Raw genomic sequence first — 113,257 nt, 5'->3', positions numbered from 1 at the left:
TGGCCGAACCCCCGGCCGCCCGCACCGCGATCCTCGCCAGCCAGTCGAACAAGCCCTCCTGCCGGGCGACCTCCGAGATCAGCATCATGCCGACGAGGAAGAGGTAGACGTCGGTGCCCTTGCGCGCGCCCTCCCAGGCGGTCTCCGGCGAGATCAGGCCGAGCAGCACGAGGGCGGCGGCCCCCAGCACCGCCCAGACGGCCTCGGGCCACGCGAACGGACGCACGATCACCCCGAGGGTGGCGAGCCCGGCGATGATCCAGGTGGCGAGATGGGGCGTCATCGGTAGAGCGAACATGATCGGGCTGGTCCGTCGAGGCACTGGGAGGCGGCGTGGGGGTCGGGCGGGTGCCTACCAGGGCCGGCCGTTGCGGTTGGGACCGAGCTGCGTGCCGAGGATCCCCTTCTCGGGCCAGGCGCCGACGGCGTCGGCATCGCTGCCGAGGCCCTTCGAGACCGGGATGCCGGCCGCATCCCGGGCGGGCTCGACGGCATCCTCGTCCGTGCCGCCGGCCGCGTCCTCCGCCCGCACCACGAGGCGGCGGGCGTGGTGGGGGAAGGCGATGCGGGCCCGGTAGCGCCGGTCGCCCTCGGCCCGAACCATCGCCTGCCAGGGACCGCCGTCGACGCTGACGCTGCAGGCGGCGACTGGGGCCGCGCCGAGGACGAGGGCGCGGACCTCGAGGGTCTCGCCGACGATGTGCTCGGGATGCGCCGCGTCGTGCGCGAGGCGGCGGTCGGCCGGGGCGGTGACGAGGACGAACGGCCAGGGCCGGACCAGGTCCTTGAAGCGCCAGCTCACCACGCCCCGGTCGATGGCGGCGACGGCGTAGCCCACGGGGCCTTCTTCGATCTGTCCGGTCGAACGGGTGGCGGCGAACACCGTTCGACCGTCGTTGGCGAGCTCGTTGTAGTGGGTGTGGCCCATCTCGACGAGGCGGACCCGCCCGTTCGAGACGAGGTGCGCCACGCGCTCCGCCTCGCCGTCGCCCGCGAGGTCGGCCGGGTAGGTGTGCATGAACAGGGCGCAGTCGCGGGCCTCCCGATCGGCCTGCGCCAGTTCGTGCTCCAGCCAGGCGAGCTGCGCTTCGCCGAGGCGGAAGTCGGGTCCGCCGTAACCGGGGCCGCTCATGTCGAGGAACAGGCAGCGGAGGCCCGACACGTCGATGGCGTAGGGCAGGGGCCGCGCGTCGAGGCCGGCATAGAACGCGTCGAGGCTGCCGCCCTCGACGTCGTGGTCGCCGGTGATCACGTGGACCGGCAGACGCAGCCGGTCGAGGCCCGCGCGCACGAGGGCGTATTGCGCGGGCGTGCCGTTGTCGGCGTTGTCGCCCGGCAGGTAGACGAAATCGAGCCCGTCGGCGGCGTTGATCTGGTCCACGATGGCGGTGAAGTCGCGGGCGTTGGGCGCGTCCGCTTCGGTGAGGTGCAGGTCGCCGATATGGGCGAAGGCGAGGAGGTCGTCGCGGGCCGACATGGAAACCCGCCTAGACCGCCGCGGCCGGCACGGGCGCCGCGCCCCCGCCGGAGGCGTCGTGGCGGCCGGGCTCGTAGCCGTAGGTCTCCGGCATGGCGAAGAGGTAGAGGGCGAAGCCCGCGGCCGCAATGGCGGCCAGCGCCAGGAAGGCCGTGGAATAGCCCGCCGAGACGATGATGACGCCGGCCAGCGTCGCCGAGAGGGCGGCGCCCAGGCCCTGGGCCGTGGCGACCGCCCCCTGCGAGACGTTGAACCGCCCGGTGCCGCGGGTCAGGTCGGCGACCACGAGGGGGAACAGGGCGCCGTAGATGCCGGCCCCGATGCCGTCGAGGAGCTGGACGCCGACGAGGTAGAACGGGTTGTCCGACAGGGTGTAGAGCACGCCGCGCACCGCGAGCACGCCGAAGGCGGCGAGAAAGATCGGCTTGCGGCCGATGGCGTCGGCCTTGGCGCCGACGAACACCGCCACCGGCACCATCACGAGCTGCGCCGCCACGATGCAGATGGCGATGAGCGAGGTGGCGTTGTCCTTGCCCGAAAGCTTGGTCAGCAGCTGGCCGACGGAGGTCAGCATCGCCGCGTTGGAGAGGTGGAACAGGGCCGCTAACACCGCGAACAGCACGAGGTACTTGTTCTTCAGGAGCGCGGTGAAGCCCGAAGGCTCCTCGCCAGCGGCCTCGGCCTTGCTCGACTTGGCTTTGCCCTCGCCGTGGTCGAGGCCGCGGGCGAGGTCGTCGTCGATGGCGTCGGCCGGCACCATCAGCATGGCGCCGATGCTGCAGAAGGCCAGGATCGCCATGAGCCAGAACACCACGATGGGGCCGAAGAAGTAGGCCGTGCCCCCCGCGATGGCCGCCGAGACGGCGTTGCCGGCGTGGTTGAAGCCCTCGTTGCGGCCGATGCGCTTGGCGAACATCTTCGGGCCGACGACGCCGAGCGTGATGGCGGCGAGCGCCGGCGGGAAGATCGCCCCGGCGATGCCGGCCACCGACTGGGTCGCGGCCACGAGGTAGAAGTTCGAGATGAACGGCAGGAGGAGGCAGCTCGCCGTCACCGCGATGGCCCCGGCGATGACCACGGCGCGCTTGGCGCTGGTCCGGTCGATGAGGGCGCCGGCCGGCGTCTGCGCGATGAGGCCGGCGATGCCCGCGATGGTCATGATCAGGCCGGTGGTGGCCTCGTTCCAGCCCTGGTCCGGCCCCCGCACGGCGATGAGGTAGATGGCGAGATACGGCCCGAGGCCGTCGCGCACGTCGGCGAGGAAGAAGTTGAGGGCGTCGAGTCCGCGCAGGGATCGGGCCGAGGGCGTGCGCACGACGGCGCCGCCGGAGGTGTGCGGCTCTGACATGATGAGCCCTTCCTGACGTCGCGGACGTCGTGAGTTCGTCGGGGGGGCGGGGCACGGTTCGGCGTGAGGCCGAGCTTGACCAGCGCTCGCAAATCCCGCGGTGACGAATTCGGTTCCGGGGCGGCGGATTAAATTATCGTGTGTTTCGTACACCCGAGAGCCCCGGCCGCGCGCGGCCGGCCCGACTCACGACGACCGGGGCCTGAACCAGCGGCGCGGCGCGGCGCCCGAACCGTCGACGAATTCGAAGTCGTCGGTGCGGTTGAGGGTGTGGAACCGATGGCCGGGAAAGCCCGCCCCGGCCCGCAGGGTGGTCTCCACGGTCTGGGCATAGCCCGCCATGTCGAGGCGGTCGATGCGGGCCAGCGACAGGGCCTCGCCGTAGCCGCGCCGGCAATCCTGTGCCGGGCGGATCAGGGCGCCGTCGCGCAGGACGATGCGGCCGGCCGGGCGCGCGGCCCCGAAATCGATGAGGACGGGGTTGCGCGGATGCGGTGTCCACGGCCCGCGGAAATCAGGCGCCGACCACAGGTGCAGCGCGTCCGAATAGGCGCCGCGCGCCGCGCGCGGGGGCTCGCCGGGGCCGTGCGCGCGAACGCTGGCGAACAGCCACCACCGCCCGTCCCGCTCGAGGAGGGTCGCGTCGCTCGCGGTCACGCCGGAGATCAGGGTCGCGTGCTTGACCCAGCCGCCGGGAAACGCGGTGGCCCGGTAGAGGTCGACGGTGCCGTTGTCCCCGCTCTCGGGGATCATCCAATGGGCGCCGTCGCGTTCGAACACGAACGGGTAGGAGAGGTGGTGGGCCTCCTCCAGCACCCGAACGGGCACGCCCTCGGGGCCGTCCGGGCCGAAGGCCACGGCCGAGACGACGCCCTTTCCCGTGGCGTGGGGGTATTCCTCGAGGAACAGGATCGTGCGGCCGCGATGCACCAGGGGGAACGGATCGGCGTAGAAGCGCAGGCCGTCGTCGGGCAGGTCGCGCCAGCCCCCCGGCACCTGGCGCAGATCGACGAGGTCCGGGCCGGCGAGGGGGCGCCAGGCGACGCGCCAATGCGGCGCCCGGTAGCACAGGCGATGCAGGTGCCCCGCCACCGCGCGGGCGAGGAGACCGCCGGCGCGGGCCCCGATGGCGGCGACGGTCAGGTCGGTCGGAGCCGGCGGCTCGGGGATCCGGAGCGACGCGCCGGGCGCGCAACCGCTCTCGCCCAGCGCTTCGCCGATCAGCGCCGCGCGGATCAGGTCGACGGTGCGAATGAGGCCGTCCTCGAACGCGGTGCGCATCACCGTGAGGGATTCGGTGCCGAGGCACCCGGCGGCGACGACGCGCTCCGTCTCCCTCAGGGCGGCGACGGGCGCGCGCCCGGCCAGCAGCGCGGCGAGGAGGGCGGCTTCCCCGCAGGCCCCGTCGAAGGTCAGGCGCCAGATCCGGCGCCCCGGTGCCGGGGCGACGTCGCCGCAGAGGTCGAGGACGAGGCCGGTCGGCCCGAGATCCGGATAGGCCGCGAGGGCGGCGAGCGGAACCGGCGCGGCGGGGCCGCCGCCGGGCAGGCGCCGAAGGCGGGCCTCGACGGCGAACAGCAGGGCGGCGTTGTCCGGCAGGCCGCCCGGTCCCGGCGCGCGGGAGACGGAGAGGTCGAGCCCCGGCAGGGCCGCGAGGGCGTCGAGGAGGCGCAGGTGCCAGCGGCGCGGCGCATGCCCGTCGAGGCGAACACCGACGGTCCGGGCGATCGCGCGCGCCATCGCGGGCTCAGGCCGCGGTCACGGCGAGGGCGGTGCCTTGGGCGGCGCGGTGCCGGGCGAACAGCCGGCCGAGCCGGCCCGCGACCACGTGGGACGCGGCCCGGGCGTGGAGCGCCTCCGGGTCGACGCGCCCCTGGCGGATCGCGTCCCACAACCGCACGAACCGTTCGGCCAGGCGGTCCGCCGCGGCACCGGTATCGGCGCCGCGCTCCACCAGGAAGCCGCCGGTGCCGGCGTCGACGAGGGCCTCCACCGTTTCGAGGGCCTCCGACCCGGCCGGGCGCAGTGCCCCGAAGGGGCGTCCGCCGGCGAGTCCCGCGAGGAGCAGGCCCGGCCTGTCCTGCGAGAACGCGACGGCGAGGCCGGCATGGCACGGGGCCAGGATCCGGGCGATGCCGTCCGCGTCCGCCCCGTCGTGACGCCATGTGATGTCGCGGATGGCCGCAAAACCCGGCCAGGAGTCCGGGTCGCCGGCGCCGACGAGGTGGAGCGCCACCCGACCTTCGAGGCGCGCGCGCAGGGCCAGGACCGTCGCGACCACCAGGGTGGGGTCCACGCCGGCATCGGGGGTGGCGGCGAACAGGCGGAACACGCCGTCGTCGCAGGCGAAGGGGTGGGCCCGGGGCAGGCATGGCTCGACCGCGCCGTCGAGGGGCTCGACCTTCGGCAGGTCCCCGGGAAACCGCGCGGCCATGCGCCGGGCCACGGCCGGGTCCGCGCACACGATGGCGGTGGCCCAGCGCAGGGCCAAGCGCTCGCCGAGGGTGCGGACGAAGCCGGACGACCGGTCCGAGGCCTCCCCCCGGTCGCCGCCGTGGATCGTCTGGATGGCGGGCAGGCCGAGGAGCCGCGCCAGGGGGGCGAGGCCGAAGCGGTGCAGGTCGGCGGTGGCGGGGCCCGGCCCGAGGGCGCGCCGGATCGCCCGGCGATGGCGCAGAGTGCCGAGCCCGACCCGCAGGGTGAGGCCCGGCCCCGCGGGCGCATCGTCGCCCCGGCTGCGCGCGACGGGGAGGAAGTCGAAGGGCCGCCCGTCGCGTTCGAGGGGCCGGACCACGCCGAGGGCGCAGTCGCCGACGGCGTCGGTGCCGACGAACAGCACCGAGACATCCGCCGGGCGGTGGCGCAGGATCCGGTGGATCCAGCCCGCGACACGGCCGGTCTCCGCACTGCGCGGGTCCATCGTGTCGATGATGCACAGGCTGTGGCACGGTGGGCCGGTCGGGTCCGGGCCGTCGTCAGGCCCGTGGCCGAGGCCGAGCCTCCGCAGGGCCGGCTCGAGGGTGGTGAGGCTGAAGAGCAGGGCGGCGCAGCGCGCGTAGCGTCCGGTCAGGGCCTTCGGGGCATGCGCCAGCCGCCACAGCCATTCGAGGCGCGCCGTCCTGACGAGGCGCGGCGCCCGTACCTGGGCGCCGGAGAGGAAATCGAGGGCCGCGCCGACGCAGACGAGGCCGAGCCCCGGGTGGCGCATCGCGGCGCGCGCCGCGAACAGCTCCTGCTTCGGCGCACCGAGGGCCACGAAGACGAGGCGCGCGCCCGACGCCGCGATCCGGTCGGCATCCGCGTCGGCCGCCGGCGACAGGGGATCGAAGCCGAAGGGCGGGGCGTGCCAGCCGCGGATGTCGAGGTTCGGGCTCGCCATTCGTAGGACGGCGGCGGCCTCGACCAGGCTCTCTGCGGTGGCGCCGAACAGGTACACGGGCACGCCGTCGGCGGCCGCCGTGGCGCACAGGGGAACGACGAGGTCGGCGCCGGTGGTCACCCGCACGGGGGGCGGGTCCCGGCGGGACGCGCCGCGCCCGGCCAGGAGGGCCACGGGCCAGCCGTCCGCGCTGACGAACGTGGCGGCGCGGTAGGCGTCACGGAAGCCCGCATGGTCGCGCAGCTTGACGAGGTGATCGAGGTTGAGGGTGAAGAACGTGAAGCCGTGCCCCGTGGCGGCGCGCGCCCGCACGGTGGCCACGGCCCCGGCGAGGCTCGCGACGTTGATGAACTGACCGTCCACGGACAGGGGGGCGCTCACACCTCCCGGAGGGGCGCTCACACCTCCCGGAGGGGCGCTCACACCTCCCGGAGGGGCACTTGCCCCCCCCAGGGGGGCGCCTGTCCCCCCCGGAGGGGAACCTGGTGGTGGCGCGATCGGGGGCATCGTCAGGCTTTCATCGCGGCGGGCGGCCTCGACAGGTTGCGTGGGCGTGGCCTCCGGTTCTGCGTCGAAACCCCGCGAAACGCCAACGATGGGCGTGAAACGATCCATCGGCCCGCCGCCGCTCGCCCGACCGGCGCCGCGGACGATCCCGTTTCGGATCACCGCTCCGGGGCCGCGTACCGCCATGACCCCGCGGGAGGCGCCGGCCTCCGCTGCGCCACGGGGCGCCCCTGCCCCCGGCGAAGCCTCGCCTAGGGCATTGGCGCCGGCGCTGCGGCCGTCCGGTGAGGGAGAAGGGGCACCAGTCGCCCGGATGGTCCGGGGCACCGGTCTGTCGAGGCTCACGTCTCGTGCTCCGTGCGGGGGGCACCCCGTCCCGCTCCGGGGCAAGGGGCGGGTGGGGGCGAGCGGGAACTGCAAGTGCCGCGCCGGCTACCCATGCCCTCCCGACGCCACATGCGGCGTCGGCCACCCATGCCCTCCCGACGCCACATGCGGCGCCGGCCGCGACGGGCGGGCCCCGCCCGGTGTCGTGTGGGCGGTCTGCGGTCTTGCGTCTCGGAACCCGCTTCACGTCGAGGACCTCGGCGAGGGGAAGCGCCGGCCGGCCGACGCGGACCCGCTCTGCGCCCGCAACGGTTTCCGAACCCCTTCCCGGCGGGGAAAGGCTCACGCCGGGTGGGGTTCGGCGAGGACGCTATCCGCGCGCCGCCTGAGGGCGCCCGGCGGGGGCACGTCCTGGGCTGCGGCCCCGTGCTGCGTGGTGTCCGGTGTTGTGGCGTCTCGGGATATGGCGTCTCGGGATAGGGCGTCTCGGGATAGGGCGTCCTGGGACGAGGCATCCGGCGGGGACGAGCCGGCGCAGATCCGGTTGCGGCCCTGGGTCTTGGCCTCGTACAGGGCGGCGTCGGCCGTCTTTGTGGCGCGCTCGAAGCTGTCGTCGCCGAGATTCAGGGTGGCGGTGCCGATGCTCACCGTGACCGGGAGGGGGCCGCTGCGGAGGGGGAACGGCTGATCGGCGATGCTCGCCCGCAGGCGCTCGGCGATGGCGGCGAGTTCCTGTGGGGTGACCCCGGGCAGCACGGCCAGGAATTCCTCGCCGCCCCAGCGGGTCACGATGTCGGTCGCCCGCAAGGTGCTTCGCACCCGCTTCGCGAAGGCGGTGAGGACGAGGTCGCCGCTCTCGTGGCCGTAACGATCGTTGATGGCCTTGAAGTGGTCGATGTCGGCGATGAGGAGGCCGGCCGGCGACCGCCCGTCGAGGGACGCGACGCGGCGCTGCAGGGCCTGCTGCAGGCCGCGACGATTGTAGAGGCCCGTGAGCGGGTCGGTCTCGGCGAGGCGGAGGAGATTGCGGTTGGCCCGCTCCGCCGCCATGGCGACGAAGCCGAAATAGACGAAGACCCCGGTGATCTGATCGAGGATGAGGGAGCCGCGGGCGCTCTCCGCCGAGGCCATCGGCATGTCGGTGCCGAGCAGCATCGCGATGGAGAGCAGGAAGGCCAGGGTGTAGCAGGCGAAGGCCAGAGTCTCGATGTACTGCGACCACAGCCGTGCCATTCCGGCCGTCCGGCGCACGGTTTCGTGGAGCGACAGGAGCGCCACGACGAGGCAGGAGGCGAAGACGCCGGTCAGCGCCAGCCGGCCGGAGAGGCCGGCGGCGAGGATGGCCGGATAGACCAGGCCCGGCAGGGCGCAGAGGAGGACGCCGAGGCCGATGTTCACCGGCCGGCCGAAGAAGCTGCGAAACCCCGTCCAGGCGAGGACGAGGCTTCCGCCGTAGAGCCAGTACACCACCATCGTGACGGGAACCGACGGCAGGGTCTCGGGTGGAACGCCCATCATGACGAACGACCCGGCCATCGACGCGCCCATGGCCCCCATCCACTGCCACAGATAGGTCTGCCCACGTTGGCTGAGCGCCATGACGAGGAAGACGATCACGTAGGCGCATCGACTTGCGGCGCTGGCGAAATGCAGTGTGGCAAGGTCGAGCAACATGACGCACGGTTCTCTTGAGCGACCTGCTCCGACGGATACCTGGTGAACCCGGCGCCCGTCGCCTTGCCCCCAAGAAAGATCTCGAACTCGATCGGCCGCTACGCTGGAGAAAGCGAAAACTGGATTTCTCTCTGTTCGACTGAGTTTGCACGCGAAACTCTAATGAATTCCTAGTCGGACGATTCAGAGATCAGCTCTGAATCTAGTCATGCAAGTCAGGGTTTCGAAAGTTTCCCGTCATAGGACTTTTGCTGGGCGCGCATCGCGAGACTGCGCCCCCGGAACGGCCGGGTCCCGCCCGTTCCGGTGACCGCCGGACTCCCCCTGCGGAATGGACCCCCGAAAGCACGCCCATGTCGACGTTCGAGACCTCGTCCATCGCTCCCCTCGTCGGAGGCGGTCTCGTCGAGCCCGGTCTCTCGCGGGCCCGCGTCCTGTCCCTCGCGGCCGCCCTGTGCCTCGCAGGCACGGCGGTGCGCGGCGCCGAGCCGGCGGTGGAGCCCCTCCCGGCGGCGGTCGGCCTGCGGGCGGGGGACTGGCTCGTGCACGGCCGGATCATCGGCATGGTGCCGACCGAGCGGACTTCGCGCATCGAGGCCATCGGCGGCCGGATCGACACGCCCGCCGCCCTCCTGCCCGATGTCGACCTGTCCTATTTCCTGACCGATCACATCGCCGTCTCGGGGCAGGCCGGGGCGATCCGGACCAGGCCGATGATTCGGGATTCGCTCGTCGGCGACATCGCGATCGGATCGATCTGGAATGCGGCCGTCTCCGGCGTGGTGCGGTACCATTTCCTGCCGGGCGCGCGCTTCAATCCGTATCTCGGCGTCGGCGTCAGCGCGACAACGCCCGTCGCCGTCCGTCCGGCGGCGGGGATCCCGGCTTTCACGGTGCCGTCGCAGACGAGCCCGCTGCTCCAGGCCGGATTCGACCATCACCTCACCGGCAACTGGTTCGCGAACGTCATGGTCAAGTACGTCTTCGTGCCGCCCGTCGCGTACGAGATCGCCGGGGTCAAGGTGAAGACCGACCTGAACATGCTCGTCCTCGGTGCCGGGCTCGGCTACCGTTTCTGACGGGTGCCACGGCGCCGTCCTGGGGGAGGGCGGTGCAAAAGATCTTGTTCGCGGATGCGAACCCGGGTCATCTCGCTCCGACACGAGAGGACCAGCATGCCCGCCAGCGCGAACGCCCCCGAACTCGACGCCTACTGGATGCCGTTCACGGCCAACCGGCAGTTCAAGGCTGCGCCCCGCATGCTCGCGGCGGCGCAAGGCATGCACTACACGGCGACGGACGGACGCAGCGTCCTCGACGGGACGGCGGGCCTGTGGTGCGTCAACGCCGGTCACGGACGGCGCGAGATCGCCTCGGCCGTGGAGCGCCAGCTCACCACCCTCGACTTCGCGCCCTCGTTCCAGATGGGCCATCCCATCGCGTTCGACTTCGCGGAACGCCTCGCCGCCATCGCGCCGGGCGGGCCCGATGCGGGTCTCGACCGGGTGTTCTTCACGGGCTCGGGGTCGGAATCCGTCGACACCGCCCTGAAGATCGCCCTCGCCTACCAGCGCGCCATCGGCCAGGGCACCCGCACCCGGCTCATTGGACGCGAGCGCGGCTACCACGGCGTCGGCTTTGGCGGCATCTCGGTGGGCGGCCTCGTCAACAACCGCCGCGTCTTCCCCCTGCTGCCGGCTGTCGACCATCTGCGCCACACCCACGACCTCGACCGCAACGCCTTCACGCGGGGCCAGCCCGCGCACGGGGCGGAGCTCGCCGACGACCTCGAGCGCCTCGTGGCGCTGCACGGGGCCGAGACCATCGCGGCCTGCATCGTCGAGCCCCTGGCCGGCTCAACCGGCGTGCTGGTCCCGCCGCAGGGCTACCTCGAACGCCTGCGCGCGATCTGCACCCGCCACGGCATCCTGTTGATCTTCGACGAGGTCATCACCGGCTTCGGCCGCCTCGGCACGCCCTTCGCCACGGACTATTTCGGCGTGGTGCCGGACCTCGTCACCACCGCCAAGGGCCTCACGAACGGGGCGCTGCCCATGGGGGCGGTGTTCGCGAGCCGCACCGTCCACGACGCCCTGATGCACGGGCCGGAGGGCGCCATCGAGCTCTTCCACGGCTACACCTATTCGGGCCATCCGGCGGCGTGCGCGGCCGGAATCGCCACCCTCGACATCTACGCCCGCGAGGGTCTCCTCACCCGCGCCGCCAGCTTGAGCGAGACCTGGGCGGAGGCGGTGCACGGCTTGGCCAACGCGCGCCACGTCATCGACGTCCGCACCCTCGGCCTCGTCGCCGGCATCGAACTCGCGCCCCGCGACGGCGCGCCGGGGGCCAGGGCCTACGACGTCTTCGTCGATTGCTTCGCGCGCGGCCTGCTGGTGCGGGTCACCGGCGACATTGTCGCCCTGTCGCCGCCCCTCATCGTCGAGCCAGGGCAGATCGACACCATGGTGTCGATCCTCGGCGACGCCATCGCGCGGATGGCGTGAGGGTCCAGCTGGTCCGAGGGCCCCCGGGCCTCCCCGCCTGGGGGCCCCCCGAAAGCGGTAGGCCGCGCGTTTACCCTTCGGTAACCCCGTGGCGGGTGAATGGTGGCCGGGACCTGCCGCCTCGGGCAGTCTTCCCGACTGCCGGAGGCGCCGATGTTCCCCTTGATGTTCGTAGCCATCGCGGCGGGGCTCGGCACGGCCGCCGCCGTGGCGCCCACCAGCATAGCGCTCGCCGTGGTGTCCGCCCCCTTCGGCGGCAGCTTCGCCGCTCTCGCGGCCGCCCTCTATCTCGCCCGCCGCAACGCTGCCGCGGCGGCGCGCGCGGCCGCGCCGCCGGATCTCCACGACCGCACCGACGCCATGGTGGCGGCCCTGCGCAGCCTGGAGGTGCACGACCGCGCCCGGGAGGCCGCCGGCCGGTCCGCTTCGGGAACGCCCCGCGTCGGCAGGCCCGCCGCCGGCCGCAACGTCGCCTGAGCCCGCGGGCGCGATTCGCCGGGCCCGCCGACGCCCCTCGGCCCGGCCGCCCCGTCTCCGCCCAAAGGCGGCTTTCGCTTTTCGCACCCGCGGCCTAACCTCGCGGGAGACGGACCGGCCCGTCTACGGGGAGCGATCGATGCGCGTGATGATCCTGGTCAAGGCGACGGCCGACAGCGAGGCGGGCACCATGCCGTCCCTGGAGCTGCTCGAAGCCATGGGCCGGTTCAACGTGGAGCTCATGCAGGCCGGCATCCTGCTCTCGGGCGAGGGCCTGCACCCGTCCGCGCGCGGGCGGCGGGTGGTCTTCGACGGGCCCGACCGCACGGTCACCGAGGGGCCGTTCGCCGACACCGAGAGTCTCGTCGCCGGGTTCTGGATCTGGAACGTCGCCAGCCTCGACGAGGCCGTGGCCTGGGTCCGACGCTGCCCCAATCCGATGCCCGGCCCGAGCACCATCGAGATCCGGCCGCTGTTCGAGGAGGCGGATTTCGCCGCCGCCGCAACGGCGTGATGGTTTAGACCCCGTGACGGTTCGGGGCGTGGGCCGGGCGGGTCAGATCAGGTCGGCGAAGGCGTGGCGGGACCACGCCGCCGAGGGGGCCGGCCGCGTCGGCATCCGCACGGGGATGCCGCGCGCCGGGTTCGCGCGGCGCGGTCCGGCGGCCGTCTTGGTCCGGCGCTTGGGTTTGGCCGGTCCACCCACGGCGTCGAACTCGAACAGCAGCCGCTCGCCGTGTTCGTCCCAGATCCATCCGTCTCGGGCCAGACCGATGGAGCGGCCGGAATAGGCGAACACCTCGTCCGCATCGATGAACGCCGCCGGCGTGCCGTTCCAGAGATAGATCGACTGACCGTCGCGACAGAACGCGGTCTCGCGACCCTCACGGTCGAACAACTCGATCATTCGGCAATCCTCATCCTGGCTCCGTCATGCGCCTCCGGGCGCCGGGACTGGATGACCGTGCGTGTCAGCCTGACGGCTCGGGCGGCCTTTGACAACCGGCGCCCCGGCCGGTCCCCGTCAGGGCAGGGCCTCGAACGCCTGCATCAGCAGGGCCGCATGGAGGCCGACGGCGAGGAACGGGCCGAAGGGCAACCGGGTCGCCCCGTCGATGGACCGGCCGCGCAGGGCCGCGACGGCCAGGACGGCGAGGGCCAGGACGCTCGCCGCGAGGATCATCGCGGGCAGGCCGGCAAGGCCGGTCCAGGCAGCGCCCGCGGCGATGAACTTCACGTCGCCGAGGCCGAGGCCGACGCGGCCGCGGAGACGCGCATGCGCGGCGCGCACGGCCCACAGGACGGCGAAGGCGAGGCCCGCCGTCGCGAGGCCCTGCGCCAGGGCCGAGACGACCGCCGAGGAAACCGCCCAGGAAACCGCCGACGAGTTGCCATCCAGCGCCCGCCCCGCCGTCACGGCGAGGCCGAGGCCCAGCAGGGCGAGGTTGAGACGGTTCGGGATGATGCGCCGGCGCCCGTCGATCACCGCCACCGCCACGGTGATCGGCAGCGGCAGCAGGGCCACGATCAGCGGCGTGTCGAAGGGGACCACGCGGCGTCAGGCCGCCGTGGCCGGGGACCGGCCGACGGTGACGAACTGGCCGGGGGGAATGCGCGGTGCCGCCGCCCGCTCGGGAATTCGACGCTTGGGAGCGCCGCCTTGTGAAAGGGACGGGCCTTGCGAAAGAGACGGGCCTTGCGAAAGGGACGGGCCTTGCGAAAGAGACGGGCCTTGCGAGACGGATGGGGCTTGCGAGAAGCGCGAGGCTTGCGGAGGAACGGCGTCCTGCACCGTGGCGAGGGGATCGGCCTCGGGTTCGAGGATCTCCAGGAAGGCGGCGCGGCGGCCCGGCCGGCACAGCTTCTTCCACAGGAGGCCCGCGCCGAGGGAGGCGGCGACGGCGGCGGCGAGCCAGAGCGCGATGAGGAGGCCGAAGGCGACCCCAGCGTTCAGTTCCCGCATGAGGCCGAGGACGAAGGCGGTGTACCACGACACCCCCGAGACCGCCCCCGAGACCAGGAACACGGCGGTGCGGCCCCGGGAGACGCCGTGCAGCATCGGCCGGCGCACGTCGCGCAGGACGCCCGGCAGCACGAGGGCGTGGATCATCAGGCCGTTGACGGTCAGCACGCTCACCACCACCACCTTGGCCCAGAGCTTGGGGTTCTCGAGCTTCTCCGGCGCCTCCAGGGCGTAGAGGGCGAGGAAGCCGAGCCCCGACAGCCACAGCAGGCCGATCCCGACCGCCACCACCTTGCTGATGAAGTGGAAGGTGCGCTCGATCTCGGCCGGCATTCCACCCCAGCGCATCCAGCGCAGGATCCAGAAATCCAGCATGGTCGCGCCGCCGAGGCCGAAGCAGAGCCCCATGAGGTGCAGGCCGACGAGGAGGGTGAGGAGCCGCACGTGCGGAAGCGGCTCGGGCAGGGGAATCCTGAGCGGTAGCGGGATGACGAGGGCGTCCGCCAGGGCCGGCCCGCAGACCGTGAGGCAGACCGCTCCGGTGCAGGCCCCCACGAGGGCACGGATCGCCACGGGGCGCCCCTGATCCGTCCGCATCCGCACTGGAAGTCCTCCCGGCCCGCCGGAGACGACTCGTCCGCCGCCCATCTCTCATCGGGGACGATAACGGGAAAACTTAAGCAATCGGTATCCGTGTCGATCAGCAGAGTCTTCATGAAGTTCCGGCAGATTGAGCCTATAGCTTCAAGGGTGCTGGGACGATGGAAGTACAGATGCAATCGATCCGCGACGACGGGGAGCCCAACCCCGGGGAAGCCGGCTTCTCCCTCGTCGAGCTCCTGGTCGTCCTGGCGATCATCGGAATGATCGCCACGATGGTGACCCCACAGGTGTTGGGCTACCTCGGCCGCGCCAAGGGTGAAACCGCGCGGATCCAGATCAAGAACATCGGCCAGGCCCTGGAACTCTACTTCCTCGACCTCGGCACCTATCCGACGACGAACGAAGGCCTGTCCGCCCTCGTGGCGCCACCCGCCGGCAGCGTCGCTTGGCGCGGGCCCTACGTGCGGGACGCCAAGGGCCTGACCGACCCGTGGGGCCAGCCCTACCTCTACCGCTCCCCCGGCCTCGGCAACGCCCCCTTCGAGGTCACGGCGCGCAGCCTCGCCGGCCTGTCGGGCGAAGCCAACGCCGTCGCGGCCCGCTGAGCGGGGCTTCGCGGTGCGCCGGGCGGGGCGCCGCGGCCCATTGGGCGGCGCGTCGCGGCCCGCTGGGCGGGGCCCCCCTACCGGCGGGGCTTCTGCATCTTCACCACGGTGTTCTTCGGCTTGCCGAACGGCTTCAGGGGCGCCTTGGCCTCCAGGGCGGCCCGGGCCAGGGCCTGGGGCTGGGGCGCACCGGCGACGATGCGCCGGAGCGCGTCGGCCATCTCCTCGAGGGTCTGGGCCGCCTCGCCCTCCAGGGTCTCCTCGGGCCGGATGCCGTTGAGCTCGGGAGCGATCTCCTCGGCCGCCTCGCGCAGCTCCTCGATGAGTTCGGCGGCGGAATAGCGCGGGGGTGGGGACGTGGCCATGGCGCGACCATGCCAGCCCCGCGCCGGCCCGACAACTGGCCTCCGGACCCGAGGATCCTCGGAACCCGCGTCCACCGCACCTGGGTCCACCGGGTTCCGGCGGCGGCCCGTGAACTCTCGGGTGTCTCGGCTGTTGCGTGACCACCCGCCACCGAACGAACGGCCTTCCATGACCCGCCTCGCCCTCACCGCCGCCCTCGCGGCGATTCTCGCGGCCAGCCCCGCCTTGGCCCAGCCCGTGGCCCCGACGGGCGGCGCCGGCAACACAGGCGTGATGACGCCGGCCCTGGAGCCCGACGCGGGGATGCAGGCGAAGGACCGCCCCCTGCGCCCCGCCCCGAACGTCGTCGGCAATCCGAGCCCGGCCTCGGTTCCGGGCAGCACCCCCGGCGTCAACGTCGGCGGCACCCCGACGAGCGGCCCGCCCGGCACCGGCGGCGCGTCCGGCGGCCCCTCCCTCGGCAACCGCTAGGACCTCGTCCCGGATCGCGCATCCGGGACGGCGGTTCAGGGGGCCGCCGATGCCTCGCCTTCGACCGAGGCGCCGACATCCCCCGTTCGGGGCCTCGGCGCCTCAGCCGAGGGCGTCGGCGACGGCCTTGCCGCAGGCCTCCGTGGTCGCCCGGCCGCCGAGGTCGCGCGTCCTGAGCGCCGGTTCGACGAGGACCCGCTCGATGGCCGAGACGATCTCGGCCGCGGCCGCCGTCTCGCCGAGGTGCTCGAGCATCATCGCGCCCGACCAGATCTGCCCGATGGGGTTGGCGACGCCCTGGCCGAAGATGTCGGGCGCCGAACCATGCACCGGCTCGAACAGGGACGGCTGGCTCCGGTCGGGGTTGATGTTACCCGACGGCGCGATGCCGATGGTGCCGGTGCAGGCGGGCCCGAGGTCCGACAGGATGTCGCCGAACAGGTTCGAGGCCACCACCACGTCGAAGCGGTCCGGGTTCAGCACGAAATGCGCCGCCAGGATGTCGATGTGGTACTGGTCCCAGCGCACGTCCGGATAGTGTCCCGCCATGGCCCGGACGCGCTCGTCCCAGTACGGCATGGTGATGGAGATGCCGTTCGACTTCGTCGCCGAGGTGAGATGCTTCTTCGGCCGCGTCTGGGCGAGATCGAAGGCGTAGCGCAGGATGCGGTCGACCCCGTGGCGGGTCATGATCGTTTCCTGGATGGCGAATTCCCGGTCGGTGTCGGCGAACATGCGCCCGCCTGCATTGGAATACTCGCCCTCGGTGTTCTCGCGCACGACGTAGAAGTCGATGTCGCCGGGCTTGCGGCCGACGAGGGGGCACGGCACCCCCGGCATCAGGCGGGCCGGGCGCAGGCTGACATACTGGTCGAAGGTCCGCCGGAACTGAATCAGCGAGCCCCAGAGCGAGATGTAGTCGGGCACCCGCGCGGGCATGCCGACGGCGCCGAAGAAGATCGCCCGGTGACCGGAGATCCGGTCCTTCCAATCCTCGGGCATCATCCGCCCGTGCTTATCGTAGTAATCGCACGAGGCGAAATCGAACCAGTCGAGGTCGAGGGTGAAGCCGTGGCGCCGGGCCGCCGCCTCGAGGACGCGCACGCCCTCGGGAACGACCTCGTTGCCGATGCCGTCCCCGGGCACGACGGCGATGCGATAGCGGCGGTTGGTCATGGGTGCGGGTCTCCCTGGCAGGCGGGCCGCACGATAGGACGGCGGGGCGGTGCCTTGCCAGAGCGCGGCGGCCCGGTCAGTTCGGGTCCGAACGCTGCAGGAACTCGATGCGGACCGCGTCCGGCCCTTCGATGAAGACGACCCGCAGACCCGGACGCACGTCGGTGATGCCGGACACGATGGTGACGCCCCGGCGGCGGAGCTCGGCGTAGGTCGCGTCGATGTCGAGGACGCCGAGGCCGATGTGCTCGATGCCGAGATGCGGCGCCGGCGCGGCGGGGGGCAGTCCCTCCGGCGCCTGTTCGATGAACAGGGTCAGGCCGCCGAGGTCGAGGATCACCCGGCTCACCGGGCTACCCTCGCGCCCGACTTCGCGGGCTCCGAGCTTGTCGACGTAGAATGCGCCGGCCGCGGTGGCATCGCGGCTGCGCAGGTGGAGGTGGTCGCAGTGGAGGCGGGTCGTCAGGGCCGTCATTCTCATCTCCCTCATCTCCGGGGATCGGGCGTCACCCGATGGGCAGGGGCCGCGGGCGTCAAATCCAGGCGCTAAGCCAGAGCCTGGGGATGGGGCGGCACCGCTCCTAAACGCAACCGGCGCGACGCCCCGAAGACCAACGGCAAGACCGAGCGCGTCGTCCAGACGTTCCTGCGCGAAACCGGCCTATGCCCATGCCCACGACACGTCCGATCAACGCGGAGACGAACGCTCGGCCTTCTACTCCAGGTACAACTGGCCGCGGCCTCACGGGGGCATCGACCACCAAGCCCCCATCGGCCGACTCGGATTATCCGAGGGCGACCTGCCGATGCTCCATACCAAGCCGCGCCGCGCGCGGCCGAAGCCCAATCGGGAGGCGTAGCCTCAGGCCGCTCAGGCCGCCTTCGGCCGTTCGCCTGCGGGCGCGTCCTTGAAGGCGACTCCGATGAACTCGTTGTCGATAGTCAGGCGACGCCCGACCCGGCCGCCTGGTGTACGGATTTTGTGATCGTGAATGTGGACGCCGAAGATGTGATCGATCCACTTGGCGTTCTTGCAGAGGCGGCGTGCGCGCAGCATCGTCCAGGGCGCGATTTTGCGCAGCTCGTTCTCCGTGTTGAATTCGTTGACCGCAAGGGCCTCCCCCACCCAGGGGTTGACCGTGATGTCGCCGACGTCGTCGAGGTAGATCGGCAGAAGGGGGAGGTATTTATCGGGTGAGCCGCGGAAGATTTCCAGGGCTTGCTTGGCAGAAGAATAGTAATCCACGTCGATGGACGCGAACCCGATCGGCGCATCCGCCGTCACGGTCTCGAGGAAGCGGGGCAGGGTCTCGGCGATGTCGCCGATGATCAGCTCGCAATTGATCGGGAGGTTGTTCCGCAGGCGCTCGACGTCCATGGGGAAGTCACCGGCCTGATAGATCTCCGGCAGGTCGCGGTAGTCGATAGGCGGCGGCATTCCGGTGCCGGTGTCGAAGCCGACGACGCGGAACGTGATGCCGGTGGCCTTCGTCACGTTCTCGGCGATCCGGCAGATGTTGAGAAGCCCCGCCCCGGACGCCACGCCGAATTCGAGGATGGTCAGGCGTGTATAGCCCCATTCGCGCGCGAGGTCGGCGGCGCGCAGGATCGGGAAGGCGTATTGCGGCCGGATCACCAGATCGAAGTCGACCTTCCGACGAAAGCTTCCAAACAACGCCACGAACGCCGCAGCGATGTTTACGTGAAGGGGTTCGGTGAGCCGTTCCGCAAGGACGCGCTCGAACTTTCCGGGACTGAAGATACGCCGGACCAACGGATTCAACATGTGAAACCCTACGCCAAAAGATCTTTTCCAGCATCGGACATAAGTGACCTCTCCATGTTCCCGCAAGATTAACGCTGCGCGAAAGCTTGATTATCAACAAAAACAAAGCTGCTTGACTGTTTGCCAATGTTTTCATGGTAAAGAGCGTCGAAGAGGCCGTGGAATTGAGATTCCACGGCTGTATCTGTCGCGCGGGGGCTCCTGTCCGACGTACCGAGGACACGCCGCCGGGACAGGCGCCCGCCACGGCGGAGCGTGTCCTACGCCTGCGCCCGGCCCACCGCCATCAGGGCGAAGGCGTAGATCAGGCCGACCTCCTCCAGGCGGTCGAAGCGGCCGGCCGCACCGCCGTGGCCCGCCTCCATGTTGATGCGCAGGAGCACCGGGCCGCCGCCCGTCATGGTGGCCCGCAGGCGCGCGACCCATTTGGCCGGCTCCCAGTAGGTCACGCGCGGGTCGGTGAGGCCGCCGAGCGCCAGGATCGCCGGATAGGCTTTCGCCGCCACGTTGTCGTAGGGCGAGTAGGACAGGATGGTCTCGAAGGCGGCGAGGCTGTCGGCCGGGTTGCCCCATTCGGGCCATTCCGGCGGGGTCAGGGGCAGGTCGCCGTCCAGCATGGTGTTGAGCACGTCGACGAAGGGCACGTCGGCGACGATTCCTGCGAACAGCTCCGGCGCCATGTTGGCCACCGCCCCCATGAGCATGCCGCCGGCCGATCCGCCATGGGCGACGATGTTGCCGGAGCGGGTGTAGCCCGCCTCGATCAGGGCCCGTCCGCATGCGACGAAGTCCGAGAAGGTGTTGGGCTTCTTGTCGCGCTTGCCGTCGAGGTACCAGTTCCAGCCCTTCTCGGTGCCGCCGCGCACGTGCGCGATGGCGTAGACGAAGCCGCGATCGACGAGGGACAGCAGGTTGGTGCGGAACGCCGCCGGCATCAGGGTGCCGTAGGAGCCGTAGCCGTAGAGCAGCAGGGGCGCCGATCCGTCGAGGACGAGGTCGCGCCGGTGCAGGAGCGAGACAGGCACGGTCTCGCCGTCCGGCGCCGTGGCGAACAGCCGGCGGGTGACGTAGTCCTCGGGCTTGTGGCCGCTCGGGATCGTCTGGCGCTTGCGCAGCTGCCGCGAGCGGGTGACGCAATCGTAGTCGTAGGTCTCGGCCGGCGTGGTCATCGACGAGTAGGTGAAGCGGATCACCGCCGTCTCGAACTCGTGACCGGGCTGCAGCCCGAGGGAATAGGCCTCCTCGGCGAAGGCCACCACGTGCTCGGAGCCCGCCATGTCGCGCACGACGATGCGGGGCCGGGCGTTCTCGATCTCCAACCGCACGATGTGCTCGGCGATGATGTGCTGGTGGCGGATCATCACGCCGGTCCGGTGCGGCACCACGTCGGTCCAGTTCTCGCGGCCGGGCGCCTCGATCCGGGCGGTGGCGATCTTGAAGTCCACCGCCCCGTCGGCGTTGGTGAGAATGAAGAGGTGAGGGCCCCAGTTCTCGACGGAATAGATGAGCAGGGGCGTGCGCGGCTGCACCAGCACGGGCGCCGCATCGGGGGCGCCCCGGTCGAGGAGGCGGACCTCCGAGGTCTCGTGGTCGCTCGCCGTGATGGCGAGGTGGTCGCCCGACTGGGTCTCCTCGATGTGGACGAAGAAGCCCGAATCCGGCTCCTCGTAGAGCAGCACGTCCTCGGCCTGCGGGGTGCCGAGGCGGTGGCGCAGGACCCGGGCCGGGCGGTGGTTGCTGTCGAGGGCGACGTAATGGAACGCGCTGCCGTCCTTGGTCCACACCACTTCGCCCGTGGTCGCCTCGATGCGGTCGGGGCCATCGAGGCCGGTGTCGAGGTCGCGCACCCGGATGGTGTGCAACTCCGAGCCGTTGGTGTCGGCGCTCCAGGCCAGCCGCGCGTGGTCGTCGGAATGGACAGCCGCCGCGATCTCGAAGAAGGCCAGACCCGCCCCCTCCCGGTCGCCGTCGAGGAGAATGACCTCGCCCTCCTCGGGGCCGCCCTCGGCGGCGGTCTCGGCGCCTTGCCCCGGGATCACCACCACGGTGCGGGGCCGCCGGCACACCAGGGGATGCTGGCCGCCGTCGCGGTGCCGGGTGTAGTAGGCGAACGGCCCGTCGGGCTCAGGCACGCCGCTGTCGTCCTCGCGGATCCGCCCGCGCATCTCGGCCACCAGGGTCTTTCGCAGGGCGGCGACGGGTTCCAGGGCGGCGTCCGCGTAGGCGTTCTCGGCTTTCAGGTAGGCGCCGATCTCGTCCGGCAGGGCAGCCGGGTCCTTGAGGACGGCGCGCCAGTTCTCCGCCTTGAGCCAGGCGTAATCGTCGGTAATCGTGCGGCCGTGGATCGTGAAGGCATGGGGCCGCGCTTCGGCCACCGGTGCCGCTGACGGAACTGTGATGGGAATACGGTCGGTTACCATGGCCAAAATCCTCGGATCGGGCTGGCGCGGCGCGGGGCGGGCATGCTTCGCATGATCGAACCGGCGTGCCCGCCACTCGTCACAGCCATGTGCAGCGCCGGGAGGGGGCCGGCAAGGGGCCTCCGACCGGGACGGAGCCCTGGACCGGGGACGATCGGAGCGGACGCGGGCTCGCGGGGGCAAGACGATTCACCGTTACGGCAAGCCGTTTCGTCGCCGCGATGAGCCCTCGCGGCTCCCGAGAATGAGCTGAAAAGTACATGATTGTACAGCTCAGGACATTGCGCGCCGTGTGCAGATGTGTCCGTGCAATTGTGTTCGATGAATTATTATTCAGTGCAACGGCGCGACGCAAGATGGTTTCGACTGCCTTGTCCTGCGCTGGAGGAATGATTAATTGCTTCCCGTCCCATGGCAGGGTGCGTCGCTATAGATTACACTCCTTCGGGAGGGCGGACGTTGATGCTGCAAACCATCATCAACCCATCGAGGCATTGGGCGCCAGACCGATCGGGCTTTTTCGTCCCGGGGGGATCTGTGCATTTAAGGAAACGCTAAGACTATGACTGAATTTGAAAATTCGGTGGATTACGTGGAACTGACGGTCGACATCGTTTCGGCCTACGTGAGCAACAACCCGGTTCCCCCGGCGGAGCTGGCCCAGCTCATCGGCCGGGTCCACGCCTCGCTGATCCAGATCGGCAGCGGCCAGGAGGAGCCGAAGGCTCCGTCCGCTCCGCAGCAGCCGGCGGTCTCCGTCAAGAAATCCGTGACGGCGGACCACATCATCTGCCTGGAAGACGGACGCGTGTTCAAGTCGCTCAAGCGTCACTTGCGCGCGAAGTACGACATGAGCCCCGAGCAGTATCGTGCGAAGTGGGGCCTGCCGCCGGACTATCCGATGGTCGCCCCGAACTACGCCAAGGCCCGGTCCGACCTCGCCAAGGCCATCGGCCTCGGCCAGACCCGCAACGGAAACTACGACGAAGCCGCCTGAGGGCGGTCCGGCATCGCACGAAGGTTTGCCGTCGAGGCGGCGACTTCGAGGCGATGCCTCGCACCGGGCGGAGCCACAGCATCCGCCCGGAGAATCATGTCCAGGCAATGGGAAATCGGGCTTGATCTAGGACTTATATCCTTTACCATGGGTTGCAGGGCGATGAGCTAGCCCGCGTTATTCGTGGAACAAATCATGAACAGAATTCGATCCGTTGCGTCGACTTCCCGCACTACGGTCCGTCCGGCCGGCTTGGCGCCGGTTCTCGGGCGCGACGCCAGGCGCCTCCTCGCGGCCCTGGCCGAAGAGGGCGCCTACGCGCTGCCCGATCCAATGGCGGACGGCGCCGGCACGGAGGGCGGGTTCATCGTGCGGGTGGGCGGAGCCGGCGTGTCCCTCGGGGCCGGGCGCTTTCCCGCCGCAGCCGGGGCGGCGCTCCTGTCCGCCGACCTCGCGGAACGGGCGGCCGGCCGCAACGCGCGCCTCACCCTCAGCCCGGCCGGGCTCGCCCGCCTGCGGCGCGAGCGGGCGGGCACCCATCCGCCCTACCTCGCCCAGCACCTCGACCTCGTCGGCGAGGGTGGCGCCCGGCAAGGCGCACGCGAAGGGCGTCCCTTACGCGACGCCGCCGAGAGCCCGCTGGCATGGATGGCCCGGCGCCGGGACCGGGACGGCGTGCCGCTCATCGACGCCGCCTGCTACGAGGCCGGCGAACGCCTGCGACGCGACCTGACCCGGGCGGTGATGATGCCGCGCATGGGGGCGGATTGGAGCGGGCCGAAGGTCGACGGCTCGGGGCCGCGCGATCCGTCGAGCGCCTCCGACGCCATGCTGGCGGCGCGCCAGCGCGTACGCACGGCCCTGGCCGCCGTGGGCAGCGACCTCTCGGGCCTACTCATCGACCTCTGCGGCTTCCTGAAAGGGCTGGAGCGCATCGAGGCCGAGCGGCGCTGGCCGGCGCGCTCGGCCAAGGTGGTGGCCCGCATCGCGCTGGCGCGTCTCGCCGAACATTACGGCTTCGAGCGCGAGGCCGTGGGGCCGGACCGGGGCCGGATGCGCCTGTGGCGGGACGCTGCGGCGCTCTGATTTTCCGCATCCGTTCGAACGGGCCCGGCCGATGCGACGCTCACGCCGCCAGGAGCCGGGCCGCGTCGTGATGGATGCGCTCGGCCATGGCGCGCACGCCGTTGGACCGCTTCGAGGTGAGGTGGGCGCCGAGCCCGATCTCCTTGAACACCCCGAACACGTCGACGGCGCCGATCTCCTGCGCCGTCTTGCCGTCGTGAAGGGCCATCACCAGGGCGATCAGCCCCTTGGTCACCGTGGAATCGCTGGTGCCGCGCAGGCTCAGCCGCGGTGGCTCCTGTGCCTCGTCCATGCGGGACGCCACCCAGACCTGGCTCTCGCAGCCGTGGACCCGGTTGTGCTCGGTGAGGAGATCCTCCGGAAACGGCGGCAGGGCGCGGCCGAGTTCGATGAGGTACTCGATCTGGTCCGGTCCCTCGTCCAGGATTCCGAAATTCTCGATGATGGTCTCGATGGGCGGCAGCATGGATGGGGGCGGTCTCGCGATCGGGCGGGGCTTCCTCCGATATAGGCCTCCCGCCGGCGGATGCGACCCCGAAGCGCCGCCCGCGTCGGGGATGCGCAGGGCTCGGGAGCCCCGTCAGGCCGTCCGGTCGAGGGGGCGCTCGGTGGTCGCGCGGGCGGCGGCCGCCTGCTCGGCGTAGGCGCGGGCCTTGAGGATCACCGGATCGGGCAGCTGGATCACCACGTCGCCCGATGCCGGATCGACCTCCTGATAGACCACCGTGCGGGTGTCCCGGTCGATGCGGACGCGGGCCTCGTTCGGCGTCACCGCCGCGTCCGGCTCCGGCCGGGGCGCGTCACGCTCCGGATTGCGGATGTCGACGCGCACGGCGGGCGCGAGGGGCTCCGGCGCGGCGACGGGGGCGACGGGGGCCGGACCCGCGCCCGGTCCCCGGAACGCCGGGGTCGCGGTGATGGTCGAGATCTGCATCGTTCGCCCCGCGCCTCCTTGGATGACAGGATACCAGTCCGAGAGACCAGTGAACGCGCGGGGCCTGAATCGAGTCTTAAGGAATCGTCCCCGCCCACCGGTCCGTGCGTGTGTCGTCAAGGGAGCGTTGCGGCCATCCATCGAATCTTAAGAATCGGGGCGGGCGTTTCAGATCTCCACCGGCGCGGTACTCCCGCCTGTACTCCCGCCGGTGCCGATGCCCTGGGGATCGAACGCGACGCTCTTCACCACGGCGAAGACCGGGCGGCCCGGCGTGAGCGCGAGGTCGCGCACGGAGGCCTGCGTGAGGCGGGCGGCCAGCGCCACGCCGCCGCACGCGAGTGTGACGCGCACGGCCCCGTCCCCGAGGGGCGCGAGATCCCGCACGGTCCCGGCGAGCACGTTGCGGGCGCTGAGGCCCACGGGGATCTCGATCGCCACCAGCACGTCGCGGGCCGGCACGAGGAGGCGCACCGCCGTGCCGACGGCGCGGTCGAGGCGGGGGACGCTCAAGGTTCCGACGGCACCGGAGAGCCGGGTGAGGCCCGAGGCGGAATCGTGCCCGGCCACCACCATGTCGAGGCGGCTGCCGCCCTGCGCGGCGTGCTCGGGGCCGAGTTCGCCGCTGCGCAGCAGGGTCTCGGCCGGGCCGGCGGCGGCGACGCGCCCGGCCTCCAGCACCACGAGGGTGTCGGCGAGGCGCGCCACCTCCGACACGGCGTGGCTGACATACACGATGGGCAGGCCGGCGGCGTCGCGCAGGCGCTCGATGAGGGGCAGTATCTCGGCCTTGCGGGCCGCGTCGAGGGCGGCGAGCGGCTCGTCCATGAGGAGCAGGCGCGGGCGCGACAGCAGCGCCCGGCCGATGGCGACGCGCTGGCCCTCGCCCCCTGACAGGCCGGCGGGGCGGCGGGCCAGGAGATGGCCGATGCCCAGCAGCCCGACCACGTCGTCGAAGCCGAGGCCGGGGCTCTCCGCGTCGCCGCGGGCGAAGAACCGCCGGCCGTAATCGAGGTTCTGGCGCACGCTGAGATGCGGCAGCAGCCGGGCTTCCTGGAACACCACGCCGATGCGGCGGCGATGGACGGGGATGGCGATGCCGCCTTGCGTGTCGAGGAGGGTCCGCCCGTCGACGACGATGCGGCCCCGGTCGGGCCGCGCGAGGCCCGCGAGGCAATCGATCACCGTGGTCTTGCCCGAGCCCGAGGGCCCGAACAGGGCGGTGAGGCCGGAGGGCGCCGTGAAGGCGACGTCGAGCCGGAAGGCGCCGCGCGCGAGGGCGGCCTCGAACCGGAGGCTCATCCGGCCCCCAGCCGGCGGGCGAGGCGCCGGGCCAGGAGTTCGGAGGCGAGGAGCGCCGCCATGGAGAGGGCCACGGAGACGAGGGTGAGGCGTAGCGCCCCGGCCTCGCCGCCCGGCACCTGGGTCAGGCTGTAGATGGCCGAGGGCAGGGTCTGGGTCTCGCCAGGGATGTTCGACACGAAGGTGATGGTGGCGCCGAACTCGCCCATGGCCTTGGCGAAGGCCAGCACCGCCCCGGCGAGCACGCCCGGGAGCGCGAGCGGCAGGGTCACGGTGCGGAACACCGCCCAGGGCGAGGCCCCCAGGGTCGCCGCCGCCTGCTCGACCCGCCGGTCCACGGCCTCGATGGACAGGCGCATGGCCCGCACCATGAGGGGGAACCCCATCACCGCGCAGGCGAGCGCCGCCCCGGTCCAACGGAACGACAGCACGATGCCGGCCTCGGCCAGCGCCGCCCCGAAGGTGCCGCGCCGGCCGAAGGCGAGGAGCAGGAGATAGCCCGTCACCACCGGCGGCAGGATCAGGGGCAGGTGCACGAGCCCGTCGAGGAGACTGCGCCCGGGAAAGCGTTTTCGCGCCAGCAGCCAGGCGACCGCCAGGCCGGGACCGAGGCTCGCCACCGTCGCCACCGCCGCCACTCGCAGGCTGAGGGCGATGGCGGTCCACTCGTCGGGCGTGAGGCCGAGGGCGAGGCCGGGAATGTCCAAGGCGCAGTCCGGGGTAAGGGCGCGGCGGATCGCGGATCGGTCGCCAAGCTACGCGGTTTAACGGGCGCTGCCCACGATGCGACCCATGGGCCCGCGCCGCCGGCGACGGCGCGCGCAACTTCAGGCGTCGGAGCTGGCGAACCCGGGCCAACCCTTCGAAGGCCGCCTCAGGACTGACGCTCGTCCTCGTCGCGCAGCGAGGTCTCGGAGCGATGCAGGCGGCTGAGGAGCACGAGCATGGGCCCCGGCACCGGCGCGGTCAGCGCCTCGGCGTCGAGAATCCCCGCGCGTCCGCGGGCGAGGCGCCTGCGGGACTTGGACATTTCCGCCATGACCACCGGCGTTCGCGCACCGGTTCTCTTGATTTTCATACGCACACGGGCACCCGCGATGATCGAAGCGACTCCGGGAAGCGAGGACAAACGCGGAACTTCCGCCCCCGTTCCGTAAGATTTTCGCGACAGTGGCGACGCATCGCCCGGGATGTTAGAGCCCTCGTCCATGCTCGAAGGCCTTCCCCCCCACCGCCCGACCCACGTGCTCCGGCTCCTCACGGACGAGGGGGCGGCCAAGGCGATGACCGACCTGCTGGGCGAGATGTTCGACCCGACGCAGACGGCGGTGGCCGCCTTCGAGGCGGAGGACGGCCGGACTTGGCGCCTGGAGGCGTATTTCGCCGACGCGCCCGACGAGGCGTGGGTCCGCGACCTCATCCGGCCCGTGGTCGGCGACCAGGCCGATGCGGCGACCTTCGAGACCATCGACCAGCAGGACTGGGTCCGTGCCTCCCTCGAGGGGCTCAACCCCGTGCGGGCCGGGCGCTTCCTCGTCCACGGCAGCCACGACCGCGACACCGTGCGGGTCAACGATCTCGCCATCGAGATCGAGGCGGCGCTGGCCTTCGGCACCGGCCACCACGGCACGACGCTGGGCTGCCTGCGAGCGCTGGCCGACGTGCTGAAGCGCGGCCGCCCGGCCCACGTCCTCGATGTCGGCACCGGCACCGGCATCCTGGCCTTCGCGGCGGCCAAAGCCCTGCACACCCCGGTCATCGCCGGCGACCTCGACCCCGAGGCGGTGACGACGGCCATCGGCAACGCCCGCCTCAACGGATTGGGCCCGACGCTCCGGCTCTACCAGGGCCCGGGCGTGCGCCACGCGCTCGCCGCCCGGCCGCGCCGGTTCGACGTGGTGTTCGCCAATATCCTGGCCCGCCCGCTGAAGGGCCTCGCGCCCTCGCTCACGGCGGTGGTGGCGGATCGCGGCGTGCTCATCCTCTCGGGCCTCATCGAGCGCGACGTGCCGGGCGTGCTCTCGACCTACCGCCACCGCGGTTTTCATCTCGCCCGCCACGGCCTCATTGAGGGCTGGGCCACCCTGGTGCTCAAGCGCGGCGGCGCCGCACCCCGGCCCCTGCGCGGATGGTTGCCGCACTGAACCGCCCGGCGTAACCCTGGCCGCATGACGCGCGTCCGCTTCCAGACCTTCGACGATCCCAGTCACCGCGCGGGCGCCGCACGCATCGCGGCCCTGCGAACAATCCTGGCGGCGGAGGGGCTCGACGGGTTCGTGGTGCCCCGCGCCGACGAGCACCAGTCGGAATACGTGCCGCCCGGGGCCGAGCGCCTCGCCTGGCTCACGGGCTTCACCGGCTCGGCGGGCACGGCGGTGATCCTGACGGACACCGCCGCCTTGGTGGTGGACGGGCGCTACACCCTCCAGGCTCCGGCCCAGGTCGACACCGCCGTCATCACCCCGGTCCAACTCGCCGAGACGAATGTCGAGGCGTGGATCGGCGCTCATCTCACGCGCGGCCAGGTGCTGGGCTACGATCCATGGCTGCACACGCCGGACGGCGTCGCCCGCCTGGCGCGGGTCGCCGAAAAGGTCGGGGCGACCCTGCGCGCCGTCGCCGCCAACCCCGTCGATGCCGTATGGGCCGACCGGCCCGGCGCGCCCGCCGGCCCCGTGGTGCCTCATCCCCTCGCGCTCGCCGGCGAGGCGATCCCCGAGAAACTCGTCCGCATCCGCGCGGCCCTCGCTAAGGCCGCGTGCGCCGCCCTGGTGATCTCCGATCCGCACAACCTTGCCTGGGCGTTCAACCTGCGCGGCGCCGACGTGGCGCACACACCCCTGGCGCTCGGCTACGCGATCCTGCCCCTGGAGGGCCGCCCGACCCTGTTCCTCGCTTCGCCCGACATCGCCCCCGCCTTGCGGGCGGCGCTGGCGCCGGTCGCCGACCTCCGGCCCCGCTCGGCGTTCGAGACCGCCCTCGACGGGCTCGCGAAGGGCCGGACGATCCGCCTCGACGCCGCCACGGCGGCCATCGCGTTGAAGGTTCGGATCGAGGCTGCCGGCGGCGTGGCCGAGACCGGCCCGGACCCGATCACCGCCCTGAAGGCGGTGAAGAACGAAGCCGAGATCGCCGGCACCCGCGCCGCCCATTTTCGCGATGGCGTCGCGGTGGTCCGCTTCCTCGCCTGGCTCGATGGGGCGGAGGGCTTGACCGAGATTGCCGCCGTGGAAGCCCTGGAGGATTTTCGCAGCGAGGGCGGCGTGCTGCGGGACGTCTCGTTCCCGACCATCTCGGGCAGCGGCCCCAACGGCGCCATCGTGCATTACCGGGTGAGCCGCGAGACCGACCGAAGGGTCCGGCCCGGCGAACTCTTTCTCATCGATTCCGGCGCGCAATACGCCGACGGCACCACGGACATCACCCGCACGGTGGCCGTCGGCCCGCCCACGGACCTCATGCGCGACCGCTTCACCCGGGTGCTCAAGGGTCACATCGCCATCGCGCGGGCGGTGTTCCCGAAGGGGACCACGGGGGCGCAGATCGACGGCTTCGCCCGCGCCGCCCTGTGGGACGCCGGCCTCGACTTCGACCACGGCACCGGCCACGGGGTCGGCGCCTTCCTCTCCGTGCACGAGGGCCCGCAGCGCATCGCCAAGACCGGCACCGTGCCCCTGGAGGCCGGCATGATCCTCTCCAACGAGCCGGGCTATTACCGCGCCGGGGCGTACGGCATCCGCCTGGAGAACCTCGTCCTCGTCGAGCCGCGCGCCATCCCCGGGGGCGAGCGCCCGATGCTCGGCTTCGAGACCCTGACCCTGGCGCCGTTCGACTGCCGCCTCGTCGCCGTGGACCTCCTCGGCCCGGCCGAGCGCGCCTGGATCGACGCCTATCACGCCCGGGTCCGCGACGCCCTCGGCCCCCACCTCGACGCCCCGACGCGGGCCTGGCTCGACGCGGCCACCCGCCCCCTCGCCTGACCCCGCGCGGTTGACACCCGCCCGGCCTTCGCCAACACCCCGCACCGCACCGGGTCCCCAAAACCCCGGCGCCCGCGATTGGGATGGACCTTGAGACCGATGACGGTGATGCGCTCCTACCTGGACTTCGAGAAGCCCGTCGCCGAACTCGAGGCGAAGGTCGAGGAACTGAAGGCGGTGGGCGCCCGCGACGGCGCCGTGTCCATCTCCGAGGAAGTCGGGCGTCTCGAAGCCAAGGCCGCCTCCGCCCTGTCGGACATCTACGCCTCGCTCACCCCGTGGCAGAAGACCCAGGTGGCCCGCCATCCGCAGCGGCCGCACTTCGTCGATTACTGCGCCGATCTCATCACCGAGTTCACGCCGCTCGCCGGGGACCGTGCCTTCGGCGAGGACGCCGCCATCGTGGCCGGGTTCGGCCGATTCCGGGGCCGGTCGGTGTGCGTCATCGGCCAGGAGAAGGGCCACTCGACCGAGACGCGCCTGCACCACAATTTCGGAATGGCGAAGCCCGAGGGCTACCGCAAGGCCGTGCGTCTGATGGAGATGGCCGACCGGTTCGGCCTGCCGGTCCTCGCCTTCATCGACACGGCGGGCGCGTTCCCCGGCATAGAGGCGGAGGAGCGCGGCCAGGCCGAGGCCATCGCCCGCTCCACGGAAGCCTGCCTCGGGCTCGGCGTCCCCAACCTCGCCCTCGTCATCGGCGAGGGCGGCTCCGGCGGCGCCATCGCCCTCGCCACCGCCAACCGCGTGCTGATGATGGAGCATGCGATCTACGGCGTGATCTCGCCCGAGGGCGCCGCCTCGATCCTGTGGCGCGACCAGGGCCGGGCGGCGGACGCCGCCACCGCCATGAAGATCACCGCGCAGGACCTGCTGCGGCTCGGCATCATCGACACCATCGTGCCCGAGGCCACGGGCGGCGCCCATCGCGGCCGCGCCGCCGCCACGGCCGCCGCCGGACAGGCGATAGCCAGCGCGCTCACCGAATTCGACGGCCTGTCGCCGGACGAGATCCGCGACCGCCGCGCGGTCAAGTTCCTGGAGATCGGCCGGAAGCTGTAGCCGACTGGGGAACGATACGGGCGCTGGACGTTTTGTCGCAGGTTCGTGGCAGGAACCTTTTAACGTTTATTCGGACGGGCCGTGCGGGAGCGCACATGTGTCGGATGGTGGACGACGCCGCGACCACGATGAAAAGTCGTTCCGCACCAATGGCTTCGCGTACGGTTTGTTGGGCCCCGGAACGGGGTTCCGCGGGTCCGTCGAACCATGCCCGGGATTCACAGGCTCCCTCGGCCGCCGCTGCCATCGCCTTGCGGTAACAAGAGGGTAAGTTTAACGGAGCTATTGGGTTGGGGAGTGGCGTCCGACGGGAGAATCCCGCGGACGCGTGACTTTTGAGAACGGGGTTCCCCATGGCTGTGCGCCCGTCGGCGTTGCGCCCGTCCGTGATCGCTGCCCTCGCCGCGCTCACGATCTCGCTTGGCGCCTGCCAGGACGGTTCGACGGGCGGCGGCGTTCCCCTGCGCGCCCTCGCGCCCGTGCCGCCCAAGACCCTCGCGCTCATGACCCAGAAGGGCATGGCCCAGAACGACCCGATCCTCATCCGCGCCTACAAGAAGGAGGCGGAGATGGAGGTGTGGAAGCGCGGCACCAACGGCCAGTACGCGCTCCTGAAGACGTTCCCGATCTGCCGCTGGTCGGGCCAACTCGGCCCCAAGACCAAGCAGGGCGACCGCCAGGCGCCGGAGGGCTTCTACACGGTGACGCCGGGGCAGATGAACCCGAACTCGTCGTATTACCTCTCGTTCGACACCGGGTACCCCAACGCCTACGATCGGGCCAACGGCCGCACGGGCAACTACATCATGGTCCACGGCACCTGCTCGTCGGCGGGCTGCTTTGCCATGACCGACGAATCCATGGGCGAGATCTATGCGCTGGCGCGCGATTCCTTCGCCGGGGGCCAGCGGGCGTTTCAGTTCCAGTCCTATCCGTTCCGGATGACGGCGGCGAACGTCGCGAAGTTCCGCAACGACCCCAACGCACCGTTCTGGAAGAACCTCAAGGAGGGCTCCGATTACTTCGAGGCCCTGCGCGAGGAGCCGAAGGTCGGCCTGTGCGGCGCCCGCTACGTGTTCGGCGGCTCGGACGCGGCCGCCGGCTCGTGCACCCCGCGGGTCGACCCGCAGGTCGCCGAGAAGCGCGACCGCGACAACCGCGAGATCGCCGAACTCGTCGCCAAGGGCACGCCCGCCACCCGCGTGGTCTACGAGGACGGCAGCCAGAACCCGGTGTTCCGGCCGCAGCCGCCGGCCAACACCCTGGCCTTCGCCAACCTGGTGAAGCCCGAGGAGCCGGAGCAGCCCTACGATCCGAAGGACTACGCCCGCCACCATCTCGGCGAGGTCAGCCGGCCCGAGACCATCGCGGGCGCCCGCGAGATCGAGGTCGACGCCAAGGGCCGTCCGGTGATGCTCGCCAGCGCCGAGGCGCCGATTCCCACCAAGGCCGCGGCCGCGCAGGCCGCCGCCAAGGCCGGCAGGACCAAGCCGGGTGTGTTGAGCCCCACCCTGATGGCGAAGGCCGAACCCGCCGCCGAGCCGGCCCCGGCAAAACCCGCCCGCGTGATGGTGGCCGACGCCGACGGCGATCCGGCCGCCTACAAGAAGCTGCTCGGCAACCTGTTCAGCAACGGTCCCGCTCCGGCGACCCCGGCCGCCGACGCGGCGACGATCCCGCCCGCCGTCGCGGCCGATCCGGCGCCGGCCAAGCTCACGCCGAAGGCCCCGGCGAAGGTTGCCCATGCCGGGCAGATCCATGCGGCGGCGAACCCGCCGGCGAAACCTAAGCCCGCCACGATCGTCACCGCCGAGGAGAAGGCGGCGAAGTCGCCCACGAAGACCACCGGCTCCATCACCAGGAACGCCGCCGCGAAGGATTGAGCGGACGCGCTCCCGAAGAGGGACGCTCCCGGATCGATACCGGTGTCATGCCGCTGCACGGCCTCGGGATGACACGGCATCGGTCGGGCCCTGACGGCGCGATGCGGCAGAGGCCGTCGCCTCGTCTCCCCTGGGAGCACGAAATCGGGCCTCGCCAAACACGCACATCCTATCCCGAACGAAAAAAGGGCCCCGCGAGGGGCCCTTTCCGAATCGATCGCGCGCGGCGATCGATTACATGCGGCGCATCATCCGGCGATGCATCATCTTGCGATGCATGTGGCGGCGCTCCATACGGCGCTCCATCCGGTTGCGCATCATGCGGCGTTCCATACGACGCTCCATGCGGGTCATCTGCACGGTGGACACGGTCTCGGGGGCAGTGACGCCCATCGGCGCGCCGGGCGCGGCCGAAGCGGAGGTGGCGAGGCTGGCACCGCCGAGCGAGGCGAGCACGGCGATGGCGAAGGTCAGTTTCCTCACGTGGAACTCCCGTTGTGTTCTTGTCCGAGTGCGGCACCCGGTCTGCACGTCCGGCCCTTGCGGGTGAAGGACACGTGGCGCGCACCGGAGTGAGCGGCGGGCTCCGCGATGCCTGCCGCTGATAACCCACGAGTCAGAGATTCGTTTCCTCGAAAGCCCGCACCCAATCAGCACAAATTCCCGAGCGCACGATATCGTCGAGGGTGAATTCCACCACGGGGATCGGCATCATCCGGCTTTTGATGAGGTGGATCACCGTGCGCAGGCCCGAAGTCTCGCGCAAATCCGTCTGCGACACGTCGCCGTTGATGATCACCTGGCAATCGTCTCCGATGCGGGTGAGGAACATCTTGATCTCGGCCGTGGTGGTGTTCTGCGCCTCGTCGAGGATCACGAGGCAGTTCTTGAAGGTGCGCCCGCGCATCACCTCGAACGGCACCACCTCGATGTCGCCGGTCTTCACCGCGATGTCGAAGGCGGCCGCGCCCATGCGTTCCTTCATGGTCTCGGTCAGCGGCGCGACCCAGGGGGCGATCTTCTCCTCCAGGGTGCCGGGGAAGTACCCGAGCGAGCGGCCCGACGGCACGTTGGGGCGGGTGATGATCACCTTGCCGATCCGGCGCTGGCGGAGCTGGTCCGCCGCCCGGGTGCCGGCGATGAAGGTCTTGCCGGTGCCGGCGGGGCCGAGCACGATCACCTGCTTGTGAAGGGCCAGTGCGTCGAGATACTGGGCTTGGCGGTCGGTCAGGGGCTGGATCGGGCTGAGGTTGCGTTCCTCGTCGAAGCGGGTCCGGTGCAACCGGACGGGGCGATCTTCCACAAGTTCAAGTCGTGTGCGCCGTCTCTTCATCGATCAATACTCCACCTGGACTTGGCCAACCGGACTCAATCTGAACTGCACCTGTTGAACGTGACGCGCCGAACCCTCTTGCCGTAATCCTCGTCCTCTCCCTCGACCGGGCACCAGTGTCCGTCACCAGCCAATCCGGCCGCAAGTGGGCGGTTCCCGGCCGGGCGGCCTTGCCTGTGGATGGCGAAGGCGCCCGGTCTTCGTGTCTCTCGCAAAACTCCCGCTGCACCGGTGCGTCCACGGTTTAGAACCGGCGGCGATCGGGAGTTGTGTGAGGCACGCTTCGTCCGCCCATCGATCGTTGCATGCACCATGCCGCACTGGAAGCGACGGCGGCATGACGGTCGAATATTCTCGATCATTGATGTAGAAAGTCCGCATGATTTCGGACTTGGGCGCGCGGAGAGAAGTTTTCTCGCGGGCCGGCGAATCTCGTCCCCGCGTCACCCACGACCTCATCCTGAGGTGCCGGAGCGAAGCGGAGGCCTCGAAGGAGGGCTCCAGGACCCAGTGCGCTCTTTGGAGCCCTCCTTCGAGGCCGCTGACGCGGCACCTCAGGATGAGGTCGTGGGTGGGAAAGCGGGCCTTCCAGCCACAAGCCCGCTCACGCCGCTTGAATAAAGCTGTCCAGCACCATCTTCTGCCCGGCCTTGTCGAAATCGACGGTGAGCTTGTTCCCGTCGACCGCGGCGACGTCGCCGGGGCCGAACTTGGTGTGGAACACCCGCATGCCCACGGAGAAGGCCGAGGGGGCGCCGGTGGATTTCGCGATGAGTTCGCCCTCGATCTGGCGTGGGCCGGACCCGCGGTTGGCCGGATTGCGCGCGGGCGTGCTTCCGAAATTGCCGGTGTTGGCGGTCGCGGCCTGCGCCCGCTGCCAGCCCGGGGTGCCGTAGGACGAGCCGAACGGCGTCGGGTTGCGGTCGAAGCGCGAGGCGCCGGCAGAGAAATGCGCGGGGGCGTCGATGACGTCGACGCTGCCGGGCGGCAATTCGTCGATGAACCGGCTCGGCACCGTGGAGGACCACAGGCCGTGGATGCGCCGATTGACGGCGAAGGACAGCTTGGCGCGCTTGCGGGCCCGGGTCAGGCCCACATGGGCCAGCCGACGCTCCTCCTCCAATCCGGCCCGGCCGCTCTCGTCCAGCGCCCGCTGGTTCGGGAACAGGCCGTCCTCCCAGCCGGGGAGGAACACCGTGTCGAACTCGAGGCCCTTGGCGGCGTGGAGCGTCATGAGGGACACCCGGTCGGCGCCCTCCTGCTCGCTCGCCTCCATCACCAGGGAGACGTGTTCGAGGAAGGCGGCCATGTCGGGAAATTCCTCCATGGAGCGCACGAACTCCTTGAGGTTCTCCAGGCGCCCGGCCGCGTCGGCGGATTTGTCCTTCTGCCACATCTCGGTGTAGCCGGATTCCTCCAGGATGGTCTGGGCCACCTCCGAATGCGGCTTGGTGCCGACCATCCGGGCCCACCGCGAAAAGCTCTCCACCAGGGCGCGCACCCCGGAGCGGGCGCGCGGCTTCAGCTCGTCGGTCTCCGTGAGGAGCCGCGCGGCCTGCAGCAGGGGCACGCCCTGGGACCGCGAATACCCGTGCAGGATCTGCAGGGTCGCGTCGCCCAAGCCCCGCTTCGGGGTGTTGAAGATCCGCTCGAAGGCGAGGTCGTCGGACGGATTCTGGGTCACGCGGAGATACGCGAGCGCATCGCGGATCTCGGCGCGCTCGTAGAAGCGCGGGCCGCCGACGACCCGGTAGGGGAGCCCCAACTGGACGAAGCGGTCCTCGATCTCGCGCATCTGCGCCGAGATCCGCACCAGCACGGCGATCTCGGAGAGGGGGTGCTGCTTGGCCTGGAGCGATTCGATGGCCTCGGAGAGCTGGCGGGCCTCCTCTTCCGAATCCCAGGCGCCCGCCACCGTCACCTTCTCGCCCGGCACGTCCTCCGTGCGCAGGGTCTTGCCGAGGCGCCCCTCGTTCTTGGCGATGAGCCCGGACGCGGCGGCGAGGATGTGGCCGGTGGAGCGGTAGTTGCGCTCCAGGCGTACCACGGTGGCACCCGGAAAGTCGTGCTCGAACCGCAGGATGTTGTCGACCTCGGCGCCGCGCCAGCCGTAGATCGACTGGTCGTCGTCGCCGACGCACGCGACGTTGCGGTGGCCCTGCGCCAGCAGGCGCAGCCACAGGTACTGGGCGACGTTGGTGTCCTGGTACTCGTCCACCAGAATGTAGCGGAAGCGTTGCTGGTAGTTCTCCAGCACGTCCGGGTTCTCGCGCCACAGCTTGAGGCAGAGCAGCAGGAGGTCGCCGAAATCGGCGGCGTTGAGGGTCAGCAGGCGGGCCTGGTAGGCGGTGTAGAGCGCGCCGCCTTTGCCGAAGGCGAACGCGCCCGCCTCGCCCGGCGGCACCTGCTCGGGCAGGAGGCCGCGGTTCTTCCAGCCGTCGATGGCCGAGGCGAGGGCGCGGGCGGGCCAGCGCTTCTCGTCGATGTTCTGGTCGACGATCACCTGCTTCATCAGCCGCAGCTGGTCGTCCATGCCCAGGATCGTGAAGTCCGAGCGCAGGCCGACGAGTTCGGCGTGGCGTCGTAAAATCTTGGTGCCGATGGAGTGGAAGGTGCCGAGCCACGGCATGCCCTCGCCCGCCGGGCCGATGAGCGCGCCGATGCGGTGTTTCATCTCGCGCGCCGCCTTGTTGGTGAATGTCACCGACAGGATGTCGAAGGGGCGCGCCTTGGCCGTCGCGATGAGGTGGGCGATGCGGGTGGTGAGCACCCGGGTCTTGCCCGTGCCGGCGCCGGCGAGCACGAGGACGGGGCCGTCCGTCGCCTCGACGGCGCGGCGCTGCTCGTCGTTCAGGCCCTCCAGGTAGGGCGAGCCCTGCGGCCTGAGGGAGGCCATGGCGCGGGCGGCGATGGAGGTGGGCGCGTCGGAAGCGGGCACCGGCCGCGAGGCCCCCGCCGTGTCGGGGTGTTGATTCATGCCGCATCCCTGGACCAAAACGCGAACGGCGTCGAGGGCGGGCGGCAAAGCGCCCGTGGGGGAACCCGGCTTTCGCCCCGCGCGTCGTCTCGGCAGAACCCCATCGCCCCACAGGGAGGCTTCGCCATGACCGCGTCACCCCGAATCACGACCACCCGCACCCTGGCGGCCCTCGCCCTCCTGGCGGCGGGCGCCGGGCCTGCCCTGGCCCAATCCTCGGGCAATCCCAACACCCTCAACAACATGAACGAGCGGCTCTCGACCCAGAGCCAGATCCGCGGGATCCAGAACCAGCAGCAATTCGACAACAGCCAGAACCGGATGCAGATTCAGCGCAACGAACTGTTCCGCCCGGAGCCGAGCGCCGGCCCGGCCATCATCGCGCCCCGCCGCTAGGCGCGGGGGGGCGCCGGGCGCCTCGCTTCCGGGCGCGGTTCGCCCTACATCGCACCCCCATGACCGATTTCACCCTCGACCCGCGTCTCGCCGCCGACACGGTCCATGCCGGCGACCTCGCCTTGTGCCGCGTGCTGCTGATGGACGATGCCCGGTTCCCGTGGCTGATCCTCGTGCCGCGCCGCCCCGACGCAAGCGAGATCACCGATCTCGGCGCGAACGACGCGCACGCCCTCATGGACGAGATGCGTCTGGCGACGGGCGTGATGCTGGCGCTCGCCAAGCCCGACAAGGTCAACGTCGCCGCACTCGGCAACGTCGTGCCCCAGCTCCACGTCCACGTCGTCGGCCGCTTCCTGTCCGACCCGGCCTGGCCGCGCCCGGTCTGGGGGGTGGGCGAGGCCCGGCCCTATCCGCACCACGCCCGCGCCCAGATGATCGAGCGCATCGGCGCCCTGTTCGCGGCGGCCTGAGGGTGACGGACCCCCTCGCCGGTCTCGGCTACGTCCACAACCGCCTCGTGCGCCATTCGGCCGAGAGCGACGCCGCCGTGCCGCTCCTGACCGCGCCCGGCGCCCGCCTCGTCGCCATGGCGGGCGAGCGGATCTTGCTCGCGAACGGCTCCGCCCTGCTCGATCCGGAGCGCATCGCCGCGCCCGGCCCGACCCTGTTCCTCGGCCGCCTCGACGGGGCACCGGTCTTCGCCGCCGCCCTGGCGCCGGAGCGCGCGGAGGCGTTCGACGCCGAACCCGATCTCGCCACGAACGATCTCCGCAGCCTCGCCGCCGAGGGATCCGTCGCGCCTCACGAACTCGGGCTCGTCGCCACGGCGAAATCGCTTCTGGCCTGGCACGCGCGGAACCGATTCTGCGCCAATTGCGGTGCCCGGACCGAGCTCGCCGCCGGCGGCTACCGGCGCGATTGCGGGTCTTGCGACACCCACCACTTCCCGCGCACGGACCCGGTGGTGATCATGCTGATCACGCGGGGGGATCGCTGCCTGCTCGGCCGCTCGCCCCGGTTCAAGGAGGCGATGTATTCCTGCCTCGCGGGCTTTCTGGAGCCCGGCGAGACCATCGAGGCGGCCGTGCGGCGCGAGACCTTCGAGGAAGTCGGGATTCGCGTCGGCGCGGTGACGTACCACGCGTCCCAGCCGTGGCCGTTCCCCGCCTCCCTGATGATCGGCTGCGTCGCCGAGGCCCTCGACGAGGCGATCACCCTCGATCCCGTCGAGCTCACCGACGCCCGCTGGCTCACCCGGGACGACGTGTCGGCGATGATCGTGGGGACGCACCCCGAGGGCCTCACCGTGCCGCCGCCCATGGCCATCGCGCACCTGCTCATGCGCGCCTTCGTGGATGGGACCGCCTGAGGGCAGGCCCCGACGCCCGCCCGCGAACCCTTGCGGACCTCGTGGGTTGTGCCTGCTTGAGGCCGCCGCCCCCGGCGGCCCACGAGTCTGGAACACGCCCATGGACATCGCCGTCGACACCGTCACCGAGATCATCCTGCGCCTGCGCGCCGTCGAGGTGAAGGAGGGCCCGACGGACCCGGATTCCGGCTCTAACGCCATCGACGACGGCGCCACCGACATCCTCACCTCGGGCACCGACGACGCCACCGAGGAGGAGGTCCGGTCGATGATCGGGGCGCTCAACGACGACGAGCGCGCCGACCTCCTCGCCCTGATCTATGTCGGGCGCGGCGACATGGAGGCCGAGGAATGGGGCGACGCCGTGCGCTTCGCCCGCGAGCGCGAATCCGTCGGCGAGGGCGCCGCCCGCGAACTCCTCGGCACCCCCAACGCCGCCGATCTCCTCGCGGAGGGTATGGCCAACCTCGGCATCACCCCGGACCTGCCGCAGGCCTGACCTGCCCCTCACAACCACCGCTCCCAAGCGCCCCGCCGGTCACCCCGTCGGGGCGTTTTTTCGTCCGGACGGAGGCCGGTACGGTCAGGCTTCTTTCGCCTGCGGTGCAACTATCCACACCGTTAACCCTTTATTAACCCGGCGATTGCCGCGCTCGAGCCGCCGTGAGACCTTTCGTTAACAGAAGATTAACGGGAACGGGCCGGCCATGCGGATCGCGATTTCGAAGTGCCTGGAAGCGGTTACGGGCAGCAGCCTCGGCCGTGCCGCGCTTCTGGCCGGTCTTCTCGGTGGTCTTCTCGCCGCCCCCGTGGCCGCCCCGGCCCAGACCTTCGCCTCCCTGCCCGCCACCCCGAGCGTCATCGCCAGCGGCCCCGCCGCCAAGCCCATCGCCGCCTGGGTCGCCTTCTGCGAGAGCTACGCCGCCGAGTGCGCCGTCGACCGCACGGAGCCCGCCACCATCGCGCTCGACGCGGCGACCTGGAACACCATCGTGTCCGTCAACCGCCGGGTGAACAAGGCCATCCGGGCCGTCACCGACATGGACCACCTCCACGTCGCAGACCGCTGGGATCTGGCGGAGGACGGCTGCCGGCCTGCCGCGCCGGGCCATGCGGATGACCGTGGTCATCGACGAGAAGGGCGAGGGCCACGCGGTGCTCACCCTGATCACCGACCGGGGCGACTTCATCCTCGACAACAAGACCAACGCGGTCCAGTCCTGGCGCCAGACCGGCTACACCTTCATCAAGCGCGAGAGCCAGGACACCCAGGCCTGGGTCTCCCTCGGTCGGGCCACCTCGCCGGTCACCACCGCCAACCGCTGATCCGACCCGGACCTCACTGCGGGCTGGCGAGCTTCATGGTCACGAGGCCCGAGACGATGAGCAGGGCCGCGACGATGCGGGCGGGACTCGCCTCCTCGCCCAGCACCGCGATGCCGAGGACGAAGGCCCCGACGGCGCCGATGCCGGTCCAGATCGTGTAGGCGGTGCCGAGGGGCAGGGTCCGCATCGACACGGCGAGGAGGGCGACGCTGCCCACCATGGTGACCGCCATGATCGCCGTCGGCCACGGCCGGGTGAACCCGTGCGACAGCTTCATCGCGTAGGCCCAGGTCACTTCGAGGAGGCCGGCGGCAACGAGGGTGATCCAGGCCATGGGGGGTCCTTTGCGCGGGGTGGCCGATCCGGCGCCGCGCGGCGCCGTCCCGGAACGGCACGGTTCGCGCGCGGCGATCGTCAGGGCCCGTTAAACACCTTGCGCGACGCTGTCTCCATCCGGAGACCTTTCCATGACGACCCGCCCATGACGACCCGGGCCGGCGCGGTGTGCGCGCTCCTCCTCGCGGTGTCGATCGGCGTTCCCGGCGGGGCCTGGGCCGGCGACGCGGCCGACCGGCATGCCACTTGGCGCGGCTGCCTCCACCGCACCTTCGCCATCGAGACGGCCCGCACCGCCCGCATCCGCGCGGCGGACGCCTCCCTGCGCGCGTGCGAAGCCGACGAGGCGGCCTACCTTACCGCCCTGTCGACCTCACCGCTCCTCGACGGCGACGACGTCGCCCGCGTTCGCCCCGCCCTGATCCAGCGCGCACGGGGCTGGCTGCTCGCCGGCGGCACCCGGCCCCTGTGATCCGGCCGGCCCGGCCGGTTATCCGCCATCGTCGAGCGGGCCGTCTCACGCCACCTCGGCTTCGTCCGTCATGCCCTCGCGGGACCGGATCATCGCCGCGAGGGCGGTGGGGCTCATGGCCTTGCCGTAGAGGTAGCCCTGGCCCTCGTGGCAGCCCATGCCGCGCAGGACCGCTTCCTGGTCGGCGCCCTCGATGCCTTCGGCTATGACCTCCAGGCCGAAGTTCTCGGCCATGCCGAGGACGACGCGGATGATCTCGGCGTCGTGCCGGTCGGTGAGCACGTCGCGCACGAAGCTGCGGTCGATCTTCAGGCGGGTGAGGGGGAAGCGCTTGAGGGAGGAGAGCGAGGCGTAGCCCGTGCCGAAATCGTCGAACGCCACCGCGACCCCGTGGGCGTGCAGCGCCCGGATCGGCTCCAGGATCGCGTCGTCGGCCTGGAGGGCGATGCGCTCGGTGACCTCGAGTTCGAGGGCGGCGGGCGGCAACCGGTAGCGGGTGAGCGACCGCATCACGTCCTCCGCCAGGGTTCCGGCCCGCAGTTGGGCGGTGAACAGGTTGACGGCGACCCGCAGCGGCGGGAGCCCCGCCGCCCGCCACTGCGCCGCCTGCCGGCAGGCCTCCTCGACGATCCAGCGTCCGATGGCGGCCGCCATCGGGTGGGCTTCGAGGGCGGGCAGGAACACGCCCGGCAGCAGCAGCCCGCGGGACGGATGGCGCCAGCGCAGCAGGGCCTCGGCGCCCACCACCCGCCCCGTGTCGAAGGCGACCTGGGGCTGGTAGTGCAGCACGAGTTCACCGGCCTCCAGGGCGTGGCTCAGCTCGTCGTGCAGGGTCCGGCGGGCGATCACCGCGCTGCGCATGGCCGGCTCGAACAGGCGGTAGCAGCGCCGCCCGTCGCGCTTGGCCTGGTAGAGGGCGAGGTCCGCATCGGCGATGAGGGCCGCGGCGTCCGTGCCCCGGCCGCCGACGGCGATGCCGAGGCTGAGGCCGACGTGGAAGGTGTGGCCGGAGAGCTGAAACGTCGCCTGGAAGGTGTCGAGGATCCGCGTGGCGGTGGCGGCCGCCGGGATCGGGTCGCCGCACGGCGCCAGCAGGATCGCGAATTCGTCGCCGCCCAGCCGCGCCACGGTCACGTCCGGCGCGACGCAGAGCGGAAGCCGCACGGCCACGGCCTTCAGCAGGGTGTCGCCGGTGGCGTGGCCGAGGCTGTCGTTCACCTCCTTGAACCCGTCGAGGTCGAGCAGCAGCACCGTCGCCGGCCCCTGCTCGAGGGCGGCCCGAAGGCGTTCGTCGAACTGCGCCCGGTTGGCGAGCCCCGTCAGGCTGTCGTGGTGGGCCATGTGGACGAGTTGGTCGTCGCGGGCGCGCCACGCGCTGATGTCGCGCATCATCGCGCCGATCCCGATCCGCCCGTCCGTGGTCCAGGCGGACATGGAGAACTCGATGGGAAAGGTGGTGCCGTCCCGGTGCTGGGCAACGAGTTCGATGGTCCGGCCGACGAGCTTCGAGGTCGCACCGACCACGAACCCGGCGAAGCGCTCGCCGTGCCGTGCCCGGAATGACGGCGGGATGATGATCTCGACGTCCTGCCCCGTCATCGTGCCGGGCGCGTAGCCGAACAGGGTCTCGGCGGCGCGGTTGACGAAGGTGATGGTGCCGCCGACGTCCACCGCCAGGAAGGCGAAGGCCGCCGCCTCGGCGAAGCCCCGTGCGATACCGTCCGCGCACGCCCCGCCCTCGCGTTCGAGGTGGTCGGCGGCGAGGGCGGCGAAATCCGCGAGCCGGCCCATCTCCGCCGCGTCGAAGGCTGCGCGGGCGCCCGGGGCCCCGACGCGAAGTTCGCCGAACCGACGCCCCCCGGCGCCGAGCAGGGGCGTCGCGGCCTGGAAGCCCGTCGCGTCCGGTGCGTCCGATCCGGCGAATCCGAAGCCGCCCCGGATCGATGCCGCTGGGCCCGTCCCGAGGGTGATCCAGGCGAGCGGCGTGCCGAGGCAGCCGGCTGCGAGGGCCGTGATCCGCGTGAGGCCGGCTTCGGCCGGAAGACCGGCGGACGCCTGGGCGGCGGGCATCCGATCGACGTCCCGATCTTGCGCGGACCAGACGTCCGATGGGGTGCTCAGGAACATGCGATCGAGACCGGCACTCGCGTGTAGGACAGTCAGGATGACGCAAAAAACTTATAAAATGATTGTCCGGCCCAAGGTGAGCTCCTGCCGGTCCGGGTCGATCCGTTCCGGATGCCGAATTGAACTTGGACCCCGAACCCCGGCGGGCGCGTGGGGACCGCCCTCGGTGTCCCCGATGGCGCGGCGGCCGGATCAGGCGAAGGACTTGTCAGGCGAGGGATTTGTCAGGCGAAGGACTTGCGGGGATCGAAGGCGTCGCGCACGGCCTCGCCGGCGAAGACGAGAAGACTCAGCATCACCGCCACCACGAGGAAGCCCGTGAGCCCGAGCCACGGCGCCTGGATGTTGTCCTTGCCCTGCGCCAGCAGCTCGCCGAGCGACGCCGAGCCCGGGGGCAGGCCGAAGCCGAGGAAGTCCAGGGAGGTCAGGGTGCCGATGGAGCCGTTGAGGATGAACGGCAGGAAGGTCAGGGTCGCCACCATGGCGTTGGGCAGCAGGTGCCGGCTCATGATGCGGATGTTCGACAGCCCGAGGGCGCGGGCGGCGCGCACGTACTCGAAGTTGCGCGCCCGCAGGAACTCGGCCCGCACCACGCCCACCAGGGACACCCACGAGAACAGCAGCAGAATGCCGAGCAGCACGAAGAAGCCGGGCTCGATGAAGGCCGAGATGATGATGATGAGGTAGAGGGTCGGGATGCCGCTCCACACCTCGATGAAGCGCTGCAGGGCGAGATCGACCCAGCCGCCGAAATAGCCCTGCACGGCGCCGGCGATCACGCCGATCACCGACGAGATCAGCGCCAGGATGAGCCCGAACAGCACCGAGATGCGAAAGCCGTAGATGATCCGGGCCAGCACGTCGCGGGTGGTGTTGTCGGTGCCGAGCCAGTGCTTTTCGAGCGCCGCGCACGGCTTGCCGACGGACTGGCACTGCTGCTCCGTCAGCATCCAGGTCGGCGGCGAGGGCGAGGGGGTCGGCAGCCCGTCGATGATGGTGTCGTAGGCATACGGGATCGGCGGCCAGATCGCCCAGCCGTTGTCGGCGATCTCCTTCCGGGTCTCGGCCGAGCGGTAGTTCGGCCGGGCATAGAACCCGCCGAACTTCTCGTCCGGGTAGTCTATGAGGACGGGAAACAGGATCTCGCCCTTGTAGGACACGACGAGGGGCCGGTCGTTGGCGATGAACTCCGCGAACAGACTCGTGCCGAACAGGGCCGCGAAGATTACGAACGACCAGAAACCGAGGCGGTTGCGGCGAAAATTGGCGAGCCGCCGCCGCGACAGGGGTGAGAGCCAGCCCGTGCGGGGGAGGGCGGCTGGCGCGGCCATCCGGGGAACGGCGACCTGATTCATCGGTGATCCCCGGTGTGCAAGGCGCTCAGCCGTCGATCCGCACCGCCGTCCCCTCGATCTCGTTGGGGCGCAGGCCGCCGGTCTTCTCGAGGTGGCGGCGCAGCAGGGCGACGTTGCGGCGGTTTGCCTTGAAGGCCGCATCGAACAGGTCGCCGGCCAGCGGCACGATGCCGAGCGCCCCGTCGAACACCACGTTCGCCATCATCCGGGCGACGAGCCAGCGCGGCGCCCCGAGCCGGCGCGCCTCGTTGACCACGTAGGAGGCGATGACCATGCCGGCGACATCGCCGATGATCGGCACGAGGCCCACGATGGCGTCGAGGCCGACCCGGCGGTTGATCCCCGGAATCAGGAAGGCCGAATCCATGAGGTGCGCCAGCGCCTCGAGGCGCAGGAGCGTCGCCTCGCGGTCGTCGGCCTGCGGCCGGAACGGTGTCGCCGCACCGGCCTCTCGGGAAAAGTCCGTGGTCGGGCGGCCGGGAATGCGCGGTGTGCTCATGACCCGGGATGTGGCCCCGGCCGCGCGCCCCCGCAAGCACCGGCCCCATCAGGCGGCCCTCCGGGACACCTGCCCGAGGCGGTCGAGGGCGGCGTCGAGGGTCGCGTCGGACTTGGCGAAGCACAGGCGCACGATGTGGCGCACCGGGTCGGCATCGTAGAACGCGCTCACGGGAATCGCCGCGACGCCGTGGGTGCGCACCAGATCCTCGCAGAACGCCACGTCGCCGGTGAAGCCGAGCGGCGCGATGTCGACGTTGAGGAAGTAGGTGCCGGCCGAGGGCAGCACGGTGAAGCCGCGCTCCGTCAGCCCGGCGCTGAGGCGGTCCCGCGAGCGGGCGAAGCGTTCGCGCATCCGGGTGAAATAGTCGTCGGATTTGCCCAAGCCGTAGGCCACCGCCACCTGCAGGCAGGGCGGGGTGGTGAAGGTGAGGAACTGGTGCGCGCCCGCCACCACCCGCAGGAGCGGCGGGGCGGCCATGACGAAGCCGACCTTCCAGCCCGTGAGCCCGAAGATCTTGCCGGCCGAGCCGATCTTCACCGTGCGGTCGCGCATGCCGGGCTGCGCCATGAGCGGGGCGTGCGCCGCGCCGTCGAACACGATGTGCTCCCACACCTCGTCGCAGACCGCGATCACGTCGTGGCGCGTGCAGAACCCCGCCAGGAGCGCGAGGTTTTCGCGGGAGAACACCGTAGCGCTGGGGTTGAGGGGGTTGTTCAGCACCACGAGCTTCGTCCGGTCGGAGAAGACCGCCGCCAGGGCCTCTTCCTCCAGCCGGAAATGCGGAGGCTTGAGGTTGACGATGCGCGGCACGCCGCCGGCCTGGCGCACCATGGGCAGGTAGGCGTCGTACAGGGGGGCGAACAGCACCACCTCGTCGCCGGGTGCGATGAGGGAAAGCAGGGCGGCGGCCAGGGCCTCGGTGGCGCCGGAGGTCACCATCACCTCCGTCTGCGGGTCGAGGTCGAGGTCCTGATGGTGCCGGTAATGCGTCGCGATGGCGGCGCGCAGCTCCGGGAGGCCCATCATCGGCGGATACTGGTTGTCGCCCGCGATCACCGCCTCGGCCGCCTTGCGGCGCACGTCCTCGGGGCCGGGATCGTCGGGAAAGCCCTGGCCGAGGTTGATCGCCCCACATTCGCGGGCGAGGCCGGACATCACGGTGAAGACGGTCGTGGGCAGGTTCGCGAAGACGGGATTCATACGGTTCGGCAGGCGAGGGTGCGACGACGCCCGGGCGTCGGGAGGCCGGATGCGTAGCACGGCGCCCACGCGGGGTGAAATGTGCGGTTCCGCACGTCCGGGGGCGCTGGAGGGGCGCTCACGGCTGACGATTGTTGACATTCATCACCCGTGACGTAGGTTCCGGTCATGGCCGGAGCGACGGCGGCTCTCACGGGACTTCGCCCCCTCGTTTCGGGAAGGCGGCGGTCGCTCCGGTCCACGAAGCTTTCTTCAGAGACGCGGATCCGCCCGGGCTTTTCTGCCCGAGCGGATCGTTCTTCCCGATCAGGTCGAACGTCCTGAACTTGAACTTCCCAAATTTGGACTTCCCAAGCTCGGACTTCCCGAGTTTGTACTTCCCGAGAAAGGCCGGCGCCCCCAGCGACGGCCTTTTTTCGTGTCCTGCGGTTTTTCCGTGTCCGGTCCCTGCGCCTGTGGCAGGAACGGGAGGCCATGCGCGTCCGGACCTGTCTCCTCCTCGCCCTCGCCACCGCCCTCCTGGGCGCGGGCCTGCGCCACCTCGTCCCGGTGACGCCGGTGGACGAGGAGTACCGTGCGGTGGTGCGGGCCTACGACCCCGCGAACCGGCCGTGATCCACAGGAGCGACGGACAGCAACACGGGGGAAACGCGGACGCCGTACTGGCGTCGTATTGGGCGGCCAGAAGGGGCACCATGCTGCGCCGCCGTGGAACCGAAGCCTCCGGAGCCGAGGTCGATCGCCGCCCCCGCCCGGGTGCGACGTTGCCCCGTTCTGTCGGACCGGGCGACGCGTGCTTAGATCCACTCCAGTCTGTCCGCGAGGGCGCCTCGCCCGCCGATGCCGTGACGCCATGAACGAGAATTCGCCGATCCGCACCGAGACCGCGCGGGACTACGCGCCCCCGTCCGAGACCCGCGCCGCGCCGACGCGGGGCGGGCGCGGCTGGCTGTGGTTCGTCCTGCTGCTGATCCTCGCGGGCGGCGGGTATTACGGCTACCGGCACTACCTCGCGCAAAAGCCCGAGGGCACGACGGAGACGGCCGGACCGCGCGGCAAGGGCGGCCGGGGCTCCGGGCGCCATGGCGAGCCGGCCCAGGCGGTCGGCATCGCCACCATCGCGGCCGGCGACGTGCCCATCGTGCTCGGCGGTCTCGGCACGGTGACGCCCCTCGCCAACGTCACCGTGCGCTCGCAGATCAGCGGCTACCTCATGGAGGTGGGGTTTCGCGAAGGCCAGATGGTGAAGAAGGGCGATTTCCTCGCCCAGATCGATTCGCGGATCTACGAAGCCCAGCTCGCCCAGTACCAGGGCCAGCTCATGCGCGATCAGGCCCTGCTGCAGAACTCGAAGCTCGACCTCGCCCGCTTCCAGCGCCTCGCCCAGCAGGATTCGATCTCGAAGCAGAACGTCGACACGCAAGGCGCCCTGGTCAAGCAAAACGAGGGCACGGTGGCGGCCGACCAGGCGCTGGTGGACCAGCAGAAGCTCAACATCACCTACACGCGCATCGTCTCGCCCGTGGCGGGCCGCGTCGGCCTGCGCCAGGTCGATCAGGGCAACTACATCACCGCCGCCTCGACCAGTCTCGTGGTGGTGACCCAGCTCAACCCGATCTCGGTGGTGTTCACCCTGCCCGAGGACGACGTCGCCCAGGTGATGCGCCGGGTGCGCACGGGCGACAGGCTCACGGTCTCGGCCTACGATCGCGGCGACACCACCGTGCTCGCCACCGGCACCCTCGACACCGTGGACAACCAGATCGACACCACCACCGGCACGGTGCGGCTGCGCGCCCTGTTCGACAACACCGACGACGCCCTGTTCCCGAACCAGTTCGTCAACGCCAAGCTGACCGTCGACACCGTGCGGAACGCCCCCATCGTCCCCACCGCCGCAATCCTGCGCGGCACGCCCGGCACCTACGTCTACCTCCTGCAGGGCGACGACAAGGTCGTGGTCCGCCCCATCACCCTGGGCGAGGCCGACGGCGCCCGCACGGTGGTGAAGGCCGGCCTCGGCGTCGGCGACCGGGTCGTGGTCGACGGCACCGACCGGCTTCGCGATGGCGCCCCTGTCCGCATCACCGACGACGGCACCCGTCCGCCCGGTGCCGCCGGTCCGAAGCCCGAGGACGCCAAGGCGGAGGCCGCGAAGGCCGATGCCGTCGCCCCCGAGGGCCAGACGCGTGAACGCCGCCGCCAGCGCCCGGCCGCGCAATGAGGTTGCCCGGCCGCTCGCCACCTCTCGGCCGGTGCGGACCTTCGCCGTTAACTCCGGCGTTCGCCGCCAGCACGGGTCCCCTCTCCTGGAAGGAGAGGGACAGAGTGCGATGTGCGAACGCTCCGGATAAGTCACACACCTCACCCCAGCCCTCTCCTTCCAGGAGAGGGAGTTCCGTCGGCGGCTCCCTCGACGGCGTGGGGCTCGCCCCATGAACCCGTCCCGCCTGTTCATCCTGCGGCCCGTCGCCACCACGCTGTTCATGCTGGCGATCCTGATGGTCGGGATGGTGTCGTACCTGAACCTGCCGGTCTCGGCCCTGCCGTCGGTGGATTACCCGACGATCCAGATCCAGACGTTCTATCCCGGCGCCAGCCCCGAGGTGATGACCTCGGCGGTCACCGCGCCGCTGGAGCGGCAGTTCGGCCAACTCGCCAACCTCAACCAGATGACGTCGCAGAGTTCGGCGGGCGCCTCCGTCGTCACCCTGCAGTTCAGCCTGGACCTGCCCCTCGACATCGCCGAGCAGCAGGTCCAGGCCGCCATCAACGCCGCCGGCAACCTGCTGCCGGCGGATCTCCCGGCCCCGCCGATCTACGCCAAGGTGAACCCCGCCGACGCGCCGATCCTGACGCTCGCGCTCACGTCGAAGACCATGCCGCTCACCGAGGTGCGCGATCTGGCCGAGACGCGCCTCGCCCAGAAGATCTCCCAGGTGGCGGGCGTCGGCCTCGTGAGCACCGGCGGCGGCCAGCGCCCGGCGATCCGGGTGCGGTTCAACGCACGCGCCTTGGCGGCATACGGCCTCAACATCGACGACCTGCGCACCACCATCACCAACCTCAACGTCAACACACCGAAGGGCACCATCGACGGGCCGACCCAGTCCTACGCCATCAACGCCAACGACCAGATCCGCGACCCGAAGGCCTACGACGCGGCGATCATCGCCTACAAGAACGGCGCCCCGGTGCGGCTTTCGGACGTGGCCGACGTGGTCTCGGGGCCGGAGAACACCAAGCTCGGCGCTTGGGCCGACGAGACCCCGGCGGTGATCCTCAACATCCAGCGCCAGCCCGGCGCCAACGTCATCAGCACCGTCGACAAGATCCAGAAGCTCCTGCCCCAGCTCCAGGCGACCCTGCCGGCGGCGATCACCGTCGGCGTGCTGACAGACCGCACGGTGACGATCCGCGCCTCCGTGCACGACGTGCAGGTGGAGCTGGCGCTCGCCATCGGCCTCGTGGTGCTGGTGATCTTCCTGTTCCTGCGAAGCGTCTCCGCCACCCTGATCCCGAGCCTGTCGGTGCCGCTCTCCCTCATCGGCTCCCTGGCGATCATGGACCTGTACGGCTTCTCGCTCGACAACCTCTCCCTCATGGCGCTCACCATCGCGACGGGCTTCGTCGTCGACGACGCCATCGTGGTCATCGAGAACATCGCCCGCCACGTGGAGGAGGGCGACCCGCCCCTCGAAGCGGCCCTCAAGGGCAGCCGCGAGATCGGTTTCACCATCATCTCGCTGACCGTCTCGCTCATCGCCGTCCTCATCCCGCTCCTGTTCATGGGCGACGTTGTCGGGCGCCTGTTTCACGAATTCGCCATCACGCTCGCGGCCACCATCGTGATCTCGGCCGTGGTCTCGCTGACCCTCGTACCGATGCTGTGCGCGCGCCTGCTGAAGCCCGTGCCGGCCGGGCACGCCAAGCGCCGCGAGGGGTTCGTCGCCCGCACGGCCCGCCGGTCCATGGACGGTATCATCGCCGGCTACGGCCGGATGCTGCGCGTGATCCTGCGCCACCAGGGCCTGACCCTGGTGGTGACCCTCGCGACGGTGGCGCTCACCGCCTACCTGTTCGTGGTGATCCCCAAGGGGTTCTTCCCCGTGCAGGACACGGGCGTCGTCCAGGGCATCACCCAGGCCGACCAGACCGTCTCGTACGCCGCCATGGCCGAGCGCCAGCAGAAGCTGGCCGCCCTCATCCTGCAGGACCCAGACGTGGCCAGCCTGTCGTCGTTCATCGGCGTCGACGGCCAGAACGTCACCCTGAATTCGGGCCGGTTCCTCATCAACCTCAAGGCCCACGCCGCGCGGACATCCACGGCGAGCCAGGTCATCGAACGGATCAAGGCCGCGACCACGGGGGTCGCCGGCATCCGGCTCTACCTGCAATCGGTGCAGGACCTCACCATCGACACGGCGGTGAGCGCGACGCAGTATCAGGTGATCCTCGAGAACCCGAACCTCACGGAGTTCGAGACCTGGGTGCCGCGCTTCGTGCGCCAGCTCCAGACGTCGCCCCTGCTCATGGATGTCGCGAGCGACCTCCAGGCCAGCGGTCTCGCCGCCTACATCACCATCGACCGGGCGACGGCGGGGCGCTACGGCATCACCCCGGCCACCGTCGACAACGCCCTCTACGACGCCTTCGGCCAGCGCATCATCTCGACGATCTTCACCCAGTCGAACCAGTACCGGGTGATCCTCGAAGCCGACCCGGCCCTGCACAGGACCATCGAGAGCCTGGACCACATCTTCCTGCCGTCCTCCACGGTGGCCTCGGGGCAGGTCCCGCTCTCGGCGGTCGCCCGGGTGAGCGAGCGGCGGGCGCCGCTGCTCATCTCCCATCTCGGCCAGTTCCCGGCCACCACCGTGTCGTTCAATCTCGCGCCCGGCGCGGCTTTGGGCGACGCCGTGGCGGCGGTGGAGGCGGCGGGCAAGGCCATCGACCTGCCGCCGAGTTTTCGCGTGGTGCCGCAGGGCTCGGTCTTCGCGTTCCAGTCGGCCCTGTCGAACCAGCTGTTCCTGGTGATCGCCGCCATCGTCACCGTCTACATCGTGCTCGGCGTGCTCTACGAGAGCTTCATCCACCCGATCACGATTCTGTCGACGCTGCCCTCCGCCGGCATCGGGGCGCTCCTGGGGTTGATGCTGTTCGGGCTGTCGCTCGACATCATCGCGGTCATCGGCATCGTGCTCCTCATCGGCATCGTGAAGAAGAACGCCATCATGATGATCGACTTCGCGCTCCAGGCCGAGCGCGAGGACGGGATGAGCCCCCGCGACGCCATCTACGAGGCCTGCCTCCTGCGCTTCCGGCCGATCCTGATGACGACCCTGGCTGCCCTGTTCGCGGCGGTACCGCTCATCGTCGGCACGGGGGTGGGCGCCGAACTGCGCCAGCCCCTCGGCATCGTCATCGCGGGCGGCCTCATCGTCTCCCAGGTCCTGACCCTGTTCACCACGCCGGTGATCTACCTCGCGTTCGACCGCCTGGAACGCCGCCTCACCGGCCGCCGCGAAGGCGGCGCCGGCCCCGTCGAGGCGCTGCCGTGAACGTCTCCGCCCCGTTCATCCGCCGGCCCGTCGCCACGATCCTGCTCACCCTCGGCGTGCTGCTCGCCGGGATGTTCGCGTTCCTGAAGCTGCCGGTGGCGCCCCTGCCGCAGGTGGATTTCCCCGTGATCCTCGTCCAGGCGTCGATGCCGGGGGCCAGCCCCGAGACCATGGCGACCACCGTGGCCGCGCCCCTCGAACGGCGCCTCGGCGCCATCGCGGACGTCAACGAGATGACGTCCACGAGTTCCGTCGGCTCGGTCAGGATCATCCTGCTGTTCGGCCTCAACCGGAACATCGACGGGGCCGCCCGCGACGTCCAGGCGGCCATCAACGCGGCCCGGGCCGACCTGCCGACGGCGCTGCGCCAGAACCCGACCTACCGCAAGTTCAACCCGGCCGATTCGCCGATCCTGATCCTGGCGCTGACCTCGAACACCCTGTCGCCGGGCCAGCTGTACGATTCTGCCGCCACGGTGGTGCAGCAGAAGATGTCCCAGCTGCCCGGGGTCGGCAACGTCGACATCGGCGGCGCGTCGCTGCCGGCGGTGCGGGTCGAGCTCGATCCCACCGCCCTATTCAATTACGGCATCGGCCTCGAGGGCATCCGCGCGGCGCTGGCCTCGGCCAACGCCAATTCGCCCAAGGGCGCCATCGAGACCGACACCCGGCGCTACCAGCTCTACGCCAACGACCAGGGCCGGGTGGCGGCCGATTACCGCGACATCGTCGTGGCCTATCGCAACGGCGCCGCCGTGCGCCTGACCGATGTCGGCAAGGTCGTGGATTCCGTGGAGGACAAGCGCAACCTCGGTCTCGTCAACGGCAAGCCGGGCGTGATCCTGTTCATCTACAAGCAGCCCGGCTCCAACGTCGTCGACACCATCAACGGCCTGAAGAAGGCGATTCCCCAGGTCCAGGCGGCGCTGCCCGGCGACATCGACCTCATGGTGACGGGCGACCGCAGCGCCACCATCCGGGCGTCGCTCGCCGAGACCGAGGAGACCCTGCTCATCGCCGTGGTGCTGGTGATCTTCGTGGTCTTCGTCTTCCTGCGCTCGGGCCGCGCGACCCTGATCCCGGCGGTCGCCGTGCCGATCTCCATCGTCGGCACCTTCTCGGCCATGTACCTGCTGGATTACAGCCTCAACATCCTCTCGCTCATGGCGCTCATCATCGCCACGGGCTTCGTCGTCGACGACGCCATCGTGGTGCTGGAGAACATCCAGCGCCACATCGAGCAGGGCAAGGCGCGGGTGGAGGCTTCACTCTTGGGCGCCCGCGAGGTCGGCTTCACCGTCATCTCCATGAGCCTGTCCCTGGTGGCGGTGTTCCTGCCGATCCTGCTCATGGGCGGCATCGTCGGGCGCCTGTTCCAGGAATTCGCCGTCACCCTGTCGCTGGCGATCCTCATCTCCCTGGTGCTGTCGCTGACCACCACGCCGATGATGTGCGCGCTGCTCCTCAAGCCCCAGACGCACGACCCGGCGCGCCGGCCGAATGTCTTCCTGCGCGGCCTGGAGGCCGGGTTCGACGGCATGCTCGCCGCCTACGAGCGCACCTTGCGCATCGCCCTGCGCCACCGCCGCCTCGTGGTGCTCAGCCTCGTCGCCACGGTGGGCCTCAACGTCTACCTCTACGTCATCGTGCCGAAGGGCTTCTTTCCCGAACAGGACACGGGTCAGATGATGGGCGGCATCCAGGCCGACCAGCGCATCTCGTTCCAGGCGATGAAGCAGAAGCTCGAACAGGCAACCGCCATCGTGCAGGCCGACCCGGCGGTGGACAGCGTCGTCGGCTTCACCGGCGGGCGCGCCACCAACTCGGCCAACGTCTTCGTCGGCCTGAAGCCCAAGGCCGAGCGCGACCCCATCGAGAAGGTGATGACCCGCCTGCGGCCCAAGCTCTCGCAGGTGGCGGGGGCGCGGCTCTACCTGTTCCCACGCCAGGACCTGCGCATGGGCGGGCGCCAGAGCTTCGCCACCTACCAGTACACCCTCCAGGGCGACACGGCGGAAGAGCTCTACGCCGCCGCCCCGAAGCTGCTCCAGGCCCTGCAGAAGGACCCGACCTTCGTCGACGTGTCCTCGGACCAGCAGGAGGGCGGCCTCGAGACCCGCCTCGTCATCGACCGGGCCACCGCGTTCCGCTACGGCCTGACGCCGGACAAGATCGACAACACCCTCTACGACGCCTTCGGCCAGCGCCAGGTCTCGACGATCTACAACCCGCTCAACCAGTACCACGTCGTCATGGAGATCGCCCCGCGCTACCTCCAGAGTCCCGACACCCTGAAGACGCTGTTCGTCTCGACGTCCGGCGGCAAGGCGCGGGGCTCGGCCACCACCAACGCGGTGGCCGGCACCGTGGCGACGGGCGGAACTGTGAACACCAATCCGGCCGGCAATGCCGGCCCGAGCGGCACCGCCGCCGTGACGGACCCGGCCGCCGCCCTCGCGGGGGATTCGGCCCGCAACGCCGCCGCCAACGCCATCGCGGGCGGCAAGGGCGGCGCCTCGTCGAGCGCCCCGGTCTCCTCCGCCAAGGAGACGATGATCCCGCTCTCGGCCTTCGCCCATATCGAGACCGGCAACGCCCCCGTGCAGGTGAGCCACCAGGGCCTGTTCGTCGCCACCACGATCTCGTTCAACCTGGCCCCCGGAAAAAGCCTGTCGGACGCGACCCGGATCATCGAGCAGACCATGACGGACCTGCGCCTGCCCGCCACCATCCACGGCGAGTTCGCCGGCGGCGCCAAGAGCTTCCAGGAATCCTCGTCGCGCCAGCCCCTGCTGATCCTCGCCGCCCTGGTCGCCGTCTACACCATCCTGGGAATCCTCTACGAGAGCTTCATCCACCCGCTCACCATCCTGTCGACCCTGCCGTCTGCCGGCATCGGCGCCCTGCTGGCGCTCCTGGTCTCGGGCACCGAATTCACGGTCATCGCCCTCATTGCGGTGTTCCTGCTCATCGGCATCGTGAAGAAGAACGCCATCATGATGATCGACTTCGCCCTCGACGCGGAGCGGACGCGCGGCCTGAAACCCCGGGACGCGATCTTCGAGGCCTGCCTCTTGCGCTTCCGCCCGATCATGATGACAACCCTGGCCGCCATGCTCGGCGCGCTCCCCCTCATCCTCGCGGGCGGGGAGGGCTCGGAGCTGCGCCGCCCCCTCGGCATCGCCATCGTCGGCGGCCTCATCGTGAGCCAGATCCTGACCCTCTACACCACCCCCGTCGTCTACCTCTACCTCGACCGCCTGCGCCGGCGCGGGCCTGCGCTCGACGCGGTTCCCGGCGCGGTTCCTGGCGCGGTTCCTGGCGCCGCCGAATGAGCGTGGGTAGTTTGGTGGATCGTCGCGCGCGCAGTGACGTCACGTTCCGATGCGACAGCGGGCCGATGCATTCCGAAGGTGGCGCGGGTCCCCTCTCCTGGAAGGAGAGGGACAGGGTGAGGTGTGTGGACTCTCCGAATAGGTCCCACACCTCACCCCAACCCTCTCCTTCCAGGAGAGGGAGCCCGTCGCATCTCGTCGCCCTCGTCGCCCTCGCGGCGTCGGTCTCCGGCTGCATGGTCGGCCCCGACTATTCCCGTCCCTCCGTCGAGACGCCGCTTGCCTTCAAGGAGGGCGGGGCCCGCGAGGACAGTGCGGCCTATGTCGCGAGCCGCAAGGGGTGGCGCCCGGCCGCCCCCAACGACGGGGCCGAGCGCGGCGACTGGTGGCGGGTTTTTCGGGATCCGGCCCTCGACCGGCTGATCCGCCTCGTCGACGTCGACAACCAATCCCTGCGCGCCCAGGTCGCCGCCTACGAGCAGGCGCGCGGTTTCGTCGCCCAGGCCCGCGCCGCCCTGTTTCCCACGGTGATCGGCGCGCCGAACATCACCCGCTCGCGGGTCGGGGGCTCGGAGCGCACCACCGTCTCGCTCCAGGGGCAGGCGAGCTGGGAGCTCGACCTGTTCGGCCGCATCCGGCGCAACCTCGAGAGCGAGGTCGCCACCGCCCAGGCGAGCGCGGCGGATCTGGCCCTGGTGCGCCTCACCATCCAGTCCGAGGTCGCGAACAACTATTTGAGCCTCAGATATCAGGACTCGCTCCAGCGGGTGTTCGACGAGAACATCGCGGGCTTCAAGAAGAGTCTGGCCATCACCGAGAACCAGTACGCGGCGGGTGTGGCCGCGCGGTCCGACGTGATCACCGCCCAGACCCTGTTGCAGACGACGCAGGCCCAGGCCATCGCCATCGGCCTGCAGCGGGCGATCTTCGAGCACGCCCTGGCGACCCTCGTCGGGCGCCCGCCCGCCGAACTGTCCCTGCCCGTCGCGCCGCTCGCCGTGCACCCGCCCGCCGTGCCGGTGGGCATTCCGTCGGCCCTGCTGGAGCGCCGCCCCGATGTCGCCCAGGCCGAGCGGACCGTGCAGGCCCAGAGCGAGCTCATCGGCGTCGCCGTGGCGGCGTTCTACCCCACGCTCACCCTCTCGGCCTCGGGCGGGGTCTCGGGCCTGACGTCGAACGGCGTGTTCTCGGCCGCCAACCAGGTCTGGTCGGTCGCTGCGGCCGGCACGGAGGTGTTCTACGACGGCGGCGCCCGCGCGGCGGCGCTCCGCATCACCCGCGCGGCCTACGACGCGGCGGTGGCGAATTACCGCCAGACCGTGCTCACCGCCTTCGGGGAGGTCGAGAACGGGCTCTCGGGCGTGCGCATCCTCGCCCGCCAGCAGGCGGCGCAGGACGAGGCCGTGGCCTCGGCCCGGCGCGGTGTCGAGATCACCCTCAACGAGTACCGGGCGGGCACGCAGAACTACACCACGGTGGTGACGGCCCAGTCCATCGCCCTGAACAACGAGATCAACGCCCTGCAGATCCGCCTCAACCGCTTCACCACCGCCGTCGCCCTCATCCGGGCACTCGGCGGCGGCTGGGACGTGCGCAGCCTGCCCACCGGCGACGAACTCAAGGGCACCCGCCTGCCCATCGATTCCGGACAGGCCTTGCGAACGGACGAGTGAGACTGTTTTCCGGATGATCCTTACGGAGACAGTCTCAGGCAGCCCGCGCGGCGCCTGAGCGAAGCCCAGATCCGCATCGCGAAGCAATCGACCGGAACTGGTATGACTCAGCGGGCGATCAGGCGCTCGATCTCGTCGCAGGCGGCCGATACGCCGTCCTCCCGGGTCATGCGCATGCGCGTCTCGGCGCAGGCCTGCGCCACGGTCTCGGAGGCCAGAAGACGGTTGAGGGCCTGGGCGGCCCGGCCTGGGGTGAACCAACGCCGGCCGAGCATGGCGCCGACGCCGAGGCGCTGGAGGCGCTGGCCTTCGTCGAAATGGTCGAACGCCACCGGGACCACGAGCTGCGGGATGCCGGCGGCCAGGGCCTGGGCGACGGTGCCGATGCCGCCGTGGTGGATCAGGGCGGCGGCGCGCGGAAGCAGCACGCTCAAGGGCGCGTAGGGGACATGGATGACGCCCTCCGGCAGATCCGTGGGCATCTGACCGGACTCCGGCGCCAGCATCACGCCACGGCGGCCCATGGTCCGACACAGGGCGCAGGCCGTCCGGAAGAAGGCTTGGCCGTGACGCATCGCCGACCCGTAGGTGAACACCAGGGGTGGTGGCCCTGCCGCGAGGAACTCGCTCAGCTCCGAGCTCAGGGAAGGGGTATCGCCGAGACGATCGACCAGGGGAAAGCCGACCTGCGCGGCCTGGGCCGGCCAATCCGCCTGGGGGGCGGTGAACCACTCCGGAAACATCAGGAGGATCCGTGTCGGGCTGTTCCACCAGTGCCGCAGGCGGCGCACGGGCGCGAGATCGAGGCGCTCGCGCAGGGCGTTGAGTTGGGGCAGGGCGGCCGGGCCGATCACGTAGCGGTCGGCGCCCCGGCCGAGCCAGTGCCGTAGGCGGGACGGCAGCAGGTGGGCGAGGGGGATGCCCGGCAGAACCGGCGCGGCGTGCCGGCTCTCCACCAGCAGGGGCATGACATGCACGGTCACGACGGGCAGGCCGAGCTTGTCCTGCGCCACGCGGGCGCCCAGGCCGAGGGTCGAGGCGACCACGAGGGTCTCGCCTGGTGCGCTGGTACGGGCCAGCCAGTCGTAGGTCTGCTCCGTCGTCGGGGCGAGCTGGTCGAACAGGACGAAGGCCCCCCGCCTCGGATGCCACAAGTCCGGCACCGCGACGGTCCGCTCGTAATCGGCGCGCGTGCCGAGAGCGTGGAACGGCAGGTGAGCGCGGGCCGCCAGCTGCGCGAAGGGGGCGGGCGCCGCCAGAACCGCGGCATGCCCGCGTCGCACCAGTTCGGCCCCGAGGCCGATGAAGGGAAGGACGTCGCCGTGTGAGCCGACGGCCACCAACTTGATTTGCATGTTCGGTCTGTGATGCGGAGTCCGGGTGTCCCGCTCACATAGGTAGAGGGTTCGTGTTCGCCATCCTGCGGTTGTGATTCGGGCCTTGGCGGTGACTGGCCGCCCTGCAACGATGTGCGGAATCTTATGGGGTCGAAGCGTTGTCGCAGCAGGGACGATGCGATGGATCTTCAGTAGAACATGCGGCTTTGCCTGCTGTCCGCGTCATGTTGGCAGGATCGTCCATGCAGCGGCATGCGAATCCGCCGTGAAATCATGCAGCCGGCCCGGGCTTCACATTTCGTTGACTCTGCCGACCGCGAGACGGCCTTTTCGCTTTACATAGAACAAAACAGGAACAAAATGGGAGAGCTCAACGAAAGGCGCTTCCCATGCTCAAGCGGATGATCCTCACCGGCGCGGTCGAATTCATGGCCTTCGGTCTCCTTGCGGTTTCGGTCGCCGCTTGGGCTGTCGCATTGGCGCCGTTGCGATAGCGTTGCCGACGCATCACGGATGGCGGCCTTCCACAGCCAAACGATCCGCTCCGCGCATTCTTGATGGATCGTTCACCACGAGTCGGGCTGTTGGGAGCATGGCGCGCATCCTCAAAGATCCCGGCTTCGTCCACCTCCACGTCCACTCGTCGTTCTCGCTCCTCGAAGGGGCGCTGAAGGTCGGGGACATCGTCAAGGCGGCGGCGGCCGACCGGCAGCCGGCCCTGGCGCTCACCGACACCAACAACCTGTTCGGGGCCCTGGAATTCTCCGAGAAGGCCTCCGGATCGGGGATTCAGCCCATCGCCGGCCTGCAGGTGACGGTGGCCTTCGAGACGCCCGATCCCATGGCGCGGGTGGTTCAGGGGCAGGCCGGCTGCGCCAACGTGGTGGTCCTGGCCCAGGACGAGGCCGGTTACGCGAACCTCCTGCGGCTGGCGAGCCGCGCCTACTTCGACGGCGCCCTCGGCGATGCCCCCCGGGTGAGCGCCGCCGGGCTGGCCGAATGCGCCGGCGGGCTCATCGCCCTCACGGGCGGGACCACCGGACCCCTCGACGGGGCGTTGCGCCAGGGCCGGGCCGAGCTCGCCGCCGCGCGTCTCGCCAAGCTCAAGGCGGCCTTCGGCGAGAGCAACCTCTACGTCGAGATCCTGCGCCACGGCCTGTCCGACGAACGGGCCATCGAGCGCGAGCTGCTCCGGCTTGCCGATGCCAACGGCCTGTCCATCGTGGCCACCAACGAACCGTTCTTCGCGCGTACCGGCGATTACGACGCCCACGACGCGCTGCTCGCCATCGCGGACGGACGCCTCGTCTCCGACGAGCGCCGGCGCAAGCTCACCCCGCGGCACGCTTTCACCACGCGCGCGCAGATGGCCGAGCTGTTTGTCGATCTGCCGGACGCCCTGAACGCCACGGTCGAGATCGCCATGCGCTGCGCCTACCGCGTGCGCACGCGCAAGCCCATCCTGCCGAACTTCGCCCGTGTCACCGCCGACGCCGTCGCCGGCGAGGCCCCCGGTGCAGCCGGGGCGGAGGTGGTGAGATCCGAGCCGGAGGAGCTGCGCGCGCAGGCCATCGCCGGCCTCGACCTGCGCCTCGCACAGCACGGCACGGCGCCGGGCATGAGCGAGCAGGTCTATCGCGACCGCCTCGCCTTCGAGCTCGACGTCATCGTCGGCATGAAGTTTCCCGGCTACTTCCTCATCGTGTCGGACTTCATCAAGTGGGCCAAGGACCACGACATTCCGGTCGGCCCGGGCCGTGGCTCGGGTGCCGGATCCCTGGTGGCGTGGTCGCTCCTCATCACCGACCTCGACCCGCTTCGCTTCGGCCTGCTGTTCGAGCGCTTCCTCAACCCCGAGCGCGTCTCGATGCCGGATTTCGACATCGACTTCTGCGTCGACGGCCGCGAGCGGGTGATCCAGTACGTGCAGGATCGCTACGGCCACGAGCAGGTCGCGCAGATCATCACCTTCGGTACCCTGCAGGCGCGCGGCGTGCTGCGCGACGTCGGCCGCGTCCTGGAGATGCCCTACGGGCAGGTGGACAAGCTCACGAAGCTGGTGCCGCAGAACCCGGCCAACCCCGTGACCCTGACCCAGGCCATCGAGGGCGAGCCCAAGCTCCAGGCGGCCATGGAGGAGGAGCCCATCGTGGCCCGCCTCATGGAGATCGCCAAGAAGCTGGAGGGCCTGCACCGCCACGCCTCGACCCACGCCGCCGGCGTGGTCATCGGCGACCGGCCCCTCGAACAGCTCGTCCCCCTCTACCGCGATCCGAAGACCGGCATGCGGGTGACCCAGTTCAACATGAAGTGGGTCGAGGCCGCCGGCCTGGTGAAGTTCGACTTCTTGGGTCTGAAGACCCTGACCCTGCTGCGCTACTGCACCGACCTGCTGGCCAAGCGCGGCATCATCGTCGATCTCGCCTCGCTGCCCCTGGACAACGAGGCGACCTACCTGCCGATGAAGCGCGGCGAGACGGTGGGCGTGTTCCAGGTGGAATCCGCCGGCATGCGCAAGGCGCTCGTCGAGATGCAGGCCGACCGGTTCGAGGACATCATCGCCCTCGTGGCCCTCTACCGCCCCGGCCCCATGGCCAACATCCCGGTCTATTGCGAGCGCAAGCTCGGGCGCGACGCCGGCAACGAGGCGAGCTGGTATCCGCACGCAAAGCTGGAGCCGATCCTGCGCGAGACCTTCGGCATCATCGTCTACCAGGAACAGGTGATGGAGGTGGCCAAGGTGCTGGCCGGGTACTCGCTCGGCGAGGCCGACATGCTGCGCCGCGCCATGGGCAAGAAGATCAAGGCCGAGATGGACGCCCAGCGCGACCGCTTCGTGAAGGGCTGCATCGAGCGCGAGCTCACCAAGGCCAAGGCCGACGAGATCTTCGACCTGCTGGCGAAGTTCGCCGATTACGGCTTCAACAAATCACACGCCGCCGCCTACGCCCTGCTGACCTATCAGACCGCCTACCTGAAGGCGAACCACCCCGTCGAGTTCCTGGCCGCCGCCATGCAGCTCGACATCGACGTGACCGACAAGCTCGCCGAGTTCCGCCAGGACGCCCAGCGCCTCAGGATCGTCGTCGAGCCGCCCTCCATCAACACGTCGGGGGTCAACTTCGAGGTCAAGGACGGCCGCATCGTCTACGCCCTGTCGGCCATCAAGGGCGTGGGCCGCGGCGCCGTCGAATCCATCGTGGAGACCCGGGGGGAGACGCCCTTCCGGGACCTCGCGTGCCTGGCGCGCCGCCTCAACCCGCGCATGATCAACAAGCGCACCCTGGAGAACCTCGTGGCGGCCGGGGCCATGGACACCATCGAGCCGGACCGGGCGCGGGCCTGCGCGGCCATCGAGCCGATGATGAAGCTCGCCCAAGGGGCCGCCGAGGCCGAGAGCACCGGCATCGCCGACATGTTCGGCGGCGTCACCGCGGCCGACGTGACCCTGCGCATCCCGGCCTACGAGGGCTGGCCGATGGCCGACAAGCTCAAGAAGGAATACGACGCCATCGGCTTCTTCCTCTCGGGCCACCCCCTCGACGAGTACGGCGATCTGCTGGGCAAGCTCCGGGTGCAGACCTGGGCCGAGTTCTGCAAGGCGGTGCGGGCCGGCACCACCAGCGTCGGCCGGGTCGCCGCCTCCGTCCTCGACCGGTCCGAGCGCCGGACCAAGACCGGCAACAAGCTCGGCATCGTCATCCTGTCCGACCAGACCGGGCATTTCGAGGCGATCATCTTCTCCGAAGGCCTCGGCCAGTATCGCGAGATCCTGGAGCCCGGACGTCCCCTCGTGCTGCAGATCCAGGCCAACCTGGAGGGCGAGGACGTGCGCGCCCGCATCGTCACCGCCGAACCCCTCGACGTGGCGGTGGCCCGCCACCAGAAGGGCATGCGCATCTATCTCCGCGACGAGCGCTCCATCGCGCCCGTCCAGCAGCGCCTGCAGGTGCGGGGCGAGGGCGAGGTCTCGCTGATCCTCCTCCTCGACAACGGCGACCGCGAGGTCGAGGTGAAGCTGCAGGGCAAGTATCAGGCGACGCCTCAGATCGCGGGCGCGCTCCGGGCCGTGCCGGGGGTGGTTCAGGTGGAGGTGAACTGAGGCGACGGGCTTGCCGCCGGCCTGCTCGGCGCTTGGGGCGCCCCGTCGGCCCGCGCCATGGCATCCAACCGTTCGGCCACCAACGCCTGCAAGGTCCACAGGTGCTCGTCCAGGATCCCCTCCCGCGCGCAGGCCTCGGCGGTGCGGAACAGGTACTCGGCACTCGGCCCGAGATGCCCGGCCCCCGTGGCGATGCGGTCGGCGATCTCGGGCTCCGTCAGGCGGCCGGTGTAGCGGTCGCTGGCGCAGTTGACGACGAAGGTCAGGGCGGTGACCGGGCCGTCGGCGGTCTCCACCACCACCCAACGGGAGGCGTAGCCGTTGCCGCGCATCTCCCGGCGCCAGACCGGCAGCAGGGTGACGTGCGGATCGTCCCCCGCGAGCCGGAACGCGACGCCCCGGCACAGGCCGCCGCGATCGAGGGCCAGGACGAGGCCCGGCCGCTCCGTGCTCCCGCGGAACCGCCGCTGCAGCAGGCAGAACCGACGGTGATAGCCCCGCACCGTTCCGGTGCGCCGCTCGGTGAAGGTGAATTCCGGCTGCCAGATCAGGGAGCCGTAACCGAACACCCACAGGCCCTCCGCGCCGGACGGTCGCCGGGTGAGCGCCTGGGCGAGGCCGGGTTCGAGTTCGTCGTCGGTGAGGAGGGTGAGGGCGCCCGGGTCGTCGCGGACGGGATCGGGATGGGCGCGGGCGATGAGGTCGAGGCTGAGGCTCAACGGGCGTTTCGGCATGCCCCAGGGTCTCATCCCCTCACCGCGGGAGCAAGCCCGGGCCTATCCCGATGGATCAGGCGGGATTGCCGAGGGTCTCGAGTTCCGGAAACGGCTCCGTGCGGTGCCCGTTGCAGATCTCCTCATCGTCGGACACCACGCCGAGCACGCCGCCCGTGTCCCGGATCACGGCCTTCGCCCGCTCGCCCTTGCCGAACGTCCGGCCCTTCATCCGCGTGGAGACGCAGTAGAGGGTGCGCCCGCCATCCTCGAACGGACCTGAGATGCGGCTGTGCTCGAACCGTATGGGGATCACCGACACGGAGCCGAAATCCACCTGCGCCAGGGCGAGGGCGGCGATGCGGGTGCGGAGCGTCGCGCCGGGGGAGGGGGCCGGGGCGCGGGGCGTGCAGGCCGGGAGCGCGCAGGCCACACCAAGGAGCAGGAGCCGAGCCGGACCACCCATCGCCATCTCCGCTCGCCTCGGCTTCCAGCACAAGCCTAAGCTTATTCCCGCCCTGCGGGAAAGGGTTCATTGGTGCAATCTTCGCTGCCGGCGCGCTTTTCCTTCCCGCCGGCATCGGCCTATGGAGAGGCATGCAATGGACCGACGACGGCCTCGTGCTCGGCCTGCGCCGGCAGGGCGAGACGAGCGTGGTGCTCGAACTCATGACCGCCGCGCACGGGCGCCATCTCGGCCTCGTCCACGGTGGCCGCTCGCGCCGGATGCAGCCCGTGCTTCAGCCCGGCAACCGGGTCCAGGCCACGTGGCGGGCGCGCCTCGACAACAGCCTCGGCGCCTACGCCGTCGAGCCCCTCGAATCCGTGGCCGCCCGGCTCATGGGATCGGGGCTCGCCCTCCACGGCATCGCGCACCTCGCCGGGCTCCTGCGGCTGCTGCCCGAGCGCGACCCGCACCCGCAACTCTACGAGGCCGCCCGCATCCTCATCGATCACCTCCACGATCCCGACATCGCCCCGCCCCTGATGGTGCGGTTCGAACTGGCGATCCTGGCGGATCTCGGCTTCGGCCTCGATCTGTCCGCCTGCGCCGCGACCGGGGGCAACGACGCCCTCATCTACGTCTCGCCCCGCTCGGGCCGGGCGGTGAGCGCGTCGGCGGGCGAGCCCTATCGCGACCGCTTGCTCGCCCTGCCGGACTTCCTGCGGGAGCGGGCGCCGGGCGATCCACTGCCGATGACCCCCGAGGGCGCCGACGTTACGGCGGGGTTTACCTTGACGGGGTACTTCCTCGATCAGCACATCTGGGGACCGCGCGCGCTGCCGCCCCCGGATGCCCGGGCGCGCTTCGTTGCCTTGGGGACGGGAAGCGCCTAAGTCATGTTCTTGATTTGTTCTGATTTGGGGTCGTGTCGCCCCTGGAGATCGTGATGGGCCAGCCCTTCGAGCCGCCGTCGGGCTCCGACGGCATCGAGAGCGTCGAGCTGAAATCCGCCCTGGAGGACCGCTACCTCGCCTATGCGCTGTCGACCATCATGCACCGGGCGCTGCCCGATGCCCGCGACGGGCTGAAGCCCGTCCACCGGCGCATCCTGTTCGCCATGCGGCTGCTGAAGCTCGACCCGACCTCGGCGTTCAAGAAATGCGCCCGCATCGTCGGCGACGTCATCGGCAAGTACCATCCGCACGGCGACACGGCGGCCTACGACGCCCTGGTGCGCATGGCCCAGGACTTCGCCCAGCGCTATCCGCTGGTCGACGGCCAGGGCAATTTCGGCAACATCGACGGCGATAACGCCGCCGCCCAGCGCTACACCGAAGCCCGGATGACGGAGGTCGCGCGCCTCCTCATGGAGGGGCTCGACGACGATTCCGTCGATTTCCGCCCGAACTACGACGGGCAGGAAGAGGAGCCGGTGGTGCTCCCGGCGGCCTTTCCGAACCTGCTCGCCAACGGCTCCCAGGGCATCGCCGTCGGCATGGCGACCTCGATCCCGCCGCACAACGCCGCCGAACTCTGCGACGCGGCGCTCTATCTCATCACCCGCCCGGAGGCGACCTCGGCCCAGCTCCTCACCTTCGTGAAGGGGCCGGACTTCCCCACCGGCGGCATCCTCATCGACAGCGCCGAATCCATCACCGAGGCCTACCGCACCGGGCGCGGCGGATTTCGCGTGCGCGCCCGCTGGGCCAAGGAGGATCTCGGGCGGGGCACCTGGACCATCGTGGTCACTGAGATTCCCTACGGGGTGCAGAAGGCGCGCCTCATCGAGAAGCTCGCGGAGCTGCTGCAGGAGCGCAAGCTCCCGCTGCTCGCCGACGTGCGCGACGAATCGGCGGAGGATGTCCGCATCGTGCTGGAGCCGCGCGCCCGCAACGTCGATCCCGTCATCCTGATGGAGTCGCTGTTCCGACTCACCGAGCTCGAGGCCCGCATCTCCCTCAACATGAACGTGCTGGTCGGCGGCCTCGTCCCCCGGGTCATCGGTCTGGCCGAAGCCCTGCGGGAGTGGCTCGACCATCGCCGGGTCGTGTTGCAGCGCCGCTCGCGCCACCGCCTCGCCCAGATCGACCGGCGCCTCGAGATCCTCGGCGGCCTGCTCATCGTCTACCTCGACCTCGACGAGGTCATCCGCATCATCCGCGAGGAGGACGAGCCGAAGGCCGCCCTGATGAAGCGGTTCGAACTGACGGAGATCCAGGCCAACGCCATCCTCGACACCCGCCTGCGCTCCCTGCGCAAGCTCGAGGAGATGGAACTCAAGCGCGAACTCGATACCCTGACGACGGAGAAGCTCGGGATCGAGGAACTCCTCGGCTCCGACAAGCTGCAATGGGCCGACATCACCAAGCAGATCCGCGCGGTGAAGAAGACCTTCGGACCCGAGACCAAGATCGGTGCCCGGCGCACCACCCTCGAGAACCCACCCGACACCGCCGGCATCGACTTCACCTCGGCCATGGTCGAGCGCGAGCCCATCACCGTCATCGTCTCGGCCAAGGGCTGGATCCGGGCGCTGAAGGGGCACGTGGCGGACCTCTCGGGCGTCGCCTTCAAGGGCGACGACAGCCTGAAGATCGCGTTCCCGAGCGAGACCACGGCCAAGCTCCTCGTGCTGGCCTCCAACGGCAAGGTGTTCACCCTGGAGGCGGCCAAGCTCCCCGGTGGCCGCGGCTTCGGCGACCCGATCCGCCTCATGGTGGATTTCGACGACGGCACCGAGATCGTCGCGGCCCTGCCGTATCAGCCGGGCGCCAAGCTGCTGGTGGCGGCCTCCGACGGGCGCGGCTTCGTGGCGCCGGCCGACGCTCTGGTTGCCAACACCCGCAAGGGCAAGGGCATCATGGGCCTCGATGCGCCCGCCACCGCGACGCTGCTGGTGCCGGCGACTGGCGACCACGTCGCCGTCTGCAGCGCCGACCGTCTGCTCCTGGTCTTCCCCCTCGCGGAGATGCCCGAACTGGTGCGCGGCAAGGGCGTGCGTCTGCAACGCTGCCGCCAGACAACCCTGACGGATGCCTGCGTCTTCACCCTCGCCGAGGGCCTGCCGTGGCGCGAGACCGGGGGCGAGGCGCGCCTCGCCCAGGCGAGCATCCTGGAGAAATGGATGGGCCACCGCTCAGACGCCGGGACGCTCATGACCCGAAGCTTCCCGAAGTTCGAGCGGTTCGGCAAATAGGCCGCTGGTTCGTCGAGTGACCCGCCAGAACGACAATGCCCGCCGAAGCGGGCATTGTCGTTGATCGATACGGGCCGAAGCGGCGTCTGGCGCTCGAAACGTCAGCGGCGACGGAACTGGCCGCGCATTGGCGGACGCGGACCGGCGGAACGCTCGTCCTTGTGGCGGAACACGAGGCGGCCCTTCTCGAGGTCGTAGGGCGACATTTCGACGGTGACGCGATCGCCCGCCAGAGTCTTGATGCGGTTCTTCTTCATCTTGCCGGCCGTGTAGGCCACGATCTCGTGCCCCTGGTCGAGCTGCACGCGGTAGCGTGCGTCCGGCAGGATCTCGATCACGAGACCGTCGAACTGCATCAATTCTTCTTTCGCCATCCACACTCTCCAAGCGGGACAGCCAGAACGGGGCGACCCGGAATATAAAACGAAGCCGTTCGGCAAAACGCGGCGGGCGGCGGGTCCGATCCCATCGGATGCGCAACACCGGCGAGCGTTGCCCCGACATAATGTTGGGATCGGCGCGAAGCAAGCTTTTCCGGCCCGATGGCGAATCCCATCGACAGGGAAGCATGGAAATCAGCCATTGCCCTTCCGATCGAACACGCGATCGCGCCGACCGCCGGGACCGTCGATCTCAAGGGTCGATCGTATTGCCCGCGTAATCGATCCGCCCGTCCGGCGTGCGGCGCCAGACCTGCAGGACGTAGGCTGGTCGGCGTGGATCGGCCTTGAGGTCGCCACGTGCGTCGTAGGCGAGGGGGCCGAGCACCGTCTTCACGGCCGTGCCGCCACGAAGGAAGGCGGCCACCGCCCGGGCGTCCGTCGATCGCGCGCCCAGCATCCCGCCCCGCAGCACCTCCACGGCGGCGTAACCTTGTGCGACGAAGACCTGTGCGGCGAGGATCTCGGCCTCCGGCATGCGCGGCTTCGTCGGGGACGGCTTGACCTCGGGCAGGCGCGTGACGGGCGCCACGGTCATCACCGTGCCGTCGGCCGCGGCGACCTGGGACAGTTCCTTGTCCAGAAGCCCGTCGCTGCCGACGAGGGGCGCGTCGAGACCCGCCTCGCGCATGGCCCGCAGGAGCACGATGGCCTCCGTCGCGAGGCCGCCGAAATAAACGACGTCCACCCGTGCCCGTTTCAGGCGGCCGGCGAGGGCGGACAGATCCTTGTCGCCCCGCGACAGGGCCTCGAAAGCGGCCTCGCCCTGGGCCGCCGCCTTCAGGGTCCGCGCCACGCCATCGACGAGGCCGCGTCCGAAGGTGGTCTTGTCGTGCACTAGGCCGATGCGGCGTCCGGCGAACTGCCTGGCGAGGTAGGCCCCCGCGAGCGCGCTCTGCCCGGCTTCGTTGGCGCCGGTGCGAAACACGTTCCAATGGCCACCGGCCGTCAGGGGCGCCCAGGCGACCCCTGTCGTGACCGCGACGATGCCGGATTCCGCGTAGACCGGAATCGTCGCGCCGGCCACGGCGGCGTTGAGGGGGCCGACGATGAAGCCGATCCGCTCCGCGGCGAACCGACGTGCCACTGCGAGCCCCTGTTTGCCGTCGCCAGCGTCGTCCGCCACCACCAGGACGAGGCGCTGTCCATTGACGCCGCCCGTCCGATTGATCTCGGCGACCGCCTGTTCGGCACCGGCGCGCATCCCCTGCCCGAACGCGGCGTCCTGTCCGGTGAGGGGGGCCGAGAGCCCGATGACGAGGGGACCGGGCTGAGCCTGGGCGGCGCTGGCGAAGAGCGCGAGAGCCACCGCAAAACGTCTCATTGGGCCTGTCCTCGCACCCCGAACCCGGAAAGATGGCGCCAGGATAGGCCGGCGCAAAGCGTGCGCAAGGTTACGTCCTGGCGCTCGGGTCCTGGCGCTCGGGTCCCGTCGGCCGCATTGTCCTGGCGTCGGGGGAGCTTACCTCCCGTCTTCCGTGTTGCGCGGAGAGGGGCCGTCGTCCCAGATCCCGGAGTCTATCATGCTCTCCACCGAGAACGACATCCTCAGCGCGGCCGAGGCATGGCGCCGTGCCGGACGCGGCGTGGCCCTCGCCACGGTGATCGAGACCTGGGGCTCGGCACCCCGACCCGTGGGCAGTCACCTCGTCGTCGATTCCGAGGGCAACTTCCTCGGCTCCGTCTCGGGGGGCTGTGTCGAAGGCGCGGTCATCACCGAGGGCATGGACGCCATCGCCGATGGGCGGCCGCGCGTCGTCGCGTTCGGCGTCGCCGACGAGACCGCCTGGCGGGTCGGCCTGTCCTGCGGCGGGCGCATCCGCGTCTATGTCGAGCCGGTGGCCTGAGGCCGCCATGCAGCTCGATGTTCTGACCCTTCTCAATGCCGAGCGCGCCGCCCGGCGCGCCGCCATCCTGGTGACCGACCTCGACGGCGGAGCGCAGCGCGTGGTGCGCGAGGCCGAGATTCCCGCCGATCCCCTCGCCGCACTCCTCGCCAAGCGACTGGCGTCGGGCAAGGGCGGTCTCGTCGATGTCGAGGGCCGCGAGGTCTTCCTCACCGTGCAGGCCCCGCCCGTGCGCCTCGTGATCATCGGCGCCGTGCATATCAGCCAGGCCCTGTGTCCCATGGCGATGGCCCTCGATCTCGCCGTCGCCGTCATCGACCCGCGCACGGCCTTCGCGACCCCCGAGCGCTTTCCCGGGATCGAGCTCGTCACCCTCTGGCCCGACGAGGCCCTGGGCGGTGCCGTCCCGGCCCTCGACCGCTACTGCGCCGTCGCCGCCCTGACGCACGATCCGAAGATCGACGACCCCGCCCTGATGGCGGCCCTGCGCGCCGAGTGCTTCTACGTCGGGGCGCTGGGCTCGCGAAAAACCCATGCGGCCCGCGTCGGGCGGCTCGAACGGGCCGGGTTCCCGCCCGATGCCATCGCGCGGATCGCCGCCCCCATCGGCCTCGACATCGGCGCCGTGAGTCCGGCCGAGATCGCCGTGTCCATCCTCGCTCAGGTCGTGGCGGCGCAGCGCATGCCCCGCGCCGGGGCGCCGGCGTGAGATTCGGGGCGGTCCCGACCCGCGAGGCCGCCGGCCTCATCGCGGCCCATACGGTTCGCGAGCATGGCGTGATCCTGCGCAAGGGGCAGCCGATCCCGGCCGAGGACGCGGCCCGCCTCCATGCGGCGGGCGTGAGGGAGATCGTGGCGGTCAGCCTCGAACCGGGGGATGTCGGCGAGGATGCCGCGGCCGAGCGGCTCGCCCTGCGCCTGGCCGGACCGGGCCTGCGCCGCGATTCGCCGTTCACCGGGCGCTGCAACCTGTTCGCCGGGCAGGCCGGACTCCTCCTCCTCGACCGGGCCGGCATCGACGCCGTGAATGCCGTCGACGAGGCCATCACGGTCGCGACGCTGCCGGCCTTTCGCCCGGTGGCGGCCGGCGAGATGGTCGCCACCGTGAAGATCATCCCGTACGCCGTCGCGGGCGCCGCCCTGGAGCACGCCTGCCGGATCGCGCCCGACAGGGCCGTTCGGGTCGCGCCCTACACGCGCACCCGGGTCGGCGTGGTCTCGACGCTGCTCCCCGGTCTCAAGGATGCGACCGTCGACAAGACCCTGGCGACCCTGGCCCGGCGCCTCGCACCCACGGGGGCGGGAATCGTCGCCGAGTCCCGGGTTCCGCACGAGGCCGGTGCGGTCGGCGCCGCGATCCGGGCCCGCGTGGCGGAGGGCGCCGACCTCGTGGTGGTGTTCGGCGCCTCCGCCATCACCGACCGGCGCGACGTGATTCCGGCGGGAATCGAGTCCGCCGGCGGTCGGATCGACCACCTCGGCATGCCCGTCGATCCGGGCAACCTCCTGCTCGTCGGGGCGCTCGGCGCGGTCCCGGTGATCGGCGCGCCCGGCTGTGCCCGGTCGCCGAAGGAGAACGGGTTCGACTGGATCCTGCACCGGCTGCTCGCCGGGCTCGCCGTCACCCGCGCCGATATCGTCGGCCTCGGGGTCGGCGGCCTTCTCATGGAGATCGGGTCGCGGCCCCAGCCCCGTTCCGGCGGGACCCCGGCCGACGACGATGACCACTGACTTCGGGCTCGTGCTCCTGGCCGCCGGGCGCGGCACCCGGTTCGGTCCGGCGCCGAAGCTCCTGAGCCTCCTCGACGGCGAGCCCCTGGTGCGCCACGCGGCGCGGGCCGCCCTGGCCGCGCGCCTCGGTCCGGTGGTGGCGGTGCTCGGCGCCCATGGGCCGGCCGTGCGCGCGGCCCTGGAAGGGCTCGACCTCACCTGCATCGACAACCCGGCCCATGGGGAAGGTCTGTCCACGTCGCTGCGGGTCGGCCTCGATGCGCTGCCCGCCGCGGACGCGATCCTCGTGCTGCTCGGCGACATGCCACGGATCGGCCCCCACCACCTCATCGCCCTGGCGGACGCCTTCGCCGACGGCGATCCGGCGGCGGTCGTGCCCGTCCATGACGGACAGCGCGGCAATCCGGTGCTGCTCGATCGCCGGCGCCTCGACGCCGATCTCGCCACGCTCTCGGGCGATCAGGGCGCGGGCCGCCTCCTGGCCCGGCGCTCGGACGTCCGTGAAGTGCCCATGGACAGGGCCGTGCTTCAGGACGTCGATACGCCCGAAGCCCTCGCCGGCCTATGACCCGTCGGGATCGGCCTTGCCGCGCTTTGCCTCGGCCCGGCAGCGGTCCGAGCAGTAGCGCACCTCGTCCCAGACCCGCTCCCACTTCTTGCGCCACGCGAACGGCTTTCGGCAGTTCACGCAGGTCTTGGTGGGAAGGTCGGATTTCTTGCGCATCCGCGCCATGGAAGGGTCCTGATGGAAGGGTCCTGCATGAACGGGCCCCGATGTCGCCGGGTCGTTGTCTCGGTCGAAGGTCGTATCCGGCCCCGAATGGCTGTCTCTGAGACTTCGGCGTCCGGTCACCGCCCGAGATGATCGACCTCCGTCACCGCTATCGGGCTCCACCGGTTGAGCTGAATGTAGCCGTCGCGGGCCGCGATGACGACGTGGCGGCGGTAGCGGTGGACCACCGTGCCGGGGGTATGCCGATGGGCTTCGCGCCAGCCTTCCGCAGACGCCACGTAGATGCGGCCGTCACCGAGCCGCGCGATGGTCTCGATGGTCCCGAAGGCACGCACCCGCCGCAGGATCGCGTCCACGTCGCTGCGGAAATCGAGGGTCCGGTCGGCGTCGGTGACGCGCGGCCAGTACGAACCCTCGCCCTGGGGCTCGGCCCTGCGCCAGCGGGCCGGCAGATCGCGGGCGATGGGACCGGCGGCGAGGCGGCGCGCGGCGAGCTGACACTTGGAGAGCAGGCTCTCGTGGGTCTCGTGGTCCGACAGGGCGAAACGCTCCTGGGCGATGATGTCACCGGTGTCGAAGCCCTCCTCGCCGAGCACGTGGGCGGTGACCCCCCATTCGGTGTGGGCGTCGGCCACCGCCTTGAACAACGGATATGGGCCGCGCCCCATGGGCAGGGGCGATGGGTGGATGTTGACGCCGTAGGCCGCCAGTCCGCGCCAGCCCCGGATCAGCCAGGGATAACCCGCCACCACCAGGGCCCAGTCCTGCCCATGCGCCTGCGCCAGGGCCTGCATGTCGGGGGCCTTGATGCGCGAGAGCTGCATCGGCACGCGGTGCCGCCGCGCCTGGGCGACCACCACCTCGTTGTGATCGTAGATCCCGTCGCAGGGGCGGGTGAACAGCTTGATCGGCGTCCAGCCCGCCTCCACGAGGCTCTCGAACACGCCCCCGAGGAAATCGATGCCGGCGAAGGCGAACTTCATGGGCGTGTCTCGCTGAAGGGGCTGCGACGCCACGGATGGGGCGATCCGGGTGAGGGACGCTCCACGTCGCCCCCGCGTGCCTTACCTAATCCATCGCGAACGGAATGGGAGCGGGCATGAAGCGGGTCATCCTCTATGGCGGAACGGGCGGTATCGGCCGGGCGACGGCGACGGCCCTACGCCGACGCGGCTATCGCCTGCACCTCGCGGCCCGCGATGCCGGGCGCCTGGAGGCGGCGGCCTCGGAACTCGGGGAGACGACCTTCACCGCCGGCGACGTCACCGATCCGGATTTCTTCAAGACGGTCACGGAGGAGGCCGGACCGGAACTCGGCGGATTGGTCTACGCCGTCGGGACCATCAACCTGCGGCCCTTGGCCAAACTGACGATCCAGAATGTCGAAGCCGATTTTCGCATCAATGCGCTGGGGGCGTTCCTGGCCATCCAGTCCGCCGCACCCGTGCTCAAGGCCTCCGCCGGCGAAGCCGGGGTCGGGGTGGTCCTGTTCTCCACGGTGGCTGTGGCGCAGGGCTTCCCGGCGCATGCCTCCGTCGCCATGGCGAAGGGCGCGGTAGAAGGCCTGGCCCTCTCGCTCGCCGCGGAACTCAGCCCGCAGATCCGCGTCAACGTCGTCGCGCCGTCGCTGACCCGTACGCCGCTCTCGGCATCCATCACGAATAGCGCCACCCTGGCGTCGGGGATCGCCGCAATGCACGCCCTGCAACGCCTCGGTACACCGGAGGACATCGCCGGCCTCGCGAGCTTCCTCGTCTCGGAGGAGGCCGCCTGGATCACCGGTCAGGTGGTCGGCGTCGATGGTGGCCGCTCGGCCCTTCGCACCAAGGGGTGAGCCGGTGCGGGCCTCACCACGGCGTCCAGACGGTGAGGCTCACATAGGGGCTGGCCGAGTCCCGCGGTTCGAACTGCAGGCCCGCCGAGGTGCGCAGGCTGAAGCGGCCGACGGTGAAATCCGTCGCGTGTACGCCGAGGTTCCATTTCCGGTAGCCGGTGTGGTCGGCGTAGAGGGCGAGTTCGGGCCCCAGATAGGGATTCCAGCCGCGCCACGGTTCCACCTGCCATCCCCAGGACACGCGTCCCCACGCGGCGGTCCGCGACGTATCGAGGATCGCCGTGATGGTGAGGAGCGTCGCTTCGGCTGGCCGGGCCCAGACCTCGCCGTGGAGCCGGGCGCCGACGCGGGCCGGTTCCAAGCGGGACACGCCCCCTCTCGTCACGGCTTCGATGGAGCCTTCGGCCCCTGCATAGGCGGCAAGGACGCCCCAATCGTAGAACCACTGGTAGCCGACCACCGCCGCCGCCGTGGCCGTCTCCCGCCGGCCCGTTCCTTCCCGTCGCATGCCGGCCCCGAGGCTCGCGAGGGCGACGAACCCCTCCCGGTCGATCCGGTCGAGGGCGACTTTGGCACCGGCGCTGACGAAGGTCGACGGACCCGTCTCGAGGCTTCCGAACAGGAGCAGCGAGACCGGATCGTCCTGAGCCTGCACGATTCCGGAGGCGAGGACCGTCGGCACGAGGCCGACCACCGCCACCCGAACGGCGCGCATGCGCGATCGTCTTCGCAATGGTCCGTCGTTCGTCACATCCAGCGATTCCCAAAGGATGTAACGAGACTAGCATGAAATCCTGAATTGTATGAATCGAAGTCGTGATCTCAGGTGGTTGTACGGTTTGATATCTCGCTCGCCGAAGAAACGGCACGCATGATTACTTGAGATTATAATTATAGGAAATGTGCAACCTCTAGTCGCTGAGTTTCGCGGGTGCGTCCCGGCACATCGGCACCCGTGCCGGCCCCACCCGTGCGCTTGGCGCCGGAGTCCGACTAGGTTACAGCCCGCGACAGGACCGTCGCCAATGGCCGAGCTTTCTTGTCACCAGGTGCCCGAACTTCCGAAGTGCTGACCGTCCTCGCCGAGCAGGAGAGCGAACGGCTGACCGTCGGCGATATCGTCGCGGTGTTGCAGGACCGTGCCTTCGCCCTGCTGATCGTCATCCTCGGCTTGCCGAACTGCCTGCCGATGCCGCCGCCGATTCCCTTGGTGTGCGGATTGCTGCTTCTGCTCGTGGCGGTCCAGATCACGGCCGGCATGGCCTCCCCGTGGCTTCCGCGTGTCCTCCTGCGGCGCTCCGTCGCCCGCAAGGATGTCGAGCGGGCCGCAAGCCGGGCCGTCCCCCTGCTCAGGCGCCTCGAGAAGTGGTCGCGCCCGCGCATGAGCTTGTTCGAGACGGGCCTCGGCCTGCGCGGCGTCGGCCTGATCCTGCTCACCCTGTCCTTGGCGCTCATCGTCGCCGCCCCCATCGTCGGGCAGATTCCCCTCGGGCTCGCGATCTGCCTCGTCGGTCTCGGCTTGGTCGAGCGCGACGGCGTCGTCGTGATGTTCGGCCTTGGCGTCGGGGCACTCGGCGTTCTGCTGAATGCGGGCTTCGTCTATGCCCTCGTGTCGGGCATCATGAGCCTGTTCAACCTGTAGGGACGTCCAGCCGCCGGCCGAGGCGACGGGTGTGTGGGCCGGATGCGTGGGGTTTCGTTCCGCGCCGCTTACCCTTCGAGGTGGCGCGGCCGGATGAGGCGGCGCACCAGGCCGCCGCGGGGACCGATCAGCAGCGAGACCACGTAGAGGGCGCCGGCGGCCAGCACGATCGCGGGGCCGGTCGGAAGGTCGGCCCGGTACGAGAGCGTCAAGCCGGCGACGCTCGCCATCATCGCGCACACCACCGAGACGGGGATCATCCCGCTGAGGTCCGTCGCCCAGAAGCGGGCGGTGATCGCCGGCAGAAGCATCAGGCCCACGGCCAGAAGCGTCCCGAGCGCCTGGAAACCACCCACGAGATTGAGCACCACCAGCCCGAGGAAGGCGTAGTGCACCGGCCCGCCGGCGCGGCTCACAGTACGCAGGAACAGGGGGTCGACGCATTCCATGACCAGCGGGCGGTAGAGCGCCGCGAGGCCGAACAGGGTGATGGTCGCGATGCCGCCGAGCAGCAGGAGCGCCGGGTCGTCGAGGGCCAGCACCGTCCCGAACAGGATGTGCAGCAGGTCGATCTGCGAACCGCGGAGCGAGATCAGCACCACGCCGGCGGCGAGGGAGATGAGGTAGAAGGCCGCCAGGCTCGCATCCTCCTTGATGATGGTGGAGCGTGTGACGGCCCCCGCCAGCAGGGCCACAGCGAGACCGGCCGCGAGCCCCCCGAGGGTCATCGCCGGCAGGGACAGGCCCGCCACGAGGAAGCCGACGGCCGCCCCCGGCAGGACGGCGTGACTCATGGCGTCGCTCATTAAACTCATGCGCCGCAGCATCAGGAACACGCCCACGGGCGGAGCCGAAAGGGACAGGGCGAGGCACCCCACGAGGGCGCGTCGCATGAAGCCGAATTCGACGAACGGGCCGAAGAGGCCATCGATCAGGGTGTCGATCACGGAGCGTCCCGGTGGGCGTGGTCCCGAGCCTGTCCGTGGCTGTGCGGATGGGCATGCGTGTGGGGGTGGGCATGCGGATGGGCGTCGGCGACCCCGCCGGCCGACCGGCCGCAGATCGCCGCATCCTCGTCCCACGCCTCCGACAGGGCTTGGGCGCGGGCGAGATTGTCCGCGGTCAGCACCGCGTCCGTCGGGCCCCATGCCACCGGTTCGCGGGCCAGCAGCAGGGTCTGGGGGAAGTGGCTACGAACCTGGGTGAGGTCGTGCAGGGCGGCGACGACGGTCCGGCCCTGGCGGTGCCAAGCGCCGATGAGGCGCAGGAGATCCGCGCTCGTGCGTCCGTCGACGCCGGTGAACGGTTCGTCGAGGAGAATGATGCGGGCATCCTGGACGATGAGGCGGGCGAACAGGGCGCGCTGGAACTGGCCGCCCGACAAGGTGCCGATCGGCCGATCCTCGAAGCCGACGAGGCCGACGGCGGACAGCGCCTCCACCAGGGTGTCGCGGTAGGGCGCAGCCCGGCGCCATGGCCCGATCCGGTGCCACAATCCCATGGCCACGAGGTCGAGGACGCGCAAGGGGAAGCCCCGGTCGATCTCCGCCGATTGCGGCAGGTAGGCGATGGCATCGGCGCGACCCGAGCGGTCGATCCGGCCGTCGAGGCACGGGACTTCGCCGACGATGCCCTTCAGAAGCGTCGATTTGCCGGCCCCGTTGGGACCCACGAGGGCGAGCAGCGCGCCGGGCTGGATCGTGCCGTCGAGGTGGTGCACGGCCGGGTGGCGATCGTAGCCGAGGGTCAGGCCGTGGAGCGCGATGGCGCCCGTCGGCGGGCTCACGCCAACACCCACAGCACGGCGCCCCAGAGCAGGGCGGCCAGCACCGCGGCCAGAGCGAAGCGGAGATGCGCCCCCGCCTGGAACAGCGAGCGGCGGGGCAGGGGATTGGAGCGGGTCACGGGAAGGGTCAATCGGACCGGACGGGCGCGTCGGCTTACGTTGCGCGCTGATACACTGTAACATCCTACGAGTTCAACGGGCCGGAGCCGCCGGCTCGCCTCAGTGTCTCTCACAGAACTCCCGCTGCACCGCCAGGCCTAGGGCGAGAACCGGCGGGAATCGGGAGTATCGTGAGGCACTCTCACGGGGATCGGGAGCCCATGCAGGATCACGCGGGCACGCACACCGAGGCAGGCTGTTGCGGCCATAACGGCCCCGGCGAAGCCCTGGCGCGGGCAGAGGCCATGTGCCGGGCGCGCGACCTCCAGTTCACCCGCCTGCGCCGGGACGTCCTCGCTGTGGTGGCGTCGCAGGCGCGTCCGCTCGGCGCCTACGACATCGCCGAGCGCCTGAGCGGATCGGGCAAGCGCGTGGCGGCCGTGTCTGTCTACCGGGCCCTCGATTTTCTCACGGAGAACGGCCTCGTCCACCGCATCGCCAGCCGCAACGCCTTCGTTTCGTGCGGGCATACGCACACGGATGGCGCCGGCTTGGTCTTCCTGATCTGCCGAAACTGCGGCTCCATCGACGAGACCACCTCGCCCGAGATCGAGGATCAGCTCGGCCGCACCTTGGCCAAGGTGGGATTCAAGCCTTCGAGCCGCATCCTCGAGGTCGAGGGCGAGTGCGGCGCCTGCCTCGGCAAGCCCGCCGCGGGCTGATCGAGGCCGGCACCGGACGCTCCTGTCTTCAGAACGCGTTGTTGTAGGCGCGCGGCGAGACCACCGTCTGGACCATGATCCTGAGATCGAGCCAGATCGACCAATTGTCGATGTAGTACAGGTCGTGAGCGACGCGTCGCTCCATGTCGAGGTCGGTCAGGGTCTCGCCCCGCAGGCCGTTCACCTGTGCCCAGCCGGTGATGCCCGGCATCACGTTGTGACGGCGAGCGTAATGGGCGATCCGGCGCTCGAAGCTGCGGTCGTGGGCGAGCGCATGGGGGCGGGGACCGACCAACGCCATCTCGCCGCGCAGGACGTTGATGAGCTGGGGCAGCTCGTCGATGTTGGAGCGGCGCAGCACCGCACCGATGCGGGTGATGCGCGCGTCGTTGCGCGAGGCCTGACGGAAGACCGAATCGCCCTCCGTCTTCATGCTGCGGAACTTGTAGACGCCGAACGGCTGCTGGTTGAAGCCGTAGCGCCGCTGGCGGAAGAACACCGGCCCCGGGCTGTCGAGCTTGATCAGGACCGCCACGGCGGCGAACAGCGGAGCCAGCATCACCAGGGCGGTTGTCGCCAGGGTGAGGTCGACGGTCCGCTTCAGCAGGATTTCGCCGGCCTGGAGGGGGCGTCGCCCGATGCTCAGCCCCGAAAGGCGCCCGACGCGGCCGGGCTTCAGATCGGGGAAGCGGTCCATCACCGAGCCCGGGCGCAGGTGAAGGGCCGCGGGAACGCGCAGGAACGCGTCGATGCAGCGCTCGATGTCGCTGGCGTCGGACCACGGGACCAGGATGAACACGTCGTCCGGGCGCAGGAAGCGCACCACGGAGACGGCGAGGTCGAGGTCCTCGGCGATCCGCGTCTCACGGGCGAGGGCGTCGTCCCCGGCCTCGATCCGCCGCAGGTAGCTCGTTCCGATGACCCGAAGACCCAATGCGTCCGTATCGTTGTGGGCATAGAACCGGGCGATGTCCTCCTCGAACCCGACGAGATGGATGCGGTTGACGGAAGCCGAGCCCGGGGTGATCGCCCGGCGCACCAGGGCGGTCATGCCGAAGCGCACGGCGAGCATCGTCGGAAGTCCGGCGAGGAAGAAGCCCAGGGAGACGATGCGCGAGAAGTCGTTCGTGGTCTTCGTCACGAAGCCGAGGATCAGCACCACGGCCCAGGCCGAAACCCACAGGGTCGCCGCGCGTCGCAGGTGCGGACCGTGGGAGAGGGCGGTTTCGATGCTGTACTCCTCCCGCGTCAGGTTGGTGAGGAGCACGATCATCGCCACGAGGCCGGCGATCTGCGACCCGCCGCTCACGCCGCTCGGCGGGAACTCGCCCAGCACCCCGAACGAGTACGCGACATCCACCGCGTAGGCGGTGCCGACGATGGTCAGAAGGTCGGCTATCGCCACGGCCGTGGAGATGCCGAGGCGGAAGGCGGCACGCCTGCGCCGGGGCAGAAGTGCCGCCCAGACATCGCGACGCGCATCGGTCGTCATCGGCACCGCCTGCGGCGCGGTCTGGTAGATCTTCTGGATCGGTTCCTGAAACATCTGGAGTGCCATGTCCCGTCGTGAGGCGGAAAGTGTCCCAAATCGCGCCGGTGACCGGAGCGATCGAGGTTTCGTGGGATCGCTGCGCAATCTCCGGACCTTCCCGCCCGCCGCAAGAGACATGATGCGGCCGCCTGCTCGTGATTAACCATCCTGCCTTTGTCCCGCAATCGAACGAAAACTTATCCACGGACAAGTCTCGGCGTGATTGCCGCCGGCCCTGGTCTTCCACAGTTCGGGACTCTAGAGGCGTGTTCGCGGGCTGAGCATGGACCATCGTCGTCGGTTCGGTTCATTTCGGGGTCGGCTTTACCGAGACGAAACGGGTGATGGGCGCGACGGCACGGCGTTCTCCGAGCCTCGCCCGGCCCTTCGCATCGGCGGCTTCCGGCACGGTCATGATCGCGACACCGATGGCGCTCATCGGGGCGGCGGCCGCCCGTATGCCGCGGCCAGGAATGCGTCGGGAATCGCCCATGACAGGAGCCATCGAACCAGCCATCGGCGACCCGCCGCAGGCGCCGGCCGTGCGGGACCGTGCCGCGGGCGTGGGCGTGCCCGGTCCGGCCTTCGCGGTTCTCGGGGCGCTCAGCCTGTCGCACCTCCTCAACGATCTCGTGCAATCCCTCCTGCCGGCGATCTATCCGCTCCTGAAGACCCAGTTCCGGCTCGATTTCGGACAGATCGGCCTTATCACCTTCGTGTTCCAGGTGACCGCATCGGTGCTGCAACCGGTGGTCGGCATCTACACGGACCGCCGGCCGCTGCCGTTTTCCCTGGCGTTCGGCATGGGTTCGTCCCTCGTCGGCCTCCTCCTGCTGTCGGTGGCGTGGGCGTACGGACTGCTTCTTCTGGCGGCCGGCCTCGTGGGCTTCGGTTCGGCGGTGTTCCATCCCGAGGCGACCCGCGTCGCCCGCCTTGCTTCGGGCGGACGCTACGGCCTCGCCCAGTCGGTGTTCCAGGTCGGCGGCAATGCCGGCACGGCACTCGGACCCCTGCTGGCGGCCTTCGTGGTGGTGCCGCACGGGCAGGGGAGCGTCGCCTGGTTCTCCCTCGTCGCGCTCGCGGGGATCTGCGTGCTCGCCCTCGTGGGACAATGGTACGCCGGACGGCTTCGCGCAGTCCCGCGTCCCGCCACCCGCGCCGGTGTCTCCGCTGCAACGGTCCTGTCGCGCCGGCGGGTCGGTCTCACCATCGCAATCCTGTTGACGCTGATTTTCTCGAAATATTTTTATCTGGCGAGCTTCTCGTCCTACTACACTTTCTACCTGATCCAGCGCTTCGGCGTGTCGGTGGCCCAGTCGCAGATCTACCTGTTCGTGTTCCTCGGCGCGGTGGCGGCGGGCACCATCCTGGGCGGTCCCATCGGCGACCGCTTCGGACGCAAGCCCGTGATCTGGGGGTCGATCCTGGGTGTCCTGCCCTTCACCCTGGCCCTGCCGCACGCCGATCTCGTCTGGACGGTGGTGCTGACGGTGCCCATCGGGATGATCCTGGCCTCGGCGATGCCGGCGATCCTCGTCTACGCGCAGGAGCTCCTGCCCGGCCGGATCGGTCTGGTCGGTGGATTGTTCTTCGGCTTCGCATTCGGCATGGGCGGGCTCGGCGCCGCGGTTCTGGGCGAGGTCGCCGATCACGCCGGCATCACCGCGGTCTATGCGCTCTGCGCCTACTTGCCGCTCATCGGCCTCGTGGCGGTCTTCCTGCCGCGGCTGGCCCGGTGAGCCGTATCCTGTCCGAACGGGACCGGCACTCCGGCGCCGGTCCCGTCGAAGAACCCTCGGGGGGATGTCAGGCCGGGGTGTTCGACGCGCCGCCCAAGGTCTGGATCGTCTCGAAGCCTTCGAATTGCGGATGACCGAGGTAGAGCGGCTTCGTCGTGGGCACCCGGCCATGCGCTTTGCGGAACTGCTCCGAGCGCGTCCACGATTCGAAATCGGATTTCGAGGCCCAGACCGTGTGTGATGCGTACAGCACGTGGTCCTCGTGCTCGGGACCGCGGAGCAGATGGAATTCCACGAAGCCCGGCATCTCGCCCAATTGGCTGTCCCGCCCGAGCCAAACCTGCTCGAAATCATCGGTGGAGTCCTTGACGACTTTGAAGCGATTCATAGCGATATACATGATAAGGTTCCGCGTTTCCCGATGAGGTTCGGGTTGACCGACATCCTAGCCCGGCCGATGCGACAACCGGAAGTACCACGCCATGACGTCCATCATCTTGCCGAGCCGGCCATGAAGGCGCCCTTCGTCCCAAGGGAACGCTTGCCTTTCGGGCCGGCTTTGTGGTCAAGCTACCGCCGCGATGGGGTTTCGGCCAAAATCGAGTAAAATGACTGTAAGCGCGAAGCGGGGACGGTGCGCTGAGCTTCTCCGTCGATCCACTAAAGCGCACGTTATCATGGATCGGACGCTCGAACTCAATCGAGGGTCGTACGACACAGTGCGTCACTCTTCCTTTCGATCAGTTTCCGTCGTTGGTCCAGGCGGCAGCGTCCATCTAACCTAAGGACTGAATCGAGATATGATGCCCAAGCAGACCACCGATGTTGATCGCCTCGTCGGGTTGCGGATCACCGCCCTCCGCAAGGCGCGCGGCTTGAGTCAAACCGCGCTCGGCACCGCCGTCGGCGTGACGTTCCAGCAAGTTCAGAAGTACGAGAAGGGCCAGAACCGCGTCGGTGCCGGGCGCCTGCGCGAGATCGCCCGACTCCTCGAAGTCCCGGTCTCGGCGTTCTTCGAGGATGACGATGCCGGCGGCACCCAGTCGGACGTCTTCGGCTTCCTGAGTGCCCAGGGCGCCATCGAACTGCTGCGTGCCTACGCGCTGATCGAGAACGACCAACTCCGCAAGGATGCTCTCTCCATCGTTCGGACGATCTCGAAGATGGGCAAGCAGGCTCCGGAGCCGGACGCCGTCGTCGAACAGGCTTGAGCCCTGGATCGGACGGCCCGGTTTCGGCGGGCTATCCGATCAGGTGGAAGAAGCTGCCCGTCACGCGCCCGTGTCGATGCCCGGCGAGGCCGAGGGCCACACCTTCCGCATCGGTGACGCTGGCCAGGGCCGCTTCCGCCTCGGGGGCGGGCGTGCGCTCGCTCGCATAATGGAATTCGTGGCCGACGAGGCGCGTGCCCGCGGCCCCGAGGGGACCGTCGGCGATGAGGGTCGCGACGCGGTAGCCGAGGTGCAACTTGCGCGTCCGGTAGGACGTCGCGACCGGGAGCAGGCCGGCCATGGGGTGGGTGACCCCGTCGGCATCCTCCAGGCTCTCCCCCAACACCATGTAGCCGCCGCACTCGCCGTGGATCGGCTTTTGCACAGCGAAGTCGCGCAGACCGCCGAGGAAGGTTAACGCGCTCGCGAGCTGGCCGGCGTGAAGCTCTGGATAGCCGCCCGGAAGCCAGGCCGCATCGCAGGAGGCCGGTGGCGCCTCGTCGGCGAGCGGCGAGAACGGGACGAGTTCGGCCCCCTGCGCCCGCCAGCCCGCCGCCATGTGCGGATACAGGAACGAGAACGCCGCGTCCGAGGCCACGGCGATGCGCTGGCCCGGCGGGTTCGGCAGTGCGCCCGCGCGAGGCGGCGGCGCGGCACCGCCGGCGGCGGCCAGGATCGCATCGAGATCGAGGCCGGCTTCCGCCAGGTCCGCCAGCCGGTCGAGGCGAGCATCGAGGTCGTTGGTCTCGCGGGCCTGGACGAGGCCGAGATGGCGCTCGGGCAGGGTCAGGGTCGCGTCGCGCATGAGGGCGCCGAGGACCGGCAGGCCGACCCGCGCCAGCCCCGCCTCGACGAGGCGACGGTGACGGGGGCTCGCGACCTTGTTGAGGATCACCCCCGCGATGCGGATGCGCGGATCGTACAGCGAGCAGCCCAACGCCACGGCCGCCGCCGATTGCGCGGCCCCCGACACGTCGAGGACGAGGAGCACGGGCCAGCCGTAGCGGGCGGCGATGTCGGCGTTGGCCCCCGTACGGCCTGCGCCGGCGACGATCCCGTCGAACAGCCCCATGGACCCCTCGGCCACCACGAGGTCGGCATCCGTGCCGGCGAGCCCCGCCACGGCGTCGAGCATGGGCTCGGGCATGGCGAAGCTGTCGAGGTTGAAGCTCGGAAAGCCCGTGGCGGCGGCGTGGAACGCCGGGTCGATGTAGTCCGGCCCGCATTTCGCGCCGCGCACGGCGAGTCCGCGCCGGCTGAGCGCCCGCATCAGCGCGAGGGTCACGGTGGTCTTGCCGGAGCTCGACCGGGGCGCGGCGACGAGGAGGCCGGGCACGTTCATGCGCGTTCTCCCGCCGCCGTGCCGGCCGCTCGCGTTCCCGCCTGCGGCCGGAAGCGCCGGTCGTACGCCGTCGAATAGAGGGCGCTCTCGCGGAACTCGGCCGGGTCGAGGGCCGGGCCGACGAGGATGAGTGCCGTGCGCTCGAGGCCTGCTTGCGTGACGGCGGCCGCGATGGTCGCCAGGGTTCCGGTGAGGACCCGCTCGTCGGGCCAGGTGGCGCGGAACACCACCGCGGTTGGACAATCCGGCCCGTAGAACGGCGTCAGTTCGGCGACCACCCGATCGATGACGTGGATCGAGAGGTGGAGGGCCAGGGTCGCGCCCGTCGCCGCGAAGGCCGCGAGGGTCTCGCGCTCCGGCATGGCGCTGGCCCGGCCCGACGTGCGGGTCAGGACGACGGATTGGGCCAGCCCCGGCACGGTGAGTTCGCGCCCGAGCAGGGCCGCGGCGGCGGCGAAGGACGGCACCCCCGGCGTCACCGTGTAGGGAATGCCGGCCTGGGTCAGGCGCCGGGTCTGCTCGGCCAGCGCGCTCCAGATCGAGAGATCGCCCGAATGCAGGCGGGCGACATCGTGCCCGGCCGCGTGGGCGGCGGCGCATTCGGCCACGATGGCGTCGAGGTCGAGGGGCGCCGTGTCGACGATGCGCGCGCCCGGCGGGCACCAGCCCAGGATCTCGGGTGCCACCAGGGAGCCGGCATGGAGGCAGACCGGGCAGCGGGCGATGAGATCGCGGCCGCGCACGGTGATGAGGTCGGCGGCGCCCGGGCCGGCGCCGATGAAATGGACGGTCATGGTGCCTGAGTGACGGATTCGCGGGCCAGCGCAAGGGCGCATGTCGCCCCGGCACTCGCGATGCGGGGCAGGATGAGGGTCGCGGCGGCGCCCGCCACCGCAAGGGCGGCGGCTTCCGCCACGGAGCCGACCCCGCGCGTCGCCGCGATGCGGGCGGACCGGGTGAGGACCCGGGCGTCCACGGCGATCATGGCGTCCGCCGCGACGGCGACCAGGGGAACCCCGAGGGTTCCGGCGACGGCCCGGATGGCGGGTGCATCCGCCCGGTCGGCCGGGGTGGCGAGGCACCCGAGGGGGGCGCTCTGGTTCGCCAGAGCCCGCCGGAGAAGGGCGAGGATCTCGTCCGCGGACGTCGCATGGCGAAAGCCGAGGCCCGCGACCAGCCGGTCGGTCACGGCTTCGTCCACGCCCATTGCGTCACCGGCATCGCGTGGCGCCAGCCGTGGAGGTGGCCCACCGGGTCGGCCTTGGCCACGACGAGACGTTTGAGGCTGCCGCCCTGCCGCGCGAAGGCGGCGAGCAGGACCGCCTCGCCCTCCAGGGTGACGACGTTGGAGACGAGGCGTCCGCCAGGGGCGAGGGCGTCCATCACCCGGTCGAGGAGGCCCGCGGCCGTGACGCCGCCGCCGATGAAGACCGCGTCGGGGCGCCCCAGCCCCACGAGGGCGGTGGGTGCCGCGCCTTCCACCACCACGAGGCCCGGGACGCCGAGGTGATCGGCGTTGCGCCGGATGCGGGCGGCGCGGGCCGGATTCGCCTCGACGGCGACGGCCCGCAGGCCCGGCCGGCGCAGCATCCACTCGATGGAGATGGAGCCCGCCCCCGCGCCGATGTCCCACAGGCACTGGCCCGCGCGGGGCCGCAGGGCCGCCAGGGTCACGGCGCGGATGTCGGACTTGGTGAGCTGTCCGTCATTCTCGAACCACGCGTCGTCGAGGCCGGGCGCCAGGGGCACCACCCGGGCGTCGGGACCCGCCGCCACCGCGATCGCCAGGGTGTTGAGGGGATCGATGTCGTGGAGGGCGAAGGCTTCGGCCGGTGCGCTGCGGCGGCGCTCGCGCGGGCCGCCCATGGCTTCGAGCACCGTGAGGGTCGAGGCGCCGAACCCCCGCTCCGTCAACAGGGCCGCCACCGCGGCCGGGGTCGAGCCGTCCCAGCTCAGAACGAGAAGGTGGGTGCCGGGCTGGAGGTGGGGCAAAAGATTGGGCAGTGCCCGCCCGTGCAGGGTGAGGCAGCCGGTCTCGGCCACCGCCCAACCCAAGCGGGCGCAGGCGAGGCTGAACGCGGAAGGCTGGGGGAACACCCGCATCTCGTCCGCCGGTACCAAGCGGGCGATCTCCGCGCCGATGCCGTAATGGAACGGGTCGCCCGTGGCGAGGATGCAGGTCGGTCGGCCGCGCCGCGCCAGGATACCCGGATAGGCATCCGTGATGGGACTCGGCCAGATCCGCGCCTCTGCGGCGAGCGGCCCGGCGAGATCGAAGTGCCGGCGTCCGCCATAGACGCATTCGGCTCCGTCGAGGGCGGCGGCGGCGGCGGGGCTCAGGCCGTCGCGGCCGTCCTCGCCGATGCCCACCAGGGTGAGCCACGGCCGGCTCGACACGGGCTCAGCGCTCATGGAGAAGGCGTCCCATGCTCAAGCGTCTCCTCATTCTCGGCGGTACCGGCGAAGCCAGCGCCCTGGTACGGATTCTGCCGCCGGGCGTCGAGGCCACCCTGTCGCTCGCCGGCCGCACCTCCGCGCCGAAAGCCGAGCCGGTGCCGATGCGGGTCGGCGGCTTCGGCGGGGCGGAGGGACTCGCGGCCTGGATTGCGGCCAACCGCATCACCCACGTGATCGACGCGACCCATCCGTTCGCCGCCCGCATGGGCGCCAACGCGGCCGAAGCCTGTGCCCGCACCGGTACCCCGCTTCTGGCCATCCGCCGTCCGGCCTGGGATCCGGTGCCGGGGGATCGCTGGGAAGAGGTCGCCACGATGGAGGCCGCCGCGACGGCCCTCGGGCCGGTGCCGCGCCGTGTCTTCCTCACGGTGGGACGACAGGAGATCGGCGCATTCGCGGGCGCGCCGCGTCACACCTACGTGGTGCGTGCCGTCGAATCCGTCAGCCTGGACGTCCCGCACCTCACGACGATCGCCGCGCGCGGGCCCTTCGCGGAGGCCGACGAGGCGGCCTTCCTGCGCGACCAGAGCATCGAGGTTCTGGTGAGCAAGAACTCCGGCGGCCCTGCGACCTACGGCAAGATCGCCGCCGCGCGGGATCTCGGGGTGCGGGTGATCATGGTGGCTCGGCCGCCAAAACCCGACGTTCCAAGCGTCACCGACGTCAGCGGCGCCCTGGTATGGCTCGCGACACCATGACGGGTGCTGGGTCGTCTCCCCCGGGGAGGAGAATTCACCTCCTCAAGTCGGCACGCTGCGGGGGGTGTAGACGTAGGGCCGGAGCCCGTTCCCGCGCGGAATCAGGCGGGTGCCCGAGGCGCCGATGATCACCATGGTGGCCATGTCGGCGGTGGTCTCGCGGGCCTCGGCCAGGGTGAGGACGCGGATCGCCTCGTCGGGGCGCGAGACGGCGCGGGCGAAGATCACCGGGGTGTCGGGCGCGCGGATCTCGGCGGTCAGCGCCAGGGCGCGGCCGAGCTGCCAGGGCCGGGCCTTCGAGATCGGATTGTAGAGGCTCACCACGAAATCTGCCCGCAGCACCGCCTCGAGCCGAGCGATGACGACCTCCCAGGGCTTCAAATTGTTGGACAGCGACAGGGCGCAGAAATCCCCGCCGAGCGGCGCGCCGAGGCGGGCGGCGGCGGCCAGCATGGCGGTGATGCCGGGTTCGACGGTGATGTCGAGCTGCGCCCAGGCCGGATCGCCGGCCTCGACCGCCTCGAAGATCGCCGCCGCCATGGCGAAGACGCCGGGGTCGCCACCGGAGACCACCGCCACGTGACGTCCGGCTGTGGCGAGCTCCAGGGCATGGCGGGCGCGGTCGACCTCGACGCGGTTGTCGGTGGCGTGCCGGGTCAGGCCCGGACGCTCGGGAACCCGTGCGACGTAGGGAATGTAGCCGATGAGGTCCTGCGCGCGGGCGAGCGCCGCTTCGGCCGACCGGGTGAGCAGGTCGGGATCGCCCGGCCCGAGGCCGACCACCGTGACGGAGCCGGTCACGGCCGGCGGCCCTCGCCGGGCAGGAGCACCATGGAGAAGTAGGGCGCCACGTCGTCGGGCTTGTCGCGCAAGGCCACCACGCGCTCGCCCGTCATGGTGCCGCGCTCGACATAGACGGCGCGCTCGAGCACACCGGCTTCGGCCAGGGCGGCGCGCACCTTCGGCAAATGGCGGCCGAGCTTCATGATCACGGCGGCGTCGGTCTGCGCCAGCCGCGCGACGAGGGCGGCCTGCGGCAGGGTCGCAGGCAGAATCGTGAGTACGTCGTCGCCCCAGGTGATGGGGGTTCCGGCCCGGGTCCAGCACCCGGACATGCCGGTGACGCCCGGCACCACCTCCACGGGGAAGCGGTCCTTGAGGCGGCGCCACAGATGCATGAACGAGCCGTAGAAGAACGGGTCGCCCTCCGAGAGGATCGCCACGTCGCGCCCGGCGCCGAGGTGGTCGGCCAGTTGCCCCGCCGCGTCGTCGTAGAAGCTCGCCAGGGCCGCGACGTAGTCGGGATGATCGGGGTGCAGCTCGGTGGTGTACGGGTAGGCGAGGGGGAACTCGCGCGCCGGGTCGGACGTCAGCACCGCGTCCGCGATGGTGCGGGCGTTGCCGCGCCGGCCCTTCTTGCAGAAATGCACGAGGACAGGCGCCGCCTGCAGCACCTTCATGGCCCGAACGGTGAGGTAGTCGGGTTCCCCAGGACCCATGCCGACGCCGAACAGCGTGCCGGTGAGCTTCGCCACGGGGCTCGCCACGGCTTCGAGAGGCGCGGTGGGGGGGAGGGGGGCGCCCGCCTCCATCATTCGATCTCCTGCGCCAGGGCGTTGATGGCGGCCGCCGTCATGGCGCTACCGCCGCGCCGGCCATGCACCACGATAAAGGGGACGCGCCCATCGCGGGCGAGGGCTTCCTTCGATTCGGCCGCGCCGACGAAACCCACGGGAATGCCGATGATCGCGGCCGGCGGGGCGACGCCCTCGTCGAGGAGTTCGAGGAGGCGAAACAGGGAGGTCGGGGCGTTGCCGACCGCCACGACGCTGCCCGGCAGGTGCTCGCGCCACAATTCCATGGCGGCGGCCGAGCGGGTCGTGCCCATGGCGGCGGCCAGTTCGGGTACGCGTGGATCGCTCAGGGTGCAGATCACCTGGTTGTTCGCGGGCAGGCGGGCGCGGGTGACGCCGTCGGCCACCATGCGGACATCGCAAAGGATCGGTGCGCCGGCCTTCAACGCGGCCTCGCCGCGACTCGCAAAGTCGTCCGACGCCTCCACGTCGCGGGGGAGGTCGGTCATGCCGCAGGCGTGGATCATCCGCACCACCACCCGCTCGGCGGTGCCGTGGAAGCGGGCGAGGTCCGCCTCGGCGCGGATCATCGCGAAGGAGCGGGCGTAGATCGCCTGCCCGTCGCGCAGGTAATCGAGGCGCGAACTCATGGTGTCGTGGTCCTGAAGGCTTGGGCGAGGGTTTGGGTCGGATCGGCACTCCTTACGCGGTCCAGCGCGGCCTCGAAAGTGAGTTGCATCGTCGGCTCGCCATCGGGACGGCCTTGAAGGACGATGCCGTAGCGACCGGACCGGCCCACGAGGGTGAGGGTGGCGGCTCCCGGATGGGCGCAGCCCTTGGCGCAGCCGGAGACGTGGGCATCGATGCCCGTGCCCTTGAGCGCCTCGGCGAGGCGGGCGGCGTCGATGAGTGTCGGCGTCGAGCCCGAGGCGCAGGCCGGCGCTCCGGGGCAGGCCGCGACATGGCCGCGCGGATCGTCGGCTTCATGGATAAATCCGTCTCCGCCGAGGGCATGACGGGCACGATCGACGTCATCGCGGTCGCGGCCCACGAACACGAAGCCCCGGGTCGGGCTGAGCGCGAGGCCGGGCGATGCGAGCCGCTCGCTCCATGCGGCGAGGCGATCGAGGGCGTCGGCGGTGCAGCGTCCGAAGGCGGTCTCGACGGCAAGGGCGGTCCGGCCGTCTCCGAGATCGTGCAGTCCAGGCGCCAGGGATGAAATAGGGGAGGGGGCCGGCATCGCCGTGCCGGCGAGACGATTGCGGCGTGAGGTATCGAGGTCGCGCATGCGCCGGGCTCCGCTCCCGGCCAGCACAATCAGGCTCTCGGACACGTGCGCGAGTGCCCGCGCCGTTGTCACCGGCGCGAACCAGATCGGTCCGTCCGGTCCTGCGAGAGACCAGGCGATGCCGTCCGGCGCGACCATTCGGAGCTGGATGTCCGCATCCGCCCGACCGAGGCCGGAGGCGCCCGTTTCCTCGATGGCCACCAGGGCTTTCGGCGGCAGGCCGGGAATCGCTCGGCCGATGGCTTCCACGGCCTCGGCCAAATCGGAGAGTCCGAACAGCGGCGCGGTCAGGGTCAGGCGCTGCGGGCCGCCATCGGCACGGATATCCCCCAGGCCCACGGCCGTGAGGTGGCGGGCGAGCATGCCTTGAGTCTCGGGCGTGACGCCCCGGATCTGAAGGTTGGCTCGTGCGGTGACGTCGATATGGCCGTTGCCGAAGCGGCGTGCGCCCTCGGCCACGGCCCGCGCCTGGGCGGCGGTGAGGCGCCCGAGCGGCGGGTGGACCCGCGCCAGGAGCCCGTCGCCCGTCTGCATCGGGCGGGCGAGGCTCGGGCACCAGCCGCGCCGGCTCGCGGCCTCGGGCAGAACGCGGCGGGCGACGTTCACTCGGCCGCCTCCGGCAAGCGTTCGTCGGCCGCAATCGCCTCCGGCATCAGCTCGTCGGCCGCCATGGCGTTGCGCCGCGTCGTCCACAGACCCCGGCGGCGGGCCTCGTCGAATCGCTCCAGGATGGCGCGGGCGGCCTCGGGGTTCGCAGCGCGCAGGGCATCGAAGGTGTCGAAGTCGGCGATCATCGCGCCGTAGAGCCGGTCGAGATCGGCATTCGACACGGCGTCCGTGGTGGCGGCGAGGACGAAGACCGCGTCGATTCCCTGCGCCAGTTCCTGGGCGCCGCGATAGCCGTGACGCAGCTGCGCCGCGATCCAGCGCGGATGGGCGAGTTTTCCGCGGATCAGCCGGGCCGCGTCCTCGCGGGCCGTCCGGGCCTTCGGGGCATCCGGGGTCGCGACATCGAGGCTGTAGAGGGTCGGCTGGCCCCCTGTGAGAGCGGCTGCGGCGGCGAACCCACCCATGGCCTCGACGGCGGCGTCGCCGTCGAGCAGGTCGCGCTCGGCGATGTCGAAGGCATGGACGTAGGCATCGGCCTGGGCGACGCGGGCGGCGAAGCCTGCATCGGCCACGTCCGATCCCCCCCCATAGGCATGCGAGGTGGCGTCGAGGTAGGCGCGGCCGAGATCCGCGCGCTCCTCCCAGGCCCCGTCGAGCGCGAGCCCGCCGGCGCCGGCGCCGTAGCGGCCCGGTGCCGCGCCGTAAACGCGGGGCGTCGCCTCGCCCCGGCGGCGCGCGGCCGCGAGGGGGTTCTCCGCGTCCTCCTCGTGACGCGCCGCGACGGAATCGGCTGCGCGGGCGAGGAGCGCGAGGGTATCCGGGAAGGTGTCGCGGAACGCCCCCGAGACCCGCACCGTCACGTCGATGCGCGGCCGGTCGAGGAGCGCCAGGGGCAAGACCTCGAAACCGGTGACACGGGTGGAGGCGTGGTCCCAGACCGGGCGTACGCCCATGAGGGCCAATGCATGAGCCACGTCCTCGCCGCCGGTCCGGAGCGTCGGCGACGCCCACAGATCCATGACGATGCGGGCGGGATACTCGCCCTCGTCCTGAAGGTAGCGGCGGACCACGGCATCGGCGGCCTTGGCGCCCAGGGTCGTGGCGGCCCGCGTCGGCAGGCTGCGCGGGTCGAGGGTGGTGAGGTTGCGCCCCGTCGGCATCACGTCGGTACGGCCGCGCGAGGGCGAGCCGGCGGGACCGGGGGCGACGAAGCGACCGTCGAGGGCTGCGAGCAGTCCGTCGCGCTCGGCCGCTGCGCAGGCGGCCACGGCTTCGGAGGCCTGAGGCGCCGCCCGGCCGAAGACATGGAGCCCGTCGCGGGTGGTGACCTCGCCGAGATCGCACAGATGGGCGTCCAGCGCCGCCAGGGCATCCGGCATGGGGGTGCCGATATCGATGCCCGCCGAGGCCAGCAGTCCGGCCGACTCCGCCTCGTCCAGGATGGTGCGGGCGATGATCGCAGCGCGGCGCGGATCGAGGATGCTCGCCGCCGAATACTCTTCCACGAGTTCGCGCAGGTGTGCCGATTCCGGGTCGAGACCCGGGCATTCGGTCTGCGGCGTGAGATGGCCGAGCGCCACGCCGCCGAGGCGGCGCTTGAGGGGGGCGGCTTCGCCGGGATCGTCGACGATGAACGGGTACACCACCGGCAGGGACCCGATCGCGCGGGCGGGCCAGCAATTCGGCGACAGGGCCACGGCCTTGCCCGGCAGCCACTCGGTGGTGCCGTGGGTTCCGAGATGGATCAGGGCGTCGAAGTTCTCGCGCAGGCCGAGATGGAAGGCGAGGTAGGCGTGGGTCGGCACCGCATCGGGGTCGTGATAGCCGGCCTTGCGGTCGGCGGCACGGCCACGATCGGGCTGGAGGAACAGGGCGACGCGGCCGTTCGGAGCGCGAACACGCTTTCCACCTCCAACCTCATCCTGAGGTGCCGCGTGAGCAGACTCGCAGGAGGGCTCCAGGCATCGCAGGTCCAACTGGACCCCTCCTTCGAGGGCTCCACTCCGCTCCGCCACCTCAGGATGAGGGTGTGGGTGGGAGGTCGGGCACACCATCGAAAAACGGAAGGCGCCGTCGACGATAAGGGGATCAGCTTCTGGCTCCCCCCAAGACGCGATCAGCTCGGCCCGATCGGCCTCCGGCAACCCCGCGAACCACGCCCGATACGCGTCGAGGGACACCGAAAAATCGCGTGGCCCGTGCGTGAGCGCGCGCATCACCGCGTCGGCTTGCGGCAGGGCGCCGGCGGCGTAGCCCGCCGCCGCGAGGTCCTCCACCATAGCTCGCGCGCTCTCGGGGGTGTCGAGGCCGACGGCAAAGCCGGCCCGGCCGCCGCGCGCCGGGTAGTCCGACAGCACCACGGCGAGCCGCCGTTCCACCCGGGGCAGGCGGGCGAGACGCACCCAGGCCGCCGCCCGGTCGGCGAGCGCCGCGATTCCCGTCGCGTAGGGACGTGCGCGGCGCTCGGAGAAGCCGTCGATTTCGGGGCCGTCCTCCTTGAACGAGATCGGGAAGCCCGAGAGCCGGCCGTCGAATTCCGGCAGGGCCACCTGCATGGCGAGGTCGGCCGCCGACATCCCCCGGGCCGAGGCGTCCCACGCGGCGTGGGCCGCGCCGAGGGTGTAGGCCTGGATCACCGGGCAATCGGCGTCGTCCAGGACGAAGCCCGCATCCTCGCGGGCCGAGAAGGCGGTCGCGGCCACGACGAGGTCGGGCTTTCGCGCCGCGATGGTGTCGCGCAACGCCGCCAGGGCCGCGGGGTCCTTGAGGCTCGAGACGGCGACCACCAGCACCTGCAGGCCGCGGGCCCGGAGTGCATCGCCCAAGGCCGCCAGGGGCGCGGCATCCCCCGACAGGATCGCCGAGCGGTAGACGACGAGGAGCGCCAGGGGCACCGTGCCCGCCTGCAAGGGCCGGCCGGCGGCTAGAGCCCGATCGCGGTCGATGGGGCCGCAGCCGGGGCAGCAGACGAAGCCGCGCGGCAGGGCTTGCGGCTCCTCCACGGTGCCGGGAAAGCCGATCTCGGCCGCGATCCGCCCGAGCATCCGGCGCAGGTTGTCGGCGCCGCCCGCCCGGAAATAGGCGTCGAGGACGGGTGCGAGGTCGGGCGCCGTCGAGAAGGCATCCAGGCGATCGTCGGGCCGGTCGTCGCCCGGCAGGACGATGAGGCGAACGCCGTTCGCCCGTGCGGCGGCAGCGGCACGCTCGATGCCGTAACGCCAGTAATCGAGCCCGCCGAGGCATCGGATCACGACGCATTTCGACCGCGCGATAACCCCGTCGACGTAGAGGTCCACCGACATGGGGTGACGGAGCTTCGCGAGTTTCGCCAGACGCAGGGTCGGGGCCGGCCCCTCGCCGGCTTGCGGAAATGCCGCTGCGAACGCGCCCGCGACGCCGAACAGGTCGGAATCCGTGAACGACAGGAACACGATGTCGCCCGGCGCCTGACCGAGATCGATGGCGGCTTCGCCCTCGTCGAGGGAAACCGTATCGACGCGGATCAGATGCATGGCGGGATGCGCGACCTCACAGCCGCGCCTCCGTGAGGGGCCGGCCGATCCGGGCGCGTCTGCGCCGGCGCAGCCGCCAGAGGGCGCGGACGAGGAACAGTCCGATCGCCGCCACGGGAAGCCAGGGCAGGCTGGCGACGGCGAAGCGCAGGGCGGCGCCCGCACTGGCGCCGAAGGTCTGGCCGGCCTGGCTCCAGGCTTCCTCGACGGGGGCGAAGGCACCCGCTCGCGCGCTGTCCGAGCGAAGCGAAACCGAGACGATTTCGGTATCGACGCGCCGTTGCAGGCCGCGCTGCTTCGCCTCCCCCTCCTCGATTTCGGATTGGACCTTGGAGAGTTCCTGGGCGATGCGGATGAGGTCCTCCACGCGCGTGTCCGCCTTCGCGGACAGTTCGTCGAGACGCGCGCGATAGGCGGCGAGCTGGGCGAGCCGGCGTCCTCCGTCCGCGATGGGTGTGGTCAGGTCGTCGGCCCGTGTCGCCTGACGCCGCAGGACCACATCGCCCGCCGCCTCGCCCGGCAGGGGAGCCGTGAGGAACGCCACGTAGGGGGCGACGGACTCGTGCGGCAACCGGACCTGAATCTGCGCCTGCGGTCGCCCCTGCGGACGCGGACCGTCATCGATGGACGACGTGACGAGGATGCAGCCGAGGCCCGCATCGGTCAGGCAGCGGTCACGCGCCGCCGCGAAATGCGCCGCCACCCGATCGGGCGGCAGGCCGATGGTGAGGTCGTGCGTATAGGCGAGCTTGGCTGCGGTGTTGCGGGCGGGCTGGGCCAGCGCGAGGGGATTGGCGGTGTCGGGCGCCGGCGGGCGCGTGTCGGAGCAGCCCCCCAGTCCGAGGAGTACGGCAAGGCCCAGGGCCGCCGCCGCGCGGCCGTTCCGTACCGCCATGGCGCTCACCCGGCCAAGGCGGCGGCGACCGCCGCCTGATCGAATCCCTTGAGGCCGATGACGACGAGGCGGCCGTCGCGGGCTTCCGTGCTTTTCCAGGGTCGGTCGTAGTGATGCGCGATGCGGGTGCCGACACCCTGCACGACGAGGCGCATGGGCTTGCCCGTGACTTCGGCGAACCCCTTGATGCGCAGCACGCCGGCGGTCTCTGCCGCGCGACCGACGCGGATCGCCAGGTCCTCGGCGGTGGCCGTGGCCGGGACGGGCAGGGCCACGGAGTCGAAATCGTCGTGGTCGTGGTCCTCGCCCTCGCCGTGGTGCGAGGGTCTGGCGTCGAGATCGTCCTCGGCCGCGGCTCCGAGGCCGAGGATCACGCGGGGATCGAGGCGGCCGTGCTCGGCCTCCACCATCTTCACGGCGCGGGGCAGGTGGGCCTGAACCTCGGCGCGGACCTTCTCGCGGCCGGCGGCGTCGAGGAGGTCGGCCTTGTTCATCACCACGAGGTCGGCGCAGAGGATCTGGTCCTCGAACACCTCTTCCAGGGGATTGTCGTGATCGACGTTCGTGTCCTCGGCACGCTGGGCGGCGGAGGCCGCCGGATCGTCGGCGAAGAAGCCCGCCGCCACGGCCGGACCGTCGATGACCGCGATGACGCCGTCCACGGTGACCCGCGAGCGGATCGCAGGCCACTGGAACGCCTGGACCAGGGGCTTGGGCAGGGCGAGGCCGGAGGTCTCGATAAGGATGTGCTCGGGTGGGTCGGCTCGGTCGAGGAGCTTGTTCAGGGCCGGCACGAAGTCGTCGGCCACGGTGCAGCAGATGCAGCCGTTGGCGAGCTCCACGATGTCCTCGTCTTGGCAGCCTTCGATGCCGCAGGCGGCGAGAAACGAGCCGTCGAAGCCGATATCGCCGAACTCGTTGACGATGATCGCGAGCCGCCGGCCGTTCGCGTTCTCGACGAGGTGGCGCACGAGGGTCGTCTTGCCGGCCCCGAGGAAGCCGGTGACGATGGTGCAGGGAATCTTCTCGACCAGGGTCATTCGGCGGCGTCCGTACTAGGGTGCGCCGCGAGCGGCGGGATGCGGGCGACGACGCCCTTGCGGAATTCCTGGGGCCGCGCCTTCCACGGCACGAGGCCGTCGGGCGTCTCGCCGTAGAGGCCGACCCCTTCGAGGATGATCCGGGCGGATTCGGTGGCGTCGAGGTCGCCGTAGACGTAGGTCCAGCGCCCTTCCGAGGCCACCGCCACGGTGCATGGCCGCTTGCAGACGGAGAGGCACTCGACGCCTTCGATCCGCAGGCCGGTCTGGCCGTGCTCACCGACGGCCTCCCGGAGCGCGTCGAGGAGGCGCGCACCGGCGCGGGGTTCTGCCGGGTCGCCGGCCGCACGGCAGGCGGTGCAGACGTAGAGGGTGACCACGTCAGGCATGCGCCGTCGCCTTACGACCGAACAGGGCCCAGGCCCAGCCGTAGGCGAGCCCGATGATCGCCCAGAACACGAAGGCGATCCCGAGCGAGCGTGCGGCGAACTGGGCCGCGTAGCCCGCCGGCAGGGCGGAAGCCGCGTGGCTCGTCTCGGGTGCTCCGGCGAGGTGTGGTGCCACGATCAGGACGAGGCCGCCCGCGATGGAGATCGGCGCGCGGCGGATGGCGATGAGGTAGAGCCCCATGGCGGTGGCGACGGCGGTCATCACCCACCAGAACTGACGATCGGCGAGGGGGGCGGCGTCCATGCCCGGTAGTTCCGGCGGCAGGCCGAGGGCCGGCGCCAGGGCGACGGCGAGGAAGCCCGCCACGGCGAAGCGCAGGCCGGTCTCGGGTGTCGGTTCGCGCCCGCAGGCCAGCAGCACTGCGCCGAGCAGCAGGGCATACCCGACGCCGCCCACCAGGGTGGCGAGCGCCGTGAACGCCATGCGCGGCAGTCCGGGTCCGGGCTGCCAGGCGGGCGCGGTCTCGCCGCCGGACACGCCCGGGTCCTTCGCGCCGTGATCGTGTCCGCCATGCACCCGCACCACGAGGGATGCGAATCCCGGCGCGGGGGGCGATACGGGGGCTTGAGCCTGCGTCTCGTAACGCTCAGCCGCGATGATGAGCGGAGAGGTCAGGGCGAGCTGCAGGCCCGTCGCGACGATAGCCGCGAGGAAGCCGGCGACCAGGGCCGCCGACACGAGCCGGATGATCATGGGGTGTCTGCCTTCAGGCGCCAGGCGCTCAGTGGCAGGGAAAATTCTGGGTGTGGCGGAAATCGTGCGCCGCGTTGTGGAGCGCCATCGCCGGGGCGAAGCCCGCCATGAACACGAGGCCGAGGCCGAGGAACGCGGCGACGAGAACGGCCCCGAGGCGCTCGTTGGTGCGGGTGCCGGTCAGAACGAGGGTGTTGGTCGACATCGGTTGATCTCCTGGCCGCCCCGCCGGCGGCCGTGGTCGAAGGTGAGGACGAAGGTCCCCGGTGCCGGACGGCAGGTCTCCTGGCTCGCGGGTCATCCGGAACCTGCCGCCTTCCCGGATCGCTCCGGTGGCCGATGGCAGGCCCGTCGCCGCTCACAGTTGCGGGGGCAGCCGCGGTTTCAAGGCGCTTGCCCCTCACCGCGTTCCCTTTTCACCCCGTCGCCGGGGCACCGTCCGATCCCGATGCTTCTACGCGGTCGCGCGATCCCTGACAACGCGCCGCTGTGCCGTTTGCATCGCCTTTGACCACACAAGGGCGTTTCGGGCTAAAGAAGCCCTATGCGGCAGCCGTCCCCCCCATGACCGAGATATTCCCCCGTGTGACCCTCGTCCTCGGCGGCGCGCGCTCGGGCAAGAGCGTCCATGCCGAGGGGGTGATCGAGGCGCAGCCGCCACCCTGGCTGTATCTCGCAACGGCCCAGGCCTGGGACGACGAGATGCGCGACCGCATCGCCCTCCACCGCACCCGAAGGTCGGCCGACTGGATCACGCAGGACGCGCCGATCGACCTGCCCGAGGCGGTCGCGGCCGCGCGCGGACCGGTACTGGTGGATTGCCTCACCCTCTGGCTCACCAACCTGATCCTGGCGGAGGCCGACGTCGAGGCCGCGACCGGGGCGCTGCTCTCCGCTTGCGCCGACGCGCCGGGGCCGGTGGTCCTGGTCGGCAGCGAGGTCGGCCTCGGCATCGTGCCCGACAATGCCCTCGCCCGCCGCTTCCGCGACGCGGCAGGGCGGCTTCATCAGCGCCTCGCCGCACAGGCCGACCGCGTCGTGTTCATGGTGGCGGGGCTGCCGATGATCGTGAAACCCCAACTTGGAGACCACGCATGAGCGACGCCGCCGACCGCCATCGGGAGAAGATGGAGAAGCGCAAGGCCGTGCAGGATGCCGAGGTGGCGGAGAAGACCATCGAGAAGGGCCTCCTCATCGTCAACACGGGTCCCGGCAAGGGCAAGACCACGGCGGCCCTGGGCCTGATGCTGCGGGCGCTGGGCCACGGCTGGCGGGTCGGCGTGGTGCAGTTCATCAAGGGCGCCTGGGACACGGGCGAGAAGCACGCCCTGAAGGCCTTCGGGAACCAGATCGACTGGCACACCCTCGGCGAGGGCTTCACCTGGGAGACCCAGGACAAGGCCCGCGACATCGCGGCGGCCGAGCACGCCTGGGCGAAGGCCCTGGATCTCATGGCCGATCCGAGCATCCGCCTCGTGGTGCTGGACGAACTCAACATCGCGCTGCGCTACGACTACCTGCCCATCGACGACGTGGTGGCGACGTTCCGGGCACGCCGACCGGACCTCCACGTCATCGTCACCGGCCGCAACGCCAAGCCGGCCCTCGTCGAGGCCGCCGACCTCGTCACCGAGATGGGCTCCGTGAAGCACCACTTCGCGGCGGGCGTGAAGGCGCAGGAGGGGATCGAGTTTTGAGGTTCCAGCCGTCATGACCCGCGCCATCATGATCCAGGGCACCGGTTCGGATGTCGGCAAATCCCTCATCGTCGCCGGTCTGTGCCGCGCCTTCGCCCGGCGCGGGCTGCGAGTGCGGCCGTTCAAGCCGCAGAACATGTCGAACAACGCCGCCGTCACGGCCGATGGCGGCGAGATCGGACGGGCCCAGGCGCTCCAGGCGAGGGCCGCCGGAGTGGCGCCCTCGGTCCACATGAACCCGGTCCTCCTCAAGCCCCAGAGCGAGACCGGCAGCCAGATCGTGGTGCAGGGCCGGATGGTCGGCCAGGCCGCGGCCCGGGACTACCAGGGCTGGAAGCCGCGCCTCCTCGGGGCCGTGCTCGAAAGTTTCACCCATCTGAAAGCCGAGGCCGACCTCGTCGTAGTCGAGGGCGCCGGCTCGGCGTCGGAGGTGAATCTGCGCGCCGGCGACATCGCCAACATGGGCTTTGCCCGCGCGTCGAACACGCCGGTGATCCTGCTCGGCGACATCGACCGGGGCGGCGTCATCGCCAGCCTCGTCGGCACGAAGGCGGTGATCGACCCGGCCGACGCGGCGATGATCCGGGGCTTCCTCGTCAACCGCTTCCGCGGCGATCCGAGCCTGTTCGCCGACGGCATGGACCTCATCGCCCGCCACACGGGTTGGCCCAGCCTCGGGCTGATCCCGCATTTTCCGTTCGCCGTCCGCCTGCCCGCGGAGGACGTTCTGGGACTGGTCGGCTCCGAAGCAGGCGCGGCGGGTCGCACGGTGGTGGCCGTCCCCGTCCTGCCGCGCATCGCCAATTTCGACGATCTCGATCCTCTGCGGGGCGAGCCGAACGTCTCCGTGGTTCTGGTTCGTCCGGGGGAGCCGATCCCCGTGGCCGACCTCGTGCTCCTGCCGGGCTCGAAGACCACCATCGCGGACCTCGATGTCTTTCGGTCCGAGGGCTGGGATATCGATCTCGCCGCCCATGTCCGGCGCGGCGGCCGGGTGCTCGGCCTCTGCGGCGGCTACCAGATGCTTGGGCGCCGCCTCGCCGACCCGTTCGGGATCGAGGGCGCGCCCCGGACGGTGCCGGGTCTCGGGCTCCTCGACGTCGAGACGGTGATGACCCCGGTCAAGCGCCTCGAGGCCGTCACCGGCACCTCGTTGCCCGACGGCGTACCGTTCTCGGGCTACGAGATGCACCTGGGTGATACCACCGGACCCGACGCGGCGCGCCCGCTCGTTCGTTTCGCCGATGGGCGCCCGGACGGGGCGATTTCGGCCGACGGCCGGGTCGCCGGCACCTACGTGCATGGCCTGTTCGCCGACGACGCGCAGCGCGCCGCGTGGCTCGCGCGCCTCGGCGCCCGGTCCGGCGGCGACGCCTACGAGGCGGGGATCGAGACCGTGCTCGACGCGCTCGCCGACCACCTAGAAGCCCATGTGGATTGCGACCGGCTGCTCGTCCTGGCGGCGTAGCGGGTCAGGCGTGGGGCGATCCTTGCGGAAGACGAGCGCGGTCGCCGGCATCGCCGTCATCGACTCCGTCGGCAATTCCCGCGGCTTCATCGTGCAGGATGCCACGCCGCGCATCCGCACTGGCGCGCCTTGGCCCCGGTCTAGGACCTCGCGGGTTGTCTCGGGCTGCGGGCCTGATGGTTCTCGGTACTGTCGGTGCTCCGCCGCGGTACTGCGCGTCGAAGCACGCCGGCGGTCGGTCAGGCCGGAGCAATATCGGTTCGACCCGTCCTGATGCGCCGAGCCGGCCGCCTACGGGATCGCCACCGCATACTCGCGCGGCGCGCCGTTCACTACGCTGTCGAACACCACCAGCACCCGACCGGGGCCGAGGCGCACGACGCCTTCGGGCTTCGCCCTGGAATCGTCGCCGTCCAATGGCGCAAGGGTGCCGAGCGCCGCGACCTTGCCGGACGACGGATCCGCGAGGAACAGCCCATAAGGCACCGACAAGCCGTTGCGGGTCGGACCCGAGAGGACGAGAAGGCGACCATCCGGCAGGACGGTGAGATCACGGATGCCGGCATCGGCCCCGAGGGCGAGGGGGATCGTCGTCGGCTTGACGTCGAGCGGCGCGTCGCCGGGGGCGAACAGGGGCGCGACGGGTACGGAGACGAGGAAGGCCCGTCCGTCGATGACGGGCGCGCGGAGACCCGCGTAGAGAGTGTCGCCGATGACCGCGAGGCCCTCGACGTTGAGACCGGAGAGCGGTTTGCCGCCCTCGCGGGGTTCCAGATCCTTCAGAAAGTACGCGCCCACCGTATCGGCATTTCGCAGGGCGTCGCCGAGGCGGTAGGTCGTCTCCACCCTGGTCCCGGTGGCGTCGGCGCGCAGGCGCGCGAGGATTGCGGTGGAGAGCTTGAACTCCCGCCCCCGCCGGCTGCAGCCATGTGAGCCGGTGACGTAGAAGTCGGGTGCCGCATACGCCACGGCCTCGCCGTCCATCTCGCGGTACGCGCCTTGGCCCAGGGTGCAGTCGCCCGTGGTCGGGGGCGCGCCGACGGTGGCGGTGGGCGGCTTGCGGCCGACGATGTCGACGACGGCGCCCGGCGTCAGCGTCGTGCCCTGGAGGGTGACGAACTGGGCGCCCGCCGCCTCGTCGTCCACCACGACGCAGTTGCGCCGACCGGCTTCGGCCGGCGCGCAGGCGATGCCGCTGATGTCCTCGGCCGGCTTGGTCTTCTTCTTCGTGATCTCGCCCGCCAGTCCTTCGGCGACCGCGTAGGGCTGCCCCACGGGCTGCAGCATCTCGGCCCGGGCCGGCGACAGGAACGCCAGTCCCCATGCGGCAGCGACGAGGGAAGGACGAATCATGCGGTATCTCCGACGGACGGGCGGCGTGGCCGTGCTCATAGCAGCGCAACCGCGACGAGGGCGAACGTCACCGCGGTGAGGCCGAACAGCAGGAGGCACGCCGTGCGATAGAGGGCCAGCGCCCGCTCCACGTCGGCCGGGCCCGCCTCGGCGCGGCCATCGCCCATCCAGGCATCCTCGACTGAGGTCGCGCCGTAGACGCGCGGACCGGCGAGCCGCAGGCCGAGGGCTCCGGCCATGGCGGCCTCGGGCCACCCGGCGTTGGGCGAGCGGTGGCGTCGGGCGTCGCGCCGGAGGGCCCGCCATGCCGCGCCCGGCGAGGCGCCGCTCTGAAACAGCGCCGCCACGACGATGAGTCCGCCGGCGAGGCGCGAGGCCGGCAGGTTGACGAAGTCGTCGAGGCGGGCGGCGGCCCAGCCGTACGCTTCGTGGCGCGGGGTGCGATGGCCGATCATGCTGTCGGCGGTGTTGATCGCCTTGTAGAGCGCGCCGCCCGGCAGGCCGCCGACGCCGATCCAGAATGCCGGCGCCACGATCCCGTCGGAGAAGTTCTCGGCGAGACTCTCGATGGCGGCCCGGCAGATGCCGGCCTCGTCGAGGGTTTCGGGATTGCGACCGACGATCATCGACACGGCGACGCGCCCGCCCGTCAAGCCGTCGTCACGAAGATCCGCCGCCACGCGGGCGACGTGGTCGTGCAGGCTACGTTGGGCCGGCAGGCTGGCGCAGAGCAGGCCGAGGGCCACGAGGCCGCCCCAGTTGCCGAACAGCGCCGCGGTGGCCGTGAGCCCGAAGGCGGTCCCGGCCACCGCGGCAAGAAGCAGGACCAGCCCAAACATGCCCATGATCCTGCGGCGGTACTGGCCACCCGTGTTCAGCCCCCCGTCGAGCCGGCCGATGAGGGCGCCGATCCAGGTGACAGGGTGGCCGAGCGCCCTGTAGAGCCGGTCGGGATAGCCGGCGGCCGCTTCGACGGTCAGGGCGAGCAGCAGGATGGCGAGCGTATCGGGCGGATGGGTGAAGGCGGTCCAGGGCATGTGGGTTCGGTCAGCGAGCCAGTCCCCATCGCGCATGGCGGCGATCTCGACGCGGCGCGCACCCTGTTCCCGGATGCGCCGACACCGTGGATCGACCTCTCGACGGGGATCAATCCGGTGCCCTACCCGTGTCCGCCCCTCGAGGCCAGCGTGTTCCACCACCTGCCGTCGTCGGCCGACCTCGCGGCCCTGAACGCGGCGGCGGCCCGGGCCTACGGTGTCGCCGATCCGCGCGGGATCGCGGCCGCCCCCGGCACGCAGATCCTCATCGAGACCCTGCCGCGCCTGTGGCCCCGCGCCCGTGTCGCCGTGGTGGGGCCGACCTATGCCGAGCACGCGGCCGCGTGGGGGAGGGCCGGCCATTCCGTCGTGGCCGTGTCGACGCTCGACGCGGAGGCCGACGTCGTGGTGGTGGTCAATCCGAACAACCCCGACGGGCGGACCTGGGACGGCGCCACGCTCCGCACGCACGCGGATCGGCTGGCGGCACGTGGCGGCCTCCTGGTGGTGGACGAAGCCTTCGCGGATCTCGAAACCGTCGACTCCCTCGGGCCGCATCTCCGGCCGGGTCTCGTGGTCCTGCGCTCCTTCGGCAAGACCTATGGGCTCGCTGGCATTCGACTCGGCTTCGCCCTGGCGGAGCCTACCCTTGCGGGCCGCCTCGCGGAGGCGCTCGGCCCCTGGGCGGTGTCGGGACCGGCGCTGGCCATCGGCCGGGCGGCGCTCGCCGATGCCGAATGGCGCTGCGCCGCGTCGGTCGCGCGCGGTGCCGATGCGGGACGCCTCGACCGGATGATCGCCCGCGCCGGTGGGCGGGTGGTCGGCGGAACCCGCCTGTTCCGCACGGCGGACTTCCCGAACGGGCCGGAACTGTTCGCGCGACTCGGCGCCGCCGGGATCTACGTCCGGCGCTTCGCCGCGGCCCCCGCGCGCCTGCGCTTCGGCCTGCCGGCGGACAGGACCGAATGGTGCCGGCTCTCCCGGGTCCTCAGGTAACCTTCGGCGTCCCGGGCTCGAGGATCGCGACGAGGAGGCCGGCGCCCGAGAGGGCGAGGCCCACGGCGCAGACGCCGGGCCAGCCGGCCATGAGGAAGGCTTGGCTGCCGGCGAAGGCCCCGAGCGCCCCGAACACGAACATCACCGTGAAAAGAACCGTGTTCACCCGTCCGCGCGCGCCCGGGACGAGGGCGTAGACCCGGGTCTGGTTGGCGATGAGTGCGCCGTTGAGGCCGATGTCGATGAGGAGAACGCCGAGCCCCACGGCCACGAGGGAGACGTTGCCGCCGGCCCACAGGACCACGAAGGCCGCCACCACGAACAGGCTGCCGGCCACCACCACGGGCCGGGCGCCGCGCCGGTCGGTGTAGCGGCCCGAGACCGGCGCGATGAACGCGCCGACGACCCCGATGACGCCGAACAGCCCGGCGCCGGCCGCCGTGAGATCGAAGGGCGGCGCTTCGACCAGGAGGGCGAGGGTCGTCCAGAACGCGTTGAAGCTCGCAAACAGCAATCCCTGGCACAGGCTGGAGCGGCGCAGGGCCGGCTGGGTGCGAACCAAGTGGAGGATCGACACCATCAGGGCGCGGTAGCGAAGGGGCCTGGTCTGGGCCGTGCGTGGCAGGGTCGCGGCGGCGATCCCGGCGATGATCAGCGCCACGGCGCTGGCGGCGTAGAACACCGCGCGCCAGCCGTATTGCGCGCCCACGAAGCCACTCACCGTCCGCGCCAGGAGGATGCCGCTGAGGAGCCCGGTCATCACTTGGCCGACCATGCGGCCCCGGGTGGCGTCGGGGGCGAGTTCGGCGGCGAATGGCACCGCCTGCTGCGCGGCCGAGGCGAGAAACCCGATGGCGAGGCTCGCTCCTGCGAGCGCTCCGAGGTTGGGACTCATGGCCGCCGCCAGGAGGGCCACGGCGAGGCCGAGCATCTGCGCCAGGATCAGGCCGCGCCGCGGCAGGCTGTCGCCGATGGGCACGAGGCACAGAATGCCGAGGCCGTAGCCGACGAGGGAAGCGGTCGGCACCAGGACTGCCGCCCGGTCACCGAATTCGCTCACCAGCAGGGCGAGAAGGGGCTGGTTGTAGTAGATGTTCGCCACGGCGCCCCCGGCGATGAGGGTGAGGCCGAGGCGTGCCCGAAGGGTGAAGTCGTGGTCCGTCGCCGGTGCTGTTCCGCTCATGCCGCGCCCCGTGTCGCCGCCGGGCACCAAGCGCACGTCTCTGGCATGGCCGAAAGCGTCATGGCCGAAAACCTTCCGATCGGGGTGAGGAGGGGTGAGTAAGGCCCAGCGGGCCGTGTCGGCAAGGCCGGTGGAGCGGGCCGGCCGGACGCGTCGTCGCAGGACCGTTACCTTCGGATGAGCCCGTTCTCATGTTTTCGAGGTAGGGACTGCACGATTTGACGGCCAAGGCCACCCGAAGACGGCGTACAAGCCGGGCGAGGCTCTTGGAATACGCGGATTCTTGCGGTCTGATCGTGAACGGGATCGGGTGATGCCACGCTTCGTTCCGCCGGAGCGCGGTGCCGGGTCCGATGACGGAGCCTCGCATGCCGAATTACCGTATCGAGTTCGCCAAGGAGATTCTCGGGGTACCGTTCCCCGTCGGCTCCGTTGCCATTGTTCGAGCCCGCGATCCCATGCGGGCCCTGCGCGCTGCCGAATTGCGCTTCGCGCGCCAGCACGGGGTCGAGGATTGGCGGGAGCGGGCCGACCGGGCCGAGATCATTGCCGGCGGGGATGCGAGCTGAGGGACACGGCGTTCCTTTCTCGTATCCGAGTCCACGCAGGCGTTCGGCGGTTCTGCGGAAAGAACCTTCGTCCATCGCTCGCCGAAGCTTGGGGGCCGTGACTGCGAACCCGCCTCGGTCCCTGGTCCTTCGAGCGGGGCCGTCATAGAAGGTTCGTCGAACCCTGCGCGGATGCGTGGGGTGGATACGCCCGGTCCGGGCGCCAGCACGGGGACGGGCAGCTTCCATGGCGGCGATCTCTTTCTTCGGCGATCTGCTGCAGACCATCAGCGACCGCGGCCGCGACCTCATCGGGTTCGGACGCGGCGACCTCGCCGCCCGTGCCGATCCGGGGGAACTCGTCAAGCTCTGCGAGGATCTCATTTCCCGCCGCGGCGAAGCCTCGGGCGTCGCCCTCGCCCGCCTTATCCTCGACCGCTACGCCAGCCTCGCCCGGCCCGAACGGGCGAGCTTTCTCCGCCTCGTCGCCACCGAGTTCGCCGCGGACCACGAGGCCGTCGACGAGGCCATCGCGGCCTACCGTGCCGACCCGACCCGGGCGGCGCTCGGCGTTCTGCACGACGCAGCCGAGCCGCGCAGCCAGGAACTGATCCGCCGCCTCAACCTCGCCCGGGACGGCACCCTCGCGCTGGTCCGCATGCGGGAGGACCTGCTCGGGCTACGCCGCGCCCTGCGGGACGAGGAGGCCGACCCCGATCTCATCGACGCGGCCGACAGCCTCGACAGCGATTTCGAGCATCTGTTCGCCTCGTGGTTCAACCGCGGCTTCCTCGTGCTGCGCCACATCGACTGGACGACGCCCGCCCACATCCTCGAGAAGATCATCCGCTACGAGGCGGTCCATGCCATCGCCGACTGGGACGACCTGCGCCGTCGCATCGAACCCCGTGACCGGCGCTGCTTCGCGTTCTTCCACCCGGCCCTCGTCGACGAGCCGCTGATCTTCGTGGAGGTGGCGCTCACCGCCGCCATCGCCCCGGCCATCGCCCCGATCCTGGCCCACGAGCGCGAGATCCTGGCGCCGCGCGCGGCCACCACGGCGATCTTCTACTCGATCTCGAACTGCCAGAAGGGGCTCGCCGGCGTCACCTTCGGCAACTTTCTCATCAAGCAGGTGGTGGAGGATCTCGCCCGAGAGATTCCGAGCCTGAAGACCTTCGTCACCCTGTCGCCGGTACCGGGCTTCGCGACGTGGCTCGACCGCGAGCGCCGGGCCGACGCGCCGCAGGGGCTGACCCGCGAGGATGTCGAGGCCCTGCGGATCATCGACGAGCCGGACTGGCAGGCCGACAAGACGAAGTGCGAGGCCGTCCGCAAGGCGATGATCCCGGCGGCCGCCGCCTACTTCCTCCGCGCCAAGAACGAGCGCGGCAAGCCCCTCGACCCCGTCGCCCGGTTCCACCTCGGCAACGGGGCCCGGCTGGAACGCCTGAACTTCCTCGGCGACGTCTCGGCCAAGGGGCTGGCCCAGTCCCGTGGGCTGATGGTGAATTACCTTTACGACCTCGCGGCCATCGAGAAGAACCACGAGACCTACGCCAACCTCGGGACCGTCGCAGCTTCCGGCGCGGTGAGCCGCGAGTTGCGCAACAATCTGCCGCCCACCCGCGCCGTGGCTCTCGCCGACGCGTGAGAGTTCGACCGAAAGCCACCTGAAGCCCGCATGCCCAATCACCTCTTCGATCTCGTCCGCGCCAACCTGCCTGCCGATCCGACCACGAAAGCCTTCGTCGAGACGGGAGACGGCACGCACTTCACCTATGCCGACCTGCTCGCGCGTTCGGGCGCATACGCGGGGGCCCTCGTCGGGCTTGGGGTGAAGCCCGGCGACCGGGTCGCGGTCCAGGCTGAGAAGAGCCCGGAATTCCTGTTCCTGTACCTTGGGACCGTGCGGGCCGGGGCGGTGTTCCTGCCGCTGAACACCGCCTACACCGCCCACGAGGTCGCCTACTTCCTCGGGGATGCGGAACCCTCGGTGTTCGTGTGCGATCCGGGCAAGCACGGGGCCTTGGAGTCGATCGCGCGCGATGCCGGCGTGGCGCAGGTGCGGACCCTCGATGCATCCGGGCGCGGGAGCATGGTCGCGGCGGCGGATGCGGCGGCGGATGACTTCACCGACGTGGCGCGCGGGGCCGACGATCTCGCCGCCATCCTCTACACCTCCGGCACCACCGGGCGCTCCAAGGGCGCCATGCTCACCCACGAGAACCTCGCCTCGAACGCCCGGACCCTGGCGGCGTTCTGGCGCTTCACGGCCGACGACGTGCTGCTGCACGCCCTTCCGGTGTTTCACACCCACGGCCTGTTCGTCGCCACCAACACCGTTCTGGCCACGGGCGGCACGCTCCTGTTCCTGGCGAAGTTCGATGCGGCACAGGTTCTCGGGCTGATGCCGCGTGCGACGGCGATGATGGGCGTGCCGACCTTCTACACCCGCCTTCTCAGGGAGCCGGGACTCGATCCCGCCGCCACGAAGACGATCCGGCTGTTCGTCTCCGGCTCGGCGCCCCTCCTCGCTGACACGCACCGCGACTGGCAGGCCCGCACGGGCCACGCCATCCTCGAGCGCTACGGCATGACCGAGACCAACATGAACACCTCGAACCCGTATGACGGGGCCCGTGTCGCCGGCACCGTCGGATCGGCGCTGCCGGGCGTCGTCGTCCGGGTGGTGGACCCCGAGACGGGGGCCGCACTCGGCACCGACGCCGTTGGCATGATTGAGGTGAAGGGCCCCAACGTGTTCCAGGGCTACTGGCGCATGCCGGAGAAGACCGCGGCCGAGTTCAAGGCCGACGGGTTCTTCATCACCGGCGACCTCGGCAAGATCGACGCCGACGGCTACGTGCACATCGTCGGGCGCGGAAAGGACCTCATCATCACCGGTGGCTACAACGTCTATCCGAAGGAGGTCGAGAATGAGATCGATGCCCTGCCGGGTGTGGTCGAATCGGCGGTGATCGGCTTGGCCCATGCCGATTTCGGTGAAGGCGTCGCGGCCGTGGTCGTCGCCCGGGAGGGCGCTCCCGACGAGGCCACGATCCTGCGCACCCTCGAGGCGCGACTCGCCCGCTACAAGTGCCCCAAGCGGGTGCTGTTCGTGGAGGATCTGCCGCGCAACGCCATGGGCAAGGTCCAGAAGAACGTCCTGCGGGAAACCCATGCGGATCTTTTTCGCACCTGACGCAGGCGCCTGCGGCGCGCCTGGAAGATCCACGCCTGCGGCGCGCCTGGAAGATCCACGCCTGCGGCACCTTTGGAACGTCCGCATCCGCGTTGACGTTTGTCCGAGCGTAAGCTCAAGCTTGGCTTCCTGAACCAACCGGTCCACGCTGCGATGTCTTCCTCCCCCGAACCGGCGACCGCTTCGAGCGGCGCGGCTTCCGTGCTGTGGACCCTGGCCATGGGGGCGGCCCTCGTCGCCCTCGCGGCCGGCACGAGCGGGCGGCCACGACGGGATCGGCCCGCCGCCGCGCCCGAGCCCGACCGGTGCCGGGAGGAGGGGGCGCGCTCCCACAGCGGGCGCTCCGCCGAATGGGTCGCGGCCACGCAGATCGAGCGCGGTCGCGCCGCCCGGACCCCAATGGAGATCACCTCCAAGGGCTGGAAGGACATCCTGTTCCGGGTCTACCTCGAGTTCAACAAGGACCGGGTGCTGTCGGTCGCCGCCGGGGTGACGTTCTACACCCTCCTGTCCCTGTTCCCGGCCATCGCCGCCCTGGTCACCTGCTACGGCCTCGTCGCCGATGTCGGATCCATCAACGAGCATCTGGCGAGCCTGCAGGGCGTGCTGCCGTCGGGGGCCATCGAGATCATCGGCGATCAGGTCAAGCGCATCGCCGCCAAGGGCGGAGGGTCCCTGGGGCTGACCTTCTTCACGAGTCTTCTCATCTCCCTCTGGAGCGCCAACGCCGCCATGAAGGCGATGTTCGATGCCCTCAATGTGGTCTACGAGGAGGAGGAGAAGCGCTCGTTCGTGATGCTGAACCTGCGTTCGCTCACCTTCACCATCGGCGCCCTGCTGTTCACGATCTTCGCGCTGTCGAGCATCGTCGTGCTGCCCCTCGTGTTCACCTTCGTGGGCTTCAGCGACACCGCCTGGCTTCTGGCGCAGCTGCGCTGGCCGGCCATGCTGGTGGTGGTGCTCGGCGGCCTGTCGCTGCTCTATCGCTACGGGCCGAGCCGGGAGCGGCCGCGCTGGCGCTGGGTCGGCGTCGGCGGCGCCGTCGCCGGCGTGCTGTGGCTCATCGCCTCGATCTTATTCTCCTGGTACGTCTCGAGCTTCGGCAACTACAACGAGACCTACGGATCCCTCGGGGCGGCCATCGGCTTCATGACGTGGATCTGGATCTCGACGACCATCGTGCTGCTCGGCGGCGAGATCAACGCCGAGATGGAGCACCAGACCGCGCACGACACCACCACGGGCGCTCCCTTGCCCATGGGCGCACGCCGGGCCCGGATGGCCGACACCCTCGGCGCCGTGGCCTGACGCCCGGCCTCCTCGGGGCGGGGCCGGGACCCTATCTAGGGGACACACCGTTTCCTCTCGATGGATCAAATCATGACCGCACCGACCGCCGACACCCGCACCGACGCCGAATGGCGCGAGATTCTTTCCCCCGAGCAGTACCGTGTCCTGCGTGGGCACGGCACCGAGCGCGCCGGAACGAGCTGCCTCAACGCGGAGAAACGTCCGGGCGTGTTTCATTGTGCCGGGTGCGATGCCCCGCTGTTCGAGAACGGCACCAAGTTCGAATCCGGCACCGGCTGGCCGAGCTTCTTCGCGCCGTTCCCCGACGCGGTCGAGACCCAGGTCGACCGCAGCCATTGGATGACCCGGACGGAGGCCCATTGCGCCCGGTGCAAGGGCCATCTCGGCCACGTCTTCGACGACGGACCCGCCCCCACCGGCCTGCGCTACTGCATGAACGGGGTTTCGCTCCGCTTCGAACCCGAGGTGTGAGACGGATCGGCTCCGAAGGTCGTATGACCCGCTGAGCTGGGGACGGCGCGGTGGATCGCGGGGGTGGTCCGGCGCGCGATCTTGATTTCTGTGGTGTTTTGCTTAGTCCCGAGAGTCAATTTTTAAATGAATACCGCAGCTTCGGTCTGGGAAGGGGATGCCTGACGCATTCCTTTCCGGATCGAGACGCCCTCGATTGTCAGTCCGGCGGATCTTCGACCGTGGGACGAACAGACCTCCGGAGAGTCCGCAATGAGCATCGTCCGCCGGTTCCTCGTCGCCCCGTCCCTCGTTCGCCTGATCCGCAAGGAGCGTGGTGGCGCACGGGTCACCGAGGGCTACTTCGCGCCCCAGGCCGGACGGGTCTCGTACGTTCGGGTCGATGGCCAGCAATGCCATCTCGTCCTCGTCAACACGGATCAGAACGGCGCTTCGAGCGAGGAGCGCACGGACGTGCCGCGCGCCCATGGCGACGCCCTCCTCGACGTCTGCAGCGGCAAGGCGCAGTACGACCGCACGGTGATCGCGCTCGGTGCCGGCCGTGAGGCGCGGGTCGACCGTTACGTCGCCCCGGGCAATCTCGACCTCGTGAGCGTGACCTTCGACGAGATCGGAGACGCAAACGGCTTCTCCGTGCCGGTCTGGTTCGGCCCCGAGGTGTCCGGCGACGCGGCGTACGAGCGCCATGCCGTCGCCCTCCAGGGCGTACCTCAGCCGGGCGAGATCGCCCTGAGCAACGCCGCCCTGGAAGCGGTGCTCGACCTCGTCGAACCCCGGTTCGGCTTCGGCCGCTACGGCGGCGCGTCGGGTGCCGCCGCGAAGCCGGCGGACGAGGACGGGATGATGAAGGCCTTGCGCCGGGTCGCCGGGGGCGGAGCCGCTGCCCAGCCCAGCCCGCAGGCCGCGGCCCCTGCGCCGGTCGCGGCGCCCGAGCCTGCTCACCCGGAGGCTGGCCAGAACGACGCCCGCATCGACGAGGTCATCGAGAGCCTGTCGCAGGCACTCGGCAATCCGCAGCCCCTGCCGCCGGAGGGCGAGCCCGCCCAGCCGGCGCGTGCCGAAGAGGCTGCGGGCGAATTCGAACGCTGGACTGTCCGCCCGCGCCGCAACCAGACCTGATCGGCGTCCCCGATCGGCCTGATGAAGGTGGCACGTTTGAGAATGTCACTTTCATCCCTGCCTGTGCGATTGAGTGGTGCACGCAACTTCGCTAGCGTCGTGGGCAAGAAACACGAAGGCGTGCGCGGTTCAGTGCACGGGCGAGGGAACCATGGCCCAGGCGATGACACACGGCACGGCGGCCGAGCCCCCCCGGGTGGCCGAGCCCTGGTACAAGGTTCTCTACATCCAGGTGCTGATCGCCATCGCGCTCGGCATCCTGCTCGGCTACCTCCATCCGGAATGGGGCAAGTCGGTCAAATGGTTGGGCGACGCCTTCATCGCTCTGATCAAGATGATGATCGCGCCGATCATCTTCTGTACCATCGTGCACGGTATCGCATCCATCGGTGACCTGAAGAAGGTCGGCCGCGTCGGCCTGAAGGCCCTCGTCTATTTCGAGGTGGTGTCCACCATCGCGCTTCTCATCGGCATCCTCGTCGGCGAGGTGGTGAAGCCCGGCGCCGGCTTCAACGCCGACGTGACGAAGCTCGATGGCAAGGCCGTCGAGAAATACGCCAAGTTGGCCGCCGACGACTCCGTGACGGGCCACATCATGGCGCTGATCCCGAAGAGCTTCTTCGATGCGTTCGCCACCGGCGACCTGCTTCAGGTACTGCTGATCTCGATCCTCACCGGCGTCGTCGTCACCGGCATGGGCAAGCGCGGCGAGGCCATCACCCACGCCATCGACACGATGGGGCAGATCTTCTTCCGCATCATCGGCCTCGTGGTGAAGCTCGCGCCCATCGGCGCCTTTGGCGCCATGGCCTTCACCATCGGTCAGTACGGCATCGGCAAGGTCGTCGATCTCGCCTGGCTCGTCGGCACCTTCTACGTCACCGCCTTCCTGTTCGTGGTGATCGTGCTCGGCGGCATCGCCCGGGTCGCCGGCTTCTCGATCTTCAAGTTCCTCGCCTACATCAAGGACGAACTCCTGATCGTGCTCGGCACCTCCTCCTCCGAGACGGTGCTGCCGCACATGATGACGAAGATGCGCCGGCTCGGTGCCTCGGACTCCGTTGTCGGACTCGTGATCCCGACGGGGTACTCGTTCAACCTCGACGGCACCAACATCTACATGACCCTGGCGAGCCTGTTCCTCGCCCAGGCCGTGGGAGCGGACCTGTCGTTCGGCCAGTATGCGACCATCATTCTCGTGGCGATGCTGACCTCGAAGGGGGCCTCCGGTGTGACGGGCGCCGGCTTCATCACCCTGGCGGCCACGCTCTCGGCCATTCCCAACAACCCGGTGCCGGTGGCCGCCATGACCCTGATCCTCGGTGTCGACAAGTTCATGTCCGAGTGCCGGGCCATCACCAATCTCATCGGCAACGGCGTCGCAACCGTCGTGGTCAGCCGCTGGGAGGGCGAACTCGACCGGGAGAAACTGCGTCAGGTGATGGACAACCCCATCGCCATCGGTACGGACATCTCGGATCACGCACCCAACATGGACCCGATCACCACGCCGTCCGCGGCGTCGGCGCCCATCCCCGTCCCCGCACGCTGATCGGAACGTCTTGCGCCTCGGAATCGACCTCGGCGGCACCAAGATCGCCGGGGTCGTCCTCGACGCGGCGGGCATGATGCGGGCCGAGGCCCGTGTCCCCACGCCACGCGAAGATTACTCAGGCACCCTCGCGGCCATCGCGGCCCTGGTCGAAGGCCTCGAATCCCGCACCGGCCCCGTCCGCAGTGTCGGGGTCGGAATGCCGGGGGCCATCGCGCCGGCCACCGGTCTGGTCAAGAACGCCAACTCGACATGGCTGAACGGCCGTCCCTTCGCCGACGACCTCGTTCACGCCCTCGGCCGCCCCGTGCGCGTCGAGAACGACGCCAATTGCCTCGCCGTATCGGAGGCCGTCGACGGGGCGGGTGCCGGTGCCGCCGTGGTCTGGGCGATCATTCTCGGCACCGGCGTCGGCTCAGGCATCGCCCTCGAAGGACGAGCCCTCGCCGGGCGGTTGCGTATCGCCGGCGAGTGGGGCCACAATCCTCTCCCCGCACCCCGTGACGATGAGCGCCCGGGACCCGCCTGCTATTGCGGCCGCTCCAGTTGTATCGAAACGTGGTTGTCCGGACCCGCACTCGCCGCCGACCATGCCCGGCGCAGCGGGCGGCCCATCACCGCCGAAGCCGTCGTGGCGGCGATGCGCGCAGGCGATCCCGTCGCGCAGGAAACGTTCGCGCGCTACCGCGACCGCCTCGGCCGGGCTTTGGCGCAGGTCGTCAACATCCTCGATCCCGATATCATCGTGATCGGCGGCGGGCTGTCGCGTCTGCCCGAGTTGTTCGAGGGCCTGACGGAGCTCACTGCCCCGCACGTGTTCTCGGACCGCTTCGACACGCCCATTCGTCCGAGCCTGCATGGCGACGCCTCCGGAGTCAGAGGGGCGGCCTGGCTGTGGGACCCTGGTACCGATGGCGCCTGACGCGCCGTGAGGAGACGAGACCCCTTGTCAGGGGCAAGAATTGCACATAAACATATCTTTATGTCTATCGCAGGCCCCATAGCGGACTCATCGGTGCCGTTCACGCATGCCCTCGGCGTGCTGCGCGCGGCGGCCGAAGAGACGCGCCTGCGTATCCTCGCCCTGCTGGCGGACGGGGAATTGTCGGTCTCCGACCTCACCGACATCCTCGGTCAGTCGCAGCCGCGCATCTCCCGGCACCTCAAGCTTCTCGTGGAAGCCGGTCTCGTGGAGCGCCATCGCGAAGGAGCCTGGGCGTTCTTTCGCCTCGTCGATGGCCGCGCCGGCCTCGTCGACCCCCTCATCGCCGGGCTCGACTCCCGAAGTGCTCCGATCTCCGAGGATCGGGCGCGACGCGAAGCCGTGCGGGCGCAGCGCGCCGAGGCGGCCCAGAC

General features: G+C 70.6%; 105 protein-coding genes, 2 pseudogenes and 1 riboswitch (2 of these 108 only partly in view). Of the genes and pseudogenes, 49 read left to right on the top strand and 58 right to left on the bottom strand.

The genetic code is table 11. The features are described 5' to 3' along the window. From ASF27_RS10065 to ASF27_RS10040, 6 genes are all read right to left on the bottom strand, one after another. Positions 1–298, bottom strand: the beginning of a protein-coding gene (locus ASF27_RS10065; RefSeq protein ID WP_056359674.1) for an arsenic transporter. It extends 971 nt beyond the left edge of the window; the window shows 298 of its 1,269 coding nt (coding positions 1–298); its start codon is at positions 296–298; its stop codon lies off the left edge, out of view. Positions 299–352: 54 nt separating this feature from the next. Beyond that, the gene (locus ASF27_RS10060; RefSeq protein ID WP_056359671.1) at positions 353–1,477 is read right to left on the bottom strand and encodes a metallophosphoesterase; all 1,125 of its coding nucleotides are present in this window, start codon (positions 1,475–1,477) and stop codon (positions 353–355) included. 10 nt (positions 1,478–1,487) lie between these two features. After that, positions 1,488–2,825 (bottom strand): MFS transporter, encoded by a 1,338-nt coding sequence (locus tag ASF27_RS10055; RefSeq protein ID WP_056260826.1) that lies wholly within the window; start codon positions 2,823–2,825, stop codon positions 1,488–1,490. A 186-nt stretch (positions 2,826–3,011) separates the two neighbouring features. After that, positions 3,012–4,565, bottom strand: coding sequence for a hypothetical protein (locus ASF27_RS10050; protein WP_056359669.1), 1,554 nt, complete (start codon positions 4,563–4,565; stop codon positions 3,012–3,014). A 7-nt stretch (positions 4,566–4,572) separates the two neighbouring features. Further along, positions 4,573–6,585, bottom strand: coding sequence for a WecB/TagA/CpsF family glycosyltransferase (locus tag ASF27_RS22695; protein WP_056359666.1), 2,013 nt, complete (start codon positions 6,583–6,585; stop codon positions 4,573–4,575). Between the two features lie 795 nt (positions 6,586–7,380). Further along, positions 7,381–8,712, bottom strand: coding sequence for a GGDEF domain-containing protein (locus tag ASF27_RS10040; RefSeq protein WP_056359664.1), 1,332 nt, complete (start codon positions 8,710–8,712; stop codon positions 7,381–7,383). A 353-nt stretch (positions 8,713–9,065) separates the two neighbouring features. On the opposite strand from ASF27_RS10040, the gene ASF27_RS10035 reads away from it, so the two are divergent. The 4 genes from ASF27_RS10035 (at position 9,066) to ASF27_RS10020 (ending at position 12,210) form a co-directional block, all read left to right on the top strand. Further along, a complete protein-coding gene (locus tag ASF27_RS10035) occupies positions 9,066–9,791 on the top strand; it encodes an OmpW family outer membrane protein (protein WP_056359661.1) in 726 nt (241 codons plus the stop codon). A 96-nt stretch (positions 9,792–9,887) separates the two neighbouring features. After that, positions 9,888–11,219, top strand: coding sequence for an aspartate aminotransferase family protein (locus ASF27_RS10030; RefSeq protein ID WP_056359658.1), 1,332 nt, complete (start codon positions 9,888–9,890; stop codon positions 11,217–11,219). A 153-nt stretch (positions 11,220–11,372) separates the two neighbouring features. Next, the gene (locus ASF27_RS10025) at positions 11,373–11,696 is read left to right on the top strand and encodes a hypothetical protein (RefSeq protein WP_156398846.1); all 324 of its coding nucleotides are present in this window, start codon (positions 11,373–11,375) and stop codon (positions 11,694–11,696) included. 139 nt (positions 11,697–11,835) lie between these two features. Further along, positions 11,836–12,210: a YciI family protein gene (locus ASF27_RS10020; protein ID WP_056170483.1), complete on the top strand. Its 375-nt coding sequence runs from the start codon at positions 11,836–11,838 to the stop codon at positions 12,208–12,210. Between the two features lie 42 nt (positions 12,211–12,252). Here the strand turns inward: ASF27_RS10020 and ASF27_RS10015 are convergent, their stop codons facing one another. The 3 genes from ASF27_RS10015 to ASF27_RS23075 form a co-directional block, all read right to left on the bottom strand. After that, on the bottom strand, positions 12,253–12,603 hold the full coding sequence (locus tag ASF27_RS10015) for a 4-fold beta flower protein (protein WP_056170479.1): 351 nt from the start codon (positions 12,601–12,603) through the stop codon (positions 12,253–12,255). A gap of 117 nt (positions 12,604–12,720) precedes the next feature. After that, positions 12,721–13,248 carry a prepilin peptidase gene (locus ASF27_RS10010; protein WP_056359655.1) on the bottom strand — a complete coding sequence of 176 codons (528 nt, stop codon included), beginning with the start codon at positions 13,246–13,248 and terminating at the stop codon, positions 12,721–12,723. A 6-nt stretch (positions 13,249–13,254) separates the two neighbouring features. Beyond that, complete coding sequence (locus ASF27_RS23075) at positions 13,255–14,256, bottom strand: hypothetical protein (RefSeq protein WP_244480963.1); 1,002 nt, start codon at positions 14,254–14,256, stop codon at positions 13,255–13,257. A gap of 164 nt (positions 14,257–14,420) precedes the next feature. Between ASF27_RS23075 and gspG the strand changes: the two genes are divergently transcribed. Continuing rightward, positions 14,421–14,867 (top strand): type II secretion system major pseudopilin GspG, encoded by a 447-nt coding sequence (gene gspG, locus ASF27_RS10000; RefSeq protein ID WP_056170473.1) that lies wholly within the window; start codon positions 14,421–14,423, stop codon positions 14,865–14,867. Between the two features lie 77 nt (positions 14,868–14,944). Here the strand turns inward: gspG and ASF27_RS09995 are convergent, their stop codons facing one another. After that, on the bottom strand, positions 14,945–15,232 hold the full coding sequence (locus ASF27_RS09995; protein WP_056304545.1) for a hypothetical protein: 288 nt from the start codon (positions 15,230–15,232) through the stop codon (positions 14,945–14,947). A 169-nt stretch (positions 15,233–15,401) separates the two neighbouring features. On the opposite strand from ASF27_RS09995, the gene ASF27_RS09990 reads away from it, so the two are divergent. Next, on the top strand, positions 15,402–15,704 hold the full coding sequence (locus tag ASF27_RS09990; protein WP_056359653.1) for a hypothetical protein: 303 nt from the start codon (positions 15,402–15,404) through the stop codon (positions 15,702–15,704). A gap of 102 nt (positions 15,705–15,806) precedes the next feature. On the opposite strand, the gene ASF27_RS09985 is transcribed toward ASF27_RS09990, so the two are convergent. The 4 genes from ASF27_RS09985 to ASF27_RS09970 form a co-directional block, all read right to left on the bottom strand. After that, positions 15,807–16,880 carry a tartrate dehydrogenase gene (locus ASF27_RS09985; protein ID WP_056359651.1) on the bottom strand — a complete coding sequence of 358 codons (1,074 nt, stop codon included), beginning with the start codon at positions 16,878–16,880 and terminating at the stop codon, positions 15,807–15,809. A 76-nt stretch (positions 16,881–16,956) separates the two neighbouring features. Next, on the bottom strand, positions 16,957–17,355 hold the full coding sequence (locus tag ASF27_RS09980; protein ID WP_056359649.1) for a VOC family protein: 399 nt from the start codon (positions 17,353–17,355) through the stop codon (positions 16,957–16,959). Between the two features lie 396 nt (positions 17,356–17,751). Then, the gene (locus ASF27_RS09975) at positions 17,752–18,561 is read right to left on the bottom strand and encodes a hypothetical protein (RefSeq protein WP_210166267.1); all 810 of its coding nucleotides are present in this window, start codon (positions 18,559–18,561) and stop codon (positions 17,752–17,754) included. 365 nt (positions 18,562–18,926) lie between these two features. Next, positions 18,927–21,086 carry a S9 family peptidase gene (locus ASF27_RS09970; RefSeq protein WP_056359644.1) on the bottom strand — a complete coding sequence of 720 codons (2,160 nt, stop codon included), beginning with the start codon at positions 21,084–21,086 and terminating at the stop codon, positions 18,927–18,929. A gap of 562 nt (positions 21,087–21,648) precedes the next feature. On the opposite strand from ASF27_RS09970, the gene ASF27_RS09965 reads away from it, so the two are divergent. Then, the gene (locus ASF27_RS09965) at positions 21,649–22,083 is read left to right on the top strand and encodes a MucR family transcriptional regulator (protein WP_056359642.1); all 435 of its coding nucleotides are present in this window, start codon (positions 21,649–21,651) and stop codon (positions 22,081–22,083) included. 252 nt (positions 22,084–22,335) lie between these two features. Further along, the gene (locus ASF27_RS09960) at positions 22,336–23,169 is read left to right on the top strand and encodes a DUF6456 domain-containing protein (protein ID WP_056359639.1); all 834 of its coding nucleotides are present in this window, start codon (positions 22,336–22,338) and stop codon (positions 23,167–23,169) included. A gap of 40 nt (positions 23,170–23,209) precedes the next feature. Here the strand turns inward: ASF27_RS09960 and ASF27_RS09955 are convergent, their stop codons facing one another. The 5 genes from ASF27_RS09955 to ASF27_RS09935 all read right to left on the bottom strand — a co-directional run bounded on the left by ASF27_RS09955 (position 23,210) and on the right by ASF27_RS09935 (position 26,444). Next, positions 23,210–23,635 (bottom strand): SufE family protein, encoded by a 426-nt coding sequence (locus ASF27_RS09955; RefSeq protein WP_056260797.1) that lies wholly within the window; start codon positions 23,633–23,635, stop codon positions 23,210–23,212. 114 nt (positions 23,636–23,749) lie between these two features. Next, positions 23,750–24,103, bottom strand: coding sequence for a hypothetical protein (locus ASF27_RS09950; RefSeq protein WP_056170438.1), 354 nt, complete (start codon positions 24,101–24,103; stop codon positions 23,750–23,752). A 168-nt stretch (positions 24,104–24,271) separates the two neighbouring features. Next, positions 24,272–25,405 carry a molybdenum ABC transporter ATP-binding protein gene (modC, locus tag ASF27_RS09945; protein WP_056359635.1) on the bottom strand — a complete coding sequence of 378 codons (1,134 nt, stop codon included), beginning with the start codon at positions 25,403–25,405 and terminating at the stop codon, positions 24,272–24,274. Beyond that, positions 25,402–26,112, bottom strand: coding sequence for a molybdate ABC transporter permease subunit (gene modB, locus ASF27_RS09940; RefSeq protein WP_244472973.1), 711 nt, complete (start codon positions 26,110–26,112; stop codon positions 25,402–25,404). Before modB ends, modC begins: the two co-directional genes overlap by 4 nt. Positions 26,113–26,279: 167 nt before the next feature. After that, complete coding sequence (locus ASF27_RS09935; protein ID WP_244476621.1) at positions 26,280–26,444, bottom strand: hypothetical protein; 165 nt, start codon at positions 26,442–26,444, stop codon at positions 26,280–26,282. A 169-nt stretch (positions 26,445–26,613) separates the two neighbouring features. On the opposite strand from ASF27_RS09935, the gene ASF27_RS09930 reads away from it, so the two are divergent. From ASF27_RS09930 to ASF27_RS09915, 4 genes are all read left to right on the top strand, one after another. After that, entirely contained in the window at positions 26,614–27,549 is a 936-nt protein-coding gene (locus ASF27_RS09930) for a 50S ribosomal protein L11 methyltransferase (RefSeq protein WP_056260793.1), read from the top strand. Between the two features lie 24 nt (positions 27,550–27,573). After that, positions 27,574–29,385, top strand: a complete 1,812-nt coding sequence (locus ASF27_RS09925; protein WP_056359632.1) for an aminopeptidase P family protein — start codon at positions 27,574–27,576, stop codon at positions 29,383–29,385. Between the two features lie 108 nt (positions 29,386–29,493). Then, entirely contained in the window at positions 29,494–30,447 is a 954-nt protein-coding gene (locus ASF27_RS09920) for an acetyl-CoA carboxylase carboxyltransferase subunit alpha (RefSeq protein WP_200918741.1), read from the top strand. Between the two features lie 353 nt (positions 30,448–30,800). Next, entirely contained in the window at positions 30,801–32,330 is a 1,530-nt protein-coding gene (locus tag ASF27_RS09915) for a murein L,D-transpeptidase family protein (RefSeq protein WP_056359629.1), read from the top strand. 234 nt (positions 32,331–32,564) lie between these two features. On the opposite strand, the gene ASF27_RS09910 is transcribed toward ASF27_RS09915, so the two are convergent. The 3 genes from ASF27_RS09910 to ASF27_RS09900 all read right to left on the bottom strand — a co-directional run bounded on the left by ASF27_RS09910 (position 32,565) and on the right by ASF27_RS09900 (position 36,640). Beyond that, positions 32,565–32,813, bottom strand: coding sequence for a hypothetical protein (locus ASF27_RS09910; RefSeq protein WP_056170416.1), 249 nt, complete (start codon positions 32,811–32,813; stop codon positions 32,565–32,567). Between the two features lie 133 nt (positions 32,814–32,946). Then, positions 32,947–33,663 carry a PhoH family protein gene (locus ASF27_RS09905; protein WP_056170413.1) on the bottom strand — a complete coding sequence of 239 codons (717 nt, stop codon included), beginning with the start codon at positions 33,661–33,663 and terminating at the stop codon, positions 32,947–32,949. A gap of 604 nt (positions 33,664–34,267) precedes the next feature. Continuing rightward, entirely contained in the window at positions 34,268–36,640 is a 2,373-nt protein-coding gene (locus tag ASF27_RS09900) for a UvrD-helicase domain-containing protein (RefSeq protein WP_056304534.1), read from the bottom strand. A 126-nt stretch (positions 36,641–36,766) separates the two neighbouring features. Between ASF27_RS09900 and ASF27_RS09895 the strand changes: the two genes are divergently transcribed. The 5 genes and pseudogenes from ASF27_RS09895 to ASF27_RS09875 all read left to right on the top strand — a co-directional run bounded on the left by ASF27_RS09895 (position 36,767) and on the right by ASF27_RS09875 (position 39,734). Continuing rightward, positions 36,767–37,036 (top strand): hypothetical protein, encoded by a 270-nt coding sequence (locus tag ASF27_RS09895; protein ID WP_056170408.1) that lies wholly within the window; start codon positions 36,767–36,769, stop codon positions 37,034–37,036. A gap of 59 nt (positions 37,037–37,095) precedes the next feature. Further along, positions 37,096–37,509, top strand: a complete 414-nt coding sequence (locus ASF27_RS09890) for an HIT domain-containing protein (protein ID WP_056359627.1) — start codon at positions 37,096–37,098, stop codon at positions 37,507–37,509. Positions 37,510–37,511: 2 nt separating this feature from the next. After that, entirely contained in the window at positions 37,512–38,408 is an 897-nt protein-coding gene (nudC, locus tag ASF27_RS09885) for an NAD(+) diphosphatase (protein WP_056359624.1), read from the top strand. A 100-nt stretch (positions 38,409–38,508) separates the two neighbouring features. Continuing rightward, positions 38,509–38,907, top strand: a complete 399-nt coding sequence (locus ASF27_RS09880) for a DUF3775 domain-containing protein (RefSeq protein ID WP_056359620.1) — start codon at positions 38,509–38,511, stop codon at positions 38,905–38,907. A 208-nt stretch (positions 38,908–39,115) separates the two neighbouring features. Continuing rightward, positions 39,116–39,734, top strand: a pseudogene (locus tag ASF27_RS09875) (transglutaminase-like cysteine peptidase). 13 nt (positions 39,735–39,747) lie between these two features. Here the strand turns inward: ASF27_RS09875 and ASF27_RS09870 are convergent. Then, the gene (locus tag ASF27_RS09870; protein WP_056170392.1) at positions 39,748–40,068 is read right to left on the bottom strand and encodes a multidrug efflux SMR transporter; all 321 of its coding nucleotides are present in this window, start codon (positions 40,066–40,068) and stop codon (positions 39,748–39,750) included. A gap of 147 nt (positions 40,069–40,215) precedes the next feature. Here ASF27_RS09870 and ASF27_RS09865 point away from each other — a divergent pair, with 147 nt between their 5' ends. Continuing rightward, positions 40,216–40,542 carry a hypothetical protein gene (locus ASF27_RS09865; protein ID WP_056304532.1) on the top strand — a complete coding sequence of 109 codons (327 nt, stop codon included), beginning with the start codon at positions 40,216–40,218 and terminating at the stop codon, positions 40,540–40,542. Between the two features lie 45 nt (positions 40,543–40,587). Here ASF27_RS09865 and ASF27_RS09860 read toward each other — a convergent pair whose 3' ends face one another. The 4 genes from ASF27_RS09860 to ASF27_RS09845 form a co-directional block, all read right to left on the bottom strand. Further along, entirely contained in the window at positions 40,588–42,612 is a 2,025-nt protein-coding gene (locus ASF27_RS09860) for an EAL domain-containing protein (RefSeq protein WP_056359771.1), read from the bottom strand. Between the two features lie 281 nt (positions 42,613–42,893). After that, entirely contained in the window at positions 42,894–44,024 is a 1,131-nt protein-coding gene (locus ASF27_RS09855) for an ABC transporter permease (RefSeq protein ID WP_056359618.1), read from the bottom strand. Between the two features lie 25 nt (positions 44,025–44,049). Further along, positions 44,050–44,523: a DUF4112 domain-containing protein gene (locus tag ASF27_RS09850; protein WP_056170740.1), complete on the bottom strand. Its 474-nt coding sequence runs from the start codon at positions 44,521–44,523 to the stop codon at positions 44,050–44,052. 48 nt (positions 44,524–44,571) lie between these two features. Next, positions 44,572–45,726, bottom strand: coding sequence for an aminotransferase (locus ASF27_RS09845; RefSeq protein WP_056359616.1), 1,155 nt, complete (start codon positions 45,724–45,726; stop codon positions 44,572–44,574). A gap of 474 nt (positions 45,727–46,200) precedes the next feature. On the opposite strand from ASF27_RS09845, the gene ASF27_RS22690 reads away from it, so the two are divergent. The 5 genes and pseudogenes from ASF27_RS22690 to ASF27_RS09825 form a co-directional block, all read left to right on the top strand. Continuing rightward, a complete protein-coding gene (locus tag ASF27_RS22690; RefSeq protein ID WP_200918734.1) occupies positions 46,201–46,341 on the top strand; it encodes a hypothetical protein in 141 nt (46 codons plus the stop codon). Positions 46,342–46,579: 238 nt separating this feature from the next. Then, positions 46,580–47,950, top strand: a complete 1,371-nt coding sequence (locus tag ASF27_RS09840) for an MdtA/MuxA family multidrug efflux RND transporter periplasmic adaptor subunit (RefSeq protein ID WP_056359613.1) — start codon at positions 46,580–46,582, stop codon at positions 47,948–47,950. Between the two features lie 211 nt (positions 47,951–48,161). Further along, a complete protein-coding gene (locus ASF27_RS09835; RefSeq protein ID WP_056359610.1) occupies positions 48,162–51,287 on the top strand; it encodes an MdtB/MuxB family multidrug efflux RND transporter permease subunit in 3,126 nt (1,041 codons plus the stop codon). Beyond that, on the top strand, positions 51,284–54,622 hold the full coding sequence (locus tag ASF27_RS09830) for an efflux RND transporter permease subunit (protein ID WP_056359607.1): 3,339 nt from the start codon (positions 51,284–51,286) through the stop codon (positions 54,620–54,622). The genes ASF27_RS09835 and ASF27_RS09830 overlap by 4 nt, the downstream gene beginning before the upstream one ends. A gap of 209 nt (positions 54,623–54,831) precedes the next feature. Then, positions 54,832–56,295 (top strand): annotated as a pseudogene (locus ASF27_RS09825) (efflux transporter outer membrane subunit); the annotation flags it as partial. Between the two features lie 107 nt (positions 56,296–56,402). Here the strand turns inward: ASF27_RS09825 and ASF27_RS09820 are convergent. Next, positions 56,403–57,650, bottom strand: coding sequence for a nucleotide disphospho-sugar-binding domain-containing protein (locus ASF27_RS09820; RefSeq protein WP_056304526.1), 1,248 nt, complete (start codon positions 57,648–57,650; stop codon positions 56,403–56,405). A gap of 574 nt (positions 57,651–58,224) precedes the next feature. Between ASF27_RS09820 and dnaE the strand changes: the two genes are divergently transcribed. Next, entirely contained in the window at positions 58,225–61,734 is a 3,510-nt protein-coding gene (dnaE, locus tag ASF27_RS09815) for a DNA polymerase III subunit alpha (RefSeq protein WP_056359603.1), read from the top strand. Here the strand turns inward: dnaE and ASF27_RS09810 are convergent. Further along, positions 61,716–62,468: a gamma-glutamylcyclotransferase gene (locus tag ASF27_RS09810; protein ID WP_082478929.1), complete on the bottom strand. Its 753-nt coding sequence runs from the start codon at positions 62,466–62,468 to the stop codon at positions 61,716–61,718. The genes dnaE and ASF27_RS09810 overlap by 19 nt on opposite strands. A gap of 55 nt (positions 62,469–62,523) precedes the next feature. After that, entirely contained in the window at positions 62,524–62,913 is a 390-nt protein-coding gene (locus tag ASF27_RS09805) for a hypothetical protein (RefSeq protein WP_056359768.1), read from the bottom strand. A gap of 131 nt (positions 62,914–63,044) precedes the next feature. On the opposite strand from ASF27_RS09805, the gene recO reads away from it, so the two are divergent. Continuing rightward, positions 63,045–63,785, top strand: a complete 741-nt coding sequence (gene recO / locus ASF27_RS09800; RefSeq protein ID WP_056359600.1) for a DNA repair protein RecO — start codon at positions 63,045–63,047, stop codon at positions 63,783–63,785. Positions 63,786–63,838: 53 nt separating this feature from the next. Further along, positions 63,839–66,088, top strand: a complete 2,250-nt coding sequence (gene parC / locus ASF27_RS09795; protein ID WP_056170359.1) for a DNA topoisomerase IV subunit A — start codon at positions 63,839–63,841, stop codon at positions 66,086–66,088. 101 nt (positions 66,089–66,189) lie between these two features. Here parC and infA read toward each other — a convergent pair whose 3' ends face one another. Both infA and ASF27_RS09785 read right to left on the bottom strand, forming a co-directional pair. Next, positions 66,190–66,462: a translation initiation factor IF-1 gene (gene infA / locus ASF27_RS09790; protein ID WP_055947419.1), complete on the bottom strand. Its 273-nt coding sequence runs from the start codon at positions 66,460–66,462 to the stop codon at positions 66,190–66,192. 259 nt (positions 66,463–66,721) lie between these two features. Next, the gene (locus tag ASF27_RS09785; protein WP_347379632.1) at positions 66,722–67,837 is read right to left on the bottom strand and encodes a branched-chain amino acid ABC transporter substrate-binding protein; all 1,116 of its coding nucleotides are present in this window, start codon (positions 67,835–67,837) and stop codon (positions 66,722–66,724) included. 214 nt (positions 67,838–68,051) lie between these two features. Here ASF27_RS09785 and ASF27_RS09780 point away from each other — a divergent pair, with 214 nt between their 5' ends. Genes ASF27_RS09780 through ASF27_RS09765 form a run of 4 tightly spaced genes read left to right on the top strand, consistent with a single transcriptional unit; the run spans position 68,052 to position 70,674 of the window. Further along, positions 68,052–68,375 carry an XdhC family protein gene (locus ASF27_RS09780; protein WP_056260757.1) on the top strand — a complete coding sequence of 108 codons (324 nt, stop codon included), beginning with the start codon at positions 68,052–68,054 and terminating at the stop codon, positions 68,373–68,375. Between the two features lie 7 nt (positions 68,376–68,382). Beyond that, positions 68,383–69,084, top strand: a complete 702-nt coding sequence (locus ASF27_RS09775) for an XdhC family protein (RefSeq protein WP_056359596.1) — start codon at positions 68,383–68,385, stop codon at positions 69,082–69,084. Then, positions 69,081–70,106, top strand: a complete 1,026-nt coding sequence (locus ASF27_RS09770) for a molybdopterin-binding protein (protein WP_056359592.1) — start codon at positions 69,081–69,083, stop codon at positions 70,104–70,106. The genes ASF27_RS09775 and ASF27_RS09770 overlap by 4 nt, the downstream gene beginning before the upstream one ends. Further along, positions 70,096–70,674, top strand: a complete 579-nt coding sequence (locus tag ASF27_RS09765; protein ID WP_056359589.1) for a nucleotidyltransferase family protein — start codon at positions 70,096–70,098, stop codon at positions 70,672–70,674. The genes ASF27_RS09770 and ASF27_RS09765 overlap by 11 nt, the downstream gene beginning before the upstream one ends. Here ASF27_RS09765 and ASF27_RS21520 read toward each other — a convergent pair. Both ASF27_RS21520 and ASF27_RS09760 read right to left on the bottom strand, forming a co-directional pair. Continuing rightward, entirely contained in the window at positions 70,669–70,839 is a 171-nt protein-coding gene (locus tag ASF27_RS21520) for a DUF2256 domain-containing protein (protein ID WP_082478927.1), read from the bottom strand. The genes ASF27_RS09765 and ASF27_RS21520 overlap by 6 nt on opposite strands. Before the next feature lie 116 nt (positions 70,840–70,955). Next, positions 70,956–71,822 (bottom strand): formyltransferase family protein, encoded by an 867-nt coding sequence (locus ASF27_RS09760; protein ID WP_056359586.1) that lies wholly within the window; start codon positions 71,820–71,822, stop codon positions 70,956–70,958. A gap of 116 nt (positions 71,823–71,938) precedes the next feature. Here ASF27_RS09760 and ASF27_RS09755 point away from each other — a divergent pair, with 116 nt between their 5' ends. Next, positions 71,939–72,673, top strand: coding sequence for an SDR family oxidoreductase (locus ASF27_RS09755; RefSeq protein ID WP_056359766.1), 735 nt, complete (start codon positions 71,939–71,941; stop codon positions 72,671–72,673). 13 nt (positions 72,674–72,686) lie between these two features. Here the strand turns inward: ASF27_RS09755 and bcsS are convergent, their stop codons facing one another. After that, positions 72,687–73,388, bottom strand: coding sequence for a cellulose biosynthesis protein BcsS (gene bcsS / locus ASF27_RS09750; protein WP_082478925.1), 702 nt, complete (start codon positions 73,386–73,388; stop codon positions 72,687–72,689). Between the two features lie 324 nt (positions 73,389–73,712). On the opposite strand from bcsS, the gene ASF27_RS09745 reads away from it, so the two are divergent. Beyond that, positions 73,713–74,315: an exopolysaccharide biosynthesis protein gene (locus tag ASF27_RS09745; RefSeq protein ID WP_056170334.1), complete on the top strand. Its 603-nt coding sequence runs from the start codon at positions 73,713–73,715 to the stop codon at positions 74,313–74,315. A gap of 68 nt (positions 74,316–74,383) precedes the next feature. Here ASF27_RS09745 and ASF27_RS09740 read toward each other — a convergent pair whose 3' ends face one another. Genes ASF27_RS09740 through ASF27_RS23400 form a run of 3 tightly spaced genes read right to left on the bottom strand, consistent with a single transcriptional unit; the run spans position 74,384 to position 76,220 of the window. After that, entirely contained in the window at positions 74,384–75,208 is an 825-nt protein-coding gene (locus tag ASF27_RS09740; RefSeq protein WP_082478958.1) for a metal ABC transporter permease, read from the bottom strand. Between the two features lie 50 nt (positions 75,209–75,258). Then, entirely contained in the window at positions 75,259–76,101 is an 843-nt protein-coding gene (locus ASF27_RS09735) for an ABC transporter ATP-binding protein (RefSeq protein WP_056359582.1), read from the bottom strand. Then, positions 76,098–76,220, bottom strand: coding sequence for a hypothetical protein (locus ASF27_RS23400; RefSeq protein ID WP_277996071.1), 123 nt, complete (start codon positions 76,218–76,220; stop codon positions 76,098–76,100). Before ASF27_RS23400 ends, ASF27_RS09735 begins: the two co-directional genes overlap by 4 nt. A gap of 201 nt (positions 76,221–76,421) precedes the next feature. Between ASF27_RS23400 and ASF27_RS09730 the strand changes: the two genes are divergently transcribed. Continuing rightward, positions 76,422–76,922 carry a Fur family transcriptional regulator gene (locus ASF27_RS09730; RefSeq protein WP_056260749.1) on the top strand — a complete coding sequence of 167 codons (501 nt, stop codon included), beginning with the start codon at positions 76,422–76,424 and terminating at the stop codon, positions 76,920–76,922. A 28-nt stretch (positions 76,923–76,950) separates the two neighbouring features. Here ASF27_RS09730 and ASF27_RS09725 read toward each other — a convergent pair whose 3' ends face one another. Together ASF27_RS09725 and ASF27_RS22845 are read right to left on the bottom strand one after the other, a co-directional pair. After that, entirely contained in the window at positions 76,951–78,414 is a 1,464-nt protein-coding gene (locus ASF27_RS09725; RefSeq protein ID WP_056359760.1) for a sugar transferase, read from the bottom strand. Positions 78,415–78,760: 346 nt separating this feature from the next. Next, positions 78,761–78,946 carry a hypothetical protein gene (locus ASF27_RS22845; RefSeq protein ID WP_210166266.1) on the bottom strand — a complete coding sequence of 62 codons (186 nt, stop codon included), beginning with the start codon at positions 78,944–78,946 and terminating at the stop codon, positions 78,761–78,763. On the opposite strand from ASF27_RS22845, the gene ASF27_RS09720 reads away from it, so the two are divergent. Then, a complete protein-coding gene (locus ASF27_RS09720; RefSeq protein WP_156467493.1) occupies positions 78,945–80,192 on the top strand; it encodes an MFS transporter in 1,248 nt (415 codons plus the stop codon). The two genes, ASF27_RS22845 and ASF27_RS09720, sit on opposite strands and share 2 nt — an antisense overlap. A gap of 67 nt (positions 80,193–80,259) precedes the next feature. Here ASF27_RS09720 and ASF27_RS09715 read toward each other — a convergent pair whose 3' ends face one another. Next, entirely contained in the window at positions 80,260–80,592 is a 333-nt protein-coding gene (locus ASF27_RS09715; protein ID WP_056170323.1) for an antibiotic biosynthesis monooxygenase, read from the bottom strand. 400 nt (positions 80,593–80,992) lie between these two features. On the opposite strand from ASF27_RS09715, the gene ASF27_RS09710 reads away from it, so the two are divergent. Then, positions 80,993–81,403 (top strand): helix-turn-helix transcriptional regulator, encoded by a 411-nt coding sequence (locus ASF27_RS09710; RefSeq protein ID WP_056170320.1) that lies wholly within the window; start codon positions 80,993–80,995, stop codon positions 81,401–81,403. Positions 81,404–81,434: 31 nt separating this feature from the next. On the opposite strand, the gene ASF27_RS09705 is transcribed toward ASF27_RS09710, so the two are convergent. From ASF27_RS09705 to ASF27_RS09690, 4 genes are read right to left on the bottom strand one after another with little or no spacing between them, the layout of a single operon-like run. Continuing rightward, positions 81,435–82,745 carry a cobyrinate a,c-diamide synthase gene (locus ASF27_RS09705; protein WP_056359579.1) on the bottom strand — a complete coding sequence of 437 codons (1,311 nt, stop codon included), beginning with the start codon at positions 82,743–82,745 and terminating at the stop codon, positions 81,435–81,437. Then, entirely contained in the window at positions 82,742–83,539 is a 798-nt protein-coding gene (gene cobM / locus ASF27_RS09700; RefSeq protein WP_056359577.1) for a precorrin-4 C(11)-methyltransferase, read from the bottom strand. The genes ASF27_RS09705 and cobM overlap by 4 nt, the downstream gene beginning before the upstream one ends. Then, positions 83,536–83,952, bottom strand: a complete 417-nt coding sequence (locus ASF27_RS09695; protein WP_056260743.1) for a cobalamin biosynthesis protein — start codon at positions 83,950–83,952, stop codon at positions 83,536–83,538. Before ASF27_RS09695 ends, cobM begins: the two co-directional genes overlap by 4 nt. Then, the gene (locus ASF27_RS09690; RefSeq protein ID WP_056359573.1) at positions 83,931–85,157 is read right to left on the bottom strand and encodes a bifunctional cobalt-precorrin-7 (C(5))-methyltransferase/cobalt-precorrin-6B (C(15))-methyltransferase; all 1,227 of its coding nucleotides are present in this window, start codon (positions 85,155–85,157) and stop codon (positions 83,931–83,933) included. Before ASF27_RS09690 ends, ASF27_RS09695 begins: the two co-directional genes overlap by 22 nt. Positions 85,158–85,171: 14 nt before the next feature. Between ASF27_RS09690 and ASF27_RS09685 the strand changes: the two genes are divergently transcribed. Then, on the top strand, positions 85,172–85,900 hold the full coding sequence (locus tag ASF27_RS09685) for a cobalt-precorrin-6A reductase (protein ID WP_056359570.1): 729 nt from the start codon (positions 85,172–85,174) through the stop codon (positions 85,898–85,900). A gap of 42 nt (positions 85,901–85,942) precedes the next feature. On the opposite strand, the gene cobJ is transcribed toward ASF27_RS09685, so the two are convergent. The 10 genes from cobJ to ASF27_RS09635 are packed head-to-tail and all read right to left on the bottom strand — an operon-like array spanning position 85,943 to position 96,166. Further along, positions 85,943–86,701 (bottom strand): precorrin-3B C(17)-methyltransferase, encoded by a 759-nt coding sequence (gene cobJ, locus ASF27_RS09680; protein ID WP_056359567.1) that lies wholly within the window; start codon positions 86,699–86,701, stop codon positions 85,943–85,945. Further along, the gene (locus ASF27_RS09675) at positions 86,698–87,492 is read right to left on the bottom strand and encodes a precorrin-2 C(20)-methyltransferase (protein WP_056359564.1); all 795 of its coding nucleotides are present in this window, start codon (positions 87,490–87,492) and stop codon (positions 86,698–86,700) included. Before ASF27_RS09675 ends, cobJ begins: the two co-directional genes overlap by 4 nt. Beyond that, positions 87,492–88,124 (bottom strand): precorrin-8X methylmutase, encoded by a 633-nt coding sequence (locus ASF27_RS09670; RefSeq protein ID WP_056170295.1) that lies wholly within the window; start codon positions 88,122–88,124, stop codon positions 87,492–87,494. The genes ASF27_RS09675 and ASF27_RS09670 overlap by 1 nt, the downstream gene beginning before the upstream one ends. After that, a complete protein-coding gene (locus ASF27_RS09665; RefSeq protein WP_056359561.1) occupies positions 88,121–89,368 on the bottom strand; it encodes a hypothetical protein in 1,248 nt (415 codons plus the stop codon). Before ASF27_RS09665 ends, ASF27_RS09670 begins: the two co-directional genes overlap by 4 nt. Next, a complete protein-coding gene (cobN, locus tag ASF27_RS09660) occupies positions 89,365–92,883 on the bottom strand; it encodes a cobaltochelatase subunit CobN (protein WP_056359558.1) in 3,519 nt (1,172 codons plus the stop codon). Before cobN ends, ASF27_RS09665 begins: the two co-directional genes overlap by 4 nt. Positions 92,884–92,899: 16 nt before the next feature. Further along, the gene (locus ASF27_RS09655; protein ID WP_056170724.1) at positions 92,900–93,778 is read right to left on the bottom strand and encodes a DUF4349 domain-containing protein; all 879 of its coding nucleotides are present in this window, start codon (positions 93,776–93,778) and stop codon (positions 92,900–92,902) included. 5 nt (positions 93,779–93,783) lie between these two features. Further along, entirely contained in the window at positions 93,784–94,818 is a 1,035-nt protein-coding gene (gene cobW, locus ASF27_RS09650; protein WP_056170284.1) for a cobalamin biosynthesis protein CobW, read from the bottom strand. Continuing rightward, positions 94,815–95,207 carry a DUF1636 domain-containing protein gene (locus ASF27_RS09645; protein WP_056359555.1) on the bottom strand — a complete coding sequence of 131 codons (393 nt, stop codon included), beginning with the start codon at positions 95,205–95,207 and terminating at the stop codon, positions 94,815–94,817. The genes cobW and ASF27_RS09645 overlap by 4 nt, the downstream gene beginning before the upstream one ends. After that, positions 95,200–95,961 (bottom strand): CbtA family protein, encoded by a 762-nt coding sequence (locus ASF27_RS09640; protein WP_056359554.1) that lies wholly within the window; start codon positions 95,959–95,961, stop codon positions 95,200–95,202. Before ASF27_RS09640 ends, ASF27_RS09645 begins: the two co-directional genes overlap by 8 nt. Before the next feature lie 28 nt (positions 95,962–95,989). Further along, the gene (locus ASF27_RS09635; RefSeq protein ID WP_056170275.1) at positions 95,990–96,166 is read right to left on the bottom strand and encodes a CbtB-domain containing protein; all 177 of its coding nucleotides are present in this window, start codon (positions 96,164–96,166) and stop codon (positions 95,990–95,992) included. 52 nt (positions 96,167–96,218) lie between these two features. Continuing rightward, positions 96,219–96,416: riboswitch (cobalamin riboswitch) on the bottom strand. A 109-nt stretch (positions 96,417–96,525) separates the two neighbouring features. Between ASF27_RS09635 and cobU the strand changes: the two genes are divergently transcribed. The 3 genes from cobU to ASF27_RS09620 are packed head-to-tail and all read left to right on the top strand — an operon-like array spanning position 96,526 to position 99,126. Next, complete coding sequence (gene cobU / locus ASF27_RS09630; RefSeq protein WP_200918732.1) at positions 96,526–97,059, top strand: bifunctional adenosylcobinamide kinase/adenosylcobinamide-phosphate guanylyltransferase; 534 nt, start codon at positions 96,526–96,528, stop codon at positions 97,057–97,059. Then, positions 97,056–97,658 (top strand): cob(I)yrinic acid a,c-diamide adenosyltransferase, encoded by a 603-nt coding sequence (gene cobO / locus ASF27_RS09625; RefSeq protein WP_056260724.1) that lies wholly within the window; start codon positions 97,056–97,058, stop codon positions 97,656–97,658. The genes cobU and cobO overlap by 4 nt, the downstream gene beginning before the upstream one ends. Before the next feature lie 13 nt (positions 97,659–97,671). Next, positions 97,672–99,126, top strand: a complete 1,455-nt coding sequence (locus tag ASF27_RS09620) for a cobyric acid synthase (RefSeq protein WP_200918730.1) — start codon at positions 97,672–97,674, stop codon at positions 99,124–99,126. A 291-nt stretch (positions 99,127–99,417) separates the two neighbouring features. Here ASF27_RS09620 and ASF27_RS09615 read toward each other — a convergent pair whose 3' ends face one another. Further along, positions 99,418–100,479: a DUF3616 domain-containing protein gene (locus ASF27_RS09615; protein WP_244480962.1), complete on the bottom strand. Its 1,062-nt coding sequence runs from the start codon at positions 100,477–100,479 to the stop codon at positions 99,418–99,420. A gap of 35 nt (positions 100,480–100,514) precedes the next feature. Then, positions 100,515–101,516, bottom strand: a complete 1,002-nt coding sequence (cbiB, locus tag ASF27_RS09610; protein WP_056359551.1) for an adenosylcobinamide-phosphate synthase CbiB — start codon at positions 101,514–101,516, stop codon at positions 100,515–100,517. Between cbiB and cobD the strand changes: the two genes are divergently transcribed. Continuing rightward, positions 101,517–102,512 carry a threonine-phosphate decarboxylase CobD gene (cobD, locus tag ASF27_RS09605; RefSeq protein ID WP_244480961.1) on the top strand — a complete coding sequence of 332 codons (996 nt, stop codon included), beginning with the start codon at positions 101,517–101,519 and terminating at the stop codon, positions 102,510–102,512. Here cobD and ASF27_RS09600 read toward each other — a convergent pair. Then, positions 102,505–103,695: an MFS transporter gene (locus ASF27_RS09600; protein ID WP_056170266.1), complete on the bottom strand. Its 1,191-nt coding sequence runs from the start codon at positions 103,693–103,695 to the stop codon at positions 102,505–102,507. The two genes, cobD and ASF27_RS09600, sit on opposite strands and share 8 nt — an antisense overlap. A 368-nt stretch (positions 103,696–104,063) precedes the next feature. On the opposite strand from ASF27_RS09600, the gene ASF27_RS09595 reads away from it, so the two are divergent. The 9 genes from ASF27_RS09595 to ASF27_RS09555 form a co-directional block, all read left to right on the top strand. Continuing rightward, positions 104,064–104,264: a hypothetical protein gene (locus ASF27_RS09595; protein WP_056170262.1), complete on the top strand. Its 201-nt coding sequence runs from the start codon at positions 104,064–104,066 to the stop codon at positions 104,262–104,264. 226 nt (positions 104,265–104,490) lie between these two features. Further along, positions 104,491–105,897 carry a malonyl-CoA decarboxylase gene (locus tag ASF27_RS09590; protein WP_056260720.1) on the top strand — a complete coding sequence of 469 codons (1,407 nt, stop codon included), beginning with the start codon at positions 104,491–104,493 and terminating at the stop codon, positions 105,895–105,897. Between the two features lie 30 nt (positions 105,898–105,927). Then, complete coding sequence (locus tag ASF27_RS09585) at positions 105,928–107,448, top strand: malonyl-CoA synthase (protein ID WP_056359548.1); 1,521 nt, start codon at positions 105,928–105,930, stop codon at positions 107,446–107,448. A gap of 153 nt (positions 107,449–107,601) precedes the next feature. Next, the gene (locus ASF27_RS09580; RefSeq protein WP_056359545.1) at positions 107,602–108,756 is read left to right on the top strand and encodes a YihY/virulence factor BrkB family protein; all 1,155 of its coding nucleotides are present in this window, start codon (positions 107,602–107,604) and stop codon (positions 108,754–108,756) included. A 72-nt stretch (positions 108,757–108,828) separates the two neighbouring features. Beyond that, positions 108,829–109,230, top strand: a complete 402-nt coding sequence (gene msrB, locus ASF27_RS09575; protein ID WP_244480960.1) for a peptide-methionine (R)-S-oxide reductase MsrB — start codon at positions 108,829–108,831, stop codon at positions 109,228–109,230. 252 nt (positions 109,231–109,482) lie between these two features. Further along, positions 109,483–110,349, top strand: coding sequence for a hypothetical protein (locus ASF27_RS09570; RefSeq protein WP_056304503.1), 867 nt, complete (start codon positions 109,483–109,485; stop codon positions 110,347–110,349). Positions 110,350–110,500: 151 nt separating this feature from the next. Next, complete coding sequence (locus tag ASF27_RS09565) at positions 110,501–111,901, top strand: dicarboxylate/amino acid:cation symporter (RefSeq protein ID WP_056359537.1); 1,401 nt, start codon at positions 110,501–110,503, stop codon at positions 111,899–111,901. Positions 111,902–111,911: 10 nt separating this feature from the next. Further along, positions 111,912–112,823 (top strand): ROK family protein, encoded by a 912-nt coding sequence (locus tag ASF27_RS09560; RefSeq protein WP_056359533.1) that lies wholly within the window; start codon positions 111,912–111,914, stop codon positions 112,821–112,823. A 60-nt stretch (positions 112,824–112,883) separates the two neighbouring features. Next, positions 112,884–113,257: the 5' end (the start) of a metalloregulator ArsR/SmtB family transcription factor gene (locus ASF27_RS09555; protein ID WP_056170241.1), read on the top strand. It continues 634 nt past the right edge of the window; 374 of the gene's 1,008 nt are visible here — the first part of the coding sequence; the start codon lies at positions 112,884–112,886; the stop codon falls past the right edge of the window.

Origin of the sequence: Methylobacterium sp. Leaf102 (genome assembly GCF_001422425.1) — a bacterium.
Lineage (GTDB): Bacteria > Pseudomonadota > Alphaproteobacteria > Rhizobiales > Beijerinckiaceae > Methylobacterium.
Note: the sequence above shows the minus strand (reverse complement) of the source record. Positions and strands in the feature narration are given on the sequence as shown.

Coding starts and splice junctions, on each gene's coding strand:
- ASF27_RS10060 (WP_056359671.1), bottom strand. CDS start 1,477: ATGTCGGCCCGCGACGACCTCCTCGCCTTCGCCCATATCGGCGACCTG.
- ASF27_RS10055 (WP_056260826.1), bottom strand. CDS start 2,825: ATGTCAGAGCCGCACACCTCCGGCGGCGCCGTCGTGCGCACGCCCTCG.
- ASF27_RS10050 (WP_056359669.1), bottom strand. CDS start 4,565: ATGGCGCGCGCGATCGCCCGGACCGTCGGTGTTCGCCTCGACGGGCAT.
- ASF27_RS10040 (WP_056359664.1), bottom strand. CDS start 8,712: ATGTTGCTCGACCTTGCCACACTGCATTTCGCCAGCGCCGCAAGTCGA.
- ASF27_RS10035 (WP_056359661.1), top strand. CDS start 9,066: ATGTCGACGTTCGAGACCTCGTCCATCGCTCCCCTCGTCGGAGGCGGT.
- ASF27_RS10030 (WP_056359658.1), top strand. CDS start 9,888: ATGCCCGCCAGCGCGAACGCCCCCGAACTCGACGCCTACTGGATGCCG.
- ASF27_RS10025 (WP_156398846.1), top strand. CDS start 11,373: ATGTTCCCCTTGATGTTCGTAGCCATCGCGGCGGGGCTCGGCACGGCC.
- ASF27_RS10020 (WP_056170483.1), top strand. CDS start 11,836: ATGCGCGTGATGATCCTGGTCAAGGCGACGGCCGACAGCGAGGCGGGC.
- ASF27_RS10015 (WP_056170479.1), bottom strand. CDS start 12,603: ATGATCGAGTTGTTCGACCGTGAGGGTCGCGAGACCGCGTTCTGTCGC.
- ASF27_RS23075 (WP_244480963.1), bottom strand. CDS start 14,256: ATGCGGACGGATCAGGGGCGCCCCGTGGCGATCCGTGCCCTCGTGGGG.
- gspG (WP_056170473.1), top strand. CDS start 14,421: ATGGAAGTACAGATGCAATCGATCCGCGACGACGGGGAGCCCAACCCC.
- ASF27_RS09995 (WP_056304545.1), bottom strand. CDS start 15,232: ATGGCCACGTCCCCACCCCCGCGCTATTCCGCCGCCGAACTCATCGAG.
- ASF27_RS09990 (WP_056359653.1), top strand. CDS start 15,402: ATGACCCGCCTCGCCCTCACCGCCGCCCTCGCGGCGATTCTCGCGGCC.
- ASF27_RS09985 (WP_056359651.1), bottom strand. CDS start 16,880: ATGACCAACCGCCGCTATCGCATCGCCGTCGTGCCCGGGGACGGCATC.
- ASF27_RS09980 (WP_056359649.1), bottom strand. CDS start 17,355: ATGACGGCCCTGACGACCCGCCTCCACTGCGACCACCTCCACCTGCGC.
- ASF27_RS09970 (WP_056359644.1), bottom strand. CDS start 21,086: ATGGTAACCGACCGTATTCCCATCACAGTTCCGTCAGCGGCACCGGTG.
- ASF27_RS09965 (WP_056359642.1), top strand. CDS start 21,649: ATGACTGAATTTGAAAATTCGGTGGATTACGTGGAACTGACGGTCGAC.
- ASF27_RS09955 (WP_056260797.1), bottom strand. CDS start 23,635: ATGCTGCCGCCCATCGAGACCATCATCGAGAATTTCGGAATCCTGGAC.
- ASF27_RS09950 (WP_056170438.1), bottom strand. CDS start 24,103: ATGCAGATCTCGACCATCACCGCGACCCCGGCGTTCCGGGGACCGGGC.
- modC (WP_056359635.1), bottom strand. CDS start 25,405: ATGAGCCTCCGGTTCGAGGCCGCCCTCGCGCGCGGCGCCTTCCGGCTC.
- ASF27_RS09935 (WP_244476621.1), bottom strand. CDS start 26,444: ATGGCGGAAATGTCCAAGTCCCGCAGGCGCCTCGCCCGCGGACGCGCG.
- ASF27_RS09930 (WP_056260793.1), top strand. CDS start 26,614: ATGCTCGAAGGCCTTCCCCCCCACCGCCCGACCCACGTGCTCCGGCTC.
- ASF27_RS09925 (WP_056359632.1), top strand. CDS start 27,574: ATGACGCGCGTCCGCTTCCAGACCTTCGACGATCCCAGTCACCGCGCG.
- ASF27_RS09920 (WP_200918741.1), top strand. CDS start 29,494: ATGCGCTCCTACCTGGACTTCGAGAAGCCCGTCGCCGAACTCGAGGCG.
- ASF27_RS09915 (WP_056359629.1), top strand. CDS start 30,801: ATGGCTGTGCGCCCGTCGGCGTTGCGCCCGTCCGTGATCGCTGCCCTC.
- ASF27_RS09905 (WP_056170413.1), bottom strand. CDS start 33,663: ATGAAGAGACGGCGCACACGACTTGAACTTGTGGAAGATCGCCCCGTC.
- ASF27_RS09900 (WP_056304534.1), bottom strand. CDS start 36,640: ATGAATCAACACCCCGACACGGCGGGGGCCTCGCGGCCGGTGCCCGCT.
- ASF27_RS09895 (WP_056170408.1), top strand. CDS start 36,767: ATGACCGCGTCACCCCGAATCACGACCACCCGCACCCTGGCGGCCCTC.
- ASF27_RS09890 (WP_056359627.1), top strand. CDS start 37,096: ATGACCGATTTCACCCTCGACCCGCGTCTCGCCGCCGACACGGTCCAT.
- ASF27_RS09880 (WP_056359620.1), top strand. CDS start 38,509: ATGGACATCGCCGTCGACACCGTCACCGAGATCATCCTGCGCCTGCGC.
- ASF27_RS09870 (WP_056170392.1), bottom strand. CDS start 40,068: ATGGCCTGGATCACCCTCGTTGCCGCCGGCCTCCTCGAAGTGACCTGG.
- ASF27_RS09865 (WP_056304532.1), top strand. CDS start 40,216: ATGACGACCCGGGCCGGCGCGGTGTGCGCGCTCCTCCTCGCGGTGTCG.
- ASF27_RS09860 (WP_056359771.1), bottom strand. CDS start 42,612: ATGCCCGCCGCCCAGGCGTCCGCCGGTCTTCCGGCCGAAGCCGGCCTC.
- ASF27_RS09855 (WP_056359618.1), bottom strand. CDS start 44,024: ATGAATCAGGTCGCCGTTCCCCGGATGGCCGCGCCAGCCGCCCTCCCC.
- ASF27_RS09850 (WP_056170740.1), bottom strand. CDS start 44,523: ATGAGCACACCGCGCATTCCCGGCCGCCCGACCACGGACTTTTCCCGA.
- ASF27_RS09845 (WP_056359616.1), bottom strand. CDS start 45,726: ATGAATCCCGTCTTCGCGAACCTGCCCACGACCGTCTTCACCGTGATG.
- ASF27_RS22690 (WP_200918734.1), top strand. CDS start 46,201: ATGCGCGTCCGGACCTGTCTCCTCCTCGCCCTCGCCACCGCCCTCCTG.
- ASF27_RS09840 (WP_056359613.1), top strand. CDS start 46,580: ATGAACGAGAATTCGCCGATCCGCACCGAGACCGCGCGGGACTACGCG.
- ASF27_RS09835 (WP_056359610.1), top strand. CDS start 48,162: ATGAACCCGTCCCGCCTGTTCATCCTGCGGCCCGTCGCCACCACGCTG.
- ASF27_RS09820 (WP_056304526.1), bottom strand. CDS start 57,650: ATGCAAATCAAGTTGGTGGCCGTCGGCTCACACGGCGACGTCCTTCCC.
- dnaE (WP_056359603.1), top strand. CDS start 58,225: ATGGCGCGCATCCTCAAAGATCCCGGCTTCGTCCACCTCCACGTCCAC.
- ASF27_RS09810 (WP_082478929.1), bottom strand. CDS start 62,468: ATGCCGAAACGCCCGTTGAGCCTCAGCCTCGACCTCATCGCCCGCGCC.
- ASF27_RS09805 (WP_056359768.1), bottom strand. CDS start 62,913: ATGGGTGGTCCGGCTCGGCTCCTGCTCCTTGGTGTGGCCTGCGCGCTC.
- recO (WP_056359600.1), top strand. CDS start 63,045: ATGCAATGGACCGACGACGGCCTCGTGCTCGGCCTGCGCCGGCAGGGC.
- parC (WP_056170359.1), top strand. CDS start 63,839: ATGGGCCAGCCCTTCGAGCCGCCGTCGGGCTCCGACGGCATCGAGAGC.
- infA (WP_055947419.1), bottom strand. CDS start 66,462: ATGGCGAAAGAAGAATTGATGCAGTTCGACGGTCTCGTGATCGAGATC.
- ASF27_RS09780 (WP_056260757.1), top strand. CDS start 68,052: ATGCTCTCCACCGAGAACGACATCCTCAGCGCGGCCGAGGCATGGCGC.
- ASF27_RS09775 (WP_056359596.1), top strand. CDS start 68,383: ATGCAGCTCGATGTTCTGACCCTTCTCAATGCCGAGCGCGCCGCCCGG.
- ASF27_RS09765 (WP_056359589.1), top strand. CDS start 70,096: ATGACCACTGACTTCGGGCTCGTGCTCCTGGCCGCCGGGCGCGGCACC.
- ASF27_RS21520 (WP_082478927.1), bottom strand. CDS start 70,839: ATGGCGCGGATGCGCAAGAAATCCGACCTTCCCACCAAGACCTGCGTG.
- ASF27_RS09760 (WP_056359586.1), bottom strand. CDS start 71,822: ATGAAGTTCGCCTTCGCCGGCATCGATTTCCTCGGGGGCGTGTTCGAG.
- ASF27_RS09755 (WP_056359766.1), top strand. CDS start 71,939: ATGAAGCGGGTCATCCTCTATGGCGGAACGGGCGGTATCGGCCGGGCG.
- bcsS (WP_082478925.1), bottom strand. CDS start 73,388: ATGCGCGCCGTTCGGGTGGCGGTGGTCGGCCTCGTGCCGACGGTCCTC.
- ASF27_RS09740 (WP_082478958.1), bottom strand. CDS start 75,208: ATGCGACGCGCCCTCGTGGGGTGCCTCGCCCTGTCCCTTTCGGCTCCG.
- ASF27_RS09730 (WP_056260749.1), top strand. CDS start 76,422: ATGCAGGATCACGCGGGCACGCACACCGAGGCAGGCTGTTGCGGCCAT.
- ASF27_RS09725 (WP_056359760.1), bottom strand. CDS start 78,414: ATGACGACCGATGCGCGTCGCGATGTCTGGGCGGCACTTCTGCCCCGG.
- ASF27_RS09720 (WP_156467493.1), top strand. CDS start 78,945: ATGACAGGAGCCATCGAACCAGCCATCGGCGACCCGCCGCAGGCGCCG.
- ASF27_RS22845 (WP_210166266.1), bottom strand. CDS start 78,946: ATGGGCGATTCCCGACGCATTCCTGGCCGCGGCATACGGGCGGCCGCC.
- ASF27_RS09715 (WP_056170323.1), bottom strand. CDS start 80,592: ATGTATATCGCTATGAATCGCTTCAAAGTCGTCAAGGACTCCACCGAT.
- ASF27_RS09710 (WP_056170320.1), top strand. CDS start 80,993: ATGATGCCCAAGCAGACCACCGATGTTGATCGCCTCGTCGGGTTGCGG.
- ASF27_RS09705 (WP_056359579.1), bottom strand. CDS start 82,745: ATGAACGTGCCCGGCCTCCTCGTCGCCGCGCCCCGGTCGAGCTCCGGC.
- cobM (WP_056359577.1), bottom strand. CDS start 83,539: ATGACCGTCCATTTCATCGGCGCCGGCCCGGGCGCCGCCGACCTCATC.
- ASF27_RS09695 (WP_056260743.1), bottom strand. CDS start 83,952: ATGGGCGTGGACGAAGCCGTGACCGACCGGCTGGTCGCGGGCCTCGGC.
- ASF27_RS09690 (WP_056359573.1), bottom strand. CDS start 85,157: ATGAGCGCTGAGCCCGTGTCGAGCCGGCCGTGGCTCACCCTGGTGGGC.
- ASF27_RS09685 (WP_056359570.1), top strand. CDS start 85,172: ATGCTCAAGCGTCTCCTCATTCTCGGCGGTACCGGCGAAGCCAGCGCC.
- ASF27_RS09675 (WP_056359564.1), bottom strand. CDS start 87,492: ATGGAGGCGGGCGCCCCCCTCCCCCCCACCGCGCCTCTCGAAGCCGTG.
- ASF27_RS09670 (WP_056170295.1), bottom strand. CDS start 88,124: ATGAGTTCGCGCCTCGATTACCTGCGCGACGGGCAGGCGATCTACGCC.
- cobN (WP_056359558.1), bottom strand. CDS start 92,883: ATGCATCTGATCCGCGTCGATACGGTTTCCCTCGACGAGGGCGAAGCC.
- ASF27_RS09655 (WP_056170724.1), bottom strand. CDS start 93,778: ATGGCGGTACGGAACGGCCGCGCGGCGGCGGCCCTGGGCCTTGCCGTA.
- cobW (WP_056170284.1), bottom strand. CDS start 94,818: ATGACCCTGGTCGAGAAGATTCCCTGCACCATCGTCACCGGCTTCCTC.
- ASF27_RS09645 (WP_056359555.1), bottom strand. CDS start 95,207: ATGCCTGACGTGGTCACCCTCTACGTCTGCACCGCCTGCCGTGCGGCC.
- ASF27_RS09640 (WP_056359554.1), bottom strand. CDS start 95,961: ATGATCATCCGGCTCGTGTCGGCGGCCCTGGTCGCCGGCTTCCTCGCG.
- ASF27_RS09635 (WP_056170275.1), bottom strand. CDS start 96,166: ATGTCGACCAACACCCTCGTTCTGACCGGCACCCGCACCAACGAGCGC.
- cobU (WP_200918732.1), top strand. CDS start 96,526: ATGACCGAGATATTCCCCCGTGTGACCCTCGTCCTCGGCGGCGCGCGC.
- cobO (WP_056260724.1), top strand. CDS start 97,056: ATGAGCGACGCCGCCGACCGCCATCGGGAGAAGATGGAGAAGCGCAAG.
- ASF27_RS09620 (WP_200918730.1), top strand. CDS start 97,672: ATGACCCGCGCCATCATGATCCAGGGCACCGGTTCGGATGTCGGCAAA.
- ASF27_RS09615 (WP_244480962.1), bottom strand. CDS start 100,479: ATGATTCGTCCTTCCCTCGTCGCTGCCGCATGGGGACTGGCGTTCCTG.
- cbiB (WP_056359551.1), bottom strand. CDS start 101,516: ATGCCCTGGACCGCCTTCACCCATCCGCCCGATACGCTCGCCATCCTG.
- ASF27_RS09600 (WP_056170266.1), bottom strand. CDS start 103,695: ATGAGCGGAACAGCACCGGCGACGGACCACGACTTCACCCTTCGGGCA.
- ASF27_RS09595 (WP_056170262.1), top strand. CDS start 104,064: ATGCCGAATTACCGTATCGAGTTCGCCAAGGAGATTCTCGGGGTACCG.
- ASF27_RS09590 (WP_056260720.1), top strand. CDS start 104,491: ATGGCGGCGATCTCTTTCTTCGGCGATCTGCTGCAGACCATCAGCGAC.
- ASF27_RS09585 (WP_056359548.1), top strand. CDS start 105,928: ATGCCCAATCACCTCTTCGATCTCGTCCGCGCCAACCTGCCTGCCGAT.
- ASF27_RS09580 (WP_056359545.1), top strand. CDS start 107,602: ATGTCTTCCTCCCCCGAACCGGCGACCGCTTCGAGCGGCGCGGCTTCC.
- msrB (WP_244480960.1), top strand. CDS start 108,829: ATGACCGCACCGACCGCCGACACCCGCACCGACGCCGAATGGCGCGAG.
- ASF27_RS09570 (WP_056304503.1), top strand. CDS start 109,483: ATGAGCATCGTCCGCCGGTTCCTCGTCGCCCCGTCCCTCGTTCGCCTG.
- ASF27_RS09565 (WP_056359537.1), top strand. CDS start 110,501: ATGGCCCAGGCGATGACACACGGCACGGCGGCCGAGCCCCCCCGGGTG.